Origin of the sequence: Bradyrhizobium sp. MOS003 (assembly GCF_003020125.1) — a bacterium.
Lineage (GTDB): Bacteria > Pseudomonadota > Alphaproteobacteria > Rhizobiales > Xanthobacteraceae > Bradyrhizobium.
Window position 1 is genome coordinate 166265 of the sequence record NZ_PYFW01000001.1, and the last position, 112947, is coordinate 279211.

General features: G+C 64.5%; 107 protein-coding genes, 1 tRNA gene, 1 pseudogene and 1 riboswitch (1 of these 110 running past the window's edge). Of the genes and pseudogenes, 55 read left to right on the forward strand and 54 right to left on the reverse strand.

Going from position 1 to position 112947, the window contains the following annotated elements:
* The 3 genes from C7G42_RS00835 to C7G42_RS00845 all read right to left on the reverse strand — a co-directional run.
* A protein-coding gene (locus tag C7G42_RS00835) for a heme biosynthesis protein HemY (protein WP_106947229.1) crosses the window boundary here: on the reverse strand, window positions 1–1617 show its 5' portion. Its footprint begins 120 nt before the window's first position; 1617 of the gene's 1737 nt are visible here — the first part of the coding sequence; it begins with the start codon at window positions 1615–1617; the stop codon falls past the left edge of the window.
* Window positions 1618–1653: 36 nt separating this feature from the next.
* Window positions 1654–2904 (reverse strand): COG4223 family protein, encoded by a 1251-nt coding sequence (locus tag C7G42_RS00840; protein WP_106947230.1) that lies wholly within the window; start codon window positions 2902–2904, stop codon window positions 1654–1656.
* Window positions 2905–2968: 64 nt separating this feature from the next.
* Window positions 2969–3715: a uroporphyrinogen-III synthase gene (locus tag C7G42_RS00845; protein ID WP_106947231.1), complete on the reverse strand. Its 747-nt coding sequence runs from the start codon at window positions 3713–3715 to the stop codon at window positions 2969–2971.
* A gap of 149 nt (window positions 3716–3864) precedes the next feature.
* Here C7G42_RS00845 and tsaD point away from each other — a divergent pair, with 149 nt between their 5' ends.
* From tsaD to C7G42_RS00860, 3 genes are all read left to right on the forward strand, one after another.
* Entirely contained in the window at window positions 3865–4938 is a 1074-nt protein-coding gene (gene tsaD / locus C7G42_RS00850; RefSeq protein ID WP_106947232.1) for a tRNA (adenosine(37)-N6)-threonylcarbamoyltransferase complex transferase subunit TsaD, read from the forward strand.
* A 2-nt stretch (window positions 4939–4940) separates the two neighbouring features.
* Window positions 4941–5921 (forward strand): NAD(P)H-dependent glycerol-3-phosphate dehydrogenase, encoded by a 981-nt coding sequence (locus tag C7G42_RS00855; RefSeq protein ID WP_106947233.1) that lies wholly within the window; start codon window positions 4941–4943, stop codon window positions 5919–5921.
* 150 nt (window positions 5922–6071) lie between these two features.
* The gene (locus tag C7G42_RS00860) at window positions 6072–6485 is read left to right on the forward strand and encodes an EVE domain-containing protein (RefSeq protein WP_106947234.1); all 414 of its coding nucleotides are present in this window, start codon (window positions 6072–6074) and stop codon (window positions 6483–6485) included.
* Between the two features lie 120 nt (window positions 6486–6605).
* On the opposite strand, the gene C7G42_RS00865 is transcribed toward C7G42_RS00860, so the two are convergent.
* Complete coding sequence (locus C7G42_RS00865) at window positions 6606–7775, reverse strand: DNA topoisomerase IB (RefSeq protein ID WP_106947235.1); 1170 nt, start codon at window positions 7773–7775, stop codon at window positions 6606–6608.
* A 401-nt stretch (window positions 7776–8176) separates the two neighbouring features.
* On the opposite strand from C7G42_RS00865, the gene acs reads away from it, so the two are divergent.
* Together acs and C7G42_RS00875 are read left to right on the forward strand one after the other, a co-directional pair.
* Entirely contained in the window at window positions 8177–10123 is a 1947-nt protein-coding gene (gene acs, locus C7G42_RS00870; protein ID WP_106947236.1) for an acetate--CoA ligase, read from the forward strand.
* 415 nt (window positions 10124–10538) lie between these two features.
* Window positions 10539–11054, forward strand: coding sequence for a L,D-transpeptidase (locus C7G42_RS00875; protein WP_106947237.1), 516 nt, complete (start codon window positions 10539–10541; stop codon window positions 11052–11054).
* A gap of 53 nt (window positions 11055–11107) precedes the next feature.
* On the opposite strand, the gene C7G42_RS00880 is transcribed toward C7G42_RS00875, so the two are convergent.
* Together C7G42_RS00880 and C7G42_RS00885 are read right to left on the reverse strand one after the other, a co-directional pair.
* Window positions 11108–11698 (reverse strand): thermonuclease family protein, encoded by a 591-nt coding sequence (locus C7G42_RS00880; RefSeq protein WP_106947238.1) that lies wholly within the window; start codon window positions 11696–11698, stop codon window positions 11108–11110.
* Window positions 11699–11752: 54 nt separating this feature from the next.
* Window positions 11753–11950 carry a DUF1674 domain-containing protein gene (locus tag C7G42_RS00885; RefSeq protein ID WP_106947239.1) on the reverse strand — a complete coding sequence of 66 codons (198 nt, stop codon included), beginning with the start codon at window positions 11948–11950 and terminating at the stop codon, window positions 11753–11755.
* Between the two features lie 184 nt (window positions 11951–12134).
* On the opposite strand from C7G42_RS00885, the gene C7G42_RS00890 reads away from it, so the two are divergent.
* From C7G42_RS00890 to purH, 3 genes are all read left to right on the forward strand, one after another.
* Entirely contained in the window at window positions 12135–13481 is a 1347-nt protein-coding gene (locus C7G42_RS00890; RefSeq protein ID WP_106947240.1) for an RsmB/NOP family class I SAM-dependent RNA methyltransferase, read from the forward strand.
* 156 nt (window positions 13482–13637) lie between these two features.
* Window positions 13638–15356, forward strand: coding sequence for a heparinase II/III family protein (locus tag C7G42_RS00895; RefSeq protein WP_199580584.1), 1719 nt, complete (start codon window positions 13638–13640; stop codon window positions 15354–15356).
* Between the two features lie 58 nt (window positions 15357–15414).
* Window positions 15415–15496, forward strand: a riboswitch (ZMP/ZTP riboswitch).
* Between the two features lie 25 nt (window positions 15497–15521).
* A complete protein-coding gene (gene purH / locus C7G42_RS00900) occupies window positions 15522–17114 on the forward strand; it encodes a bifunctional phosphoribosylaminoimidazolecarboxamide formyltransferase/IMP cyclohydrolase (RefSeq protein ID WP_106947242.1) in 1593 nt (530 codons plus the stop codon).
* Window positions 17115–17229: 115 nt separating this feature from the next.
* Here the strand turns inward: purH and C7G42_RS00905 are convergent, their stop codons facing one another.
* Window positions 17230–18618 (reverse strand): MFS transporter, encoded by a 1389-nt coding sequence (locus C7G42_RS00905; protein ID WP_106947243.1) that lies wholly within the window; start codon window positions 18616–18618, stop codon window positions 17230–17232.
* A gap of 108 nt (window positions 18619–18726) precedes the next feature.
* Between C7G42_RS00905 and ggt the strand changes: the two genes are divergently transcribed.
* Both ggt and C7G42_RS00915 read left to right on the forward strand, forming a co-directional pair.
* Window positions 18727–20475, forward strand: a complete 1749-nt coding sequence (ggt, locus tag C7G42_RS00910; RefSeq protein WP_106947244.1) for a gamma-glutamyltransferase — start codon at window positions 18727–18729, stop codon at window positions 20473–20475.
* 98 nt (window positions 20476–20573) lie between these two features.
* Window positions 20574–21869 carry an MFS transporter gene (locus tag C7G42_RS00915; RefSeq protein WP_106947245.1) on the forward strand — a complete coding sequence of 432 codons (1296 nt, stop codon included), beginning with the start codon at window positions 20574–20576 and terminating at the stop codon, window positions 21867–21869.
* A 41-nt stretch (window positions 21870–21910) separates the two neighbouring features.
* Here C7G42_RS00915 and C7G42_RS00920 read toward each other — a convergent pair whose 3' ends face one another.
* Window positions 21911–22576, reverse strand: coding sequence for a glutathione S-transferase family protein (locus C7G42_RS00920; protein ID WP_106947246.1), 666 nt, complete (start codon window positions 22574–22576; stop codon window positions 21911–21913).
* A 159-nt stretch (window positions 22577–22735) separates the two neighbouring features.
* On the opposite strand from C7G42_RS00920, the gene C7G42_RS00925 reads away from it, so the two are divergent.
* From C7G42_RS00925 to panE, 4 genes are all read left to right on the forward strand, one after another.
* On the forward strand, window positions 22736–23332 hold the full coding sequence (locus tag C7G42_RS00925; protein WP_106947247.1) for a DUF2239 family protein: 597 nt from the start codon (window positions 22736–22738) through the stop codon (window positions 23330–23332).
* 82 nt (window positions 23333–23414) lie between these two features.
* The gene (locus C7G42_RS00930) at window positions 23415–24782 is read left to right on the forward strand and encodes an MATE family efflux transporter (RefSeq protein WP_199580585.1); all 1368 of its coding nucleotides are present in this window, start codon (window positions 23415–23417) and stop codon (window positions 24780–24782) included.
* An 84-nt stretch (window positions 24783–24866) separates the two neighbouring features.
* Window positions 24867–25475 (forward strand): 2-hydroxychromene-2-carboxylate isomerase, encoded by a 609-nt coding sequence (locus C7G42_RS00935; RefSeq protein WP_106947249.1) that lies wholly within the window; start codon window positions 24867–24869, stop codon window positions 25473–25475.
* A gap of 112 nt (window positions 25476–25587) precedes the next feature.
* Window positions 25588–26511 carry a 2-dehydropantoate 2-reductase gene (panE, locus tag C7G42_RS00940; protein ID WP_106947250.1) on the forward strand — a complete coding sequence of 308 codons (924 nt, stop codon included), beginning with the start codon at window positions 25588–25590 and terminating at the stop codon, window positions 26509–26511.
* Window positions 26512–26590: 79 nt separating this feature from the next.
* Here panE and C7G42_RS00945 read toward each other — a convergent pair whose 3' ends face one another.
* From C7G42_RS00945 to C7G42_RS00960, 4 genes are all read right to left on the reverse strand, one after another.
* Window positions 26591–27169 carry a c-type cytochrome gene (locus C7G42_RS00945; RefSeq protein ID WP_106947251.1) on the reverse strand — a complete coding sequence of 193 codons (579 nt, stop codon included), beginning with the start codon at window positions 27167–27169 and terminating at the stop codon, window positions 26591–26593.
* A 186-nt stretch (window positions 27170–27355) separates the two neighbouring features.
* A complete protein-coding gene (locus tag C7G42_RS00950) occupies window positions 27356–28624 on the reverse strand; it encodes a PQQ-dependent sugar dehydrogenase (protein WP_106947252.1) in 1269 nt (422 codons plus the stop codon).
* Window positions 28625–28989: 365 nt separating this feature from the next.
* Entirely contained in the window at window positions 28990–29985 is a 996-nt protein-coding gene (locus C7G42_RS00955; RefSeq protein ID WP_106947253.1) for an NAD-dependent epimerase/dehydratase family protein, read from the reverse strand.
* A 76-nt stretch (window positions 29986–30061) separates the two neighbouring features.
* Window positions 30062–30136 (reverse strand) — tRNA-Gly (locus C7G42_RS00960).
* Between the two features lie 275 nt (window positions 30137–30411).
* On the opposite strand from C7G42_RS00960, the gene trxA reads away from it, so the two are divergent.
* Window positions 30412–31335 carry a thioredoxin gene (gene trxA, locus C7G42_RS00965; RefSeq protein ID WP_094975951.1) on the forward strand — a complete coding sequence of 308 codons (924 nt, stop codon included), beginning with the start codon at window positions 30412–30414 and terminating at the stop codon, window positions 31333–31335.
* Window positions 31336–31421: 86 nt separating this feature from the next.
* Window positions 31422–32099 (forward strand): LON peptidase substrate-binding domain-containing protein, encoded by a 678-nt coding sequence (locus C7G42_RS00970; protein WP_106947255.1) that lies wholly within the window; start codon window positions 31422–31424, stop codon window positions 32097–32099.
* A gap of 176 nt (window positions 32100–32275) precedes the next feature.
* Here C7G42_RS00970 and C7G42_RS00975 read toward each other — a convergent pair whose 3' ends face one another.
* From C7G42_RS00975 to C7G42_RS00985, 3 genes and pseudogenes are all read right to left on the reverse strand, one after another.
* Window positions 32276–32869 (reverse strand): cytochrome b/b6 domain-containing protein, encoded by a 594-nt coding sequence (locus C7G42_RS00975; protein ID WP_199580586.1) that lies wholly within the window; start codon window positions 32867–32869, stop codon window positions 32276–32278.
* A gap of 73 nt (window positions 32870–32942) precedes the next feature.
* Entirely contained in the window at window positions 32943–33221 is a 279-nt protein-coding gene (locus C7G42_RS00980) for a PepSY domain-containing protein (RefSeq protein ID WP_106947257.1), read from the reverse strand.
* Between the two features lie 188 nt (window positions 33222–33409).
* Window positions 33410–33759 (reverse strand): annotated as a pseudogene (locus C7G42_RS00985) (hypothetical protein).
* Window positions 33760–33864: 105 nt separating this feature from the next.
* Here C7G42_RS00985 and C7G42_RS00990 point away from each other — a divergent pair.
* Together C7G42_RS00990 and C7G42_RS00995 are read left to right on the forward strand one after the other, a co-directional pair.
* The gene (locus C7G42_RS00990; RefSeq protein ID WP_106947258.1) at window positions 33865–34395 is read left to right on the forward strand and encodes a TetR/AcrR family transcriptional regulator; all 531 of its coding nucleotides are present in this window, start codon (window positions 33865–33867) and stop codon (window positions 34393–34395) included.
* A gap of 98 nt (window positions 34396–34493) precedes the next feature.
* Window positions 34494–34691, forward strand: coding sequence for a Trm112 family protein (locus tag C7G42_RS00995; protein WP_106947259.1), 198 nt, complete (start codon window positions 34494–34496; stop codon window positions 34689–34691).
* A 65-nt stretch (window positions 34692–34756) separates the two neighbouring features.
* On the opposite strand, the gene C7G42_RS01000 is transcribed toward C7G42_RS00995, so the two are convergent.
* A complete protein-coding gene (locus C7G42_RS01000; protein ID WP_106947260.1) occupies window positions 34757–35977 on the reverse strand; it encodes a ubiquinone biosynthesis hydroxylase in 1221 nt (406 codons plus the stop codon).
* Window positions 35978–36114: 137 nt separating this feature from the next.
* Between C7G42_RS01000 and tesB the strand changes: the two genes are divergently transcribed.
* Entirely contained in the window at window positions 36115–36978 is an 864-nt protein-coding gene (gene tesB / locus C7G42_RS01005; protein ID WP_106947261.1) for an acyl-CoA thioesterase II, read from the forward strand.
* Here the strand turns inward: tesB and C7G42_RS01010 are convergent.
* Window positions 36975–37823, reverse strand: coding sequence for a DUF4339 domain-containing protein (locus C7G42_RS01010; protein ID WP_106947262.1), 849 nt, complete (start codon window positions 37821–37823; stop codon window positions 36975–36977). The two genes, tesB and C7G42_RS01010, sit on opposite strands and share 4 nt — an antisense overlap.
* 32 nt (window positions 37824–37855) lie before the next feature.
* Window positions 37856–38758 carry a DUF4339 domain-containing protein gene (locus tag C7G42_RS01015; RefSeq protein ID WP_106947263.1) on the reverse strand — a complete coding sequence of 301 codons (903 nt, stop codon included), beginning with the start codon at window positions 38756–38758 and terminating at the stop codon, window positions 37856–37858.
* Between the two features lie 235 nt (window positions 38759–38993).
* Between C7G42_RS01015 and C7G42_RS01020 the strand changes: the two genes are divergently transcribed.
* The 4 genes from C7G42_RS01020 to C7G42_RS01035 all read left to right on the forward strand — a co-directional run bounded on the left by C7G42_RS01020 (window position 38994) and on the right by C7G42_RS01035 (window position 42849).
* Complete coding sequence (locus tag C7G42_RS01020; protein WP_094894041.1) at window positions 38994–39332, forward strand: P-II family nitrogen regulator; 339 nt, start codon at window positions 38994–38996, stop codon at window positions 39330–39332.
* Window positions 39333–39410: 78 nt separating this feature from the next.
* On the forward strand, window positions 39411–40712 hold the full coding sequence (locus tag C7G42_RS01025; RefSeq protein WP_106947264.1) for an ammonium transporter: 1302 nt from the start codon (window positions 39411–39413) through the stop codon (window positions 40710–40712).
* A gap of 311 nt (window positions 40713–41023) precedes the next feature.
* Entirely contained in the window at window positions 41024–41362 is a 339-nt protein-coding gene (locus C7G42_RS01030; RefSeq protein ID WP_008142813.1) for a P-II family nitrogen regulator, read from the forward strand.
* Between the two features lie 38 nt (window positions 41363–41400).
* Complete coding sequence (locus tag C7G42_RS01035) at window positions 41401–42849, forward strand: ammonium transporter (RefSeq protein ID WP_106947266.1); 1449 nt, start codon at window positions 41401–41403, stop codon at window positions 42847–42849.
* Window positions 42850–43004: 155 nt separating this feature from the next.
* Here C7G42_RS01035 and C7G42_RS01040 read toward each other — a convergent pair whose 3' ends face one another.
* From C7G42_RS01040 to C7G42_RS01050, 3 genes are all read right to left on the reverse strand, one after another.
* Window positions 43005–43304 (reverse strand): hypothetical protein, encoded by a 300-nt coding sequence (locus tag C7G42_RS01040; protein ID WP_106947267.1) that lies wholly within the window; start codon window positions 43302–43304, stop codon window positions 43005–43007.
* A gap of 624 nt (window positions 43305–43928) precedes the next feature.
* The gene (locus C7G42_RS01045; RefSeq protein WP_106947268.1) at window positions 43929–45095 is read right to left on the reverse strand and encodes an adenylosuccinate synthetase; all 1167 of its coding nucleotides are present in this window, start codon (window positions 45093–45095) and stop codon (window positions 43929–43931) included.
* Window positions 45074–47005, reverse strand: coding sequence for a ribonuclease H-like domain-containing protein (locus tag C7G42_RS01050; protein ID WP_158537561.1), 1932 nt, complete (start codon window positions 47003–47005; stop codon window positions 45074–45076). Before C7G42_RS01050 ends, C7G42_RS01045 begins: the two co-directional genes overlap by 22 nt.
* Window positions 47006–47461: 456 nt before the next feature.
* Between C7G42_RS01050 and C7G42_RS36085 the strand changes: the two genes are divergently transcribed.
* From C7G42_RS36085 to xth, 6 genes are all read left to right on the forward strand, one after another.
* Window positions 47462–47770: a GFA family protein gene (locus C7G42_RS36085; protein WP_283809839.1), complete on the forward strand. Its 309-nt coding sequence runs from the start codon at window positions 47462–47464 to the stop codon at window positions 47768–47770.
* Window positions 47716–47928: a hypothetical protein gene (locus C7G42_RS01055; protein WP_283809844.1), complete on the forward strand. Its 213-nt coding sequence runs from the start codon at window positions 47716–47718 to the stop codon at window positions 47926–47928. The genes C7G42_RS36085 and C7G42_RS01055 overlap by 55 nt, the downstream gene beginning before the upstream one ends.
* A gap of 229 nt (window positions 47929–48157) precedes the next feature.
* Window positions 48158–49372: an aminotransferase class I/II-fold pyridoxal phosphate-dependent enzyme gene (locus tag C7G42_RS01060; protein ID WP_106947270.1), complete on the forward strand. Its 1215-nt coding sequence runs from the start codon at window positions 48158–48160 to the stop codon at window positions 49370–49372.
* Window positions 49373–49381: 9 nt separating this feature from the next.
* Window positions 49382–51871, forward strand: a complete 2490-nt coding sequence (locus C7G42_RS01065) for a DNA translocase FtsK (RefSeq protein WP_106947271.1) — start codon at window positions 49382–49384, stop codon at window positions 51869–51871.
* Between the two features lie 150 nt (window positions 51872–52021).
* Window positions 52022–52774: an outer membrane lipoprotein carrier protein LolA gene (locus C7G42_RS01070; protein ID WP_106948798.1), complete on the forward strand. Its 753-nt coding sequence runs from the start codon at window positions 52022–52024 to the stop codon at window positions 52772–52774.
* Between the two features lie 140 nt (window positions 52775–52914).
* A complete protein-coding gene (gene xth, locus C7G42_RS01075) occupies window positions 52915–53730 on the forward strand; it encodes an exodeoxyribonuclease III (RefSeq protein ID WP_106947272.1) in 816 nt (271 codons plus the stop codon).
* A gap of 50 nt (window positions 53731–53780) precedes the next feature.
* Here the strand turns inward: xth and C7G42_RS01080 are convergent, their stop codons facing one another.
* Both C7G42_RS01080 and C7G42_RS01085 read right to left on the reverse strand, forming a co-directional pair.
* On the reverse strand, window positions 53781–54224 hold the full coding sequence (locus C7G42_RS01080; RefSeq protein ID WP_106947273.1) for a cyclic nucleotide-binding domain-containing protein: 444 nt from the start codon (window positions 54222–54224) through the stop codon (window positions 53781–53783).
* Window positions 54225–54282: 58 nt separating this feature from the next.
* Window positions 54283–54969 carry a response regulator transcription factor gene (locus tag C7G42_RS01085; protein ID WP_008142830.1) on the reverse strand — a complete coding sequence of 229 codons (687 nt, stop codon included), beginning with the start codon at window positions 54967–54969 and terminating at the stop codon, window positions 54283–54285.
* Between the two features lie 202 nt (window positions 54970–55171).
* Between C7G42_RS01085 and C7G42_RS01090 the strand changes: the two genes are divergently transcribed.
* Together C7G42_RS01090 and C7G42_RS01095 are read left to right on the forward strand one after the other, a co-directional pair.
* Window positions 55172–55741, forward strand: a complete 570-nt coding sequence (locus tag C7G42_RS01090) for a L,D-transpeptidase family protein (protein WP_502694192.1) — start codon at window positions 55172–55174, stop codon at window positions 55739–55741.
* 6 nt (window positions 55742–55747) lie between these two features.
* The gene (locus C7G42_RS01095; RefSeq protein ID WP_106947275.1) at window positions 55748–56533 is read left to right on the forward strand and encodes a 2-keto-4-pentenoate hydratase; all 786 of its coding nucleotides are present in this window, start codon (window positions 55748–55750) and stop codon (window positions 56531–56533) included.
* Window positions 56534–56581: 48 nt separating this feature from the next.
* On the opposite strand, the gene C7G42_RS01100 is transcribed toward C7G42_RS01095, so the two are convergent.
* Window positions 56582–57271: a YggS family pyridoxal phosphate-dependent enzyme gene (locus C7G42_RS01100; protein ID WP_106947276.1), complete on the reverse strand. Its 690-nt coding sequence runs from the start codon at window positions 57269–57271 to the stop codon at window positions 56582–56584.
* A 108-nt stretch (window positions 57272–57379) separates the two neighbouring features.
* Between C7G42_RS01100 and C7G42_RS01105 the strand changes: the two genes are divergently transcribed.
* Complete coding sequence (locus C7G42_RS01105; RefSeq protein WP_106947277.1) at window positions 57380–59077, forward strand: diguanylate cyclase domain-containing protein; 1698 nt, start codon at window positions 57380–57382, stop codon at window positions 59075–59077.
* Between the two features lie 45 nt (window positions 59078–59122).
* Here C7G42_RS01105 and C7G42_RS01110 read toward each other — a convergent pair whose 3' ends face one another.
* Window positions 59123–60172 carry a GGDEF domain-containing protein gene (locus C7G42_RS01110; RefSeq protein ID WP_199580771.1) on the reverse strand — a complete coding sequence of 350 codons (1050 nt, stop codon included), beginning with the start codon at window positions 60170–60172 and terminating at the stop codon, window positions 59123–59125.
* A 192-nt stretch (window positions 60173–60364) separates the two neighbouring features.
* On the opposite strand from C7G42_RS01110, the gene leuS reads away from it, so the two are divergent.
* The 3 genes from leuS to holA all read left to right on the forward strand — a co-directional run bounded on the left by leuS (window position 60365) and on the right by holA (window position 64668).
* Entirely contained in the window at window positions 60365–63001 is a 2637-nt protein-coding gene (gene leuS, locus C7G42_RS01115; RefSeq protein WP_106947278.1) for a leucine--tRNA ligase, read from the forward strand.
* Window positions 62988–63539 carry an LPS assembly lipoprotein LptE gene (gene lptE, locus C7G42_RS01120; RefSeq protein ID WP_106947279.1) on the forward strand — a complete coding sequence of 184 codons (552 nt, stop codon included), beginning with the start codon at window positions 62988–62990 and terminating at the stop codon, window positions 63537–63539. Before leuS ends, lptE begins: the two co-directional genes overlap by 14 nt.
* A 100-nt stretch (window positions 63540–63639) precedes the next feature.
* Window positions 63640–64668 (forward strand): DNA polymerase III subunit delta, encoded by a 1029-nt coding sequence (gene holA, locus C7G42_RS01125; protein WP_106947280.1) that lies wholly within the window; start codon window positions 63640–63642, stop codon window positions 64666–64668.
* A gap of 118 nt (window positions 64669–64786) precedes the next feature.
* On the opposite strand, the gene C7G42_RS01130 is transcribed toward holA, so the two are convergent.
* The 7 genes from C7G42_RS01130 to hemJ form a co-directional block, all read right to left on the reverse strand.
* Window positions 64787–65674, reverse strand: coding sequence for a ParB/RepB/Spo0J family partition protein (locus C7G42_RS01130; RefSeq protein WP_199580587.1), 888 nt, complete (start codon window positions 65672–65674; stop codon window positions 64787–64789).
* A gap of 155 nt (window positions 65675–65829) precedes the next feature.
* On the reverse strand, window positions 65830–66684 hold the full coding sequence (locus tag C7G42_RS01135) for a ParA family protein (protein ID WP_106947282.1): 855 nt from the start codon (window positions 66682–66684) through the stop codon (window positions 65830–65832).
* Between the two features lie 28 nt (window positions 66685–66712).
* A complete protein-coding gene (gene rsmG / locus C7G42_RS01140; protein ID WP_245427595.1) occupies window positions 66713–67345 on the reverse strand; it encodes a 16S rRNA (guanine(527)-N(7))-methyltransferase RsmG in 633 nt (210 codons plus the stop codon).
* A 147-nt stretch (window positions 67346–67492) separates the two neighbouring features.
* The gene (gene mnmG / locus C7G42_RS01145; protein WP_106947284.1) at window positions 67493–69373 is read right to left on the reverse strand and encodes a tRNA uridine-5-carboxymethylaminomethyl(34) synthesis enzyme MnmG; all 1881 of its coding nucleotides are present in this window, start codon (window positions 69371–69373) and stop codon (window positions 67493–67495) included.
* 532 nt (window positions 69374–69905) lie between these two features.
* Window positions 69906–71258 carry a tRNA uridine-5-carboxymethylaminomethyl(34) synthesis GTPase MnmE gene (mnmE, locus tag C7G42_RS01150; protein WP_106947285.1) on the reverse strand — a complete coding sequence of 451 codons (1353 nt, stop codon included), beginning with the start codon at window positions 71256–71258 and terminating at the stop codon, window positions 69906–69908.
* A gap of 311 nt (window positions 71259–71569) precedes the next feature.
* Window positions 71570–72835, reverse strand: a complete 1266-nt coding sequence (rho, locus tag C7G42_RS01155; RefSeq protein WP_008133567.1) for a transcription termination factor Rho — start codon at window positions 72833–72835, stop codon at window positions 71570–71572.
* 246 nt (window positions 72836–73081) lie between these two features.
* Complete coding sequence (gene hemJ, locus C7G42_RS01160; protein WP_106947286.1) at window positions 73082–73516, reverse strand: protoporphyrinogen oxidase HemJ; 435 nt, start codon at window positions 73514–73516, stop codon at window positions 73082–73084.
* A gap of 461 nt (window positions 73517–73977) precedes the next feature.
* On the opposite strand from hemJ, the gene C7G42_RS01170 reads away from it, so the two are divergent.
* The 4 genes from C7G42_RS01170 to dnaQ are packed head-to-tail and all read left to right on the forward strand — an operon-like array spanning window position 73978 to window position 76798.
* Entirely contained in the window at window positions 73978–74817 is an 840-nt protein-coding gene (locus C7G42_RS01170) for a pyruvate, water dikinase regulatory protein (protein ID WP_106947288.1), read from the forward strand.
* Window positions 74818–74825: 8 nt separating this feature from the next.
* Window positions 74826–75434, forward strand: a complete 609-nt coding sequence (locus C7G42_RS01175; protein WP_106947289.1) for a Maf family nucleotide pyrophosphatase — start codon at window positions 74826–74828, stop codon at window positions 75432–75434.
* 23 nt (window positions 75435–75457) lie between these two features.
* Complete coding sequence (coaE, locus tag C7G42_RS01180) at window positions 75458–76057, forward strand: dephospho-CoA kinase (protein ID WP_106947290.1); 600 nt, start codon at window positions 75458–75460, stop codon at window positions 76055–76057.
* Between the two features lie 27 nt (window positions 76058–76084).
* A complete protein-coding gene (gene dnaQ / locus C7G42_RS01185; protein WP_106947291.1) occupies window positions 76085–76798 on the forward strand; it encodes a DNA polymerase III subunit epsilon in 714 nt (237 codons plus the stop codon).
* Here dnaQ and secB read toward each other — a convergent pair.
* Complete coding sequence (gene secB / locus C7G42_RS01190) at window positions 76795–77277, reverse strand: protein-export chaperone SecB (RefSeq protein WP_106947292.1); 483 nt, start codon at window positions 77275–77277, stop codon at window positions 76795–76797. The genes dnaQ and secB overlap by 4 nt on opposite strands.
* Before the next feature lie 411 nt (window positions 77278–77688).
* Between secB and C7G42_RS01195 the strand changes: the two genes are divergently transcribed.
* Genes C7G42_RS01195 through C7G42_RS01205 form a run of 3 tightly spaced genes read left to right on the forward strand, consistent with a single transcriptional unit; the run spans window position 77689 to window position 80511 of the window.
* Window positions 77689–78396: a Tim44/TimA family putative adaptor protein gene (locus C7G42_RS01195; protein WP_106947293.1), complete on the forward strand. Its 708-nt coding sequence runs from the start codon at window positions 77689–77691 to the stop codon at window positions 78394–78396.
* Complete coding sequence (mltA, locus tag C7G42_RS01200; protein ID WP_199580588.1) at window positions 78374–79924, forward strand: murein transglycosylase A; 1551 nt, start codon at window positions 78374–78376, stop codon at window positions 79922–79924. Before C7G42_RS01195 ends, mltA begins: the two co-directional genes overlap by 23 nt.
* A complete protein-coding gene (locus tag C7G42_RS01205; RefSeq protein WP_106947294.1) occupies window positions 79921–80511 on the forward strand; it encodes a Smr/MutS family protein in 591 nt (196 codons plus the stop codon). The genes mltA and C7G42_RS01205 overlap by 4 nt, the downstream gene beginning before the upstream one ends.
* On the opposite strand, the gene C7G42_RS01210 is transcribed toward C7G42_RS01205, so the two are convergent.
* The 4 genes from C7G42_RS01210 to hslV form a co-directional block, all read right to left on the reverse strand.
* On the reverse strand, window positions 80508–81632 hold the full coding sequence (locus C7G42_RS01210) for a hypothetical protein (protein ID WP_106947295.1): 1125 nt from the start codon (window positions 81630–81632) through the stop codon (window positions 80508–80510). The genes C7G42_RS01205 and C7G42_RS01210 overlap by 4 nt on opposite strands.
* A 28-nt stretch (window positions 81633–81660) precedes the next feature.
* Complete coding sequence (gene hslU, locus C7G42_RS01215) at window positions 81661–82965, reverse strand: ATP-dependent protease ATPase subunit HslU (RefSeq protein ID WP_106947296.1); 1305 nt, start codon at window positions 82963–82965, stop codon at window positions 81661–81663.
* Between the two features lie 49 nt (window positions 82966–83014).
* Window positions 83015–83638: a DUF2585 domain-containing protein gene (locus C7G42_RS01220; protein ID WP_106947297.1), complete on the reverse strand. Its 624-nt coding sequence runs from the start codon at window positions 83636–83638 to the stop codon at window positions 83015–83017.
* Between the two features lie 201 nt (window positions 83639–83839).
* Window positions 83840–84400 carry an ATP-dependent protease subunit HslV gene (gene hslV / locus C7G42_RS01225; RefSeq protein WP_106947298.1) on the reverse strand — a complete coding sequence of 187 codons (561 nt, stop codon included), beginning with the start codon at window positions 84398–84400 and terminating at the stop codon, window positions 83840–83842.
* 190 nt (window positions 84401–84590) lie between these two features.
* On the opposite strand from hslV, the gene hisB reads away from it, so the two are divergent.
* The 8 genes from hisB (at window position 84591) to C7G42_RS01265 (ending at window position 89665) form a co-directional block, all read left to right on the forward strand.
* Window positions 84591–85184: an imidazoleglycerol-phosphate dehydratase HisB gene (gene hisB / locus C7G42_RS01230; RefSeq protein ID WP_106947299.1), complete on the forward strand. Its 594-nt coding sequence runs from the start codon at window positions 84591–84593 to the stop codon at window positions 85182–85184.
* Between the two features lie 65 nt (window positions 85185–85249).
* Window positions 85250–85780, forward strand: coding sequence for a DUF2628 domain-containing protein (locus C7G42_RS01235; RefSeq protein WP_106947300.1), 531 nt, complete (start codon window positions 85250–85252; stop codon window positions 85778–85780).
* Entirely contained in the window at window positions 85777–86427 is a 651-nt protein-coding gene (hisH, locus tag C7G42_RS01240; protein WP_106947301.1) for an imidazole glycerol phosphate synthase subunit HisH, read from the forward strand. The genes C7G42_RS01235 and hisH overlap by 4 nt, the downstream gene beginning before the upstream one ends.
* Complete coding sequence (hisA, locus tag C7G42_RS01245; RefSeq protein ID WP_106948801.1) at window positions 86424–87167, forward strand: 1-(5-phosphoribosyl)-5-[(5-phosphoribosylamino)methylideneamino]imidazole-4-carboxamide isomerase; 744 nt, start codon at window positions 86424–86426, stop codon at window positions 87165–87167. The genes hisH and hisA overlap by 4 nt, the downstream gene beginning before the upstream one ends.
* A gap of 3 nt (window positions 87168–87170) precedes the next feature.
* The gene (gene hisF / locus C7G42_RS01250; protein ID WP_106947302.1) at window positions 87171–87944 is read left to right on the forward strand and encodes an imidazole glycerol phosphate synthase subunit HisF; all 774 of its coding nucleotides are present in this window, start codon (window positions 87171–87173) and stop codon (window positions 87942–87944) included.
* Window positions 87945–88021: 77 nt separating this feature from the next.
* On the forward strand, window positions 88022–88342 hold the full coding sequence (locus C7G42_RS01255; protein ID WP_106947303.1) for a phosphoribosyl-ATP diphosphatase: 321 nt from the start codon (window positions 88022–88024) through the stop codon (window positions 88340–88342).
* A 28-nt stretch (window positions 88343–88370) separates the two neighbouring features.
* Window positions 88371–89327: a type I pantothenate kinase gene (coaA, locus tag C7G42_RS01260; protein ID WP_106947304.1), complete on the forward strand. Its 957-nt coding sequence runs from the start codon at window positions 88371–88373 to the stop codon at window positions 89325–89327.
* A 98-nt stretch (window positions 89328–89425) separates the two neighbouring features.
* Window positions 89426–89665: a hypothetical protein gene (locus C7G42_RS01265; protein WP_106947305.1), complete on the forward strand. Its 240-nt coding sequence runs from the start codon at window positions 89426–89428 to the stop codon at window positions 89663–89665.
* Window positions 89666–89668: 3 nt separating this feature from the next.
* On the opposite strand, the gene C7G42_RS01270 is transcribed toward C7G42_RS01265, so the two are convergent.
* The 5 genes from C7G42_RS01270 to C7G42_RS01290 all read right to left on the reverse strand — a co-directional run bounded on the left by C7G42_RS01270 (window position 89669) and on the right by C7G42_RS01290 (window position 96058).
* Entirely contained in the window at window positions 89669–90727 is a 1059-nt protein-coding gene (locus tag C7G42_RS01270; protein WP_106947306.1) for an AI-2E family transporter, read from the reverse strand.
* A gap of 114 nt (window positions 90728–90841) precedes the next feature.
* Window positions 90842–91471 (reverse strand): histidine phosphatase family protein, encoded by a 630-nt coding sequence (locus C7G42_RS01275; protein ID WP_199580589.1) that lies wholly within the window; start codon window positions 91469–91471, stop codon window positions 90842–90844.
* Window positions 91472–91577: 106 nt separating this feature from the next.
* Window positions 91578–93803, reverse strand: a complete 2226-nt coding sequence (locus C7G42_RS01280; RefSeq protein ID WP_199580590.1) for an ATP-binding protein — start codon at window positions 93801–93803, stop codon at window positions 91578–91580.
* Window positions 93804–93946: 143 nt separating this feature from the next.
* Window positions 93947–94420, reverse strand: a complete 474-nt coding sequence (locus tag C7G42_RS01285; RefSeq protein ID WP_106947309.1) for a hypothetical protein — start codon at window positions 94418–94420, stop codon at window positions 93947–93949.
* 99 nt (window positions 94421–94519) lie between these two features.
* Window positions 94520–96058 (reverse strand): YifB family Mg chelatase-like AAA ATPase, encoded by a 1539-nt coding sequence (locus C7G42_RS01290; RefSeq protein WP_106947310.1) that lies wholly within the window; start codon window positions 96056–96058, stop codon window positions 94520–94522.
* Window positions 96059–96286: 228 nt separating this feature from the next.
* Here C7G42_RS01290 and C7G42_RS01295 point away from each other — a divergent pair, with 228 nt between their 5' ends.
* Together C7G42_RS01295 and C7G42_RS01300 are read left to right on the forward strand one after the other, a co-directional pair.
* Window positions 96287–96532, forward strand: coding sequence for a PilZ domain-containing protein (locus C7G42_RS01295; RefSeq protein ID WP_091965316.1), 246 nt, complete (start codon window positions 96287–96289; stop codon window positions 96530–96532).
* 72 nt (window positions 96533–96604) lie between these two features.
* Window positions 96605–97384 carry a tetratricopeptide repeat protein gene (locus C7G42_RS01300; protein ID WP_106947311.1) on the forward strand — a complete coding sequence of 260 codons (780 nt, stop codon included), beginning with the start codon at window positions 96605–96607 and terminating at the stop codon, window positions 97382–97384.
* A gap of 21 nt (window positions 97385–97405) precedes the next feature.
* Here C7G42_RS01300 and C7G42_RS01305 read toward each other — a convergent pair whose 3' ends face one another.
* The 7 genes from C7G42_RS01305 to rsmI all read right to left on the reverse strand — a co-directional run bounded on the left by C7G42_RS01305 (window position 97406) and on the right by rsmI (window position 104430).
* On the reverse strand, window positions 97406–98695 hold the full coding sequence (locus C7G42_RS01305) for a CpaE/TadZ family protein (RefSeq protein ID WP_106947312.1): 1290 nt from the start codon (window positions 98693–98695) through the stop codon (window positions 97406–97408).
* Window positions 98692–99426: a CpaD family pilus assembly protein gene (locus tag C7G42_RS01310; protein WP_106947313.1), complete on the reverse strand. Its 735-nt coding sequence runs from the start codon at window positions 99424–99426 to the stop codon at window positions 98692–98694. The genes C7G42_RS01305 and C7G42_RS01310 overlap by 4 nt, the downstream gene beginning before the upstream one ends.
* Before the next feature lie 54 nt (window positions 99427–99480).
* Window positions 99481–100998, reverse strand: a complete 1518-nt coding sequence (locus C7G42_RS01315; RefSeq protein WP_106947314.1) for a type II and III secretion system protein family protein — start codon at window positions 100996–100998, stop codon at window positions 99481–99483.
* 13 nt (window positions 100999–101011) lie between these two features.
* Window positions 101012–101836 carry a Flp pilus assembly protein CpaB gene (gene cpaB, locus C7G42_RS01320; RefSeq protein ID WP_106947315.1) on the reverse strand — a complete coding sequence of 275 codons (825 nt, stop codon included), beginning with the start codon at window positions 101834–101836 and terminating at the stop codon, window positions 101012–101014.
* A 300-nt stretch (window positions 101837–102136) separates the two neighbouring features.
* The gene (gene gshB / locus C7G42_RS01325) at window positions 102137–103081 is read right to left on the reverse strand and encodes a glutathione synthase (RefSeq protein WP_106947316.1); all 945 of its coding nucleotides are present in this window, start codon (window positions 103079–103081) and stop codon (window positions 102137–102139) included.
* Window positions 103082–103091: 10 nt separating this feature from the next.
* On the reverse strand, window positions 103092–103493 hold the full coding sequence (locus tag C7G42_RS01330; RefSeq protein ID WP_106947317.1) for a YraN family protein: 402 nt from the start codon (window positions 103491–103493) through the stop codon (window positions 103092–103094).
* Window positions 103480–104430 carry a 16S rRNA (cytidine(1402)-2'-O)-methyltransferase gene (gene rsmI / locus C7G42_RS01335; protein ID WP_106947318.1) on the reverse strand — a complete coding sequence of 317 codons (951 nt, stop codon included), beginning with the start codon at window positions 104428–104430 and terminating at the stop codon, window positions 103480–103482. Before rsmI ends, C7G42_RS01330 begins: the two co-directional genes overlap by 14 nt.
* 339 nt (window positions 104431–104769) lie before the next feature.
* Here rsmI and C7G42_RS01340 point away from each other — a divergent pair, with 339 nt between their 5' ends.
* On the forward strand, window positions 104770–106002 hold the full coding sequence (locus C7G42_RS01340; RefSeq protein WP_199580591.1) for a penicillin-binding protein activator: 1233 nt from the start codon (window positions 104770–104772) through the stop codon (window positions 106000–106002).
* Between the two features lie 18 nt (window positions 106003–106020).
* Here C7G42_RS01340 and hemW read toward each other — a convergent pair whose 3' ends face one another.
* From hemW to rph, 3 genes are read right to left on the reverse strand one after another with little or no spacing between them, the layout of a single operon-like run.
* Window positions 106021–107205, reverse strand: a complete 1185-nt coding sequence (hemW, locus tag C7G42_RS01345) for a radical SAM family heme chaperone HemW (protein ID WP_106947320.1) — start codon at window positions 107203–107205, stop codon at window positions 106021–106023.
* Between the two features lie 16 nt (window positions 107206–107221).
* The gene (gene rdgB / locus C7G42_RS01350; protein ID WP_106947321.1) at window positions 107222–107857 is read right to left on the reverse strand and encodes an RdgB/HAM1 family non-canonical purine NTP pyrophosphatase; all 636 of its coding nucleotides are present in this window, start codon (window positions 107855–107857) and stop codon (window positions 107222–107224) included.
* An 11-nt stretch (window positions 107858–107868) separates the two neighbouring features.
* Entirely contained in the window at window positions 107869–108582 is a 714-nt protein-coding gene (gene rph, locus C7G42_RS01355) for a ribonuclease PH (protein WP_106947322.1), read from the reverse strand.
* A gap of 182 nt (window positions 108583–108764) precedes the next feature.
* Between rph and hrcA the strand changes: the two genes are divergently transcribed.
* Together hrcA and grpE are read left to right on the forward strand one after the other, a co-directional pair.
* The gene (gene hrcA / locus C7G42_RS01360) at window positions 108765–109853 is read left to right on the forward strand and encodes a heat-inducible transcriptional repressor HrcA (protein ID WP_094976015.1); all 1089 of its coding nucleotides are present in this window, start codon (window positions 108765–108767) and stop codon (window positions 109851–109853) included.
* Between the two features lie 105 nt (window positions 109854–109958).
* Window positions 109959–110576: a nucleotide exchange factor GrpE gene (gene grpE, locus C7G42_RS01365; protein ID WP_106947323.1), complete on the forward strand. Its 618-nt coding sequence runs from the start codon at window positions 109959–109961 to the stop codon at window positions 110574–110576.
* 138 nt (window positions 110577–110714) lie between these two features.
* Here grpE and pncA read toward each other — a convergent pair whose 3' ends face one another.
* On the reverse strand, window positions 110715–111437 hold the full coding sequence (gene pncA / locus C7G42_RS01370) for a bifunctional nicotinamidase/pyrazinamidase (RefSeq protein WP_094894105.1): 723 nt from the start codon (window positions 111435–111437) through the stop codon (window positions 110715–110717).
* Window positions 111438–111670: 233 nt separating this feature from the next.
* On the reverse strand, window positions 111671–112612 hold the full coding sequence (locus tag C7G42_RS01375; protein ID WP_199580592.1) for a hypothetical protein: 942 nt from the start codon (window positions 112610–112612) through the stop codon (window positions 111671–111673).
* Window positions 112613–112947: the final 335 nt, after the last annotated feature.

The window sequence follows — 112947 nt, forward strand, 5'->3', positions numbered from 1 at the left end:
CCGGACGATCGGGATGACCGCGGGAATCGGCGCGGCCGCGGGTCTGCCGAGGTCGGCGCGGCTCCGGAACACCGGTGTAGCCGCCGGCGGCGATGATTCGGCGGCCTCAGCGGCCGGCTGGACCGGTTCGGGGGTCGCAACGGCCGTCTCTTCCGTGGTCATCGGGGGCGAATTGTCCTGTGCCGCCGGCAGCGGTTCCGGTGCTGCAGCGGGCAGTTCCGCCGGGCCTTCGCTGGGAGCCGCCGTCACCCGCTTCGGCGGCGGAGCCGCCAGCATGGCCTCCTCGAAGGCCGAGGATTCGATCGTGGTCCCCTTGTCCGAAGGCAGGCTCGCGACCGGCGCCTGCCACTGGAACGCATCGAGCCGGCCGGTGACCGGGGAGACCGGGCGCCAGCGGTCGCTGACATAGCCGTCGGCAGTCCAGGCCGGATCGTGCCGGCCACGCACCGCGCGCAGGGTCCAGGCGCGGGCACGGCCGCTATCACCATGCTCGGCACGCTCGATCTCGGCCATCAGCAGCGCGACGCGCTGGGTCGGATCGTTGACGTAAGGTGCGAGCACTTCGCGCGCACGCGCGAATTCGGAAGCGTCGATCGCGGCGCGCGCGATCGCGAGCTGACCTTCGACATGGCCGGGCTTGTCGGCCGATGTCTTGGCCGCGAGCGTCTCGACCCGCTGCAGGCGTTGACGTGAGGAGTCGCCGAGCTTCACATGCGCATAGGCGTCCGCAAGATCGGGATGCGGATTGGCGAGCCAGGCTGCCTCCACCAGCTTCATCGCACGGCGCACCTGATGCGCCTCGCTCTCGAATTTTGCCGCGAGCACCGCCGCCGGCACCAGCGTCGGCGCGAGCTTGATCGCCTCCATCACGCTCTCGCGCGCGACGTCGCGGTCCATGGTTTCCAATTCCAGCGCGCGCGCGGTGAGCAACACGCCGCGCTGGCGGCGATAGGCCGGCTTGTCGATCAGGCCTGCGGACAAATTCGAATCGAGGATCGCGAGTGCGCCGCTCCAGTCGCCACGCGCGCAGCGGAAGCCGAGCACCGCATGCGAGGCCCAGGTCGAGGACGGCGACAGTTTAATCGCTTCCTCCGCGATCATCACGGCGCCGACCGCATCGTCGGCGCGCTGCGCCTCGATGAACAGCCCGCGCAGACCGAGCAGGCGGGTGTCCTCGCGCTCGGCCATGACGCGGAAGACGCGCTGCGCCTCGTCGCGATTGCCTTCGAGCTGCGCCGACTGCGCATGCAGTAGCAGCGCGAGCGGATCGTTCGGCGCATGCCGCCGCGCCGCCTCGGCGTGACGGCGGGCGAGCGCGGTGTCACCATGACCGATCGCGAGCAGACCTCGGGTGATGGCTTGGCGGCCCCGCGCGTGGCGCTTGTCGTGGCGACGGCGGCGCAGACGCCCCGGCGTGCGCCAGATCGTCGTCAGGATGCTCCAGACCAGCACGACGGCCGCGGCAAACAGGCCGAGCAGGAACACGAATCTGGGAAGCGTCGTTGAGAGGCGGAAACCGCCCGCGGTCAGGACGAGATCGCCGGGCTGGTCGGCAACCCAGGCCGCGCCGGCCGCCGCCAGCGCGATCAGAACGAGGAAGAGGACGATGCGAAGCATGACGATCCCTATACGCGCCGATTGTTGCGCGAAGCTTTATTGAGCAGGCTTAACGAGATCCGCCATGGCATCGTCGGCGAACTTGCGGGACGCGGCGAGCGCAGCGTCGCGGGCATCGGCCTTGTCGAGCCAGGCCTGTGCCGGTACACGGTCGGCCTCGGGCAGCGTCTTGAGCTCGCGTCGCGCTTCCACGAAATCATTGCGCAACGCAGCCGCCGTCACCCGCGCGACGATGGCGCCGCGATCATTGCCGACCCCGTCGGTGCGCTCGATGCGGACGAGCTTCGACGCTCCTGCCTGAAGGCGCTCGACGATGCCCGTGCCGCTGGCCTGGGCTTCCACCGGCGGCGACAGCTTCGGCACGATGTTGAGCAGCTCGCGGCTCAGCGCCACCGGCGTCGGGATGCCTGACGCGGCAAAGGTGTCGAGCGGCTTCAGCATATCCGGCTTTGCGGCAAGCGACCGCGCTGCGTCCAATTGCGATACGTACGCATCGCCGTGACGAACGGCGACGTCGAGCAGGGCAGCCGCCACCACATGGCGCAGCGGCTTGTCGTCCATCGTCTTCGCATTGGCGATCTTCTCGCCCTGCTGCGCGAGCTCGGCGCGTTCGATCTTGCCGGCGCGCTCGAGCTCGGCGATGCGATCACTCAGAGCCGCGAGATCGGGCGCGGCAGTGCCCGGCGCCGATTTCGCATCGTTCAATGTGCTCGCGGTCTTGTCGAGTTGAGTCCGCAGATTGGCGACGTCGTTGCGCAAGCTGCTTGCGGACTTCTCCAGCGCGTCGATCCGCGCCGCCATCGCCGGATCGGCGGCGGGCTTGCCGGCCCTGGCTTCGACCGCCGCGACGCGGCCGCTCAGCGCATCGACCGTCGCGCTCGTGACTTGCGGGGCGGCCGGCGGCGCCTGCACGGCGGGCCAGCCCAGGATCCAGCCGACCCCGATCACGACCGCCGCGGCGACAGCGCCGGAGAACGGCGCGATGACCCAGGGCGAAATCGGCGCGGACACGACGGCAGGCTGTTCCTCGGCGCGCTCAGGCCGCAGCTCGGGCTTGATCTCTTCGGACCCGACCGCTTCGGACTTGATCTCTCCGAACTCGGCTTCCTCGACCCTGGCCTGCTCGCGCGCGGCCTCCTCGGGCTCTGGGTGCGCCTCCGGCTCGACGGCCGTTTCCTGCGGCTGGGTCGAGACTTCGGTGGCTTCGAGGTCGATGGTGGGCGGAGTGCGCTTGGCACGGCCGGACTCAGGAGCCAATCCTGCGTCTTCAGGCTTGTCGTCGGCCATCGTGACGGTTCCTCACACTTCCATACTCGGGACGGACCGATTACGTCGGATTCGGCCCGACCTCTTACGCCAAACGGGTGCGCAAAGCACGCTCCAAGGTGTCAAATAAGGCATTTTCGTCCGGCGTCGCAGCCACCAGGACCTGCGACGCTCCGGCATCGCGCAGCACGCTGGCAACCGTCTCGGACAGGCAGCATTGCGGTATCGCCAGCGCCGAGATCTCGACGCCTTCGTCCCTGGCGGCATCCAGGAACGCCCGGGCGCTGCGCCGGGAGTAGTGCAGCACCGCCTCGACGCCGTGGGCCGCAAAGCCCTCGCAGACCTCGCGCGGCAGATGCTTGACCGGCGCCATGCGATAGGTCGTCTGCGTGACCACGCTAAACCCCTCCGCACCGAGTTCGCCGCCGAGGTCGCGCGACAAATCCGCGCCCGCGAGATACAGCAGCGTGGTCTTTTTCTTGAGCAACTTGTCGCGAGCGCTCTGCATCACCTTGTCGCGCAAGGACGCGGCATCGCCGCCGGCGACGATCACCTCGGCAAAGCCGGCCTCGCGCGCCGCAGCAGCCGTATGCTCGCCGACCGCAAACAATGGCAGCTGCAAAAGACCAAGATCCCGCAATTGTAAAGCGACGGCACGGATCGCGTTGGCGGATGTGACGAGGACGGCACCGTAGGGAGCTTCACTCTCGTCCTGGAAGGCGACCGGTTCGAACTTGAGCACCGGCGCAAGCAGCACGGCAAGCCCCCGCGCGCGCAGGCCTTCCGCCGTCGCCTCATTGTCGGGATGCGGCCGAGTAACGAGAATGGACATCGCTGGTGTTCCGAACCAATTGGCGGCGACGCATTCGTGAGGAAGCCGCGCGCGGCGATTGCGCAATCTGGCCCCGGAATGCTACCGGACGTACCAGAACTCTGCTTTCCGGATGAGCGCAAGGGCGCAAATTGGATAACAATTCGCCAATGCTGGTACTGGGCATCGAAACGACCTGCGACGAGACCGCCGCGGCGGTGGTCGAACGCACGCCTGACGGCAGCGGCAGGATCCTGTCCAACATCGTGCGTTCCCAGATCGAGGAACACGCCCGCTTCGGCGGCGTGGTGCCGGAAATCGCCGCCCGTGCTCATGTCGACCTGCTCGACGGCATTATCGAGCGCGCGATGCAGGAGGCCGGTGTCGGCTTCGCTCAGCTCGGCGGCGTCGCGGCCGCGGCGGGGCCGGGCCTGATCGGCGGCGTCATCGTCGGACTCACCACCGCAAAGGCGATCGCGATGGTGCACGACACGCCGCTGGTCGCGGTCAATCATCTGGAGGCGCATGCGCTGACGCCGCGGCTCACGGACGGAATCGAATTTCCCTATTGCCTGTTCCTCGCCTCGGGCGGCCATACCCAGATCGTCGCGGTCACCGGCGTCGGCCAATATGTGCGGCTCGGCACCACCGTCGACGATGCGATCGGCGAGGCCTTCGACAAGGTCGCGAAGATGCTGGGCCTGCCTTATCCGGGCGGTCCGCAGGTGGAACGCGCGGCCGCAAGCGGCGACGCCACGCGCTTTGCGCTTCCGCGGCCGATGCAGGGACGACCCGATGCCAATTTCTCGCTGTCGGGATTGAAGACGGCGGTCCGCACCGAAGCGAGCCGGCTCGGCGAGATCACGCCGCAGGACATCAGCGATCTCTGCGCGAGCTTCCAGGCGGCCGTGCTGGATTCGACCGCCGACCGGTTGAGCGTCGGGCTCAGGCTATTCCGCGAACAATTCGGCGCGCCGCGCGCCCTCGTCGCGGCCGGCGGCGTCGCTGCCAATCAGGCGATCCGCGGCGCCCTCGATGAGGTCGCACGGCAAGCCGGGACGCAATTGATCATGCCGCCGCCGGCGCTCTGCACGGACAATGGCGCAATGATCGCCTGGGCCGGCGCCGAACGCATCGCGCTCGGCCTGACCGATACGATGGAGGCGCAGCCCCGCGCGCGCTGGCTGCTCGACGCCAACGCAACGGCGCCGGCGGGTTACGGCAAGACCCGGGCGGGATACTAGCCATGACCACGTTCCAATCCGTCGCGGTGATCGGGGCGGGCGCCTGGGGCACGGCGCTGGCGACCGTGGCGGCGCGAGCGGGACGGAGCGTCACGCTCTGGGCACGCAATGCCGAACATGCCGCGCGGATCGCATCGACGCGCGACAATCCGCGTCTGCCCGGCGTGCGGATCGCTCCAGAAATCGTCGTCACCAGCGATCTCGCCAAGTCGTCGCGCGCCGACATCTTGCTGATCGCAACACCGGCGCAGCATTTGCGTGGCGCGGTCAACATGCTGGCCTCGCATCTGGCAAGGCCGGTGCCGATCGTTGCCTGCGCCAAGGGCATCGAGCACGGCACCCATAAATTCATGACCGATGTGATCGCGGAGGCCGCGCCGCACGCGCAGCCTGCGATCCTGTCGGGCCCGAGCTTTGCCGACGATGTCGCGCGCGGCTTGCCGACGGCCGTGACGCTGGCGGCAAAGGGCGAGGCGCTGGCGAGCAAACTGGTGCAGGCGCTGGGCTCGCCGACGTTCCGTCCCTATCACTCCACCGACATTCGCGGCGTCGAGATCGGCGGCGCGGCCAAGAACGTACTGGCGATCGCGGTCGGGATCGCAGTCGGACGCAAGCTCGGCGCCTCCGCCCAGGCTGCGCTGACGACCCGCGGCTTTGCCGAGCTGACGCGCCTCGGCCGCGCGCTCGGCGCGCGCAGCGAGACGATCACCGGCCTGTCCGGCCTCGGCGATCTGATCCTGACCTGCTCGAGCCCGCAGTCGCGCAATTTCGCCCTCGGCCTCGCGCTCGGCCGCGGCGAGCAGCCGCACGCGGGCAAGCTTGCCGAGGGCGAGTTCACCGCGCCGGTGCTGATCGAACTCGCGGCTTCGCACAACGTCGAGATGCCGGTGTCGGAAGCTGTGGCTTCGATCCTGAGCGGCCGAAGCACGATCGACGCCGCGATCTCCGCACTGATGACGCGCCCCTTCAAGGCAGAGGAATGACATCTTCTCGTCATGCCGCGCTTGTCGCGGGCATCCACGTCTTGATATTGAATTGATGGCAGAGATTGGGATGGCCGGGACATAGGCGAGCGGAAGCGACGCCGTCCCTCAGACGGCTATGCCGGCCATGACGAATGGATAGGGCGCGCGATGAACTACTGGCTGGTGAAATCCGAACCATCGGTGTGGTCCTGGGACCAGCAGGTCGCAAAGGGCGCCAAGGGCGAGCCCTGGACCGGCGTGCGCAACTACACCGCACGCATTAATCTCGTGAACATGAAGAAGGGCGACAAGGCGTTCTTCTATCATTCCAACGAAGGCAAGGAGATCGTCGGCATCGCCGAGATCATCAAGGAGGCCTATCCCGATCCGACCGACAAGAGCGAGAAATTCGTCTGCGTCGACATCAAGGCCGACAAGCCGTTGAAGACACCGGTGACGATGGCTGCGATTAAGGCCGAGACGAAGCTCAAAGACATGGCGCTGGTGAAATATTCGCGCCTGTCGGTGCAGCCGGTGACGGCCGAGGAATGGAAGCTCGTCTGCAAGATGGGCGGGGTTTAGGGGCGGCGGATGCAGCTCTCGTAGGGTGAGCAAAGCGCAGCGTGCCCGCCATTCATGCCACAATAGCGATACCGTGGGCACGGCGCCTTGCGCCTTTGCCCATCCTACGACAGCACGGCATTACACCGCCGCGGTCGCCACCACCTGCTGCAAGAGCTGCTCCCGCCGCGCCTGCGAGCGCTGGCCCTTCATGGTCGCGGCGAACCGCTCGAGGATGCCATCCTCGAAAGCGGTGACGATGGTGTCGTGGACATAGCTCTTTCGGCAGATTGCCGGCGTGTTGGAGAGCTTGTCGGCGGCGGCGCGGATGGCGTCCAGCACCTGCTTCTTGCGGCCGCGCTGGCTGGTCGCGGGTGTGATGCGCGACAGCGATTCGACGACGACGGCCGAGGCCATCAGCGTGCGGAAATCCTTCAGCGAAATCTTGATGCCGGCAATCTCGCGCAGAAACGCGTTGACCTGCGTGGTGCTGACGGCGCGCACGCTGCCGTAGGCATCGCGATACTGGAACATGCGCTTGCCGGGAACGCCGCGGAGAATTCCGATAGCGCGCACCAGCTTGGCCGCGTCGCATTCTTTCCGCACCGCCTTGCCGCCCTTCGCCTTGAAGGTCAGCACGAAGCTGTCGTCTTCCAGCGTGACGTTGGACTTCAGCAGCGTGGTCGCGCCGCGCGTGCCGTTGAGGCGGGCATAGGATTCGTTGCCGGGGCGGATCGCGGTGCGCGCGATTAGCTCGATCACGGCCGAGAGCGCGAACTCGCGCGTCGGTTCGTCGCCCGACAGGAACGCCGAAACCTTGCGCCGGATTTTTGGCAGCGCGCCGACGAGCTTCTCGAGGCGATGCGCCTTGCGGTGCTCGCGGACCTTCTCCCAGTCGGCGTGGTAGCGGTACTGCAGCCTTCCTGCGGCATCGATGCCGACGGCCTGCAGATGTGACGTCGGATCGGCCGAATACCGCACCTCGCGATAGGCCGGAGGCACCGCCATGGCATGAAGGCGGCGGATGGTACGGGCATCGCGGATATGCGCACCGTTGGGACGGACGAAGGAATAGCCCTTGCCGCGCTTGATGCGCCGGATCTTCAACTCGTTCTGGTCGCCGAGCCGCAGGCCCAGCTCCTTGGCCAACGCCTCGACCGTCGCCGCAGGCGCCGTGTCGAAGGCCTTTTTCGGGCTCGGACGCCTGAAAGGGGCCGGTTTCGGCCATTGTCCGAGGGCTTTAGCCAGTGCAATGGCCGCAGGATCGGCTGAAGCGGGCCGTATCGTCCCGAGATTCTGCTGATCCATCATAACCTTATGCCTTAGCCCTGTCTGTTATCGGTCAATGCCGCTATTCTGATTTTTGTTCCGAAGGGTCTCGTTGGACCCGGGTTGGCCATTTAGGGTGTTCCGAACACTATTGCGAGTCCCGAATCAGTGAGAGGCGGTTTCTAAATACCTCTACCGATGCATCAGGGCTTGCGCAGATCCGTTCTGCGGACCTGAGGAATGACCCCGAAGCCGCCCATTTGGCCTGTTTCAGATCTGCGACAATCACAACGGGTGATCTTGATCTTCCGCATGGCCGGTGGCCCGCCGAAGGTCCAGCTTGTGCTCCTTGTCGGGCCCGGTTAGCCCGACGCATAATCAGTCAATGATCAAGTCGGCTCGCCAGTCGCTAGCGTTCGGCCTGCCGTAGGTGGAGGGAAAGCATGTCCGAGAAGATCTACGACGTCCCCGCGGAATGGGCGAAGCGCGCTTGGGTCGACCAAGCCAAGTACAAGGAAATGTACGCCCGCTCGATCTCGGACCCGAACGGTTTCTGGGCCGAACAGGCCAAGCGCATCGATTGGATGCACGCGCCGACGAAAATCGAGAACGTCTCCTTTGCGCCGGGCAACATCTCGATCAAATGGTTCGAGGACGGAATCCTCAACGTCGCCCATAACTGCATCGATCGGCATCTCCACACGCGCGGCGACCAGACCGCGATCATCTGGGAAGGCGACGACCCCTCTCAATCCAGGCACATCACCTACAAGGAGCTGCATGACGAGGTCTGCCGGATGGCCAACATCCTGCGCACCCGCAACGTCGGGAAGGGCGACCGCGTCACCATCTACCTGCCGATGATTCCAGAAGCGGCCTATGCAATGCTCGCCTGCGCGCGCATCGGCGCGATCCACTCGGTGGTGTTCGCGGGCTTCTCGCCGGACAGCCTCGCCCAGCGCATCAATGACTGCAAATCCAAGGTCATCATCACCGCGGACGAGGGCCTGCGCGGCGGCAAGAAGGTGCCGCTGAAGGCCAATGTCGACGCCGCGCTCGCCAAGGCCGACGACGTCGATTGGGTCGTGGTGGTCAAGCGCACCGGCGGCAAGGTCGACATGAACCCGACGCGCGACCTCTGGTACCACGAGGCGGCGGCGATGGTGACGACGGAATGCCCGGTCGAGCACATGCACGCCGAGGACCCGCTGTTCATCCTCTACACCTCAGGCTCCACCGGCCAGCCCAAGGGCGTGCTGCACACCTCTGCCGGCTATCTCGTGTTCGCCTCGATGACACATCAATACGTCTTCGACTATCACGACGGCGACATCTACTGGTGCACCGCCGACGTTGGCTGGGTCACCGGCCACAGCTACATCCTCTACGGGCCGCTGGCGAACGGCGCGACCACGCTGATGTTCGAAGGCGTGCCGAATTACCCGGATAATTCCAGGTTCTGGAGCGTCATCGACAAGCACAAGGTCAACATCTTCTACACCGCGCCGACCGCGATCCGCGCCCTCATGCAGAGCGGCGACGAGCCGGTGAAGAAGACCTCGCGCGCCTCGCTCCGTCTGCTCGGCTCGGTCGGCGAGCCCATCAATCCGGAAGCCTGGGAGTGGTATCACCGCGTCGTCGGCGACGGCCGCTGCCCGATCGTCGATACCTGGTGGCAGACCGAGACCGGCGGCATCCTGATCACCCCGCTGCCGGGCGCGACCAAGCTGAAGCCGGGCTCGGCGACCCAGCCGTTCTTCGGCGTGGTGCCCGAGATCGTCGACGCCGACGGCAAGGTGCTGGACGGCGAGACCTCGGGCAATCTCTGCCTGACGCGGTCCTGGCCCGGCCAGATGCGCACGGTCTATGGCGATCACGCCCGCTTCGAGCAGACCTATTTCTCGACCTACAAGGGCAAGTACTTCACCGGCGATGGCTGCCGCCGCGATGCCGACGGCTATTACTGGATCACCGGCCGCGTCGACGACGTCATCAACGTCTCCGGCCACCGCATGGGCACCGCCGAAGTCGAGAGCGCACTGGTCGCACATGAGAAGGTGTCGGAAGCAGCCGTGGTGGGCTTCCCGCACGACATCAAGGGCCAGGGCATCTACGCCTACGTCACCCTGATGGCCGGCGTGCAGCCGACCGACGACCTGCGCAAGGAGCTCGTGACCTGGGTCCGCAAGGAGATCGGCCCGATCGCCTCGCCCGACCAGATCCAGTTCGCGCCCGGACTGCCCAAGACCCGCTCGGGCAAGATCATGCGCCGCATCCTGCGCAAGATCGCCGAGGACGAGCCGGGCAGCCTGGGCGACACCTCGACCCTGGCCGATCCCGCCGTGGTCGATGATCTCGTCCAGAACCGGCAGAACAAGAAGTCGGCCTAAGGCAAGCTCCATGTGCCCCGGACGCAGCGCGCACTCAGCGATGCGCTGCTGAGCCGGGGCCCATTGAACCGTGCAATGAAGAACTGGGTTCCGCCTCGGCGCTGCAGCGCGTCCGGGACACGAGGCAGCCTTTTGCGCCGAGGCTCCCTGAAACAACAGCCGTTCACACCCTCACGGACTTGTCAGGGCGCGCACCCATGCGGCCGCATCTTTCCAGCCGAGTGTTGTTTTCAGGTCATTTACTTTATTTCGAACATTTCCTTTGGTCCCCCTGCTGGCTGGCCCTTGGCGGCCGTGCGTGGAAACCAACCGGTTAACGGGCGCGGTTAAGATTGTTCCCTGACAAGGACGGGCAAGCTGGCGATTGCCGGTTGTGCGTGATTTTGGACGATCCGTTCGGGCTAGGGGAAGATCGATGTTGATAAGGATTGCTGTGACGCTCGCTGCCACCATCGGAGCAGGTGTGTTGATGTCGACGGCTGCGCAGGCGCGGCCGGAAATGGTGGGGGCCCATCTGGCCGATTATTCGCCGGGCACCATCGTGGTGAAAACCAACGAGCGGCGGCTTTATCTCATCCTCGATAACGGCCACGCCGTGCGCTATCCGGTCGGCGTCGGCAAGTCCGGCAAGCAGTGGGCCGGCACCACGCGCATCGACGGCAAGTATCGCAACCCGGCCTGGGCGCCGCCGGCCGAGGTCAAGCGTGACAAGCCGAGCATCCCCGACATGATTCCCGGCGGCTCGCCGCGCAACCCGATGGGCGTCGCGGCGATGACGCTTGCCGGCGGCGAATATGCGATTCACGGCACCAACGTGCCGGGCTCGATCGGCGGCTTCGTTTCCTATGGCTGCATCCGCATGCTCAACGACGACATCACCGATCTCTACGGCCGCGTCTCCGTCGGCACGACGGTGGTCGTGACGCGCTGATCGCCGCGCGCGACCTGAATTGAAAAAGCCGCATCGATGGATGCGGCTGCTTGTTACCAGAAGCGCCAGCTGCGTCCGCACCAGCCGTTGCGATGGCCACCACTGTAGCTGCGCACATAGCCGCCCGCGAGTAACGCCGCCGAGACGTTGGCAGTACGCTTGGTCGCGACGTCGGCGAGCACGCGGCCATATTTGTCCTGGCCGAGATTGAAGATCGTGACGCCGCCCTGGCCCAGCAGATTGCGCAGCGCATCGCTCGCGGCCTCGGCCTTGTCCAGCTCGTCCTGGCAGGATGCTTTCATCTCGGGTGCATCGATGCCGCGCAGGCGAACGCGCGCAACGAGATCGCGGCCGCTGGGCTGATGCACACGCGCAAGGAAAGTATCGCCGTCCACGGTCCTGACGACATCGACCGGCTGACGCATGTCGGAATTGCCGGAGTGCTGCAGGATGATCCCGGCATCGCGCGACTCTCCGTCATCCGCATGCGGAACGGGCCACGTCGTTCCATGGCGAAAGCCGAGCACGATCGCCGTCACGATGCCGACCACGAACATCCACGGCAGCAGCCCGGAGAAGCGGCGGCCGAACGGCGAGCCGCTGTAGGAGGGCCAGCGGGGATGGTGGGGGTCGAAGCGCGACATCCGCGCACGCTAGGGCTGAGTCGGCTGAACCGGCAAGAGCGAGTGACCGGCGCCTCAGAAGTCCGAAGCGATACCCTTGCGCTCCCAATCGCCGTAGCGGGTGGGCTCGGGTCCTTTCGGCCCCTGCAATTCCTTCGGCGCAGCTTTCTCATGCGCGGCCGCTGCCTGCCGGCGCGCCTCGGCCTCGTCCAGCGCGCGCTGGGCGGCTGGCGGAAGATTCTTGCGATCGGGAACGGAGGCCTGGTCACTCATCGCGCGGTTCCTAGCGCAGGATCTGGAGACATGCGAGGTCCAATATCGCATTGCTGAGATGGTCATGCCGGGCTGCAAAGGCGAGAGGCCTTTCTTACATTTGGCATATTCGCATGCCAGAGATCGTGTTCTCAAGGCATGCGCCCCTCGGCGGAACTGCCGCTCGCTCAGAACCTTAAGCCGCATGCCATCTCAACGTTTTGCTCCTCCATCCGAAGTGCCGGGCCTTGCGGCACGTCGGATCGCTGCCGACATCGTCGACGGCGTGCTGCACAAGCACCGTACGCTCGACGACCAGCTCGACGGCAGCGGCGCTCATCCCGGACTGAAAACGCTGGCCGACCGCGACCGCGCGCTGATGCGGCGCCTGGTCGCGACCGTGCTGCGCCGGCTCGGCACGCTCGGCCATGTGCTGTCCCGCCTGCTCGACAAGGGGATCCCCTCCGAGGCGCCGCGTGCGCAGAGCGCGCTCCTGATCGGCGCGGCGCAGATTCTCTGGATGGACGTGCCGGATCACGCGGCCGTCGACCTCTCCGTTCGCCTGGTGCAATCCGACCGGCGCGCCGCGCGCTACGCCGGCCTCGTCAATGCCGTCCTGCGCCGCTGCGCGCGCGAGGGCACGGCACTGGTCGAGGAGGTCGCCGCGCAATCGCTGGATTTGCCGCCATGGCTGCTCGCGCGCTGGAGCGCGCATTATGGCGAAGCAACCGCAAGGGAGATGGCGCGGGCGCTCGGTCACGAGCCCTCGCTCGATCTCACCGTGAAGTCCGATGCCACGCAATGGGCGAGCCGCCTGCATGGCGAGACGCTGCCGACCGGAACGGTGCGGATGCTGCTGCACGGCTCGGTGACTATGCTGCCCGGCTTCGCCGAGGGACAATGGTGGGTGCAGGACGCCGCCGCGGCGCTGCCGGCCCGGCTGTTCGGCGACGTCAAGGGCAAGTCCATTGCCGATCTCTGCGCCGCCCCCGGCGGCAAGACCGCGCAACTGGCGCATGCCGGCGCGCATGTCACGGCGATCGACCGCTCGCCGGCCAGGGTGGCGCGGCTGCGTGAAAACCTGGCGCGGCTGTCGCTCCAGGCCGAGACCGTCGTCGCTGACGCCGTGGAATGGGCCGGCCCTGCCGAAGGTTTCGACGGTATTTTGGTCGATGCGCCCTGCACCTCGACCGGCACGATCCGCCGCCACCCGGATGTGGCGTGGCTCCGGCAGGAATCCGATGTCACCGCCATGACCGTGCTGCAGCAGCGGCTGCTGCGAAAATCTGTGACGCTGCTCAAGCCGGGCGGTACGCTGATCTATTGCACTTGCTCGTTGGAACCCGAAGAAGGCGAGCAGGCCGTGGCCACGCTGCTGGCGGCCGAACCTGCGCTTCGCCGCGTCCCGATCGAGGCGTCGGAGGTCGCGGGCCTGAGCGAAATCCTCACCCCTGAAGGCGATCTCCGCACTCTGCCCAGCCATCTGCCGAACGCCGATCCCAAGCTCGGCGGGCTCGACGGATTTTTCGCGGCCCGACTCGTTAAATCCTGATTTTGCACTGGATTTTGCAACCACGACGCTGATTCGCGCCGTTCAAGGTGGTGTCAGCCGTTGGATTTTGGGATTAATAAGGATTCGTCGGAATCCTCTCCCCCTTCAAGGCAAGGCGTGTCGGTCGCTCAACGCAGACGTATCTCGACGCTGGTCATGAACCGCTTCGCGCGGAACGTGCTTGCGCGCGCGAGCGGCGGTTCGGTTGCGCTGTCGCGGGTCTGGCCGGGACGCACGGACAGGCTGATCATCGCGCCGCACGATCTGCGTACCGCGGATGGGACTCGCGCCGCCGAAATCTATGCCGGCCGATTCGTCTTCGCCGGCAAGATCGTCAATTGCCACGGCCGCTCGATCTTCGATCTCGAGCCGCCGTCGGAGGATTGGGAGGTCGCGCTGCTCGGCTTCGGCTGGCTGCGCCATTTGCGCGCCGCCGACACTGCGCTGACACGGGCGAATGCGCGCGCGCTGATCGAGGATTGGATCGCCAATCCCGCCAACAAGCGTCGCCCGGTCGCGCGACGCGCCGACGTGCTGGCCCGGCGCGTGATCTCGCTGCTGTCGCAGGCGCCGCTGGTGCTCAACGAGACCGACAATAAATTCTACCGCCGCTATCTGCGCGCGCTCGCGCGCGAGATCCGCTTCCTGCGCTACACGATGGTCGACATTCCCGACGGGGTGCCGAAGCTCCAGGTGCTGATCGCGCTGTGCTATGCGGCCCTCTGCCTCGCCAACCAGGCGCGTCACATCCGCAGCGCATCGAAGAAGCTGTCGGACGAATTGCAGCGGCAGATCCTGCCCGACGGCGGACACATCTCCCGCAACCCGGGCGCGCTGATCGAACTCCTGATCGACCTGCTGCCGCTGCGCCAGACCTTTGCCGCGCGCAACATCGCGCCACCCCCGGCGCTGCTCAACGCGATCGACCGCATGATGCCGATGCTGCGCTTCTTCCGGCATGGCGACGGCAATTTCGCGCTGTTCAATGGCATGAGCGCGACATCGTCCGACCTGCTCGCCACGCTGCTCGCCTATGACGACACCCATGGCGTGCCGATGGCGAACATGCCGCATACCGGCTTCCAGCGGCTCGATGCCGGCCAGACCACCGTGATCATCGACACCGGCCCGCCGCCGCCGGCCGGCGTCAGTCACGACGCCCATGCCGGCTGCCTGTCGTTCGAGCTGTCCTCCGGCATCAGCCGCATCGTCACCAATTGCGGCATGCCGACCACGGGCCGCGACAATTGGCGGCCGTTCGCACGCAGCACGGCAGCGCATTCGACGCTGACCTATCACGAGACATCGTCATGCCAGTTCGTCGAGATGTCCGCGATGAAGCGGCTTCTGCACGGCTCGCCTGTGACCAGCGGGCCCGTCGAGGTCGAGAGCTATCGCGAGATCGTGCAGAACGGCACGCTGCTTACGACGTCGCATGACGGCTATCTCGCCAAGTTCGGCGCCATCCATCGCCGCGTGCTGATGATCGCCAACGACGGCGCGCGCATCGACGGCGAGGACACGCTGTCGCCCCCGCAGGGCGGACGCTTCAAGGGCGCTGACGCCGATTTCGCGCTGCGCTTCCATCTGCATCCCGCGGTGAAGGCGAGCCGGCTGTCGGATGCGCGCGGCGTCATGCTGGTGCTGCCGAACCGCGACGTCTGGACCTTCGAGGCGCTCGACGACAAGGTCGACCTCGAGGACAGCGTGTTCCTGGCCGGCAATGACGGGCCGCGCCGCACCGCCCAGATCGTGATCCGGCAGGACGCGCGACAGGCGCCCTCGATCCGCTGGAGCTTCGTCCGCTCCACGGCGTCCCCGACGGTTACCAATGCCCGCCGCAACGCCCGGCGCGAACCGGAACTTCCGCTGTAAACACGCGGATTCGGCTCCATCTGATCGTTGTGAACCGCGCCAAAAACTGCTATCGAGCCCTCGCTCGCGCGACTGGCGACCTTGGATGGAGCACCATCGGGAAGCGCGGGACATATCCGCCGCGCGCCTGGGCATAGACACTCCTTGAGAGAGAGGATCTTGCTCATGACTGACCATCCCCGCCGCGTCACCCGCGCCCTGCTTTCCGTCTCGGACAAGACCGGCCTGATCGAATTCGCCAAGGCGCTTGCCGCGCATGATGTCGAGCTTGTCTCGACCGGTGGCACCGCGAAAGCGATCGCTGCGGCCGGCCTCATGGTGAAGGATGTTTCCGACCTCACCGGCTTCCCCGAGATGATGGACGGCCGCGTCAAGACGCTGCATCCGAAAGTGCATGGGGGCCTGCTCGCGATCCGGGACAACAAGGAACACGCGGAAGCGATGAAGGCGCATGGCATCGCGCCGATCGACCTTCTCGTCGTCAATCTCTATCCGTTCGAGGCGACCGTCGACAAAGGCGCAGGCTTTGAGGATTGCATCGAGAATATCGACATCGGCGGCCCCGCGATGATCCGCGCCGCCGCGAAGAATCATGACGACGTTGCCGTCGTCGTCGAGGCAGATGACTACAAGGCCGTGCTCGACGAGCTCGCCGCCAACAACGGCGCGACCACGCTGAAACTGCGCCGGCGGCTTGCTGCAAAGGCCTATGCGCGCACCGGCGCTTACGACGCCGCGATCTCGAACTGGTTCAACCGTCAGCTCGAGATCGATGCGCCCGACTTCCGGGCCTTCGGCGGCAAGTTGATCCAGTCGCTGCGCTACGGCGAGAACCCGCACCAGACCGCAGCGTTCTACGCAACGCCCGACAAGCGCCCGGGCGTCTCGACCGCGCGGCAGCTCCAGGGCAAGGAGCTTTCCTACAACAACATCAACGACACCGATGCCGCCTATGAGTGCATCGGCGAATTCGACGCCAAGCGCACCGCGGCCTGCGTCATCGTCAAGCACGCCAATCCCTGCGGCGTCGCGGAGGGATCGAACCTCGTCGAGGCCTATCGCAGGGCGCTGGCCTGTGATTCCACCTCGGCCTTCGGCGGCATCATCGCGATGAACCGTCCGCTGGACGCGGATACGGCCCGCGAGATCACAAAGATCTTCACCGAGGTGATCATCGCGCCCGATGCGACCGAAGAGGCGATCGCCATCATCGGCGGGAAGAAGAATTTGCGGCTGCTCCTCGCCGGCAGCCTGCCCGATCCGCGCGCGCCCGGTCTCACCGCCAAGACGGTGGCCGGCGGCCTGCTCGTGCAAAGCCGCGACAACGCAGTGGTCGACGACATGACGTTCAAGATCGTGACCAAGCGCGCGCCCACGGACGCCGAGATGCGCGACCTCAAATTCGCCTTCCGCGTCGCAAAACACGTCAAGTCCAACACCATCATCTACGCCAAGGATCTCGCCACCGTCGGCATCGGCGCCGGCCAGATGAGCCGGGTGGATTCAGCTCGGATCGCGGCGCGCAAGGCGCAGGATGCGGCAGCCGAGCTGAAGCTCGCCGAGCCGCTCACCAAGGGCTCGGTGGTGGCGTCGGATGCGTTCTTCCCGTTCGCCGACGGCATGCTCGCCTGCATCGAGGCCGGCGCCACCGCGGTGGTGCAGCCCGGCGGCTCCATGCGCGACGACGAGGTGATCAAGGCCGCCGACGAGCACGGCATCGCCATGGTGTTCACCGGCACCCGGCATTTCCGGCACTGAGGCCGTCAGCAAGAATGTAGCCCGGAAGGAGCGAAGCGACATCCGGGTTCGCAATCTCACAAAGACCGTCCCGGATTGCGCTTCACTCCTTCCGGGCTACGGAGTGCTGCGGGAGTCACGCTTCCTTCACCCGCATCAACAGCCCCAACCCCGCGACGAAGAACACCACCAGCACGGCCATGCCGGCCTTCTGGCTTGCGGTCACCGCGGTGATCGTGCCGATCAGCAATGGTCCGATGAAGGACGTCACCTTCCCGGTCAGCGCAAACAGGCCGAAATACTGCGCGATGCGGTCTCTCGGTGCGAGGCGGATCAAGAGCGTGCGTGAGGCGGCCTGGAGTGGACCACCGGCCGCGCCGATGAGGCAGCCCAGCACGAGATAGGCGCGCTCGGCCGCGCTCGAGAACAAGGGAGCATCTGCTCGCGGCGGCGCGACCTGGATGAACAACACACTGTCCTTGTCGACCAGGAGAATCGCCGCCACCGACAGCAGCAGCACGAGCATGCTGGCGGCGATGACGCGCTTCGGTCCGAGACGATCGTCCAGCTTGCCGCCGAACCATGCGCCAAACGCGCCGGCGATCGCGAGCAAGATGCCGAAAGTGCCGATCTGGATCGTGTGCCAGCCGAAGGTGCCCGCGGCATAGATGCCGCCGAAGGCGAACAGCGACACCAGACCATCCGTATAGATCATGTTGGCAAGCAGAAATGCCGCCAGCGATCTTTGCTGCGGCAGGCTTCTGATCGATTTCCCCAGCTCCGACAACCCCTCACGCAAGGCCTCGCGCACCGGGCGCTTGGCCGGATAATCCGGCGTGAACAGGAACAACGGTGTCACGAAGAGGATGAACCACAGCCCGGTCAGAGGCCCCACGATGCGATCGCCCTGATGGCTGACCGGATCGAGCCCGAACAGCGGCGTGAGGCCCAGCAACGTGCGGCCGGTCTGTGGGTTGGCCGCGAGGAAGCCGAGCACGATGATCAGGCTGACGATGCCACCGACATAGCCGGTGGCCCAGCCGGTGCCGGAGAGCCGACCGATCCGCTCCGGCGGCACCAGCGTCGGCATCATCGCATTGTTGAAGAGAGTGGCAAATTCTGCGCCGACGCTAGCGAGCGCCACGGCTGTAAGCAGTGGCGGAATGATGGAGGGATCACCGGGCTTGCCGATCCACAGCGTGCAGGATGCCGCCACCAGCAACGCACCAAACCCTGCAATCCACGGCTTACGGCGGCCCGAGGCGTCCGCGATGGCCCCAAGCACCGGCGACATCAACGCGATTGCAAGGCCCGCGGCTGCCATCGCAAATCCCCACAGCGATTGGCCGGTGGCAGGATTTGGCGCAATGCTGGTGGCGAAATAGGGCGCGAATACAAAGGTCGTGATCAGCGTGAAATAAGGCTGTGCGGCCCAGTCGAAGAAAATCCAGCTGACGACGGCGGCGCGCGGCGGATAGGTCCGCGGCACGCCGCCCATGCGCGCGTCCGGGGCGATCGTCGTCATTGCGCAGTCCTCATCACGAACAGTTTTGCCTCTCTTGAGGCAAACCGTATAGCATTGCGATGAGGCGTGTGAACTGTCCGAAGCCACGACGGAAATTTGATTTTGACGATGTCGTCACATCCGACTCGGCGGACGTTTTTCGCCGTCATTGCCACTCTGGCGTTTGGTCTCGCACCCGCGACCGCTCAGGATGCGCGGCGGGCCTATGTTCCTGCTGCTCCCGACACGGTGCGCGCCGTTGCCGCCGAGCACGGCATGGTCGTCGCGCAGGAGAAGATATCCGCGCAGATCGGTGCCGATATCCTGCGTAGCGGCGGCAATGCGGTCGATGCCGCGGTCGCGACCGGCTTTGCGATGGCCGTGACCTATCCGCGTGCCGGCAATATCGGCGGCGGCGGCTTCATGTTGATCCATTCCGCGGACCGCAATGAAGACATCACGATCGACTACCGCGAGACGGCGCCGGCGGCGACCACGCCGCAGATCTTCCTCGGCGCCGACGGCAAGCCCGATATTGCGAAGTCACGGGATTCCGCGCTCGGCGTCGGCGTGCCCGGCACCGTCGCGGGACTTAGTCTGGCACTGGAGAAATACGGCTCGGGCCACTTCACGCTAGCGCAATTGCTCGCGCCCGCGATCGCGCTCGCCCGCGATGGGTTCATCGTCAGCGACGACATGGCCGACACCATGCCGGGATGGCACCGGCGGCTGGCACGCTGGCCTTCGTCGGCCAAGATATTCTCGCGGCCCGATGGCACGCCGATCGGCGAGGGCGACAGGCTGGTACAGGGCGATCTCGCTGAAACGCTGTCTGCAATCGCCGCACAGGGGCCACGCGGCTTCTATGAGGGGCCGGTCGCGGAAAAGCTCGCAAAAGCCGTGACGGACGCCGGCGGCATCATGACGCCCGCAGATCTGAAGGCCTATCAGGCCGTGATCCGCGCGCCGGCGCGCGGCACCTATCGCGGCTATGACGTCGTGTCGATGCCGCTGCCTTCGTCGGGCGGCGTCGTGCTGGTAGAGACGCTCAACATCCTCGAGGGCTTCCAGCTTGCCGATTTGAAGCAGGGCTCGCCGGCATCGTTGCATCTTCTGATCGAGGCGATGAAGCGCGCCTACGCCGACCGCGCGCGCTATCTCGGCGATCCTGCTTTCGTCAACGCACCGATCGAGACGCTGACCGCTAAGGACTACGCCGCCAAGCTGCGCTCAGGCATCTCCATCGAACGCGCCACACCGTCGAAGGAACTCGTTTCCGCGGCCTCCTCGCCGCGTGAGGGCAGCAACACCACGCATTTCTCCGTCGTCGATTCCCGCGGCAACGCGGTCAGCAACACCTACACGCTGAACTTCAGCTACGGCGTCGGCCTCGTTGCCGACGGCACCGGCGTGCTGCTCAACAACGAGCTCGACGATTTCACCGCCGCCATCGGCGCCTCCAACGCATACGGGCTGGTCGGCTTCGAAGCCAATCTGCCCGGACCCGGCAAACGTCCGCTCTCGTCGATGTCGCCGACCATCGTGCTCAAGGACGGCAAGCCCGTCCTGGTGACGGGCTCGCCCGGCGGCAGCCGCATCATCTCGACCGTTCTGCAGGTGATCGTGAACGTCCTCGACTACAGGATGGACGTTGCTGCCGCCGTTGCAGCGCCACGGCTGCATCATCAATGGCTGCCGGACGAAGTCCGTGTCGAGGGCGGCTTTCGCAGCGATGTTCTGGGCGAGCTGAAGGCGATGGGTCACGTCATCGTCGAGCCCATGGGGCAGACATCGGCCAACTCGATTGTCGTGACACCCAACGGGCCGCTCGGCGCGCCCGATCCGCGCACGCGGGGCGCCGAAGCAGCGGGGCAGTAACCACGTCATTTGCATGGCACGGAAGCGCGGACCCGCTAGCTCTCGCCGCCACTCGTGCTACCAAAGCGCAGCTTTCAAGAAACTGCCGGGAAACGCACATGACGCCAGCCGATCCGAACCAGCGCATCGAGCGCGCGGAGATCGAAGACACCAGCCTTCTTGCGTTCTATCGCGACATGAACCTGCCCGAGCGCCGGACGTTCTGGGCGTGCGCGGCGGGCTGGGCGCTCGACGGCATGGACTTCATGATCTATCCGCTGGTGATCGGCACCATTATCGCGCTGTGGAAGGTCGATGCGGCTTCGGCTGGCCTTGCCGGCACGGTGACGCTGCTGGCTTCCGCGATCGGCGGCTGGCTCGGCGGCTATCTCTCCGACCATATCGGGCGGGTGAGGACGCTCCAGATCACCATCATCTGGTTCTCGTTCTTCTCGCTGGTCTGTGCTGTCGTGCAGAATTTCGAACAGCTCCTGATCGCACGTGCCGTGCTCGGCCTCGGCTTCGGCGGCGAATGGGCGGCGGGCGCGGTGCTGATGGGCGAGGCGATCAGGCCGCAATATCGCGGGCGCGCGGTCGGCTCGGTGCAGTCGGGCTGGGCGGTCGGCTGGGGCCTCGCGGTGCTGTCGCAGGCGATCCTGTTCTCCGTCTTGCCGCCGGAGACGGCATGGCGCTGGATGTTCGTGATCGGCGCGCTGCCGGCGCTCCTGGTATTCTACATCCGCCGCTCCGTCACCGAGCCGGCGATCGCGGTCGAGGCTCGCGCCCGGCACGCAGCGAGCGGCGATCGCCCGGCGATCTGGGAAATCTTCTCCGGCCCGATCCTGAAGACCACGATCCTGGCCTCGCTGATGGCGACGGGTTGCCAGGGCGGCTACTACGCTGTCACGTTCTGGGTGCCGCAATTCCTGACCAAGGAGCGGCATCTCTCGATCGTCGGCTCGACCGGCTATCTGTCGACGCTGATCATCGGCTCCTTCATCGGTTATCTCACCGGCGCCTGGCTTGCCGACCGGATCGGGCGGCGCAATCTGTTCCTGATCTTCTCGATCGGCGCCATGGCGGTGGTACTGCTCTATACGCAGCTGCCGCTCACCAACGAGATCCTCTGGCTGCTCGGTTTCCCGCTCGGCTTTTTCGCCTCGGGCTATTTCTCCGGCATCGGCGCGTTCCTGACCGAACTCTACCCAACGCGGCTGCGCGGCTCCGGCCAGGGCTTTTGCTACAATTTCGGCCGCGGCATCGGCGCGCTGTTTCCATTCCTCGTCGGCGCGCTGTCGGCATCGACCTCACTTGCGAACGCGATCGCGATCTTCGCGGTGGTGGCCTATGTGGTGTTCTTCATCGCCGCGTTTGCGCTGCCGGAGACGCGCGGACGGGTGCTGCACGCGCACTGATAGGCGCCATCATGCGCCGTTTTGCTGGGCGGTAAGGAAGCTTACCGCCCCACCTGATACGGCCCGCCCTTTTCCAGCGCGCGCGCATAGGCCGGCCGCGCGTGGATGCGATCGAGGAATGCCATCGCCTTGGGATGGCCCTGCTCGAGCCCGCCGCGCGCTTGCGCGGCTTCCAGCGGGAAGCTCATCTGGATGTCGGCTGCGGTGAATTCGTTGCCGGCGAACCACTCGCTCTTGCCGAGCTCGCCTTCCCAATAATCCATGTGCTGCTTGAGCTGCGGATTAACCAGCGTGGTCAGCGCCTGGTTGGAGACTTTGCGCACCAGCGGACGAAGCAGCGCCGGCGCGCGCTTCGGCATCAGCGTGAACAGCAGCTTCAGCAGCAGCGGCTGCATCGCGGATCCTTCGGCATAATGCAGCCAGTAGGTGAAGCGCAGCCGCTCCGGCGTGTTCGGCGGCGGAATCAGCCGGCCGTTGCCGTAGGTCCCGACGAGATATTCGATGATCGCGCCCGACTCGGCGATGGTGCTGCCATTGTCGGTGATGACGGGCGACTTGCCGAGCGGATGGATGGCGCGCAGCTCCTTCGGCGCCCGCATATCCGGCTGGCGCTGATAGCGCACGATCTCGTAGGGCACGCCCAACTCTTCGAGCAGCCAAAGCACGCGCTGCGAGCGGGAATTGTTGAGGTGGTGAACGGTCAGCATCGGCGAGGTCCCCAGGGCAGGCGGTGGCTAGGCGTGGTGGGTCGGCCGCGTACCTGCCAGCCCGGGACCGCAATGTCGAGCCATCGGAGCGGATATTTTCACCCGGGTATATTGACGTCAATAATTTACCCGGGTATTAAATCAACCCACGTCCCTAAAATGGCAATGATTCCAATGAACAAGATTTTCACCGCTTTCCAGGGCCAGCGTCGCCTGGTGTCCGGGCCGGCAGGCGAGGTCGCGCTGGTCGTCAAGCGCGTGGCGCCGCGGCCGGACGAGCCCATCATCATCTTCGAGGACGGCACGGGTCGATCGATCGATTTCGATCTGCGTGGCGGGGATCGCGAGGTGCTGGCGCGGCTGGCCAAGCTCATGCCGCCGCCGGTCGAGGAGAGCACGCCGCCAAGCGAGCCGCGCGGGCGCGGACGGCCGAAGCTCGGCGTGGTCGCGCGGGAGGTGACGCTGTTGCCGCGGCATTGGGAGTGGCTCGGCGCGCAGCCGGGCGGCGCCTCGGTCGCGCTGCGCAGGCTCGTCGATGAGGCGAGGCGCGCGAGCGGCGACAAGGACCGCGAACGGCAAGCGCGCGATGCGGCCTATCACTTCATGTCGACCATGGCGGGCAACCTGCCGCAGTTCGAGGAAGCCTCGCGCGCATTGTTTGCGGATGACCGGCGGCGCTTCACCGGATTGATCGCGAATTGGCCGCCCGACATCCGCGACCACATCGTCAAGCTCGCCTACAGCGACCGCGCTTAAGGCGCTCTCACTTAACCCCATCGACGGCCGGGCCGCGCCTTGCGCGGCAACGGCTCCGTGCGCCCTGATGAAAGGCCGATCCATGTCTGCGCCCAAGCCGCTCTCGACAACATTCCTTCGCTTCCTTGCGCCCCTGATGCTGGGCAACGCGCTGCAATCGCTGTTCGGCACCGTCAGCAACGTCTATCTCGGCCAGATGATCGGCGTCGACGCGCTGGCGGCGGTGTCGGTGTTCTTTCCCGTGATGTTCTTTCTGTTCGCCTTCGTCATGGGGCTGAGCACCGGCGCGACCGTGTTGATCGGGCAGGCCTTTGGCGCGGGGGAGCACGACAAGATCCGGGGCGTCGCCGGCACGACGCTCGCGATCGGCCTTCTGCTCTCCATTTCGATCGCGCTGATCGGCGGGCTGTTCAGCCGTCAGCTGATGATGGCGCTCGCGACGCCCGCCGATATTCTCGACCAAGCCAGCGCCTACGCGCGGATCATGCTGCTCACCATGCCGCTCGGCTTCGTCTTTCTGCTGATGACGGCGATGATCCGCGGCGTCGGCGACGCGCTGACGCCGTTGCTGGCGCTGGCATTGTCGACTGCGATAGGCCTGATCCTCACGCCGATGTTGATCCGTGGGTCGTTCGGACTGCCGGCGGCCGGCATCACCAGCCCGGCATGGGCGGCCGCGATCTCGAACGCGCTCACCTTGCTTGCGCTGGCGCTGTATCTGCGGCGGAAGAAGCACGCGCTCGCTCCGGACGCGGCGCTGCTGCATCACCTCAGGCTCGACGGCGCCATGCTCGGAAAGATCCTCGGCATCGGATTGCCGAGCGCCGTCGGCATGGTGGTGATGGCGATCGCAGAGCTGGTGCTGCTCGGACTCGTCAACGGCTATGGATCGGACGCCACGGCGGCCTACGGCGCCGTCAACCAGGTGATGGGCTACACGCAGTTCACGGCGATGTCGATTTCCATAGCAGTCTCGATCCTCGGCGCGCAGGCGGTCGGCAGCCGTGATCGAACCCGGCTCGACGGCATCGTGCGGACCGGGCTCGTTTTCAACCTGGTCCTGACCGGCGGTCTCGTGGCGCTGATCTATCTCGCGCCGCGCGCCATCCTCGGCATCTTCATCACCGACGGCGCCGTGCTCGATCTGGCGAAGGAGTTGCTCTTCATCGCCTTGTGGAGTTCGGTGCCGTTTGGCCTTGCGACAGTGTTCTCGGGTGCCATGCGGGCGGCCGGCGTCGCGTTGACGCCGATGCTGCTTGCGATCTTCGCGATTGTCGCCATCGAGCTGCCGGCCGCTGTGATCCTGAGTCGCACGATCGGCCTTCATGGCATATGGGCTGCCTATCCCATCGTGTTCTGCGCCATGTTCGTTTTGCAGATGGGCTATTACTTCCTGGTCTGGCGCAAGCGCGGGGATCCGGCTCCTGCTCTGATGGTCAAAGTATTATGACCATCATTAAACGGTGGACCTGTGGGACACGCTGCGTCACAATGCGGGGAAAGTCAGATCAAGATGTCAGATCAGGGAGATCGAATGACCCGCACAGCCCCGCAGTTCCTGTTCGATTTCGGCAGCCCGAACGCCTATCTCAGCCACCTCGCGATTCCCGCGATCGAGCAGCGCATCGGCGTCAAGTTCGAATATGTCCCGATCCTGCTCGGCGGCATCTTCAAGTCGACCAACAACAGGTCGCCGGCCGAGACGCTGGCCGGCGTCAAGAACAAGCGTGAATTCCAGCAGGTCGAGACCGAGCGCTTCATCAAGCGCTTCAAGGTCCAGCCCTATGTCTGGAATCCCCACTTTCCCGTCAACACGCTGAACCTGATGCGCACGGCGATCGCCGCACAGCTCGAGGGCGTGTTCGAAAAATACGTCGAGGCGGCCTTCCACCACATGTGGCGCGAGCCGAAGAAGATGGACGACCCCGAGATCGCGGCGAAGGCTCTGGCGTCGTCCGGCCTCGACGTCCAGAAGCTGTTCGCCCGGGCTCAGGAGCCGGAGGTGAAGGGCCGGCTGATCAAGAACACCGAGGACGCGGTCGCCCGCGGCGCATTCGGATCGCCGACCTTCTTCGTCGGCAACGAGATGTTCTTCGGCAAGGAGCAGTTGCGCGAGGTCGAGGAGATGGTGCTCGGGACTTAGCCGCTCAATCTCCGGCGACAGAATGTGATCGCGGCAGCATTCTGGATTGCTTCGCTTCGCTGGCAATGACGACTATAGATAGACCGCCAATAGCAAAAAGAGGGAAGATCCCATGCGTATCCTCGTGGTCGGCGCCGGCGCCATCGGCGGCTATTTCGGTGGCAGGCTGTTGCAGGCCGGCCGCGACGTCACCTTCCTGGTCCGGCCGCGCCGCGCCGGCGAGCTCGCAAGCGCGGGCCTCGTCATCAAGAGCCCGAATGGCGACGTGACGCTGCAAAATCCGCCGACCGTGCAGGCCGACGCGCTCAAGGACAAGTTCGACGTCGTGCTCTTGAGCTGCAAGGCGTTCGATCTCGACGATGCCATCAAATCGTTTGCGCCGGCGGTCGGACCGAACACCGCGATCATCCCGATGCTGAACGGCATGAAGCACCTCGATGTGCTCGATGCCAAATTCGGCAAGGAACGCGTGCTCGGCGGCCTCTGCGCCATCGCGGCGACCCTGAACGAGAAGCGCGAGGTGGTCCAGCTCCAGCCGATGCAGTCGCTGAACTACGGCGAGCGCGACGGCAAGCTGTCGGATCGTGTGAAGGCGATCGACGAGGCCTTCAAGAGCGGCATCAATGGCGCCACCGCCAGCCAGAACATCATGCAGGACATGTGGGAGAAGTGGGTGTTCCTGTCCTCGCTCGCGGCCTCCACCAGCCTGATGCGAACCTCCGTCGGCAACATCCTCGCCGCTCCCGGCGGCCGCGATTTCCTGCTCGGCATGCTCGACGAGACCAGCGCAATCGCCACCGCGTCCGGCTATCCGCCGGGCGGGCCGTTCTTCGAGCGGGTGAAGGGCAACCTCACCACCGAGGGATCGCAGATGACGGCCTCGATGTTCCGCGACATCAAGGCCGGCCTGCCGGTCGAAGCCGATCACGTCATCGGCGACCTCATCGCGCGCGCCGATGCCGCCAAGGTGCCGGTGCCGAAACTGCGCATCGCCTACACGCATTTGAAGGCGTATGAAAAGCAGCGGGCGGGGTAACAAGGCCCTCAGTCGCCTGTCCTGGACCAGCGAAGCGCTGATCCGGGACGACAGCGCAGCTTACCTTAGCAGCTCGGCGCTATTTCAAATGCGCGAGATAGTGCGAGACCGCCGTGATCTCCTCGTCGCTCATGCGATAGGCGACATCGGCCATCGCGGCGACGCCGCCGCCGACGCGCAAGCCGGCTTTGTAGTCGTGCAACGCCTTGACCAGATATTCCTCGCGCTGGCCCGCCAGTCGCGCGACCCCCTTGGTGCCGGCGAAGCTGTCCTTATGGCATGAGCCGCAGCGGCGGCCGGCAGCAACCTGCGCGCCTTTCTTCGACAGGTCGGGATCCCCGTCCTCCGGTCCCTTCGGCGGCGTCAGCTGCGAGAAATAGGCGCCGAGATTGCGGATGTCCTCATTGGTGAGCTGCTCGACGATCGGCTGCATCTGCTCGTTCTTGCGCGAGCCCGCGCGGAAGAACACGAGCTGCCATTGCAGGAATTGATCGGGCTGCCCGGCCAGCGAGGGGATGTTCTCGGTTTGCGAGACGCCGTTCTCACCGTGACAGCCGGCGCAGACCGAGGCTTTCTCCTTGATCGCGGAATTATCCGCGGCCTGGGCCGGGAGGAACAGAAGGGTCGCAGATAGAATTCCGAACCGAATGGCCCGCATGGTTGACGTCTCTCCAGCTGTCATTGCCGGGCTTGACCCGGCAATCCATCCCTCTTGCAGAAGGTTTTCGTATGATGGATGCCCGGATCAAGTCCGGGCATGACGAACCTGTTCCGTTGCGAGCACGCCGCATCAAGCAAAGAGGCTGCGACGGTCGCCCGATCGCAGCCTCTTCGTTAGGTCGCGCTACTTCTTGCTGTAGCTGATGCGATAGATCGCACCGGCCCAGTCGTCCGCCACGAGGATCGATCCGTCCTTGGCAAGGATGATGTCATCGGGACGACCGAGATAGCCCTGGTCGCCCTCGATCCAGCCGGAGGCGAACACCTCCTGCTTGGCGTTCTTGCCGTCGGGTCCGACGATCACGCGCATGATGCGGCCGCCCTGGTACTTGTGGCGATTCCAGGAGCCGTGCTCGGCGATGAAGATGTTGTTCTTGTACTCGGCGGGAAACTGGTCGCCGGTATAGAACTTCATGCCGAGCGGAGCGACATGCGCGCCGAGGTTCAGCACGGGCGGCGTGAACTCGGAGCATTTGTGGCCCATCGCGAACTTGTCGTCGGGCAGATTGCCCTGGTGGCAATAGGGATAGCCGAAATGCTCGCCCATCTTGTTGATCATGTTCAGCTTGTCGCTGGGCAGATCGTCGCTGATCCAGTCGCGGGCATTCTCGGTGAACCAGTACTTGCCGGTGCGCGGATCGACGTCGCCGCCGACCGAGTTGCGGACGCCGAGCGCGTAGATCTCGGCGTTGCCGGTCTTGGGATCGACGCGCCGGATCTGCGAGACACTGGTCGGGGGAATGCCGATGTTGAAGGGCGGTCCGAACGGAATGTAGAACCAGCCTTCCTTGTCGACCGCGATGTACTTCCAGCCATGCGCGGCGTAGGACGGCATGTCGTCATAGACGACCTTGCCCTCACCGGGATTGTCGAGCTTGTTTTCGATGTCGTCGTAGCGGATCAGCTTGTCGACGGCGATGACATAGAGCGCCCCGTCCTTGACCGCCAGTCCCGTGGGCATGTTCAGCCCCTTGAGGATAGTCTTGACCTCTTTCTTCCCGCCATTGTCCTTGATGGCATAGACGTTGCCGAGGCCGAACGAGCCCACGAACAGCGTGCCCTTGTCACCCCAGGCCATCTGGCGCGCGGCCAGCACGCCGGAGGCATAGACTTCCATCTTGAAGCCCGGCGGCAGCTTGACCTTCTTGATGATGTTGGCAAGCTCGGCATCGGACGCGCCGGTCGGCGGGCCCGACGGCGGCGCGAGACCCTTCTGCGCCTCGGTCTCATCGCCCAGGAACCAGTCATCCGGCGGATGGGTCCAGAATTCCTTGGTGCCGGATTCGTATTTCTTCAGCGGCTTGCTTTTGTCCTGCGCGTGACCAGCGCTGGTCCCCGCAAGAAGGGCCACGGCCGCAAGCGCCAACACGGATCGATGGAACATCGATGTCATCGCGTCACTCCCCTAAGGCAGCCGTCAGGGCTGCGATTATTTTGTTTTATTCGTCGAGATGCGAAGTTCGGGATCTGCCGAGAGGCAGACGCGAAAGGCTAGCACATTTGCGGGCGCTGAGAAGACGTCGCTTGTGCTGCGGCCGCGCTCATTAAAAATTGAGACTGAATGTCAATGAGAGCGAACACAGTGACGACAGCCTCCTCGCTGCAACGCGGAATCAAGACGGCCGAAAGGTCGCAAAAGCAAAAAACACGAAAACAACCCCATGCACAGTAGAACGGCTTGGCACAGCTTGGCCCGGATTGCCCGCGGTGAAACCGAACAGGCGTTTGATGCATCGAGCGAAATGACGAAGGTGGCGCTTAGAAGGCGACGGGGTAGGGGCCGTCGCCGAACAGCCGGTCATGATAGCCCTTCGAGCCGATCTCGCGTGCCAGCGGGCTGCGAAAATCGCGGTCCACGCGCAGGCTGTCCAGCACATGGGCGAAGTCGAATTCCGGCCGCCAGCCCAATTCGCGCCGCGCGCGGTCGTTGACATAGACGCGGTCGATTTCTGAGAACAGGTTCCAGCCCCGCGCCGCATACAGCTGCGCGCAATCCGGATAGAGCTCGCGCACGACACCAGCCGCATCGCGCGCGAGCGCAGCGAGATGACGCGGCTCGAACGGGCTGGTGGCGGAGACGATGTAGCGGGCGAAGCCAATCTTCGGGGCGCGTTCGGCGGCAAGCAGATGAGCGCTCACGGCGTCCGCGATGTCGAGCCGGCGATAGAGCAGCTCGTTGGCCTGCGCGTTCTCCAGCATGTAAGCCGAGCGCATCGCGGGATCATCATCGTCTTCCGGAAAGAAGCGTGAGGTCCGCAAGACAACGACCGGCAGACCGCGCTCGCGATAGAATAGCTCGCACAGGGTCTCCGCCATCAGTTTCGTCGTGCCGTAGATGTTCTTTGGCACCGGCAGCAGATCCTCGGTAACCCACACGACAGCCTGTCCGGCCTCGGGGCGGAGCTGCGAGCCGAAGGCGCTGGTGGTGCTGGTGGTGCTGGTGAAGACGAAGCTCCTCAGGCCGGCGCTCGCCGCCGCTTCAAGCAGATTGAGCGTGCCGGTGACATTGGTGTCGATGAAATCCTGCTTGGAGTGGGTCGCCACATGCGGCTTGTGTAGAGTCGCGGTGTGGATCACGGCGGTGACGCCGCCCATCTGCTCGCGCACGAAGTCGGGGTCGATGATGGAGCCGACCGCGTCGGTGAAACGCGATGGCTTCAGATCGACCCCACGCGCAGAAGCGCCGCGCCCGCGAATCGTTCTTAAGACGGCCTCTCCGAGGTGCCCCGCGCTACCCGTCACCAAAACTGTCATGACAGACCCAAATCAGCCGCCCGCTACGTGGCGAACCACGTTTTTGTCCGGGCCGGCTGGATGCTTGGGAGAAATTTGGAGCGGGCGAAGGGGCTCGAACCCTCGACCCCGACCTTGGCAAGGTCGTGCTCTACCACTGAGCTACACCCGCATCCTGTGTCGGTCGCGTGACGCGCCGGCAACGGCTGTCGTATGCCAAAAGCGCGAGGGGAATGCAACAGCTACCGGCGGCATAGATGCGGTTCTTGGGGCCCGATAGGCAGCCTGAATGCGGCCAAATGGCCCGAAAGTGGCCCGGAACCGGCGAATCGGCCGCGATGGATTGAAATTCGGCCGTCCCGGCCCAATCTAGGAGCCGACAGCGCAGCACAGGAAGCGGCGGCATGCTAATGAGCCGCCATTCCAGACATGAGACGAGGGGATGCCGTGACGATCATCGACCAGGGTAACGGAGCCGCAAACCCGGCTGCGGCCGATCTGATCAAGGACACCACCACCCAGACCTTCGTGAAGGACGTCATCGAGGAATCGAAGCGCCAGCCGGTGCTGATCGACTTCTGGGCGGAGTGGTGCGGTCCCTGCAAGCAGCTCACGCCCGTGCTCGAAAAGGCGGTCAAGGCGGCCAAGGGCAAGGTCAAGCTGGTCAAGATGAACATCGACCAGCACCCGGCGATCCCGGGCCAGATGGGCATCCAGTCGATTCCGGCCGTGATCGCCTTCGTCAACGGCCAGCCGGCCGACGGCTTCATGGGCGCGGTGCCCGAGAGCCAGCTCAACGCCTTCATCGAGAAGCTGACCAAGGGCGTGACCGCGCCGGGCGAGCCCAATATCGCCGAGATCCTGCAGGAGGCCGAAGCCGTGCTCGCCGAGGGCGATGCGGCGGCGGCAGCGCAGATCTACGCCGAGGTGCTTCAGCACGATTCCACCAACATCGCGGCGCTTGCTGGCCTGGCGAAATGCTACGCCGTCTCCGGCGCGATGGAGCAAGCCAAGCAGACGTTGGCCATGGTGCCGGAATCCAAGCGCAACGACCCCGCGGTGAAAGCCGTGCAGACCGCGATCGATCTCGCCGAGCAGGCGCAGTCGCTCGGACCGGTCGCCGAGCTGGAACAGAAAGTCGCCGCAAACCCGCTCGATCATCAGGCTCGATTCGACCTCGCGACCGCGCTGAACGCGCAAGGCAACCGCGCGGCCGCGACCGAGCAGCTGCTCGCGATCATCAAGCGTGACCGCAAATGGAACGACGACGGCGCCCGCAAGCAGCTGGTGCAGTTCTTCGAGGCCTGGGGCGGCACGGATGATGCAACGGTCGAGGGACGCAAGCGTTTGTCGACGATCCTGTTTTCGTAAGGGCTTTTTCGGGCATGATCCGTTCGAAAAGCCGCTGCACACTTTTCCGGATCATGCGCTAGCAAGTCCAAGGGGGAACCGGGCAGATGCCGATCAACATCGAATATCGCGGGCCCGCCGACCTCCCGGAGATCATTCCGGTGTTTCCGCTGCCGGGCGCGCTGCTGCTGCCCCGCGGCCAGATGCCGCTCAACATCTTCGAGCCGCGCTATTTGTCGATGGTCGACGATTCCTTCCGCGACGGCCATCGCCTGATCGGCATGATCCAGCCGGATGTCGCGCACTCGCCGAAGAATTCCGACAAGCCGACGCTGTTCCGCGTCGGCTGCGTCGGCCGCATCACCCAGCTCGCCGAATCCGGCGACGGCCGCTACATCCTCGAGCTCACCGGCGTCTCGCGCTTCAGGGTGCTCGAGGAGCTGGAGGTGCTCACCGCCTACCGGCAGTGCAAGGTGGATTTCTTCGCCTTCGCCGATGACTTCACCGCGCGCATGGGCGAGGACGAGGTCGACCGCGAGGCGCTGCTGGCCGTGCTGGCGGATTTCCTGAAGGCCAACAACCTCAAGGTCGACTGGGAGGGCGTCGAAAGCGCGCCCAACGAAGCCCTCGTGAACGCGCTGGCGATGATGTCGCCCTATGGCCCCGCGGAGAAGCAGGCCATGCTGGAAGCGCTCGACTTGAAGACCCGCGCCGAGATCCTGATCGCGGTGACCGAGATGGACCTCGCCAAGAAGCGCACCAGCGGCGATCCGCCGTTGCAGTGAGGGGCGCAGGACGGTGCGCTCCTTCTCCCGCCTGCGGGAGAGGGTTGGGGAGAGGGTGTCTCCGCATTGGGATTGTTTGAAGTCTCTTGAGAGTGTCCCCAAGAGGAAAGAGCCCCCACTCGCCGCAAGCGGGAGAGGTTAGACCGAGCCTGTAGCTTGCTCATTCCAACTCAACTTCACAGATGCCCCCGGATGCGCTTGCGGCCGGTGAACATGGCCCGGATCAGGTTCTCGCGCTGGAGCAGCCCCATCAGCACGACGCCGACGACGTGCAGCACGACCAGCACCATCACCGCGTCCGATGCATAGGCGTGGGTGTCCTCGATCCACCACACGCCGAAGAAGGTGGTGGTCACCGACATCGCGCCCGTGATCGCCGAGACGGCGAGCGCGAGCATCAAGGCCACCAGCATCAACGTGCCCGCCGGATTGAGCCCGATATAACGGCCGGTCATGCCGCGGCGCAGATTCCAGAGATAGCCTGGCGCCGCGCGGAGCCTGGCCCTGATCATGCGGAAGCGCGAATAGCGGCTTCCCCAGAAGCCCCAGACCAGGCGGAAGGCGAGAAGCCCCAGCACCGCATAGCCGACGATGCGGTGAAGCCGGTCGTAGACGGGGGGTGTGAACCACGCGGCCAGAACGCAGGCCGCGAGAGCCCAGTGCCAGAGGCGCAGCGGGAGGTCCCAGACTGCGACCGTCAGCGGAGCGGTTCGATCCGCAGGGGTCCCGCCGGACACCCCGCGCGCTTGTGGCATCGCTTCTTCAATCAAGCAAAGACCATCCTCGAGCTCCGCCTTGCGCAGTCCATGCCTGCGCAGTCCGGCGCGCGACTTGCTTCGAGACCTACTTGGCGATCGTGTGCTTCAGGCTGAGATCTTCGGGGCTGTAGAACAGCTCGTACAGCTTGCCTTCCTTGACGCCGTAGACCTCGTAGCACGAGCCTTCGATCTTGGAGCGCCGCACCTCGTAGCCGAGCGCCTTGGCCTTGGCTTCGGCCTCGCTGGCCGGCTTCCACGACGCCTTGTCGAGCTTGGTGCAATCCTTGAACCCGTCGGCCATGGCCGCCGACCCCATACCCATTCCAACCGTCAATGCAATGGCAACAACACGAATGATCTTCACGAACCTCTCCTCTCTGTCGTGCGCGCTACGCGAGCCGCGAGCTACACCGAAGGAAGCAAAGGAGGGGTTGAAGTCAATCCAGTTCGGGCTTGGACGGTTTAGATAAGTTCTAACGGGGGCCAAAAGCTGAGTGCTCTCGGTGCGCGACACACCGCTGCGGCCTTACGTCTCACAGACGATGCGTGTTGCTAGTAGCCGGCGACCGCCATGACGACGACGGCGCTGAGCGCCATCCAGCCGAAGTGCCGGCCGCGCGTCGCCCACGCATTGGCGCAGGCGGAGAAGCCGAACACGCAAGCCATGGTGATGACGATCCAATGGCGCGCCGTCTCGGAGCCCATCCAGGGCACCGCGATCAGCAGCACGCCACCGCCGATCCAGGCGACGGTGGAAGCCTGCCAGACCAGTCGGATCAGGGTGCGAAGCCGTGCGGGCTCGATTGTACCGCGGGCGAACACCTTGGCCTCGCCGAGGTACCGTGGATGAGGGCCACGACGATGGTCAGCACGCCGGCGCATTGGAGCAAGAGATCACGCATCGTCGGAACTCCCGGAGGCTCATCCATACATCCGTGTATGGTGACATAGGCGCTGGCCTCCGGCCTGTCAATACACTAGTGTATGGTGGCATCCGGAAACCCGACATGACCGATCAGCTCTCCGCCGACGACTGGATCAGGCAAGGTCTCAAGGCGCTCGCCAAAAGCGGTTTCACTGCGCTCAAGGCCGATCCGCTGGCAAAAGAAATGGGCGTGTCGCGCGGCAGCTTCTATTGGCATTTCGCCGATCTCGGCGCGTTCCAGGCCGCCGTGCTGAAGCGCTGGCGCGAGATCGCGGCCGAGCAGATTATCGCCGATGTCGAAGCCGCCAGCGACGAACCGCTCAAGGCGCTGCTGCGGAGGTCGTTCGGCGCCCGGCTCGAGCTCGAGCGCGCGGTGCGCAATTGGGCGGCCTTCGATGCGGCCGCGCAAGGGGCCGTGCGCGCGATCGACCGCCGCCGGCTCGACTATATCGAAGGGCTGCTGGAAAAACGCGGGCTCACCCCGGCGGCCGCGCAGGCGCGGGCGCAGATTCTGTATTGGACCTTTCTCGGCTTCGCCCTCTCGGGCGCGCCGGTACCGGCAGCACGGCTGCAGGCCCTGCTCGACGAAGTCTTGACGATGGTCTCCGCGTAGACCCTGTTTGACGTTTTTCTTACGCGAAAACGCTTTGGCAGCCGCGATGGGCGGGCACGGATTTCTGTGCTAGAGGCAACCGATTGCCGGAGACTCCAATGAACGCCCCCACCGAACGTCCCGAAGCCAGCATCGATCCCAAATTGCTGGAGATTCTCGTCTGTCCGCTGACCAAGGGTCCGCTGGAGTTCGATTCCGCGAAGCAGGAGCTGATCTCACGCAGCGCCAAGCTGGCTTATCCCATCCGCGACGGGATCCCGATCATGCTGCCGGAAGAAGCGCGCAAGATCGATTGATTCTGCTCGCGCTTGAGTCCCGCTTGTCCGGGACGACGTCCGGAGTTTAGAGCGGCGACATCTTCCTAAAGCGCCTCGCCCTTCAACAACCTTGGCACCTCGCCCGTGAGGCCGGCGGCCTGGCGGATGAAGAGGTTCTTCAGCGGCGGGGCACGGTCGACGAGGCCGAGGCCGATGTCGCGGACGGTACGCAGCAGCGTCGACTGGTTGGAGAACAGGAAGTTCAGCGAGTTGGTGGCAACGCCCATCGCCATGGTGTCGAAGCGGCGCCAGCGCTGATAGCGCTCGAGCACGTCGGCGGCGCCGAGATCCATGCCGAGCCGCGCGGCATCGACCACGACTTCGGCCAGCGCGGCGACATCCTTCAACCCCATGTTGAGGCCCTGACCCGCAATGGGGTGGATGACGTGGGCGGCATCGCCGACCAGAGCGAGGCGCGTGCCGATGAAGGAGCGCGCGACGAAATAGGACAACGGAAACGCGCGCGGCTTGTCGAGCGCCTTGACCGCGCCGAGATGCAGGCCGAAACGCTGCTCGAGCTCGGCGTGAAACTCGTCGTCGCCGAGCGCAATGATGCGCGCGGCCTCGGCTCGGCGCTCGGTCCATACCAATGACGATCGCTTGCCCGAGAGCGGCAGGATCGCGAACGGGCCTGCCGGCAGAAAATGCTCTTCGGCGCGACCCTCGTGATCGCGCTCGTGGCCGACGGTGACGACGATGCCGGATTGGTCGTACTCCCAGCCGTGGGTGGCGATGCCGGCGCGCTCGCGCAGCTTCGAGCGCGCGCCATCGGCCGCGACCAGAAGACTTGCCGCGACAACACTGCCGTCACCGAGTGTCACGTCAACGCCCTCAGGACGCGCGTCGTAGGACGCCACGGTGGTGGCACGGAGGTCGATGCCCTCGGCTTCCGCACGCGCCACCAGCGCGTCGATCAGCCGGCGATTCTCGACCATGTGCGCGAATGGCTCGCCCGGTGCGACATCGCCGGCGAAGTTCAGGAAAACCGGACGGGTGGCATCCTCCAACTTGGAATCGGTGACGACCATGTCGAGAATCGGCTGCGCCTCGCCCTTGACGTCGTCCCAGGCGCCAATCGCCTCGAACAGGCGGCGGCAGGCGGCCACGATCGCGGTGGCGCGGGGGTCGCGGCTCGGACGGGTGGCGAGCGCGGGATCGGCGACGATAACGGGAATCTCAGGCCCCAGGCCCTGTCGCAGCGCCAGGGCCAGCGCAAGCCCTGCAAACGCCCCGCCACCAATGACAATGCTACCCTGTACCGACATACCCAAATTCCCGGTCAAATCCTGGTCTTGCTAGCAGACTTGAGGTGGGCGAAACAGTGCGGTGAAACAAGGGCGGAACGGCCCCATTGTGTCATTCCGGAGCATCGGCCCGGAACGACGGCGAGAAAGCTCACTCCATGTCCAAAAGCCTGATCGACCTGATTTCGATCCTCGACCTCGAGCAGCTCGAGGTGAATCTGTTCCGCGGCAACAGCCCGAAGACCAGCTGGCAGCGGGTGTTCGGCGGCCAGGTGATCGGGCAGGCGATGGTCGCGGCCTGCCGCACGGTCGAGGGCCGGCTGCCGCATTCGCTGCACTGCTATTTCATCCTGCCGGGCGATCCGCAGATCCCGATCATCTACCAGGTCGAACGCCTGCGCGACGGCAAGAGCTATTCGACCCGCCGCGTTACCGCGATCCAGCACGGCAACGCGATCTTCTCGATCATGGTCTCGTTCCATACCGAGGAGGAAAGTGCGTTCGACCATCAGGACAAGATGCCCGACGTCCCGCCGCCGGAGAAACTCACGGCGGAGGAGGTGGCGAAGCAGCCGATGTTCAAGGAGATGCCGGAGTTCATCCGCCGTTACTATGAATCCGATCGCCCGATCGAACTGCGCCCGGTCGAGCTCGGCCGTTATTTCGGCCAGAAGATCGACGACGGCCGCATCCATGTCTGGATCAAGACCGCCGCGAAACTGCCCGACGATCCGGCGCTGCACATGTGTGCGCTCGCCTACGCCTCGGACTTCTCGCTGCTCGACGCGATCATGGCCCGCTATGGCCGCACGCTGTTCGACAAGCGCATGATGCCGGCCAGCCTCGATCACGCGATGTGGTTTCACCGGCCGTTCCGCGCCGACGAATGGCTGCTCTACGCCCAGGATTCGCCGAGCGCGCGCGGCGGCCGCGGCCTGACCCGCGGCTCGATCTTCAAGCCGGACGGGACGCTGGTCGCCTCTGTGGCGCAGGAAGGCTCCGTGCGCGAGCGGAAGTCCTAGACTGGCGCGGTTCTGCGCTCGACGAGTTCGAACTGTGCCGTGGTCCACGTGAAGTACCAGCGCAGCAGCCACGGAATCGGAATGATCAGAAGGCAGCCGAAACCGAATGCGAGGGTTCGCCACAGCAGCTGAAGGCCGGTGCCGACGAAGATCATCTCGCGCCGTGTTCCCCCGATGTTTCGGCAAATCCAGCGCATCCATGCGGCCATGACCCAGGCCCAGCCGATGATCGTGAACATGGCGAGAAACATCAGAAGCTGCCAGCCGATGAAGGCCCATGGGCTGCCGTTGAACGTCATCGGAATCGGCTGACCGTTCGAGCTGAGATTGGCGACCACCCAGCGCATCACCATCCACGACAGGAAGGCCTGGAGCGGAATCGCCGCAAGCTGAAACAGGTCGTGCACGAGACCCGCATAGCCCGCCAGCGCCATCGCAACGAAGACGTACCAGATATCGCCGACCTGGCCGGTGAAGCCGATGTTCGGCCGCTGCGGAACGTGCACGCGAGGGAAGAGCCAACGGTAGTAGCCGGTGGCGGTCCATGGAGCCGGCACCACGACGGCGTTGCCGATCACCAGCAGGATGCACCAGCCAAGGAACGACCACAGCGGCAGGTCGACCGACAGCCGGCCTCCGCTGTCGCCGCTCGAGGCCACCGCAGGTGACGCGCCGGGGACGAGACCGGGGACCGCGGCGGCCTTTTGCCAGCCCGCCATCCCTTCGCTCCAGACCAGCGTATCTGACCGCACGATTCCCCGCGCGATCAGATGGCGGGACTGCGCCTCTGGAAACGGACCCTTCTGCTGGCCCTCGGATGCGTGAAACCAGATTCGATTCGACATCTCGTCTGCTCGCTACCGAACGCCAGCAACCGTCACATGGCCGCCTGCGACCCGCGCGGCGCGAGAACGGTCTCCGATGCGAACCAGTTCATGATCCAGCGATACACCCACGGAATCGGGATGATGAGGCTGCACAGGATCGCGGCGACGATGCCGCGCCAGAGGATGCCGAGACCACTGCCCTTGAAGACGATCTCGCGCCGCGTGCCCTCGATGCTGCTGCAGAACCAGCGCATCTGGGCTGCAGCGACCCAGGCCCAGCCGACGATGGTGATGATGGAAATCGCGAACAGCAGATTCCAGCCGACATAGGCCCAGATCGAGCCGGTGAAGCTCAGGCCCAACGGCTGCCCGTTGGATGCGAGGTTCGCGACCATCCATTTGACCAGGAGCCAATAGAGCACGAGCTGGACGATGAACAGCAGATTGCTCAGCAATTGGCTGCCGATGAAGCCGATCGCGATCGCCAGCACGATGAAGCCGAAGAACCAGGGCACCATCGCCATCGCGTTGCCGGTGAAGCTGAGATTCGGCCGTCCAGGGACCTTCACGCAGGACACGATCCATTTCGTGTACCAGACGAACAGCCACGGCACCGGGATCACGAAGCACGATCCGATCAGCAGCACGAGCGTGCGCCAGGTGAACTCGAGGATGCCGAAATCGACTGCCAGCGATCCTGCGCCTCCGATTCCGTCGCCGCCGGCATAGCCACCGGAGCCCATCATCGGCGGGCCGCCCGCCGGGATCATCGGCGGCGCGCCGCCGCCTCCGATCAGGCCGGGGATTTCGGCGGCCTTCTGCCAGCCGGCCATGCCCTCGGACCAGACCAGCGTATCCGGTCGCACGACGCCCTGGGCGACGAGATCGCGGAATTGCCCTTCCGGAAAGGGCCCCTGTTGCTTGCCCTCGGATGCGTAGAACCAACTCGCCATGAAGCGCCCCCTCAAAATACTTATGTACCGCCTGGCAGGCGCGGGTTCACGCATCCATGCCAAAAATGCATTGTGAAGGATGAACACTTGCCCTGTACAGAGGCGGCCATTCACATGGCCAAACGTTTTTCCGCTTCAGTCTGCAACTTTTTTATGCCATTTGCCCGGAAAGATGCCAGATTGACGCTGCGCCGGGGACATACGGCGCGGCGCATCCCGGGGAATAGGCCTGACCATGAAACTCGTCGTCGCGATCATCAAACCCTTCAAGCTCGATGAGGTCCGCCAGGCCCTGACGGCGATCGGCGTCCACGGCATGACCGTGACCGAGGTGAAGGGTTATGGCCGGCAGAAGGGCCACACCGAGATCTATCGCGGCGCCGAATATGTCGTGAACTTCCTGCCAAAGCTGCGCATCGAGATCGCGGTCGCCTCCGACGTCGCCGACAAGGCGGTCAGCGTGATCACTGCGACCGCGCGCACCGGGCAGATCGGCGACGGCAAGATCTTCGTGACGCCGATCGACAACGCGGTGCGCATTCGCACCGGCGAAACCGACAGCGACGCGCTCTAACACGAATCTTCTTGTCTTCGATCGCACCGGGCAACGACGCCACAATGTGCGACGCCAATTGATGCCGGGGGAAACGACATGGCGGGATATTTGCGCCGCGCAGCTGCTTTTGCTGCGCCGATCGGACTTGTGTCGGTCATGGCTTCGCCGGCGCGCGCCGCGGTCTCCGAGATCAACACCGCCGATACCGCCTGGATGATCGTCGCTACCGCGCTGGTGCTGATGATGACGATCCCGGGCCTGGCGCTGTTCTATTCCGGAATGGTGCGCAAGAAGAACGTGCTCGCGACCATGGCGCAAAGCCTCGCCGCGGTGACGATCATCTCCATCCTCTGGGTCGCGTTCGGTTATTCGCTGTGCTTCGTCGGCGACGGCCCATGGATCGGCACGCTCGACCGCTGGTTTCTCGCCGGCATGACCATGGACAGTGTCAATCCGGCCGCGAAGACCATCCCGGAAGCACTGTTCATGCTGTACCAGATGACGTTTGCCATCATCACCGTGGCGCTGGTCGCAGGCTCGGTCGCCGACCGGATGCGGTTCTCGGCCTATCTCCTGTTCTCGGTCGCCTGGTTCATCTTCGTCTACATTCCGCTGGCGCATTGGGTGTGGGGCGGCGGCTTCCTCAGCAGCATGGGCGTACTGGATTTCGCCGGCGGCCTCGTTGTGCATCTGTCGGCCGGCACCGGCGGCCTCGTTGCGGCAAAGGTGATGGGGCGCCGTCACGGCTACGGTACCGAAAATCTGTCGCCGTTCGATCTGTCGCTCGCGGTGATGGGCACCGGCCTGTTGTGGGTCGGCTGGTTCGGCTTCAACGGCGGCTCGGCGGGCGCGGCCAATTCGCGCGCGGTGATGGCGATCATCGCAACGCATCTGGCAGCCTGCTCCGGCGCATTGACCTGGGGCGCGATCGAATGGTCGACGCGGCGCAAGCCCTCCGTGCTCGGCATGATCTCCGGCGCGGTGGCAGGCCTCGGCACTATCACGCCGGCCTCCGGATTCGTGGCGCCTTGGCACGGCATCGTTATCGGCATCGTCGCCGGTTCGGTTTGCTATTGGGCCTGCACCTGGCTGAAGCACCGCTTCGACTATGACGATTCGCTCGACGTGTTCGGCGTCCATGGCATCGGCGGGCTGACCGGGACCCTGCTTGCCGGCGTGTTCGCAACCAGCGCCATCGGCGGCACCGCCGGCCTGCTGGAGGGCCACCCGCAGCAGCTGCTGATCCAGTTCTACGGCGTCGCCGTCACCTTCGTCTGGTCGGCTGGCGTGAGCTTCATCCTGCTGAAGCTGGTCGGCCTGTTCGTGCCCCTGCGCGTATCCCGTGAGCAAGAGCTTGAGGGGCTCGATATTTCGCAGCACGGCGAGGCGCTGCAATAAGCCACGACACTACTTTATTACCTCTTAGCTGCCCGACCCATGTGCAGTATTGTGTCAGCAGCCTGTCATGCTCTCATTTTGAGCAGACATGACCACGTTTTGAGCGCGACGGAATAGCGCACTGCACCGCAATACGCGTCAACTGCGAAAACACCCGTTTTCATAGCCCGTTAGGCAACGCGCCCGATCTGGCACGGCATTTGATTCTATGGGTCATGGCTGTGCCCGCGTAGTGAACTTTCTCCCTCGTGGCGAACCAGTCGAGAAGCGCCCGGCCACGTCCGGACCGGGCCCAAGCGGGGATAGGACCCATGAAAATTGTTATGGCGATTATCAAGCCATTCAAGCTGGAAGAAGTCCGTGACGCCCTGACCGCCATCGGCGTTCACGGTCTCACGGTGACGGAAGTCAAGGGATATGGCCGCCAGAAGGGCCATACGGAAATCTATCGCGGCGCCGAATATGCCGTGAGCTTCCTGCCCAAGATCAAGATCGAGGTCGCTGTCGCCTCCGACCAGGTCGACAAGACCATCGACGCCATCACGTCCGCCGCAAAAACCGGACAGATCGGCGACGGCAAGATCTTCGTCATCAACCTCGACCACGCGGTGCGTATCCGCACCGGCGAGGCCGATGCCGCGGCCCTTTGATTTCGCGCTCAACCTTTATCCAATCAGGAGTGAATAATATGACGTTCAAGCGTCCCTATGGCGCGGGATTGGCGGCTCTCGCAGTCGGCCTGTTCGCTGCGACCGCAGCCTACGCCGAGCCAACGGTCAACAAGGGAGACAACGCCTGGATGCTGACATCGACAGTGCTGGTGCTGTTGATGACGATCCCCGGCCTCGCGCTGTTCTACGGCGGTCTCGTCCGTTCCAAGAACATGCTCTCGGTCCTGATGCAGGTGTTCTACACCGTCTGCGTCGTCACCGTGATCTGGGCCGTGTACGGCTACAGCCTCACCTTCACCGGCGGTTCCGACTTCATCGGCGGCTTCTCCAAGGCCTTCATGATGGGCGTCACCACCGACTCGAAGGCCGCGACCTTCTCGGTCGACGCAAACATCTCGGAGCTCATCTATATGTGCTTCCAGATGACCTTCGCGGCGATCACGCCCGCCCTCATCGTCGGCGCCTTCGCCGAGCGCATGAAGTTTTCGGCGATCGCTTTGTTCATCCCGCTCTGGGTCACGCTGATCTACTTCCCGATCGCGCACATGGTCTGGTACTGGCAGGGTCCGGACCTGATCCAGGATGCGGCCAAGGCGCTCGCTGCTGCCACTGACGCGGCGGCAAAGACCGCGGCTCAGGCCAAGCTCGACGAGCTCAACGCCGACGCCGGCTGGATCTTCAAGAAGGGTGCGATCGACTTCGCTGGCGGCACCGTGGTGCACATCAACGCCGGCATCGCAGGCCTCATCGGCGCTCTCCTGATCGGCAAGCGCGTCGGTTACGGCAAGGAGCTGATGGCTCCGCACTCGCTGACCATGTCGATGATCGGCGCCTCGCTGCTCTGGGTCGGCTGGTTCGGCTTCAACGCCGGCTCCAACCTCGAAGCCAATGGCGGCGCCGCGCTGGCCATGACCAACTCCTTCGTCGCCACCGCAGCGGCCGCGCTGTCGTGGATGTTTGCCGAGTGGATCATCAAGGGTCACCCGTCGGTGCTCGGCGTCATCTCCGGCGCTGTCGCGGGCCTCGTGGCCGTCACCCCTGCCGCCGGCTTCTCCGGCGTCATGGGCGCAATCGTCCTCGGCCTGATCGTCGGCGTGGTCTGCCTGTTCTTCTGCACCGTCGTGAAGAACGCGCTCGGCTACGATGACAGTCTCGACGTGTTCGGCGTGCACTGCGTCGGCGGCATCGTCGGCGCCCTCGGCACCGGCATTCTCGTCAACCCCGCCCTCGGCGGCGCCGGAATCATCGACTACACCGCGATCCCGCCGAAGGTCGCCGACTACGACTTCGCAGCGCAGATGATGTCCCAGATCTGGGGCGTCGGCACCACGCTGGTGTGGTCGGGCATCGGTTCGGCGATCCTCTACAAGGTCGTCGACGTGATCGTTGGTCTGCGCACCAATGTCGAGAGCGAGCGGGAAGGTCTCGACATCACCGAGCACACCGAGCGCGCCTACAACATGTAAGTCTCCTCCCGGACGTGGTCTCCTCGGAGACCACGTCCACAACTACGGTTCGGGCACATACCCGGCAATGCCCTGACCGTCGAGGGGCTCCAGCGCAAGTTGGAGCCCCTTTCTTTTGGCAGCCTTACGAGAGGTGGGAGCGCCTCAAGCCGAGGTTAGGGAGCCATTTGGATCGGAATCGCGTCGAGCACCGTCCAAGGTTCTGATGCCGTCTTTATGGAAAAGGGCACCGCCGAAACGTGGACTACCATAATTGTGACCAAGATAGCGCCCCAAACAAGCAACATCATTCCGGGTGCAGTGCGAAAGGCCCGGAGCACATATGACTTCCACTCCAAGCTGTTCGAAAGATCTTCGACCACCTTTCGCAGGAGGTAAGCACCGGTCACAATCATGGTGACGCCACTGGCAAGAGCTGCCAAATACCCAACAAGCCAGACGAGTTCAGGGCGCATGTGCTATCCTTGAGGCAGTGGTCCCATTCGATTGAAGCGATGAAATTTGGTGAGCCGTGCCCTACCTCCCAATATGTGACGACCTTGACCTTCCGCCCGTTGACAGTCCAGCCGAAGCGGAGCACCGATTCCAATACTTCAAATATATTGATCCACTACCAGACATCGAACCAGCCCTGCTATGGTCCGAGCATTTCAAAAACTACGTGCGCATCACTGGCATGATGCACCCTTTTTTTCCCGACGACAAAGGCCGGTTTAAGTCAGCTTCATATGAGGCGCGTCCTGGCGGCAGCGTCATTCGATGGACGACGGAAGGGCGGAAGGTAGTAGATGAATTTAAGCCCGGAGGAAATAAGAAGATAACGCTTCCAAGAAACTCCATCACGTTCATGCAAATCGAATCCGAGATATGGTTCTTTCCACCATCGTCGCTCTGCACCAATACTTCGGCCAAATTGGAGCTTTAGTTCAAACAGTCCAGGACAAAGCTAGCACCGCTCTAGTCAAAGTTGATCAGCTCTCAGCGAATTCCGACGAAAGCCGAAAGACGATTGAAGCCCAGCGTCGTGAGATTCGCGAGCTCGAAGAATCGCTGAAGGAGCTTAGAGCTCGAATCGACGGTCAACAAATTCCGGCCGAGCCCGCTAGAAAGTAGGGAATTCTTGTGCAGGACAGATACGTTGGAGACGTTGGTGATTTTGCCAAGTATGGGCTCTTAAGATTACTAACGGAGGAAGCAAACTTATCCCTCGGCGTGCTTTGGTAGACGTGTATCGCATCACGCGAGATCAGCGTAGCCGGACCCGTGCCCACGAAGTCGACTCTGCAATTAATGCCGTCTTCCACCTTTTTGAGAAACGAAAGTGCGCTAGCATTAATCTGACCATCGCGGACGCCTGGATCGACGTAGTCGAAATGATTGAGAATAATCCGTGTGGGCCTGTTGATAGCCATCGCGCGCTTAACAATCGTGGCTTCGAAATGACCAACTCGCCTTACCTTCTTCGTGGCTGTAGTAAGTTCATGATAGCCTGCGGGTAACCCGGCGCTCTGGGCTATCGCGTCCCAAGTCGTCTCGTTCGGCAATTTCCCTGAATTTCCAGCCACCCTGATTGGAAAGCTGCGCAGCACCAAGGTGACATCCTTCACATCGAGCGGGCTCAAGCCTGCCTCGCCCACGAATGTGCCTGCCGTCGTATCTCGACTGGTCGCGTGTGGGTAGTAGCCGCCATGCAGCAGGGAAAGCCCAAACCCCTGGGAGCCCTCAATCACAATCCATCGCCCTCGGTCTAGGGCCGCTCGCATGAATGCCGTTGAATCACGAACGAATGGACGCAGCCGGTCAACAGCGCCCGCCAATTGAGTGTCATTCTGCCTCATTATGCGTCGTACGAGTGCAGCGCCCGTTCCAGATCCGGTCGATCCAATCTCACCGATGAGGCCCGATGAACGTTCGGCGGAACGATCGTCCTCCGAGATGATGCTTGCGCACGGGTCTACGATTACCCTGTCGGCACCAAGCCCGAGCGCGTCCACCTCTCGAAGAAAGATTTCCGGGTCAACGATTGCGCCAGCAGGCAATACTGCGACGACTCCGGGCGCGAGAATCGCCGCGGGCAACTGCCGCAAGGCCCAGCTCCGGCCTTTGCCATCGATGGCGGTATGACCCGAATTTGTGCATCCAACTCGGACAACTGCTGCTGCGTTTTCCTCCCGAGCGATTGCAAGCGCAACCTTGCCCTTGCCCTCAGATCCAAACTGACCGCCTACGACGACGGAGATGGGCATGGTAGCTCCTGGTCAGAATACTCAGCTACGGCGCGCACTACGACGCGCTCCAGCTCTTCGATCGTACCTACGTTCTCCATGCTCGTCGCGGCGAGACCAGCGAGTCGATCGATTTCGGCCTCGACGGGCTGCCGCTCCGCTTCACCGAATGGTAGCTCGCCGCGAGCAATGCTCTGGTAGCGGCTTTCCCGGATCGAGGCCGCGGCGGTCAGATGCAGATGAACGAAACGAGAGCCAAATCGTTCGGCAAAGAACGCGTGGTCCTCGGGGAACCGGAGTCCGTCGACAACAACCAGGGACCGATTGGGCACACGCTCCAGAACCCGCTCGCAGAGCCACCCCTGTCCTTTGTCTTTGTGGACCTCTTCGCCAACTCGCTGGCGGTTCGCACGGGTCAGGGCCTCCCCCCGCACTCGAATCTCATCGTCGATGACCAAGCTAAACCGCGTATACGCGAAGCCGCGCTGCTCCAACAGCCGAGCGGCCGTCGTCTTGCCGGCGCAAATCCGACCGCTGATGCCGACCACCAAGCCCGCCGATCCGCTGGATTTCAGATCCGGAATGATTAACGCTCCTTCTGTGGGCCCGCGCAACGCCTCAAACTGGCCCGAAAGAAAGAACGATCCTACTACGGCTGAGGTAATGGCGTCGAGTTCATCGTGGGTTACGGCTTCCGTCTCGAACGGGCCGGAGATGCCAAATTCAGCAAGCCCTTGCTTCAAATACTTCTCGCCCGCCCCCTTTCGGGGAATGCCCATGATGTCCTGGGCCGCCCCCGGATAGCTCTCGATCACCGGAATCCCGTGTTTGCGGATAGTTTCCGCCAGCCTCATGCCTCGCTCGGTCAGCCTTTGCATACTCGGCAAGAGCGCGGGATAGACGTTGATACCCCGGCGCTTCAGTTCGCGCTCACATCGTCTCATGATCCCGAACTCAGAGCGCCCTGGGTCGTCGTCGCTGACGCTGATCCGTCCCTCGGGCAAGGATAGCGGCGAATCGATCGAAACCAAGGCCGGCTTTTCCGCCAGAATTCGGCTAAGCATCTCGGCGTCTGCATTGATAGTGGATGTAACGGCGGCGTTTCCGTCCAAGACACAAAAGCCCGAAGGACGCTTCTCCGCCCCGGTCAGATCAATTCCGATGATCTTGGCCTTCGCAGCGGGGGTGCTCTTGAAGAGAGATTCAAAGGTCCGGGCCTTCCTTTGCACGCTCGGCTTACCTGCCAACCCGCGCGGCAAGTCACTTTCGAGAGCGGGCCTTGCCCAGTCTTCAAATCTCGGGCCTTGAAACCACAAGTCCTGTTGCACATTAAGGCGATCAACGACCCGATCGAGGATCATGCACATCGCAAGGACGTCGCGCCGATTATAATCAACCAATCGATGAAGGGACTCATGATCACCGCGCACAAATTCGTGCCAGAGCAAGACGGCGGCGGCGCCATCGAGACCTTCTACACCCTCACGGGTGGCAAGGCGCAGCTCAGCCTCAATCGACTTTTGTCCGCCTGATAGCCCGGCCCTCTTTGACAAGTACCGGAGATCGATATGAACCTGCGGAAGCGGGATCTCGCCGAAGGTCTTCTTAAGAAATTTCAGGTCGAAGAGCGTTCCATTGAACGTGACTAACGTACCCGCCTGCGAGAGGTCGGCTAAGAGGTCCGATGGATCTTGGCCCGCGACGTAGACGCGATAGACGCCGTCGCGAGCCCAGCCGACCAAGGTTATCTCATCGTAGAACCAACTCAGACCGGTCGTCTCAACGTCCAGGAACAGAACCCGGCTGGCGTTCTCTAGTCCCAAGGCTTCCCGGGCGGCCAACGCCGCAGACGCCTTCGCAGCCTTGGCCGGTCGACCTTTCCGACCTTGGCGATCGAGCGTTTCTGCGGGCAACACATCAGGAAAAAGCACAGCTTGCTCCGCCGATGGACGCGAGTGTCGTCGCTCCTCGTATGCGCGATTTGGCACGTCCGGAAACATCGTAAAGTGTTTGCACAGCCCCTCAGAAGGGTCAATATTTCGAGAGTCATATCGACTCTGGAGACACAGAAAAATGCGCCCCCAGGTAGCTGTCTATCTGCACCGCGATACCAAGAAGTGGCTGGCAGCCTATGCCAAGGACCTCGATATGACCCAATCAGAAGTTGCAAGGGCGTTAGTCGAACGGGAGCAGGAGGTAGGTTGGCTGAAATGGGCCCTGTCCGCGCCGGACCCGGCGCAGGGGAAGCATCCGCCGATGGAGCGACCTCGGAACCGATTGCCGCCGCGTTTGCGCAAGCCGCCCCCAGGGTAGCTGCCCGGGCATACGTTCGGGGCGGCTTGGCGGAAAGCGCAACCTTCATGCGTCTCCCTCATAGAAGAAAAGGATTGCCATTCCGCACCGGCGGCGCAGAGATATCGACCCCAACGAAAACAAATCGGGAGGTCGTCATGCGTTTGGAAGGCGGATGCTATTGCGGCGAAGTTCGCTACGTGGCCGAAGGTGATCCGATGATGCAGGCGCAGTGTCATTGCCGCGAATGCCAGTACATCTCGGGCGGCGCGCCCAACACCTTCATCGCGATGCCGGCGGCCGGCTTCAGCTACACCAGGGGCCAGCCCAAGCAGTTTCACGCGCAAGGATCTCGAACGCGCGTAGCGCGGGAATTCTGCGCGAATGTGGCACGCATCTGGTGACCAAGGTTCCGGGATTACCGGCCGCAATCCTGGAGGTCGGCACGCTGGATGATCCAACGAAGTTCTATCCGCAGATGGCGATCTACACCTGCGACAAGCAGGAGTTTCACGCGATCCCATCGCGCATGGCGACGTTCGAGAAGCTGCCGGCGCGCTGAGGCGCGCTTGGATCTCGTCAGAAGGGCGTGGATGGCTGGGACAGGCCCGGCCATGAGGGAGCTTGGCAGCCCATGCATCTCCGCTATCCGGCCGCATAATTCGGGCTCTGGACGGACCAGCCGACCGATGGTTAATCGCGTCTTAACCTCGCCCTATCTATGGTGAACTGAACCGCTTCCCGCCGGGGCCTTCGCGCGACCGGCTGTTCCAAGAGTGCTGGCGCCCAGAATGGTCATGACCGCTTCATCCCGTGCGCCACAGGCCAGTGGAAGCTCCAACAACGAACGCTCGCCCTTCGTCAGGCTGAACGAGCTGCTGGCGCCGCATCAGCCCGGCAAACCCTTGATTTCGCTCGCGGTCGGCGAGCCGCAGCATCCCGTGCCCGACTTCGTCGGCCCGGTGCTGGCCAAGCATATCGCCGATTTCGGCCGCTACCCGATGAACCAGGGCACGGAGCCGTTCCGCGCGGCGGCCAGCGCCTGGTTGTCGTCGCGCTTCAAGCTGCCGCGAGCGCTCGACCCAAAGAGCGAAATTCTCGTACTCAATGGCAGCCGGGAAGGGCTGTTCCTCGCCGCGATCGCAGCCGCCCGCTATGTCGGCCCGCGTCCCGGCAAGCCGGCGATCCTGATGCCGAACCCGTTCTATCCGGTCTATGGCGCGGGCGCCGGTGCAGCGGCCTGCGAGCCGGTCTATCTGCCGACCACGGTCGAGAACGGCTTCCTGCCAGATCTCGATGCCATCGACGAGGCGACGCTGGCGCGCACGGTGGCGTTCTATCTGGCCTCGCCCGCCAATCCGCAGGGCTCGGTCGCCTCGCGCGACTACTTCACGCGCCTGAAGAGCCTCGCCGATCGCCACGGCTTCATGATCCTCAGCGACGAGTGCTATTCGGAAATCTATACCCGCGAAGCGCCGGGCAGCGCGCTCGAATGCGCCGGCCCCGATTTCACCCGCGTGGCCGCGTTCCAGTCATTGTCGAAGCGCTCGAACCTTCCGGGCCTGCGCGTCGGCTTTGCCGCCGGCGACAAGAAATTCATCGGCATGTTCCTGGAGCTGCGCAACATCGCCGCGCCGCAGGTGCCGGTGCCGCTGCAGCATGTCGCGACCTATGCTTACGGCGACGAAGCGCATGTCGAGGAAAACCGCAGGCTCTACCGGATCAAGTTCGATCTCGCCGACCAGATCATCGGCAATCGTTACGGCTATCGCCGGCCCGATGCCGGCTTCTGCGTCTGGCTCAACACGTCCGAGATCGGCGACGACGTGTCGGTGTGTCTGAAATTGTTCAAGGAAGCCGGCGTGCGCGTGGTGCCCGGCAGCTTTCTGGCGCGGCAACAGCCCGATGGCTTCAATCCCGGCGCAGGCTACATCCGCCTGGCGCTGGTGCAGGATGGCGAGACCACGGCGCAGGCGCTGCACCGGCTGGTCGAGACTCTGGGTTAGGCGGGGCCCATGAGCATGTCGGCAATCGAACGTGTCATTCCCCTGGTCGGCCATCTGCCGCCTTCGATCCGTGAGGGCCTGGCGCGGCGCGTGCGCGAGCTCTCCGGCTTCGGCCTGATCGCGTTGTCGGGCGTCGCCTCGGCAGCGCTGATGACCTGGTCGGTGCAGGACCCCAGCCTGAGCCACGCAACCTCAAGGCCGATCCGCAACATACTCGGCTATGCTGGCGCGATCGGCGCCGACCTTGCCATGCAGATCCTCGGGCTCGGCGCCATCATGCTGGTCCTGACCGTCGCGGTCTGGGGCTGGCGCATGATGACCCACCGCCCGTTCGACCGCGAGGCGCTGCGGCTCGGCTCCTGGATTCTCTGCACGGTGATCGCGGCAGGCTTCGTCAGCTGCTGGCCGCATGGCGGTGCATGGCCGCTGCCGACCGGCCTCGGCGGCGTGGTCGGCGATGCGCTCGTGCGCGCGCCCGCGGTGATTTTCGGGCCAGCCGGTACGATCTATCGCATCGTGCTGGGCACGATCCTGTTCGCCGCGATGGCCGCGACCTTCCTGATCGCCTGCGGTCTTGGCGCCCGCGAGCATGACGACGAGCTCTCGGAGATTGAGAACGACGACAAGCCGCTCGACGAGGACGAGGAGAACGATCGCGGCTCGGTGTCGCTGGGCTGGCTGTTCCATGCACTGATGAGCACCAAGGCGCGGCTGATCTGGCTGTGTGGTGCCGCTTACCGCTCGCTCGTTTCGAGCGGCCCGAAGACCAAGGCCGCCGCGTTCAGCCGCCAGGAGCCGAATCTCGGCGGCGGCCGCGCCGCGCCGTCGATCTCGCCGCGGGCCGAGGACGGGGACGGGGACGAGGATTACGAGGACCAGCACGAAGAAGAGGACGACGAGGAGGAGGAAGAACAGCCGGCCGCGCGCGCTCCGCGCAAGAAGGCCGCGCCGAAGACCCCCGCAAAGAAATCCTCCGACAAGTTCGAGCTTCCATCCGTCTCGGTGCTGGCCGCGCCTAAGGCCGGAGATCGCCAGCCGCTCAGCAAGGCCGAGCTCGAAGCCAATTCGCGTTCGCTCGAAGGCGTGCTGCAGGATTTCGGCGTGCGCGGCGAGATCGTGAAGGCCAATCCGGGCCCCGTGGTCACGCTGTACGAACTCGAGCCCGCGCCCGGCATCAAATCGTCGCGCGTGATCGGCTTGGCCGACGACATCGCCCGTTCGATGAGCGCGCTGTCGGCACGCGTCGCCGTCGTACCCGGCCGTAACGCCATCGGCATCGAGCTGCCGAACGCGCATCGCGAAAAGGTCTATCTGCGCGAGCTGCTGGTCGCCAAGGAGACTGTCGATTCGGTTGCGAAGCTGCCGCTCTGCCTCGGCAAGACCATCGGCGGCGACCCCGTCATCATCGACCTCGCGCGCACGCCGCACATGCTGATCGCCGGCACCACCGGCTCCGGCAAGTCGGTCGCGATCAACACCATGATCCTCAGCCTGGTCTACCGGCTGCGCCCGGACCAGTGCCGCCTGATCATGGTCGATCCGAAGATGCTCGAACTCTCCGTCTATGACGGCATTCCCCATCTGCTGACGCCCGTCGTGACCGACCCGAAGAAGGCGGTGGTCGCCCTGAAATGGGCCGTGCGCGAGATGGAAGAGCGCTACAAGAACATGGCCAAGCTCGGTGTGCGTAACATCGACGGCTACAACACGCGCCTGGGCGAGTTGAAGGCCAAGGGCGAGGAGCCGACGCGCACGGTGCATACCGGCTTCGACAAGGAAACCGGCAAGGCGATCTACGAGGAAGAAAAGCTCTCGCTCGATCCGCTGCCCTACATCGTCATCATCGTCGACGAAATGGCCGACCTGATGATGGTCGCCGGCAAGGACATCGAAGGCGCCGTGCAGCGCCTCGCGCAGATGGCGCGCGCCGCCGGCCTGCACGTGATCCTCGCGACGCAGCGTCCGTCGGTCGACGTCATCACCGGCACCATCAAGGCGAACTTCCCGACCCGCATCGCCTTCCAGGTGACGTCCAAGATCGACAGCCGTACCATTCTGGGCGAGATGGGCGCCGAGCAGCTGCTCGGCCAGGGCGACATGCTCTACATGGCCGGCGGCGGCCGGATCAGCCGCGTGCACGGACCTTTCGCGTCAGACGATGAAGTCGAGAAGGTGGTGCGTCACCTCAAGACGCAGGGCCAGCCGGAATATCTCGAAGCTGTTACCGCCGAGGAGCCGGCCGAAGACGAGGACGGCGGCGCCGTGTTCGACGCCAGCGGCATGGGCGCGGATGGCGGTGGCGATTTGTTCCAGCAGGCCGTTGCGATCGTCAAACGCGACCGCAAGGCCTCGACCAGCTACATCCAGCGTCGCCTGCAGATCGGCTATAACCGCGCCGCATCGCTGATGGAGCGCATGGAACTGGAAGGTATCGTCGGACCTGCCAACCACGCCGGCAAACGCGAGATTCTGGTCGAGGAAGAAGACAGCCATATGTGAGGCGGAGCCTCGAGACATCATTTCACGCGAAATCGTTATCTGCTTTTGCCCGAAATCACGCTAAAAGACGCCCAGCCACGTTAGGACGACGCGTTGATCAGACATCCGGACATTCGAATCGCCGCCACCATCGCTGCGCGAAGCGCGCGCGTGGCCGGCGTGCTTTTGGTCACCGCCGCGATGGTGACCGTAGCGTCATTCGCACAGACCGTGCCGGTGCCGAAACCCGCGCCGAAGGGCCGTGAAGGCGGAGGGTCCGGCGGCCCGGCCGTCACCGGCGCGACCCAGACACCGCCGAATCCAGTCATCCCGGATCCGCGCCGCAACGTGCCGAGCAGCATCTTCCAGACCTTCGATGCCAACCAGAAGGCGCAGGCGGCCAAGGTCAGCGCCTACCTGTCGTCGCTGTCGACGCTGGTCGGGAATTTCGTCCAGGTCGGTCCCGACGGCAGCAAGACGCAAGGCGATTTTTACATCCAGAAACCCGGCAAGGTGCGGTTCGAATACAACGCACCGAGCCCGATCGACATCGTCGCCGACGGATCCTCGCTGGTGGTGCGCGACCGCAAGCTCGCGACCCAGGACGTCTATCCGCTGTCGCAGACGCCGCTGCGCTTCCTGCTGTCGGATCGCATCGACCTGATGAAGGACACCAACGTCGTCAACGTCTCGGCCGACGACGTTTTCGTCAGCGTCACCATCGAGGAGAAGCAGGCGCTGGTCGGCACCAGCCGGCTGCTGCTGATGTTCGGCGCCAAGGACGGCCAATTGAAGCAGTGGACCGTCACCGATCCGCAGGGCTACGACACCACGATCGCCGTCTACAATCTGGATTCCAGCAAGAAGCTCGATCCCGGCATGTTCAAGATCGATTTTACCAATTACGGCCCGGCGCCGGGCTGAGCTTCGTGTCCCGGACGCGACGCAGCGCCGAGCGGTGCGGCGCAGCGTCGGGGGCACGAGAGATTGTCGTGGATGGATGGTATCGGCCGATCGTGCACGAGTGCTTTCCCCGCGCCAATCCATGCTAAGACGCATCTCTCATGCGTTTTTCCCTGACAACCTGGAACATCAATTCGGTACGGCTGCGCATCGAACTGGTCGCGAAATTCCTCAAGAGTGCGCGGCCGGACGTGCTGTGCCTGCAGGAGACCAAGTGCATCGACGATGCATTTCCGCTGAAGCGCTTCAAGCGGCTCGGCTACGAGCACGTCGCGCTGAACGGGCAGAAGGGCTATCACGGCGTCGCCATCGTCTCGAAGATTCCGTTCGAATCGACTGATATGCGCACCTTCTGCGACAAGGTGGATTCGCGTCACATCTCGGTCTCGTTCGGCGAGAAGGCCAATATCGCAAAGCCGCTGGTGGTGCATAATTTCTATGTCCCCGCGGGCGGCGACATTCCCGATCCCGCGCTGAACGAGAAGTTCGATCACAAGCTCCGTTTCCTCGACGAAATGAAGGCGTGCGAGCCGCTGCATCCGCGCGGCGAGGATCGCCACATCCTGGTCGGCGATCTCAACGTCGCCCCGCACGAGAATGACGTGTGGTCGCACAAGCAGCTTCTGAAGGTGGTCTCGCACACGCCGGTCGAAACCGAGAAGTTGAAGGCGGCGCTAGAAGCCGGCGAATGGGTCGACGTCGCACGCGACCGGATTCCGATGTCGGAGAAAGTCTACACGTGGTGGAGCTACCGCTCCGCCGACTGGACCGTCGGCGATCGTGGCCGCAGGCTCGACCACATCTGGGTCTCGCGCGCGTTGAAAGACGCGGTCAGCGATTTCAGGATCCTGCGCGACGCGCGGAGTTGGGAGCGACCGTCGGACCACGTGCCTGTCACGGTGACGCTGGAGGTTTAGTCTGCGTCATTCCGAATTCGCGACTTCGTCGCGCCCCGGAACGACGGCCGCTAAGACGTCAGCTTCGCACCCGCCATCAGGATGTCGCTGGCAATCTGGCTGGAGCGGATTGCGAATTCATCGCGCAGCCGAACCGCGGCGGCCGGATCGCTTTCGAGCACGCGCTGGAACAGGCTGCGCGCGACGCGGATGACGGAAGAATGCTCCAGCGCGATCGCGCTCGACGGCCGCTTCATCGGCACCACCAGCGCGAGCTCGCCGATCAGCGCTCCGGGACCCGCGATCATCTCGGCGCCGGCGCCGTCGTCGACCCGGAAAGCGCCGCGCTGGACCACGAAGCCGGCATCGGCGTCGTCGCCGAGGTTGAACAGGGTGTCGCCGCGGACGAAGTTGCGCTGCTCGGAGCCGATCGCCAGCATGCGCAACGAGGCCTCTCCCAACAGGCGCAGTGTCGGGACTCGCTCGAGAAGCGCTACGTCGTCGTCGATTGACATTCAGATCCGAGGCTCAAAGGCATGCGATCTAAAACGATTCGCACGCCCTTCGAGCGTATCACGGCACCAGCTTGTAGCCACCGGCTTCCGTGACCAGGATTTCCGGGTTGGCAGCGTCCTTCTCGATCTTCTGGCGGAGGCGGTAGATGTGGGTTTCCAGCGTGTGGGTGGTGACGCCGGAATTATAGCCCCATACCTCCTGGAGCAGGGTCTCGCGCGAGACCGGCATCTGGCCGGCGCGGTAGAGGAAGCGGAGGATGGCGGTCTCCTTCTCCGTGAGCCGCACCTTGCGCGCATTGGCGGCGGTGAGCATCTTGGAGCCGGGCCGGAAGGAGTAGGGGCCGACCGAGAACACCGCGTCCTCGCTGGCCTCGTGCTGGCGCAGCTGGGCGCGGATGCGGGCCAGCAGGACGGCGAAACGAAAGGGCTTTGCCACATAGTCGTTGGCGCCGGATTCCAGCCCCAAAATCGTATCGGAATCGGTGTCGTGCCCGGTCAGCATGATGATCGGGGCCTTGAAGCCGCCTTTGCGCAGGGAGCGGACCACCTCGCGGCCGTCGGTGTCGGGCAGGCCGACATCCATCAGGACCAGATCGGGGGAGTTGGCCTTTGCGGCACTGGCGCCCTTGGCGCCGGTATCGACAGCGGAGGCTTCGAATTCTTCGTGCAGCGATAATTGCTCCACCAACGTATCGCGCAGATCGGTATCGTCATCCACGATGAGGATCTTGCGGGCATTGGCCATAGGGGGTCATCCTTTTGGAGTCCGACTCGGCGCGCATGCATGCTGCACCCAATCGGAAGGGGAAGTTAGGGGTCGCCGTTATTATTGTTGTTCGTGTTGAAGTAGTGGGCTGTTACCGATTCACAAGCCGGAAGCACTCTAACTCAGAATAGCAGGCCGGTTCGATGAATGTCCTGTAATGAATTCGACATTGCACGTTCACATGAAAAATAAAGCAGCATCAGCTAGTTACATCGCCAATCGAAGTGCCGGACCGCTGTTCGCGATCCGCGTTAAGGCTGCGGCCGGGAATCCGCGCCGGGGCTGGCTGTCGGCCGGGACGCTGACCATTCCGGTGGCACTGGGCCGCGGCGGCATTCTCGCCAACAAGCGCGAGGGTGACGGCGGCACCCCGAAGGGCAGCTTCCGTCCCAGGCGCCTGTGGTGGCGGGGCGACCGGCACAGCCGGCCGCAGACCTTCCTGCCGGCCCGGATCATCACCGGCGAGGACGCATGGTGCGAGGACCCCAAAGACCGCCATTACAACCGGGGAATCCGGCTCGGCGCGGGGCAGGGCGGCGACCGGCTCAAACGGGCCGACCATCTCTATGACTTCATTGTCGAAATCGACCACAATACCAGGCCGCGCATCGCCGGCCGTGGCAGCGCGGTATTTTTGCACCTCGCCCGCGACAATTTCGGCCCAACCGCGGGCTGCGTCTCGATGACAAAATCTGCGATGGTGCAATTGCTGCGGCGCTTGGGACCAAGAACAAAAATCATCATCGGGTGAGGGCACATGCTGGACGGGGATCAGATCGCGGCCGCCGCGCGCGTGCTCGTTCAACATTGGCGCGACGGCACCAAGCTTGACGCGCTGGAGCCGCGGCTGCGGCCGCAGAACCGGACTGAGGGCTACGCCGTTCAGGCGGCACTCGAAACATTGTCGCGCGGGACATTGTTCGGCTGGAAGATCGCGGCCACGAGCTTATCGGGACAGAAGCACATCAACGTCACGGGACCGCTGGCCGGTCGCATCATGAGCGACACCGTGATCGCCGATGGCGGCACCGCGTCGATGAAGGGCAATGAGATGCGCGTCGGCGAACCGGAGTTCGCCTTCCGCATCGGACGCGATCTGCCGCCGCGCGCAACGCCCTACACTGTCGAGGAGGTGCTCGCCGCCGTCGAGACGTTCCATCCTGCGATCGAGATTCCCGATTCGCGCTTTGCCGATTTCACCAGAGCGGGCGAGGCTCAGCTGATCGCCGACAACGCCTGCGCGCATCTGTTCGTGCTGGGCGCGGCGACGACTGCGAACTGGCGTGGGATGGATCTCGTCGAGGAACGGCCACAGATCACGCTGCGCGGCGAGCGCCATGTCGGCCACGGAAAGAACGTGCTCGGCGATCCCCGCGCCGCGCTCGCCTGGCTCGCCAACGAGTTGCGCGGCCTTGGACTCACCTTGCGAGCAGGGCAGGTGGTGACCACAGGCACATGCCATCCGCCGCTGCCGATCCAGGCCGGCGATCATTTCAGGGCGGACTTCGGGGTATTGGGGAAGGTTTCAGTGGGGTTCGCTTAGGCAGGGCACGCTCCGCCGTCGTCCCTGCGAACGCAGGGACGACAGCAATCACCGGTGCCCGAAGATCGCACTCCCCACGCGGACATGAGTGGCACCCAGCATGATGGCGTTGGCGAAATCGGCGCTCATGCCCATCGAGAGATTGGTCAATCCGTTGCGCGCGGCGATCTTGGCGGTCAGCGCGAAGTGCGCCGCCGGCGGCTCGTCGACCGGCGGAATGCACATCAATCCGGAGATTGTCAGCCCGTAGGTGTCGCGGCAGCTGGCGAGGAAGGCATCGGCCTCGCCGGGGGCGATGCCGGCCTTCTGCGGCTCCTCGCCGGTGTTGATCTGGACGAAGAGTTGCGGGTGCCTGTTCTGGGATTCGATTTCCTTGGCTAACGCCTGGCAAATGCTCGGGCGGTCGACCGAATGGATGGCGTCGAACAGCGCGACCGCCTCTTTCGCCTTGTTGGACTGCAGCGGTCCGATCAGATGCAGCGCGATGCCCGGGTAAACGGACGTTAACGCAGGCCACTTGCCTTTGGCCTCCTGGACCCGATTCTCGCCGAATACGCGTTGTCCGGCGTCGATAACCGGGACAATTGCATCCGCGTCGAAGGTCTTGGACACCGCGATCAGCGTCACCGAGGCGCGATCGCGTCGCGCATCCCTGCAGGCGCGGGCGATTTCGGCTTCGACCGCGGCGAGCGCGTTTGGTGAATGGCCGGGTACCGGCCCATCGTTTTCATCTGTCATGACGGCAATTGATTAAGGTCGTAGCCCGGGTAAGTCCAATTTTACCGAGTTCAAGAAAGAGTTTTTGAACCCTTCGCTTTACCTTGGCCAACGGGGTGGGTAGCGAAGATGGCAAGCGTCAGTTTCAACCGCAAACGAGCGAAACTCAAGCAGGTTCTCGGAATCCGGGCGCGCCTTGCGCTGCTCGCGGTGATTCTGGTGGCGCCCTTGATGCTGGAGCGCATCCGTTCGCTGGAAGACACCCGCACGCGGCAGATCGCGCAGGCCACGGCTGAATTCAACACCGTCGCAAGACACAGCGCCGATGCGCAGCGCGAGGTGATCTCGTCGGTCGAGACCATCCTGAAATCGGAGGCCTTCATTCGCGCCTCCGCTGGCGGCGTCAGCAAGAGCTGCGACGTGCTGCGCGCGAGCCTGCCGTCGAACCTGCCCTGGATCCGCACGCTCTTGATCGCGGGCGCAGACGGGCGCATCCAGTGCGCGACCAACAACATGTATGTCGGCCTCGACCTGAGCGACCGGCCCTACTTTCAGCAGGCTCAAGCGAGCGGCCGCTTCGTGCTGAGCGATTTCATCCTGTCGCGGCCGGTGCAGACGCCGACCGTAATGGCGGTCTATCCGGTATCCGCCTTCAGCGGCACAACCGACGCCGTCGTGCTCGCCACGGTCAACCTCGACTGGATGTCGAAGGTCATGAACAATCTCGGCGGCCGCGCCGGCATCACCGCCGTGCTGGTCGACAGCGCAGGCACCGTGCTGGCCGCGCCGGCCGATCAGCACAGTACGGTCGGCCGTCCGCTCGACAACATGCCGCTGATGTCGGCTATCGCCGACAGGGCGCTGCGTTCCGACCAGGACGAAGGCTCATTGTCGTTCCGCGCCGCCGACGGCTCGCGTCGCGCGGTCAGCTACATTCGCATCTCCGGCACCAATGCCCGCCTGATCGCCAGCATCGACGAAGACAAGGTGTCCGCGGCAGTCAACCGCGACATCCGTACCGCCTATCTCCAGCTCGGTTTCGTTGTCGTGTTCGTCCTGCTCGGCGCGCTGATCGCCGCCGAAAAGCTCGTCATCAAGCCGATCGAGATGCTCGTCGACATGGCCAAGCGTCTCGGCGAGGGCGATCTGTCGGCCCGCGCGGCGCGCAACCGCCTGCCGGCCGAGTTCGTGCCGCTGGCCCGCGCGTTCAACGCAATGGCGGCGCAGCTGAGCCAGCGTGAGCGCGAGCTGATCGCGAGCAACGACCGGCTGACGGTGATGGCCTCGATCGACATGCTGTCGGGGCTCAACAATCGCCGCGGCTTCCAGAGCCGGCTCGACTTCGAATGGATGCGCGCGCAGCAATATGGCAGCGACCTCGCGCTGCTGATGATCGACGTCGACCACTTCAAGCTGTTCAACGACACCTATGGCCATCTCGAAGGCGATTCCTGCCTGACCCGGCTCGGCGAATCCCTGTCCGGCATCGCCGCCGACACGATGGGTTTCGCGGCCCGCTATGGCGGCGAGGAGTTCTGCCTGCTGCTGCCGAACACCGAATTGAACCGCGCCGTCGAGATCGGCGAGCAGGTGCGCGCGGCGGTGCTGAGGCTGTGCCTGCCGCACATTACCTCGGCCCACATGATCGTGACCGTCTCGATCGGCGTTGCCGCAGCGAAGCCCAACGAGGCCTTGCGTCCCGGCGACCTGATCGAAGCCGCCGACGCCGCGCTCTACGCCGCAAAACACCGCGGCCGCAACAAGGTCGTCGAGCATGGCGTTGAGGCAATCGAGACCGGCGCGGCGGACATGATGATGGCGGGCTGATCGTCAGCCAAGGCCGACGTCGCCGACGCCACGCCCCGCAACAGGCTAACCCGCAGTCCCTGCGCGATCGAGCTCGGTCTCCGTCACAACGCGATTGCGGCCGCTGCTCTTGGCGAGATAGAGGGCGCGGTCGCAGCGCTCGATGAGATCGGCGATGGCTTCGCCGGCCCGGTATTGCGCCACGCCGATCGACACGCTGATGCTGGGCAGGACCTCACCGGTCGAGCGGCGGGTGATCGTGCACTCCGCGAGCGCGTGCCTGATGCGCTCGGCGAGATCGGCACAGGTGGCGAGATCGGCATCCGGCAGCACCGCGATCAGCTCCTCGCCGCCATAGCGCGCCGGCAGATCCTGCTCGCGAACCTTTTCGCGCAGCACCTTCGCCATCAGGCGCAACACCTGGTCGCCGACGCCGTGGCCGAAATTGTCGTTGAACGCCTTGAAGTGGTCGATGTCGAGCATCAGCATGCTGAGCGGCTCGCCCCACGCCGCAGTCGCCTGCGCCTTGCGCAGGAATTCGTCGAGCGCCCGTCGGTTTGCGAGGCCGGTCAGCGTGTCGGTCCGGGCGCGCTCCTCGGACCTCGATAGCGAATCGCGGATGACATCGAGCTCGCGGGTCTTTTCCGCAAAGCCGGCTTCCAGCCGTGTCGCCCGCGTGGCGGCCCGCGCCAACTCGTTCATGAGCTGGGCGACCAGCGCCTTCGGATCGACGCCGGCTTTGCCCTGGTCCGCCACCTCGCTGATGACCTGCATCTGCGAATGGTTGTCGGCGATCGCGGTCGTCAGAAATTCCTTCGCTGCCCCCATCAGCGCCTGCAGCCGCTCGGACGTGTCGACCACCGCGGCGGCACTCACCTGGGGCGCGACATAAGTCTTGAACAGGTCCCGATTGGTCCTGGTGTCGAAGGGACGATTGTGGTCGATCAGGAGATCGATGGCGTTGCGCAGATCGTCATGGCCGCCCGCGAAATACAGGAACCAGACGGCAAAATTGGCCGGGGTCGGCGCAATCCGCTGTTCGGCCATGCTCCGCATCGCCCGTCCGGCGACGGACGCGGCATAGTCGTAGTCGGGTTCGTCGAAGCTGGAATCCATCGTGGTCATGCGGTCTCGTCGGGGCCGCAAATTGGCATCGAGCCCTTAACCCCGCCCCAACGTGCGCCCTCGTAGTTATGCGGAGACGCCGGCAAAGTTCCAAATCGCGGCAACCCATTGACCCCTTAAGGACTTCTATGGCCTAGTCCGCCGTCTTGAGACGGCCGAACCCACGAAAACCCCAACGATTCCATGACCTCCGAACGCTATAACGCCCGCGACGCCGAACCGCGCTGGCAACGCCTCTGGGACGAACAGGCGATCTTCGTCTCCAAGAACGACGATTCGCGGCCGAAATACTACGTGCTGGAGATGTTCCCCTACCCGTCCGGGCGCATCCATATCGGCCATGTCCGAAATTATACGCTCGGCGACGTGCTGGCCCGCTTCATGCGCGCCAAAGGGTTCAACGTGCTGCATCCCATGGGCTGGGACGCCTTCGGCCTGCCGGCCGAGAATGCCGCGATCGAGCGCAAGGTCGCGCCGAAGGCCTGGACCTACGACAACATCGCCGCGATGAAGAAGCAGCTCCGCTCGATCGGGCTGTCGCTGGACTGGTCACGCGAATTCGCGACCTGCGACCCCAGCTACTACAAGCATCAGCAGAAGATGTTTCTGGACATGCTCGCCGCAGGTTTGGCCGAGCGGGAGAAGCGCAAGCTGAACTGGGATCCGGTCGACATGACCGTGCTCGCCAACGAGCAGGTGATCGACGGGCGCGGCTGGCGCTCCGGTGCCGTTGTCGAACAGCGCGAGATGAGCCAATGGGTCTTCAAGATCACGAAGTACTCGCAGGAGCTGCTGTCCGCGCTGGATGGGCTTGATCGCTGGCCTGACAAGGTGCGGCTGATGCAGCGCAACTGGATCGGCCGCTCGGAAGGGCTGCTGGTCCGCTTCGCGCTGGATCAGGTGACGACTCCCGCCGGCGAGAGTGAGCTGAAGATCTTCACGACGCGCCCGGACACGCTGTTCGGCGCAAAGTTCATGGCGATCTCGGCGGATCATCCGCTGGCGCAGGCAGCCGCCGCGAAGAACCCTCAGCTTGCGCAATTCATTGCCGACATTAAGAAGATCGGCACCGCACAGTCGATCATCGACACGGCGGAGAAGCAGGGTTTCGACACCGGTATCCGCGCGGTCCATCCGTTCGATCCGAGCTGGAAGCTGCCGGTCTATGTCGCCAATTTCGTGCTGATGGAATACGGCACCGGTGCGATCTTCGGCTGCCCGGCGCATGACCAGCGCGACCTCGATTTCGTCAACAAATACGGCCTCGGCAACATTCCGGTGGTCTGCCCCGAGGGCCAGGATCCCAAGACGTTCGTCATCACAGACACCGCCTATGACGGTGACGGCCGCATGATCAATTCGCGCTTCCTCGACGGCATGACCATCGAACAGGCCAAGGACGAGGTCGCCAGACGGCTGGAAAGCGAGCTGCGCGGTAATGCGCCGGTCGGCGAGCGACAGGTGAACTTCCGCCTGCGCGACTGGGGCATTTCGCGCCAGCGCTATTGGGGCTGTCCGATTCCCGTCATCCATTGCCCGAAATGCGATGTGGTGCCGGTGCCGGATGCCGACCTGCCCGTCGTGCTGCCGGAGGATGTGAGCTTCGACAAGCCGGGCAACGCGCTCGACCATCACCCGACCTGGAAGCACGTGACTTGCCCCAAATGCGGCGGCAAGGCGAGCCGCGAAACCGACACCATGGACACTTTCGTGGATTCGTCCTGGTATTTTGCGCGCTTCACCGATCCCTGGAACGAGAGCGCGCCGACGACGCCCGCGGTAGCCAACCGGATGCTCCCGGTCGACCAGTATATCGGTGGCGTCGAGCACGCGATCCTGCATCTGCTCTACAGCCGCTTCTTCACCCGCGCGATGAAGGCGACCGGGCACATCGCGCTGGACGAGCCGTTCGCCGGCATGTTCACGCAGGGCATGGTGGTGCACGAGACCTACCAGAAGGCTGACGGCACCTATGTGCAGCCGGCCGAGGTCAAGGTCGAGGTGGGCGGTAATGGGCGCCGCGCAACGCTGCTGACGACGGGCGAAGACATCCAGATCGGCCCGATCGAGAAGATGTCGAAGTCGAAGAAGAACACGGTCGACCCCGACGACATCATCGAGACCTACGGCGCCGACGTCGCGCGCTGGTTCATGCTGTCCGACTCCCCGCCCGACCGCGACGTGATCTGGAGCGACGAGCGCGTCCAGGGCGCCTCGCGTTTCGTGCAGCGGCTGTGGCGGCTGGTGAACGATTCCGTCGAGCTCGGCAGCGCCGCGCCGGCGGCCCGGCCGGCCAACTTCGGTCCCGACGCCACCGCCCTGCGCAAGGCCGCCCATGGCGCGCTCGACAAGGTCACCACCGGGATCGAGCGGCTGCACTTCAACGTCTGCCTGGCCCATATCCGCGAATTCGCCAATAGCTTCTCGGAGATCCTGCAGCGACCCGGCCAGCCGGCAGCCGATCTCGCTCCAGATCTGGCCTGGGCGATCCGGGAAGCCAGCCAGATCCTGGTCCAGCTGTTCTCCCCGATGATGCCGCACCTCGCCGAGGAGTGCTGGCAGGCTCTCGGCCAGACCGGGCTGGTTTCAGAGGCCAATTGGCCGCAAATCGAACGCGATTTGCTGGTCGAAGACAGTGTGACCCTGGTGGTCCAGATCAACGGCAAGAAGCGGGGTGATGTCACAGTTGCAACAGCGGCCCAGAATCCGGAAATCGAGGCTGCCGTTTTGGCGCTCGATGCGGTAAAGCTGGCCCTGGACGGCAAGCCCGTCCGCAAGGTGATCATCGTCCCCAAGAGGATCGTGAATGTTGTCGGCTAGGATCCGCATCGCAGCCCGCTTGCTGGCGGTCGCCGCCTTGGCGGCGCTGACGGCTGGCTGCTTCCAGCCGATGTATGCCGAGCGCGGCGACGGCCTGCCCGGCTTGCGCGAGAAGCTGATGGGGGTGGAGCTGCCCCCGATCAACAAACCCAATGCCTCGCGCGAAGCCCGCGTCGGCGTCGAAATCCGCAACGCCCTGGCCTTCAAGCTCTACGGCAGCGCGACGGGCATGCCGCCGACCCACAAGCTGGACATCCGTTTCACCACCAGCCGCTCGTCGCTGATCGTCAGCGCCACGACGGGACTGCCGACCAGCGAAAATCTCGGCATCGACGCCCAGTACAATTTGGTCGAGGTCGCGACCGGCAAATCGGTGATGACCGGCACCACGTTCTCGCGCGTGTCCTACGACATGCCGGGCTCGTATCAGCGCTTCTCCCGCACCCGCGCCGTGCGCGACGCGGAGGATCGTGCCGCCAGCGAGATCGCCGAGAACATCACCACCCGGCTCGCCTCGTTCTTCACCGCAGGTACCTAAATTCACTCCGTCATTTCCGGGCGTGACGACATCGTGAGCCCCGGAAGCCAGATTCCGGGTCCGCGCCTCGCGCGCCGGGCAATGACGTCCTTGAGGCCCGATGGTCGCGCTGCGTGGAAAAGAGATCGACGCCTTCCTCGCCCGCCCCGATGCGGGCCGTCCGATCATCCTGCTCTACGGTCCCGATGCCGGCCTGGTGCGTGAGCGCGCCGATGCGCTGATCGCCTCTGCCGTCGATGATCCCAACGATCCATTCTCGCTGGTCAAGCTCGACGGCGACGAGCTCTCCGCCGAGCCCTCGCGCCTCGTCGACGAAGCCATGACGGTGCCGCTGTTCGGCGGCCGCCGCGCCATCCGCATCCGCGCCGGCTCGCGCAGCTTTGCCAGCGGCATCGACACCCTCGCCGAGATGAACGTGAGGGATTGCCGCATCGTGATCGAGGCCGGCGAGCTGCGCCCGGAATCGCCGCTGCGCAAGGCCTGCGAGCGCGCCAAAGCGGCCGTTGCAATCGGCTGCTATCCTGACACCGAGCGCGACCTTGCGAAGTTGATGGAAGACGAGCTCCGCGTCGCGAATTTGCGCATCGCGCAGGATGCCCGCGCGGCGCTGATGTCGTTCCTCGGCGGCGACCGCCAGGCCTCGCGCAACGAGCTGCGCAAGCTGACCCTCTATGCCCATGGCAAGGGCGAGATCACGCTGGACGACGTGATGGCGGTGGTTGCGGACGCATCCGAGCTCAAGCTCGACCCGATCGTCGACGGGGCCTTTACCGGCCGTCCCGACATCGTCGAGACCGAATTCGCCAAAGCCATGATCGCCGGCACTTATCCCGGCGTCATCATCTCCGCCGCGCAGCGCCAGGCTGCGTGGCTGCACAAATCCGCGCTCGCGATTGCCGACGGCCAGCCTGCTTCCGCCGTGCTCGACGGCGGCTATCCGCGCCTGCATTTCTCACGCAAGCCCGCGGTCGAAACGGCACTGCGCAATTTCAGCGCGGCACGACTCGCCGCCATCATCGAGCAGCTCGCGACCGCGGCGCTCGACACCCGCAAGCAATCGACGCTGGCGGCCGCCATCGCCCAGCGCACGCTGATGGCAATCGCCGCGAACGCGAAACGGCGCAGCTGAACCTCCACTCTCTCCACGTCGTTGCGAGAAGCGCAAGCGACGAAGCAAGCCAGGGTCTCTCCGCGGAAAGATCTGGATTGCTTCGCTGCGCTCGCAAGACGTGGAGAGTGCGGAGGGCCTAAAGCCCACCCTTCGCCAGCCGCTTCATCACCTCGTCGAGCTGATCGAGATTGCTGTAGCTGATCTGGACCGAGCCGCCGGGGTCGCGGTGATTGACGGTGACCTTGAGGCCGAGTGCGTCGCTGACGCGCTTTTCGAGATCGATCGTATCGGGGTCTTTTTCCTTGCCCCCGGTGGCGCGCGCCTTTTGCGGCTTGCGCTCCGGCACGCCCTCTTCATGCGCGAGTGCTTCGGCCTGGCGCACGTTGAGGCCCTCCTCGACGATGCGCTTGGCAGCCGCGAGCGGATCGGGCACGCCGATCAGCGCGCGAGCGTGACCGGCGGTCAGTTCGCCGGTCGCGATGAAGGCCTGCACTTCGGCCGGCAGCTTGGTCAGCCGCATCATGTTGGCGACATGGCTGCGGCTCTTGCCGACGACTTTTGCGATGTCTTCCTGGCTGCGTTTGAACTCGTTGGCGAGCGCGTGATAGCCCTGCGCCTCTTCCATCGGGTTGAGGTCTTCGCGCTGCACGTTCTCGACGATCGCGAACTCCAGCGCGTCGCTGTCGCTGATGTCGACCGGGACGATCGGCACTTCATGCAGGCCGGCCATTTGCGAGGCGCGCCAGCGCCGCTCGCCGGCGATGATCTCGAAGCGATCCTGCGCGCCTTTCACCGGGCGCACCACGATCGGCTGGATCACACCATGCTGCTTGATCGACTCGCTGAGTTCCTTCAGCTCGGTGTCCGAAAAGGTGCGGCGCGGATTGCGCGGATTGGCCTTGATGAACTCGATCGGCACCTTGCGCTGCGCGCGCGGCCGATCGACATGCTGAGCCTCGCCGCCGACATCACCGATCAGACTTGCAAGACCCCGGCCCAGTCGCGAACGCGCTTCGTCGGCCATCGCCAGCTCCCTTGGATTCACGCTGCAGCACTCCAGAACTCGTTTGAATCGAGGGGTGGGTTAGCCGAAGGCGTAACCCACCATTGTCAATTTCCGCGGAAGCAGAAGAGGTGGGTTACGCTTCGCTAACCCACCCTACGGCCAGAACGGCGTCTTCAATGCGTGACGCGTAGCTCGCGCTCGCGCTGGATCACTTCGGTGGCAAGCCGCAAATAGGCTTCGCTGCCGACGCATTTGAGATCGTAAACCAGCACCGGCTTGCCGTAGGACGGCGCCTCCGAGATGCGCACGTTGCGCGGGATCATGGTCTTGTAGACCTTCTCGCCCATGAACTGCCGGACGTCGGCAACGACCTGGTTGGAGAGGTTGTTGCGCGAGTCGAACATGGTCAGCACGATGCCGTGGATCGACAGGTTCGGATTGAGCGTCGAGCGCACCTGCTCCACCGTCTGCAAGAGTTGCGACAGGCCTTCGAGCGCAAAGAACTCGCACTGCAGCGGCACCAGGATCGCGTCCGACGCCGCCATCGCGTTCACCGTGAGCAGGTTGAGCGAGGGCGGGCAGTCGATCAGCACATAGGTGTAGTCGGCATCCGGCGAAACGTTGTTGTTGAGCGCGCCGATCGCATCACGCAGCTTGAAAGCGCGGCCGGGCGTGGTGCCGAGCTCGAGCTCAAGGCCGGAGAGATCCATGGTCGAGGGTGCGATGTGCAGCCGCGGCACCGCGGTCGACACCACGGCTTCACGCAAGCCGGCTTCACCGATCAGCACGTCATAGGTCGAGCAGGAGCGGTTGCGGCGATCGATGCCGAGGCCGGTCGAGGCATTGCCCTGCGGATCGAGATCGACGATCAGGACGCGCTCGCCGATCGCGGCGAGTGCCGTGCCGAGGTTGATCGCTGTGGTTGTTTTTCCCACACCGCCCTTCTGATTCGCCAGCGCCAGGATGCGCGGGTGACCGTGCGGGACCTCGGACGTCTTCTCTTGCTGCGGCTCGTCAATCACGCTCATCGAAATTCCCCACTTGGCCCCAGACGCCTCACCCGCGCCGTTCGATGGACATCAGCTCGACGATCCACCCGTCGCCTGTACGGCTTTTGTGGAGCTGTGGCTGAATATTCCAATATTTAGCGGCTTCGGTCAATTCAGCCTCTACATCTTGACCCTTGAGAAACAGCGCCTTTGCGCCTTGGCGCATCAGCGGCTCCGCAAAACCGATGAGTTGATGTAGCGGAGCCAGCGCACGCGCGGTCACGCAATCGACGGGGCCGGTGATTCTATCCACATTATCCCCGATCTCCGCCAGATGTACGACTCCCGGAGATGTAGTGACGCGAACCGCTTCGCGCAGGAATGCCGCCTTCTTGGCGATTCGCTCGACGAGATGGACGCTTGCGCCTGGGGTCCCGGCCATGGCGCAGGCGAGCACGACGCCGGGAAAGCCGCCGCCGCTGCCGAGGTCGGCCCAGCGCTTTGCCGCGGGGGCAAGATCGACAAGCTGAAGCGAGTCGGCGATGTGCCGGGTCCAGAGCTGCGGCAAGGTCGAGGGCGCAACCAGATTGGTCTTGGCCTGCCACTCGCGAAGCAGCGCGATATAGCGATCGAGCCGTGCCTCCGTTTCATGTGAAACGGGCGCGAGCTTCAGCGCCTCGCGCTTGTCGGCGGCGATGATTGAATCGAGCGCCTGATCGTTGGCGCCGGCCTTGTCGATCTTCGGTTTGGCCGGTCCCGATTCGGGCCGACGAACAGCGCCCTCGCCTCCTGACCGTCGCGTTAGCGGTCTGTCTCCGCCCGGTCCGCGCTGTTTCACGTGAAACGCCTATGCGATTGCTTTGGAGGTCTTCCGGGCCTCGCGGCGGAGATAGGCCGCGAGAATGCCGAGCGCAGCCGGCGTCATCCCGTCGATCCGGCCGGCCTGCCCGACCGTGAACGGCCGGGCCTTCTCCAGCTTGGCGCGGACTTCGTTGGAGAGCCCAGGTACCCGCTGATAATCGACCTCGGACAGGACCAACCCCTCGTCTCGCCGGAAGGCTTCGACGTCGGCGCTCTGGCGCTCGAGGTAGACATCATACTTGGCGTCGATCTCGAGATGGGTGGCGATGACAGGATCGATGGCGGACAGCTCCGGCCAGATCGCGCGGACCTGGCTCCAGCCGATGTCAGGATAGGCCATCAGCGAGAACGCCGACCGTCGCTGGCCGTCCCGATTCAAGGATAGTCCGTGCTTGATAGCTTCGTTCGGGGTGATTGCCAGCGACTTCGACAGCGTTCGAGCCGCATTCAAAGCGCCCATCTTGGCGCGGTGATGCTGAGTCCTTGCGCTTCCGACGCAACCGAGGGCAATACCCTTCTCGGTCAGGCGCTGATCCGCATTGTCGGCCCGCAGCGTCAGCCGATATTCCGCTCGTGACGTAAACATCCGATAGGGCTCGCTGATGCCGCGGGTGACGAGGTCGTCGATCATCACACCGAGATAGCCGTCAGCGCGGTCGAACACGGTCAGTGCGGCTCCGCTCGCAGCAAGCGCCGCGTTCAGGCCGGCCACGATGCCCTGCCCGGCGGCCTCTTCATACCCGGTGGTGCCGTTGATCTGTCCGGCGAGGAACAGGCCACGCAGACGCCTGGTCTGGAGGGTCGGATCGAGCTCGCGCGGATCGATGTGGTCGTATTCGATGGCATAGCCCGGACGAACCATCTTCACCCGCGCCAGGCCGGGAATGGTGGCAAGGATCGCGAGCTGGACCTCCTCCGGCAGCGAGGTCGAGATGCCATTGGGATAGACGGTGCTGTCGTCGAGGCCCTCAGGCTCCAGGAAGATCTGATGGCCGTCGCGGTCGCCGAAGCGGACGATCTTGTCCTCGATCGAGGGGCAATAGCGCGGGCCGGAGCTCTTGATCTGGCCGGAATACATCGGGGAGCGATGGACATTGGCCCGGATCACGTCATGGGTAGCAGCCGTGGTCCGCGTGATCCCGCACTGGATCTGCGGCGTCGTGATCCGCTCGGTCATCACCGAGAACGGCTCAGGCGGCTCGTCTCCGGGCTGCATCTCGACCGCCGACCAGTCGATCGTGGTGCCGTCGAGACGCGGCGGAGTACCGGTCTTGAGTCGTCCGAGGGTGAAGCCGGCGCGCTCAAAGGACGCGGAAAGACCCATCGCGGGCGCCTCACCGACGCGGCCGGCGGGCCAGTTCTTCTCTCCAAGATGGATCAGACCGCGAAGGAAGGTGCCTGTGGTGACAACAACAGCCCCTGCCCGAAGCTCTCGCCCGTCGGCCAGGCGCAAACCGGTGACGCGGCCATCGGCCACGATCAGCTCGTCTGCCTCGCCTTCTATGACCGAGAGACCCTCGGTCTGCCGGATCGCGGCCTGCATCGCGGCGGCATAAAGCTTCCGGTCAGCCTGGGCTCGAGGGCCTCGGACCGCAGGACCCTTCCGGCGGTTGAGGACACGAAACTGGATGCCGCCGGCATCGCCTACGCGACCCATCAGGCCATCCAGCGCATCGACTTCGCGAACGAGATGTCCCTTACCGAGACCGCCGATCGCAGGATTGCAGGACATCGCGCCGACAGTAGAGAAACGATGCGTCACCAGAGCCGTCGCAGCACCCATCCGCGCAGATGCAGCCGCGGCCTCACAGCCGGCGTGGCCGCCGCCAATCACAATGACGTCGAAGCTCTCTCGCTCTGTTCGCATGGCTGAACTTCTAGCTCAGGGGCGGCTGGGCCGGAAGTGGAAACTCGCGGCGCGGGATGTTTCACGTGAAACACCGATCTCGGCCGAGGCAATTTTGTGAAAACAACCCCATGCACAGTAGAACGGGCATTGAATTGTCTCGTGTTTCACGTGAAACGAAGCTGGGCCTCACGCCGGAAAAGCGCCTTATGGCCTTGGATTAGAGCCCAACCCCCAGTCCTTGGGAGCACAGCAAGCGATCTAAGCTTTACGCACCTACGGCCTTCGTCCAGCGGCTCGTCATGATAAGGAGAGGCCCCGCCTTAAAACGGGCCGGACTGGCGGAGAGAGGACTTTGATCGGCCCCGCCACTCAGCTGATTAATGTTCCACGTGAAACAGCGGGTGGATTTAGCGCAGGCGACAGAACCTAAGTTCCGAATTACGCTTCACATCCCGACGAAAGACTGTGGGTTCCCGAAGATACGGTGATGGATGTTTCACGTGAAACGAAGCAACGGAACAAGCGCTAGTTCTACAATCAAGAACTAGTTCTACTTTCCGATACAGAACTTCTGAAAAATCGCGCCCAAGACGTCTTCGACGTCCACTCGGCCAAGCAGCCGACCCAAGGCATGAGCCGCGGCGCGCAGCTCCTCGGCCGCCAGCTCCTCGCCGTCTTCTACAAGGTCCAGACTCCGGCGCAAGCTCTCTGATGCCCGGTTCAACATGTCGCGCTGGCGGGCCCGGGTCACGACTGCGCCCTCGGTGGCTCCGAAAAACTCGGACGCGAATGTCACCAGCGCGTCGACCAGCTCGGGGATGCCATCGCCACGCCTCGCCGAGATCCCGAACTCACCGCTCGGTCTGGTACCGCCAGCCACGAGATCAATCTTGTTGCGGACGATCCAGACCGATCCTTCTAACCGATCGCTGTCCCCGGATTTCCAAAGGGAGCGCATCGCGCCCGCATCGACCGCTTGCTCCCCCTCCACCAGCCACAGCACGAGGTCGGCACCCTCGGCCCGCGTTCGCGCGCGACGAACGCCCTCCTGCTCGACCGGATCGTCCGTCTCGCGAATACCGGCGGTGTCGATGACCGTGACGGGATATCCATCGAGATCTAGCTGGACCTCGATAACGTCACGCGTGGTGCCGGCATGCGGCGAGACAATTGCGACCTCGCGGCGTGCGAGCTGATTGATCAACGTCGACTTGCCGACATTGGGCTCACCGGCGATGGCAACCACGAGGCCATCGCGCAGGCGTTCAGAATGTCCCTGTGCCGCGAGGGCTTTTGTGATTTCACCGTGCAGCGTTTCGATCGCCTTGATCGCCGGCGCCCTCAGCTCCGCCGGCACATCGCCCTCATCGGAAAAATCAATCCCGGCTTCGATCAGCGCCGACGCCTCGATGACGCGCTCGCGCCAGTCGCGGGCGCGATCCCCGAGCAGGCCTTGTAGCTGCCGCAGCGCCTGGCGACGCTGGCGGTCCGTGTCAGCGTGGATGAGATCGTCGAGGCCCTCGGCTTCGGTGAGATCAAGCTTGCCGTTCTCGAAGGCGCGCCGGGTGAACTCGCCCGCCTCGGCAGCTCGAATATTCGGAATTAAAGAAATTTCGGAAAACAGCACCGAGAGCACGGCGCGGCCGCCATGAACGTGGAATTCGGCGATGTCCTCGCCGGTCGCGCTGGCCGGACCTGGAAACCACAGCACAACCGCATCGTCGATCGGCTCACCCGTGCCGCCACGAAGCAGGCGGTGACTGGCCTGCCGCGGCGCCGGCAGCTTCCCCGCCAAGGTCGTCAGTGCCAAGCCGGCTTGCGGACCCGAGACGCGCACAACGGCGATCGCACTCGGCGTCCGGCCGGACGACAGCGCAAAGATGGTCTGGTCTTGCGGATGCATGGCCTATTTGTCCGGCTGGCGACGAAAAGGCAAACGGACCTTTCCTTGACCCGGCGGTCCGTTTTGCTGCGCCTTTGCCGCAGCAAAGATCATGCTGCATTGCAATATAATCCCGGCCATCTGCTGAAAAACCTCGCCCGCTTCGAGGATATCTGCCAGATCCTGTCAATAATTATGTAGTTTCATCAACGTCTTCCTTGAAGCTCGGATCTGCGCTTCGACACAGCTCTATGCTGCGCTTTCGCCGCAACCAAGCCGCACAACGAAAAAGGGCGCCCGAAGGCGCCCTCTAACTGATTGCTGCACTGCACTCAGGTGTTCATGGAGTCGAAGAACTCCGAATTGCTCTTGGTCGAGCGCAGCTTGTCGAGCAGGAAGTCGATCGCGTCCATCGTGCCCATCGGGTTGAGGATGCGGCGGAGCACGTACATTTTCTTGAGGACCTGCGGATCGGTGATGAGCTCCTCCTTGCGGGTGCCGGAGCGCGAAATGTCGATCGCCGGGAAGGTGCGCTTGTCCGAGACCTTGCGGTCCAGGATTAGCTCCGAGTTACCGGTGCCCTTGAACTCTTCGAAGATCACTTCGTCCATGCGGCTGCCGGTATCGACCAGCGCGGTCGCGATGATGGTCAGCGAGCCGCCCTCCTCGATGTTGCGCGCGGCACCGAAGAAACGCTTCGGCCGCTGCAACGCATTGGCGTCGACACCGCCGGTCAGCACCTTGCCGGATGAGGGAACCACGGTGTTGTAGGCGCGGCCGAGGCGGGTGATCGAATCGAGCAGGATCACGACGTCGCGGCCGTGCTCGACCAGGCGCTTGGCCTTTTCGATCACCATCTCGGCGACCTGGACGTGACGCACCGCGGGTTCGTCGAAGGTCGAGGACACGACCTCGCCCTTCACCGAGCGCTGCATGTCCGTGACTTCTTCCGGACGTTCGTCGATCAGCAGCACGATCAGATAGCATTCGGGATGGTTGTGCGTGATCGAATGCGCGATGTTCTGCATCAGCACGGTTTTACCTGTGCGCGGCGGCGCCACGATCAGTGCGCGCTGGCCCTTGCCGATGGGCGCGACGATGTCGATCACCCTTGCAGAAAGGTCTTTTCGCGTCGGATCGTCGATTTCCATGCGGAAACGCTGATTCGGAAACAGCGGCGTGAGGTTGTCGAAATTGACCTTGTGCTTGGCCTTTTCCGGGTCCTCGAAATTGAGCGTATTGACCTTCAGCAGCGCGAAATAGCGCTCGCCCTCTTTCGGGCTGCGGATGTGACCTTCGATGGTGTCGCCGGTCCGCAGGCCGAAACGTCGGATCTGCGACGGCGAAACGTAGATGTCGTCCGGGCCCGGCAGATAGTTCGCATCGGGCGAGCGGAGAAAGCCGAAGCCGTCGGAGAGCACCTCGACGACACCCTGGCCGACAATGTCGGTCTCGGCGAGCGCGAGCTGCTTGAGGATGGCGAACAGCAGTTCCTGCTTGCGCATGGTGCTGGCATTCTCGACCCCATTCTCCTCCGCGAACGAGACGAGCTCGGCCGGCGTTTTGGACTTGAGGTCTTCGAGTTTAATTTCCCGCATTGGGGTGGTCCTGTGGGGTAACCTTGGGAGGGGGTGCGAGGAGGCTCTGAAATGCGGACGCGAGAAGGTAAGGTCCGCAGGTCTGGCAAGGTTAAGTGCCGATGAGGCTTCAAACCTGATGCGGTGTCCGGCCTCTGGAAAGCTCAGACACAACCACATCCGCCTGCGTTGGGTGGGATATCGACAATATAGAAAATCGCTCGCCACTCCGCAAGCCGAAGCGCTGAGCGTTTCGCAGCGCTGTGCCTAGAACGGCTTCACAATCACCATGACGACGATGATGATCATCAAAATGGTCGGCACCTCGTTGATAATCCGATAGAATTTCTGGGTCCGCGGACGCCGGTCGGCGGCGAAGTCCTTGACCCAGCGGGAAAAAAAGCCGTGGACCCCCGACATCGCCAGGACCATTGCCAGTTTTACGTGCAGCCAGCCGAATGGAAACCAGTGGCCGGACCACGCAAGGTAGAGCCCGGCGAGCCAAGTGACGATCATGGCGGGGTTGATGATCGCCTTGAGCAGCCGGCGTTCCATGATCTTGAACGTTTCCGACTGCTTCGAGCCGATCTCAGCCTCGCAGTGATAAACGAACAGCCTCGGCAGATAGAGCATGCCGGCCATCCAGGAAATGACCGCGATTACATGCAGAGCCTTGATCCAGAGATAGACGTCTTCGAACATTCCCGGCGTCCACCTTTTTCGCCCAGCCTTCCGGCAGTCTGGGGATAGTAAGAACTCGTTAAGGTCTCACCTGCACACATATCTCTCTGGAGCGACCTTCTCCAATAAAAGAATCTTAGATTCTTAAGGTTTGAGTCTATGTGACCGTGGATAGGACTCATGAAATTCTGTCCGCGCGATCACGCGCGCTTGTTCACATCCATCAACATGTCCCGGATGGTTCCCGTCGAACCCGATAAATAGTCCGGACTCAAAGGCTTGCGCAGCTTTATCCGCAGCCTATCAAGGGGCTTGTCCGCCCAATCCCACTTCCGATATCGCGAGGCGGCGGAGTTGTTCTGACGGGCAGTGGTGTGAAGAAAATTGGCACTTGTCCCGCCCCCGGTGTCGCACAACGCTTTCCGAGGGGTTAAGGTCCACAGAAATCCACAAACCACACCGTCCTCATACAAAGAGTTTTTGTGCCGACCTCGAGCAATTATTTCCATCTGCACCTCGTGTCAGACTCGACCGGCGAGACGCTGATCACGGTGGCGCGCGCCGTCGCTGCGCAATATGCCAACGTCACCCCCGTCGAGCATGTCTATCCGCTGGTGCGCAGCCAGAAGCAGCTCGACCGCGTGCTCGACGAGATCGAGGAAGCGCCGGGGATCGTGCTGTTCACGCTGCTGGAGAAGGATCTGGTCTCCAGGCTCGAGGACAAGTGCAAGGGGATCAATGTTCCGAGCCTGTCGATCATCGGGCCGGTGATGCAGCTGTTCGAAGCCTATCTCGGAGCTGCGACCACAGGCCGCGTCGGCGCCCAGCACGTCCTCAATGCGGAATATTTCAAGCGCATCGACGCGCTGAACTACACCATGATCCACGATGATGGTCAGCATGTCGAAGGTCTCGACGATGCCGACGTCGTCCTGGTCGGCGTGTCCCGCACCTCGAAGACGCCGACGTCGATCTATCTCGCCAATCGCGGCATCCGCACGGCCAACGTGCCGCTGGTGCCCGGCATTCCTGTGCCGGAGCAATTGGGGAAGCTGACGCGGCCGCTGGTGGTCAGCCTGCACGCGACGCCGGAACGCCTGATCCAGATTCGTCAGAATCGCCTGCTCTCGATGGGGTCCGACTCCGGCAACGAGACCTATACCGACAGGCAGTCGGTGACCGAGGAGGTCGCGTTTGCGCGCAAGCTCAGCGCCAAGCACGATTGGCCGCTGCTCGACGTCACGCGTCGCTCGATCGAGGAAACCGCGGCGGCGATCATGAAGCTCTACAGCGATCGCCAGCGCAACCGGCCTTCCGGATAGTCTTTGCGATGGGTCTGTGGCTCGGCAAACATCCGTTGATCCTGGCCTCGCAAAGCAGTGCCCGGAAAATGCTGTTGTCCAATGCCGGGCTGGAGTTCAAGGCTGTTACCGCCGATATCGACGAGCGCGGCATTCAACTGGCTTCAGCGCTTTCAAATCCGCGCGAGATCGCTCTGCTGCTGGCGCGCGAAAAGGCCAAAGCGATCTCGGCCGGTTATCCCGGGAGCTACGTGATCGGGGCCGATCAGACCTTGGCTCTTGGCAATCGTCTTTTCAACAAGCCCGCGGGCCGTCCGCAGGCATTGGTGCAATTGCGCGCTCTCGCCGGCAATAGCCATGAGCTGAATTCCGCCGTGGCCGTGGCGCATGGTGGCCAGGTCGTTTTCGAAGACGTCTCGGTTGCCCGCATGACCATGCGAGAGATGACCGAGGACGAGCTTTCAGCCTATCTGGACGCTGCCGGCGACGCCGTCACCACCAGCGTCGGCGCCTATCAGCTCGAAGGCCTGGGCATCCATCTGTTCGAGCGGATCGAGGGCGATCATTTCACCATTCTCGGCCTGCCGCTGCTGCCGCTGCTTGCGTTCCTGCGACGCGAACGGCTAGTTGCCGTGTGAATGACAGACAGGGCTGGGCGCTGATGCGGATCCTTGGACTGACCGGTTCGATCGGGATGGGGAAATCCACCACCGCGAAACTGTTCGCGGAGGCCGGTGTGCCCGTCTACGATGCCGATGCCGCCGTGCATCAGCTCTATGAAGGCGAAGCGGCGCCCGCGATCGAGGCTGCCTTTCCCGGTACCACCGTGCACGGCAAGGTGGACCGGCCAAAACTGTCGGCGCGCGTCGTGCATGATCCCGCGGCCATCAAGCAGCTCGAGCAAATCGTCCATCCGATGCTCGGCGCGTCCCGGCACAAGTTCTTCGCCGAGGCGGAAGCGGCCAAGGCGCCCGTCGTGGTGCTGGACATTCCGCTGCTTTTCGAGACCGGTGGCGAGAAGCGCGTGGACGCCGTGGTCGTGGTCTCGACCTCGCCGGAACTCCAGCGTGAGCGGGTGCTGGCGCGCGGCACCATGGACGAAGCCAAGCTCGATGCCATCATCGCCAAGCAGACGCCCGACGCCGAGAAGCGCAAGCGGGCCGATTTCGTGGTGGATACGTCGCACGGACTTGAACCGGTGCGCGCGCAAATCGCCCACATCCTGGCCGAGGTGGTTAAGATGCCGCAGCGGCGGACCTGATTCGCCGTCTTACTCGGCCTTCCGATCATGCGCGAAATCGTTCTCGATACCGAAACCACCGGCCTCGATCCGCTTCGCGGTGATCGCCTGGTCGAAATTGGCTGCGTCGAGATGCTCAACCGCATGCCGACGGGACAGACCTACCACGTCTATATCAATCCTGAACGGGACATGCCGGCGGAAGCCTTTGCGGTGCATGGGCTGTCGGCCGAATTTCTGTCGACCAAACCGCTATTCCATGAGGTCGCCGATGCGTTCCTGGAGTTCATCGGCGATGCGCCGCTGGTGATCCACAACGCCTCCTTCGATATCGGCTTCATCAATGCCGAGCTCGACAGGATCAAGCGCGCGGCGATCCCGCGCGAACGGCTGGTCGATACGCTGCTGCTGGCGCGCCGCAAGCATCCCGGCGTGTCCAACCGGCTCGACGATCTCTGCTCACGCTATGCGATCGACAACTCACGCCGCACCAAGCACGGCGCCCTGCTGGACGCCGAGTTGCTGGCCGAGGTCTATGTCGATCTGGTCGGGGCGCGGCAGTCGCAGCTGCTGCTGGCTTCGGACGCTCAGGAGATTCGCGTCAATGCGGCTGGCGATGCGCCGCGGCGGCAACGGCTGGTGCCGCTTGCGCCGCGGGTTTCCGATGCTGAGCGCGAGGCCCACCGGGCCTTTATCGCGACGCTCGGCGACAAGGCGATCTGGAACGAGTTTTTGCCCGCTCCAGCTCCTCCGGCTGGTTAGGCCTGGCCGCTCGGCTGAGCGGCCATTTGCCGCTCCATGTTCTGACGATAGAGACCGACGAAGTCGACGGGATCCAGCATCAGGGGCGGGAACCCGCCGTCGCGCACCGCCGTCGCAATGATCTCGCGGGCGAACGGGAACAGCAGACGCGGACACTCGATCATGACCAGCGGATGCAGGTTCTCCTTCGGCACGTTGGCGATGCGGAACACGCCGGCATAGGCGAGCTCGAACGAGAACATGATCTTGCCCGCGGTCTCGGCCTTGCCCTCCACCGACAACGTCACCTCGAACTCCTGTTCGCTGAGGTTGTTGGCGCTGACATTGATCTGGATGTTGATCTGGGGGGGCTGGCTCTGCTGCTGGAGCGAGCCGGGCGCGTTCGGATTCTCGAACGAAAGGTCCTTGGTATATTGCGCCAGCACGTTGAGCTGGGGAGCCTGGGCCGCCTCGGGAGGGGTGCCGTTACCGTTGGTCATGAGAGTCTCTCCTTACCCGATTTGGGCTGAATTTCGCGGCGGTTGGCTAACATAGGGCCGCCTCATTCCACAAGGACGAACGGTCCCGGAGGCGGGATTCCGGCCGCGCCGCAACTGCAGCGTCGATCCGGCCCTTTCCGCGAAACTTCGCCTTAAATGATTGAAGATGCGCGATTTCCGGGCAGGATCGGGTTTCCCCTTAAGCATAAAACGCGCTACACTCGGTGCTGTGCCAAAAGGCGCCATTGGCCGGGCAAGATTTCGTGCCTACATCCCACGGACCTGACGCGGACCTAAAATGGTGATGTAGACTTGCCGTTTCCGTATGGAACGGTCTACTGGCCGGATTGATTTTCCCGGCGACGACCCCAAAGCGTAGACTCAGAGCAAAGACCAGAAAGCGAATCCGACGTGGACATCTACACCATCATCTTCCTGGCGCTGGCGGTCTTCATCTTTCTGCGGCTGCGCAGCGTGCTCGGGCAGCGGACCGGAAACGAGCGGCCGCCGTTCGATCGGACCGCCGCCCGCAATGCGCTGGGGGGTGCCCAGGACAACAACGTCGTGACCATGCCGGGCAAGGTGATTGACCAGGCCCCGCTGGCGCCGACGGCCGAGCCGACCCCGCCGTCCGATCGCTGGAAGGGCCTGACGGAGCCGGGCACCGCACTGGCGCAAGGCCTCGACGCCATTGTCGAGAAGGATTCCACGTTCGACCCGCGTCATTTCATCTCGGGCGCCAAGGGTGCCTACGAGATGATCGTGCTGGCCTTTGCCAATGGCGACCGCCGCGCGCTGCGCGACCTGTTGTCGCCGGACGTCTATGACAGCTTCGAGGCCGCAATCAAGGAACGCGAGACGAAAGAGCATAAGACCGAGACCCGCTTCGTCTCGATCGACAAGGCCGAGCTCGTCGGCGCCGAGCTGCGCGACCGGACCGCCCAGCTCACGATCCGCTTCGTCTCGCAGATGATCTCGGCGACAAGAGACAAGGCCGGCAACATCGTCGACGGCAGCGCCGACACGGTTGCCGACATCACCGACATCTGGACTTTCGCCCGCGACATCACCTCCCGCGATCCGAACTGGAAGCTGGTTGGCACCGGAAGCGCGAATTAAGGTCTTTCTGAAGACCGGCGCGACCGCGCTTTGCGCAGGCGTCGTCGCGCTGTCCTCGTTTTCGCTCGGCGCCGAAGCGGCGCGGCGCCACTATCGCAGCCATCACCATCATACCCCGCAATTGCCCGCTGCTCCGGCGCGGGCCTTGCCCTACCCGCAGCTGCCGCTGCCGTTCGAAATACCGGGCGCGCAATATCTGCCGCTGGCCTGGGCGGACGTGAAGGGCTGGAGCGATGACAATCACCTTGCGGCCTACAAGACGTTTCGCGCCAGCTGCAAGCCGATCAATGCACAAAACGGCGCGACTGAGCCGAAGGCCGAATCAAAAGCAATCGGAGGCTCGCTGAGCGAACCTTGCCGGGCGGCGAAGTCGCTCGAGCTCGCTGACGACGCCACAGCAAAGACCTTCTTCGAGGAGAATTTCGCGCCGCTGCGAATCTCCCGCCTCGGCGAGCCCGACGGCTTCGTCACCGGCTATTACGAGCCGGTGCTGGAGGGATCGCGTACGCCGACCGACGTCTTCAACGTGCCGGTCTATCGCCGCCCTTCGAACCTGTTCGTGCGCGGCTACAAACAGGACTCCGTCAGCCTGCCCAACAAGGGCCCGGTCTATCGCAAGATCGGCCGCCGCAAGCTGGTGCCCTATTACGACCGTGGCGAGATCGAGGACGGCAAAATCGCCGGCCGCGGGCTCGAGATCGCCTGGCTGAAGGATCCGACCGATCTGCTGTTCGCGCAGATCCAAGGCTCGGCGCGGATCAAGTTCGACGACGGCAGCTCGGTTCGACTCAACTACGACGCCTATAACGGCTATCCCTACACCGCCGTCGGTCGCATCCTGATCGAGCGCGGCATCATCCCCCGGGAAGAGATGTCGATGCAGAAGATCAGGGAATGGATGACGCAGAATCCTGATGGCGCCAAGGAGCTGCGCCGCGCGAACCGCGCTTACATCTTCTTCCGAGAGGTCAACCTCTCCGACAAGGACGAGGCGGTGGGCGCGCAAGGCATTCCGTTGACCGCCGGACGCTCCATCGCCGTCGACAAGTCGCTGCATGTCTACGGGACGCCGTTCTTCATCGAGGGCGAATTGCCGATCGAATCCGATCGCGCCAAGACGCCGTTCCATCGGCTGATGATCGCGCAGGACACCGGCTCGGCCATCATCGGTCCCGCGCGCGCCGATCTCTTTTTCGGCGCCGGGCAGGAAGCCGGCCGCGTCTCCGGTCGGCTGCGCCATCCCATGCATTTCGTGATGCTGGTGCCGAAGGGCCTCGATCCCTCGGCGCGAGCTGCGCGGCTGCCGGTGCCTGATCCGCGTCCCTCGGAGAAAATCGCAAAGCTGTTTCCGCAAACCGATCCTGGGAAGGAAACGGCGAAGCCGGCCGCCGCGGCCGGCCCCGCGGAGAGCAAGAGCGACACGGTCGCCATCGCGGGTCCAGTCCCGCTGCCGGCGCCGCGTCCGGTGATCGAGGCCGATCGCGAACCGCAGCGGCCAGCGAAGAAGCGTCCCCATCGGCAGCAATGAAGCGATCGTCCCGTCCGCCCGTGCTGGAGCCTCGCCCCTCGCCGCGCCGCCGCGCGCTGAGCGAGGAGGAGCGCGCGCTGTGGGAGGGCGTTGCTAAACAGGTCAAGCCGCTGAGGAAGCACCGCGCGGCGAAGGCGCATGCCGCTCCAAGCACCGAGCCTTCGCCCGCAACACCGGTCACGCGGCCTGCGTCATCGCCACGGCCGGTTGCGGCTGCACCGGCACCGCGCGCGGCAAAACCGGCCGTCCCGCCCCTGGCGCCGCTCGGCAAGCGCGAGCGGACGAAACTCTCGCGCGGCCGCAGCGAGATCGAGGCGCGACTCGATCTGCACGGCATGACCCAGACCCGCGCGCATCGCGCTTTGACCGGCTTCCTGCACCGCGCCCATCACGACGGCCTGACATTCGTGCTCATCATCACCGGCAAGGGCCGCAGCGGCGGCGAAAGCGGCGTGCTGCGCCGTCAGGTGCCGGAATGGCTGAGCCTGCCGGAATTCCGCAGCTTCGTCGTCGGGTTCGAGACGGCCCATATCGGTCATGGCGGCGAGGGCGCGCTGTATGTGCGGATCAGGCGGGCGAGGTTCTAGAACGGCCGGATGATTCCGACGCGCGGGATCAGCGTCAGGATCAGGCCGAAGATGCTGGTGTTCCGATCCTCGGCCGGGATCAGCGGCGCTTCATGTTTGGCCGGCAGCATCTTCACCGCGTGCAGGATCAGGAACATGCAGACCGCCCAGTTCGAGATCCAGCGCGAATAGTCGAACACCATCGCGAACATCACGAGGTAAGCGAGGCTGACACCGATCAGCGCCGCGAGCACGAGGCGGCGGTGCGTCTCGCTTGCGAGCGCGCCGATCAGGTTTCCGAAGAAGCGCCACAGCGGCGTGTGCAGCCAGATCAGCAGCGCAAACACGGGCACGCCGAGGATGTTGTGCGGCAGGCGGGCCCAGGTGTCCGAGATTTCCTTGGCCAGCGGCTGGTACCAGATATAGGCGAATTGCAGCAGATCGGTTCGCGACGGATCGGCCATCCGCGTTTTCAGGTACGCAACGAAGTCGGCTTCAGGGACCGGCATCGTTCCCAAGAATTGGGCCGCAAAGAACAGTACCGCGACGATGGCAAGTGCGGCGATGCCGAAGGCGACATTGCCGCGGTTGAGTCCGCATGCGAGATAGTGCCTGATCACCACGATGGTGACGATCGTCGGCACATACATCAGCAGATGAATGTGGTGGATCAGGACGAGAGCGATCGAGAACAATGCTGCCGTTGCCACGAACAGCAATGAGCCAGCCGGCATCAGCAGCAGGATGATCGCCAGCGCACAGCCATAGATGTCGAAATGGCCGAGCGTGTGCATGAAGTTCTTCAGGAAGAACGGCGAGCCCGCGATGAAGACGAACAGCGGCAGCGTTTTCGCGGTGAAGCCAAAGCTCTTCTGAAACAGCCTTGCGTAGAGCGCCAGCGTCACCAGCCAGGTCACCCCGCCGATCGCGAACACGAGCCAGACCGGCACCTTGTCCGTGAACAGCGCGACGATCGCCCCGATCAGTGCGCGCTTGATGAAGCCGAAATGGTAGTCGACCAGGAGATGGATATAGGGGACGTAAGGCGGCAGCTGGATCTTGTGGACGAACACGCCGGCGATCACCGCCGCGTTGATTACCAGCAGGAGCCGCCAGGGATTTTGCAGGATGCGTACGGTCACGCCGCATCAATAGCGTGACCGCTCCAAATTACAAAATGAACCGGCTCAGATCGGCGTTCTTGGCGAGGCCGCCGACGTGCTTCTGCACGAAATCCGCATCGACCCTGACGGTCTCGCCGCTGCGGTCGGGAGCGGTGAAGGAGATATCGTCCAGCACCCGCTCCATCACGGTCTGCAGCCGCCGCGCGCCGATGTTTTCGACGGTGGAATTGACGGCGACCGCGACGTCGGCGAGCGCGTCGATGGCGCCGTCGGTGATATCGAGCGCCACGCCCTCGGTCTGCATCAAGGCGACATATTGCTTGATCAGCGAGGCCTCGGGCTCGGTCAGGATTCGGCGCATGTCGTCGCGGGTCAGCGCCTGCAATTCGACGCGGATCGGCAGGCGGCCCTGCAATTCCGGCAGCAGGTCAGAGGGCTTGGCGACGTGGAAGGCGCCGGAGGCGATGAACAGGATGTGGTCGGTCTTCACCGCGCCGTGCTTGGTCGAGACGGTAGTGCCCTCGATCAAGGGCAGCAAATCGCGCTGCACGCCCTCGCGCGAGACGTCGCCGCCGGCACGGCCTTCGCGCGCGCAGATCTTGTCGATCTCGTCGAGGAACACGATGCCGTTGTTCTCGACCGCGTTGATCGCCTCCAGCGTCAGCTGATCGGTGTCCAGCAGCTTGTCGGACTCCTCGTTGACAAGGATCTCATGCGAGCCCTCGACCGTCAGCCGCCGCGTCTTGCTGCGACCGCCGAGCTTGCCGAAGATATCGCCGATCGAGATCGCGCCCATCTGCGCGCCCGGCATGCCCGGGATTTCGAACATCGGCATGCCGCTGCCGGACGACTGTGTCTCGACCTCGATTTCCTTGTCGTTGAGCTCACCGGCCCGCAGCTTCTTGCGGAAGGATTCGCGCGTCGCGGAAGAGGCGTTGGCCCCCACCAGCGCATCGAGCACACGTTCCTCGGCGGCGAGCTGCGCGCGGGCGTGCACGTCCTTGCGCTTCTTCTCGCGAACCTGGGCGATCGCGACCTCGACGAGATCGCGCACGATTTGCTCGACGTCGCGGCCGACATAACCGACCTCGGTGAATTTGGTCGCTTCCACCTTGAGGAACGGCGCATTCGCAAGCTTGGCGAGTCGCCGCGCAATTTCCGTCTTGCCGACGCCGGTCGGGCCGATCATCAGGATGTTCTTCGGCAGCACCTCTTCGCGCAAGGAGCCGGTGAGCTGCTGCCGCCGCCAGCGGTTGCGCAGCGCGATCGAGACGGCGCGCTTGGCATCGGCCTGGCCGACGATGAAACGGTCGAGTTCGGAAACGATTTCGCGGGGAGAGAAGTCTGTCATGGGACCTTAGCTAGGGTCAGATGCGGGGTAGGACAAGCCGGATTTTGCGTCAGATGATGGGCGGGCCGGATTGCCATTGCTTTACGGCCTCGATCGGATGGATCAGCATCAGGATGTTGAGTGTCAGATTGTCGCGAATGTGCAGCGCCAGCATGAGCTCGAAGGCGAGTCCGAGCAGGATCGTCACGCTGACAGGCAGCACGCGTGCGGCGAGGAACCCGAGCACCATGGACAAATTGTCAGAGACCGAATTGACGATGCTGTCGCCGAAATAATCCAGCGAGATCGTACCGGCGCGGTAGCGCTCGATGATGAAGGGCGAGTTCTCGACGATCTCCCAGGCGCCTTCGATCAGCATGGCGATGATCAGTCGCGCCGGCCAGGAGAGAGGCAGGAACGGCAGGCGCACGAACAATAGCCAGGTCAGCCCGTAGAACAGGAGGCCGTGCAGCACGTGCGAGAAGGTGTACCAGTCGGCGATGTGCTGGGAATTCTCCGAGCTGTTCACCACGCCGTGCCACAGCTTGACATAGCCGCAGGTGCAGATCGGCACCCGCCCCATCGCGAACAGAATCGCGGCCTGCAGCGCCAGCAGGAGCAGCGCGATGCCGACCCAGTAGGCTGGGGGGATCGCAGTCGTGGTGTGTTGCTTCGTGGTGTGGGCAAGGGTCATCGTACGCGCATCATCGCAGCGAGAAGCCGTCGCGGCAACCACAGCGGCGCTGCGCATCTCTCTCCCGCCTGCGGGAGAAAGCTGTCTCCGCAGAGGGATTCCCCCAGAGGAGTAAACCCTCACCCGGCGCTTCGCGCCGACCTCTCCCGCAAGCGGGAGAGGTTACAGCGAGTGTGCGGATCCAGTGCTCAGACAAATGACTTAGCCCGCCGCCAGCGCTTCGATGGTGACGTTGCGGTTGGTGTAGACACAGATGTCGGCGGCGATGTCGAGGGAGCGGCGGACGATGGCCTCGGCGTCCTTGTCGGTGTCGAGCAGCGCCCGTGCCGCCGCCAGCGCGTAATTGCCGCCGGAGCCGATCGCCATGACGCCGGCCTCGGGTTCGAGCACGTCGCCGGTGCCTGTCAGGACCAGGGAGACGTCCTTGTCGGCTACGATCATCATGGCCTCCAGCCGCCGCAGATAGCGGTCGGTGCGCCAGTCCTTGGCGAGCTCCACCGCGGCCCGGGTCAGCTGCCCCGGATATTGCTCGAGCTTGGCCTCCAACCGCTCAAACAGGGTGAAGGCATCGGCCGTCGCGCCGGCAAAGCCGCCGATCACGTCGCCCTTGCCGAGTTTCCGGACCTTTTTGGCGTTGGACTTGATGACCGTCTGGCCGATCGAGACTTGGCCGTCGCCGCCAACCACCACCTTGCCGCCCTTGCGGACCGTCAAGATCGTGGTGCCGTGCCAGCCCGGCGAGCTGTTCTGGGAAGCCTGCATGAATGATCCTCGTTATCCGCCTGATTTAGGCGGTCCGGCCCAGGCGCACAACGGGCCGTTCCGGGCCGAATTTCGCTCACCATAGGTGGAAGTGACGGCCTGCCAAGGCGATCCCGCGGTAGCGAAGGCGTCATTTGGCTGTTAAAAGACCGGCGTTTTCGGCCCCGAGCCAGGATGAGAGCTAGTTTCAATGCGCACCGCGACGATCAAGCGCAAGACCAAGGAAACCGAGATCGAGGTCACCGTGAACCTCGATGGCACCGGCGTGGCGGATATCGCGACCGGCATCGGCTTTTTCGACCATATGCTCGATCTCCTCGCCCGCCATTCCCGCATCGACCTCACGGTCAAGGCGGTCGGCGATTTGCACATTGATTATCACCATACCACCGAAGACACCGGCATCGCGCTCGGCCAGGCGGTCAGGCAGGCGCTCGGCAACATGGCGGGCATCACCCGCTATGCCGGCGTGCACATGCCGATGGACGAGACGCTGTCGCGCGTGGTCATCGACATCTCGGGCCGCCCGTTCCTGGTGTTCAAGGCCGACTTCCCCCGCGACAAGATCGGCGAGTTCGACACCGAGTTGGTGCGCGAGTGGTTCCAGGCTTTTGCCATGAATGCCGGCGTGACTCTCCACGTCGAGACCCTATATGGCGATAACAGCCACCATATCGCCGAGTCCTGCTTCAAGGGGCTGGCGCGGGCGCTGCGCACCGCGGTCGCGATCGATCCGAAGGCGGCGGGAGAGATCCCGTCCACCAAGGGCTCGCTCGGCGGCTGACGTCTTTCGGCCGGCGGCACGCGCCGCTTGCGGCATCACTGAATTCTTGGGAACGGGGCATCACCATGCCTGTCTATACAGTTCATGCTCCCTCCCCCAGCGGAGCCGATCTGCGCGCGACCGACAAGTTCGTGTTCGTGCGCGACGGATTCCATTTCTGGGCGATGATCTTCGGTCCGCTCTGGCTGCTGTGGAACGGGCTGTGGCTGGCGCTGATCGGCTTTCTGGTGTTCGTCGCAGCGTTCAATGCCGGACTGTCGAGCCTCGGCGTCGGGCGTGGTTCGATCTTCTTCGCCGATCTGATTGTCGCGCTCCTGATGGGCCTCGAAGCCTCGAGCCTGCGCCGCTGGACGCTGTCGCGCGGAAAATGGCGTCAGCTCGACGTGGTTGTTGCCGACGACGAGGACACCGCCGAACGCCGCTTCTTCGAGCGCTGGAGCCAGAAGCAGCACGGCATCGTCAACGATCAATGGGCCGTCGATCGCGGTGGCCCGCCGCCGACCCGCAGCGTGCCGGGTCAGCAATTCTCGAACCCGCCGCCGATTCCGGCCGGCGGCATCATCGGGTTGTTTCCAGAACCGGGAGGGTCAAGATGAGCGTCGCCATCATCGATTACGGTTCCGGGAATCTGCATTCCGCCGCCAAGGCGTTCGAGCGCGCTGCGCGCAGCCTCGAAAATCCGCAAAAGGTCTTCGTCACCAGCGATCCCGATCAGGCCTACGAGGCCGATCGTCTGGTGCTGCCAGGCGTCGGCGCCTTTGCCGATTGCCGGCGCGGGCTGGATGAAGTCAACGGCATGGTCGAGGCGATCACCGAGGCGGTGCGGGTCAAGGCGCGGCCGTTCTTCGGCATCTGCGTCGGCATGCAGCTGATGGCGAGCCGCGGCAAGGAGCATGTCATCACCGAAGGCCTGAACTGGATCGGCGGCGACGTCGAGAAGATCACGCCGCGCGACGAGAGCCTGAAGATCCCGCACATGGGCTGGAACACGCTCGACCTGCTGCAGGAGCACCCGGTGCTGAACAAGCTGCCGCTCGGCCCGAAAGGCCAGCACGCTTATTTCGTGCACTCCTATCACCTCAATGCCGCCAACGAGGCGGACGTGCTCGCGCGCGCCGACTACGGTGGGCCCGTCACCGCCATCGTCGGCAAGGACACCGCAATCGGCACGCAGTTTCACCCCGAGAAGAGCCAGCGCTTTGGCCTCGCTCTGATCTCGAACTTTTTGCGATGGAAACCGTGATTCTCTTTCCTGCGATCGACCTCAAGAACGGCCAGTGCGTGCGCCTCGAGCAGGGCGACATGGCACGTGCGACCGTGTTCAACCTCAATCCGGCGGCGCAGGCGCAGAGCTTCGTCGAGCAGGGTTTCGAGTATCTCCACGTCGTCGACCTCGACGGTGCGTTCGCCGGCAAGCCGGTGAATGCCGAGGCCGTCGAGGCGATGCTGAAGACGATCAGGATTCCGGTGCAGCTCGGCGGCGGCATTCGCGATCTCAAGACCGTCGAAGCCTGGCTCGACAAGGGTATCACCCGCGTCATCATCGGCACCGCCGCGGTGCGCGATCCGGAGCTGGTGAAGGCTGCCGCGAAGAAATTCCCAGGCCGCGTCGCGGTCGGGCTGGACGCGCGCGACGGCAAGGTCGCGGTCGAAGGCTGGGCCGAGACTTCGCAAGTTACAGTGCTGGAGATCGCAAGACGCTTCGAGGATGCCGGCGTTGCCGCCATCATCTTCACCGACATCGCGCGCGACGGCCTGCTCAAGGGCCTGAACCTCGATGTGACCATTGCGCTGGCCGACGCCATCTCGATTCCCGTGATCGCTTCCGGCGGCCTCGCCTCGATCGAGGACGTCAAGGCCATGCTGACGCCGCGCGCCAAAAAGCTTGCCGGCGCGATTGCCGGCCGCGCACTCTATGACGGCCGGCTCGATCCCGCCGCCGCCCTCAATTTGATCCGCAACGCGCGTGCGCCTGGGAGCTGACACATGTTCAAGGTGCGCGTGATCCCCTGCCTCGACGTCAAGGACGGCCGCGTCGTCAAGGGCGTCAACTTCGTCGATCTCAGGGATGCCGGCGACCCCGTCGAAGCGGCGATCGCCTATGACGCCGCCGGCGCCGACGAGCTCACCTTCCTCGACATCACCGCGACCCATGAGAACCGCGGCATCATGCTGGACGTGGTCCGGCGCACTGCGGAGGCCTGCTTCATGCCCGTGACCGTCGGTGGCGGCGTGCGCGAGGTCAACGACATCAAGACGCTGCTGCGCGCGGGCGCCGACAAGGTCTCGATCAACAGCGCCGCAGTATCACGTCGCGAGTTCGTGAAGGAAGCAGCCGAAAAATTCGGCGAGCAGTGCGTGGTGGTTGCGATCGACGCCAAGCGCGTCAAGCGCGCCGGCGGCGACCGCTGGGAGATCTTCACCCATGGCGGGCGCAACTCGACCGGCATCGACGCCATCGAATATGCCCAGGAAGTGGTCTCGCTTGGCGCCGGTGAGATCCTGCTGACCTCGATGGATCGCGACGGCACCAGGCAGGGATTCGACATCCCGCTGACCCGGGCGATCGCCGACAGCGTTACCGTGCCCGTGATCGCCTCGGGCGGCGTCGGCAATCTCGACCACCTCGTCGACGGCATCCGCGACGGCCACGCCACGGCCGTGCTAGCCGCCTCGATCTTCCATTTCGGGGAATTCACCATTCGTGAGGCCAAGGAGCACATGGCCCGGCGCGGGTTACCCATGCGCCTGGATGCCTGACGACTCCGCTTCATAAAAATGCTACACAGGCCGCCGGGGATTTGGCCTCTGGCTTTGTGTGTTTCCGAGTAATTCCGATGCCGCGTTTCACGATCCACGATCTGGCCGAGACCATCGATGCCCGCGCCGCGGCCGGCGGCGAGGTGTCCTATACCCGCAAGCTTCTCGACAAGGGCGCCGAGCATTGCGCCAAGAAGTTCGGTGAGGAAGCAGTCGAAACCGTAATCGCAGCAGTCGAAAACGATCGCGCGCATCTGATCGCTGAAAGTGCCGATCTGCTCTATCACTTCCTTGTGCTGCTCAAGTCCCGCGGCGTAAAGCTGGAAGAGGTGGAAGCCACGCTCGACAAGCGTACGAATATGTCGGGGTTGGAAGAGAAAGCGTCGCGTAAGGGCTGACATAAGCTCCAACGGAGAAGGTTGCGTCATGGATATCCGCGCACCCGAGCAGCAGTATAATCCGTACCGCATCTATTCGCGCGAGGAGTGGGCACGTCTGCGCGACGATACGCCGATGACGCTGGAGCCGGGCGAGTTCGACCGGCTGCGCTCGCTCCACGATCGCCTCGATCTCAAGGAAGTCGAGGACATCTATCTTCCGTTGTCGCGCCTGCTCTCGATCTATGTCGATGCGATGCAGCGCCTGTATTACGCGGAGCGCCAGTTTCTCAACATCCGCGATCGCAAGATGCCCTACATCATCGGCGTCGCCGGTTCGGTCGCGGTCGGAAAATCCACCACCGCCCGCGTGCTCCAGGCGCTGCTGGCGCGCTGGTCGCCGCGTCCGAAGGTCGAACTGATCACCACCGATGGATTTCTCTATCCCAATGCCGTGCTCGACCGGCAGGGCATCATGCAGAAGAAGGGCTTTCCCGAGAGCTACGATCTGCCGCTGCTGCTCAGCTTTCTGTCCGACATCAAGTCCGGACGCCGCAACGTGCGCGCACCAGTCTACTCGCATCTGACCTACGACATCGTTCCCAACCAGTGGGCCGAGATCGACCAGCCCGACATCCTGATCGTGGAAGGCGTCAACGTGCTGCAGACCGGCAAGCTGCCGCGCGACGGCAAGGCCGTGCCCGTCGTCTCCGACTTTTTCGACTTCTCGGTCTATATCGACGCCGACGAGGCTTCGCTGCGGCGCTGGTACATCCGGCGTTTCCTGTCGCTGCGCGACACCGCGTTCGTCGATCCGAAGTCCTACTTCAACCGCTACGCGCTGCTGTCGGACGAAGAAGCCACCGCGACGGCGATCGCGATCTGGGAGCGCACCAACCTCGCCAATCTCGAGGACAACATCCTGCCCACCCGTCCACGCGCGACGCTCATCTTGAAGAAGGGCGCCGACCACACCGTCGAGAGCGTGGCGCTCAGGCGGCTGTGATCTGAGCGGGCCAAGGTCCTGCCCTGTTCGAGCAGGGTATCTTTTGTTGCAGACCGGCGATAGGTATTCGGCTATGACCTTCGGGACGCGAGGGCTCCATGGTTGATCGTCTGAGAAGCGCCGCGGAGCAGCTCGAAGCACCGACCTGCCCCGACTGTCATATCGAGATGAGGTGGTACCGCTCGGAACTGCTCGCAGACGAGCCGGTTTCGATCATTGCACATCTGTTCGTCTGCCCGCACTGCAAGCGCGCCGGGCAGACCGACACCACCTTCAGGGGAAATTTGGGGTCGCCTGGCAGGCTGTCCGCGCCCCGTTTCACCGCGCACGCCGCCTAACGGTTACTTCAGCCCTTCCCGTCGTTCCTTCGAGCTGACAAAAATGTGCCACGCCGTCAAAAACATTGCGGCGACGAGCGGGCCGATGACGAAGCCGTTCGCTCCGAAGGTTGCAAGGCCGCCCACGGTGGCGAGCAGCACAACATAGCTCGGCATCTGGATCGACTGTCCCACCAGCATGGGGCGGAGAAAATTGTCGGCTAGGCCGATCACGAAGGTCCCGAAAGCGAGCAGAATGATTCCCTTCGTGACGGCGCCCGTCATCAGCAAATAGAGGGCGGCCGGAACCCAGACCAGGGCGGAGCCGAGCACGGGCAGAAGTGAAAGTAGCGCCATGATGGCGCCCGCCAGCAGCGGCGCAGTCAGGCCGAGCAGCCAGAAGATCACCCCGCCAAGCGCGCCCTGGATCAGGGCAACCAGGATGATACCCTTGATGGTCCCGCGAACCGCCAGGGTAAACGCATCCAGGATCTCGTCGGTTTGGCTCACGCGCAGCGGCAGTGCACTGCGGATGCGCAGGTTCAAATCGTCGCCGTCGCGCAGGAGAAAGAACAGCAAATAGAGCATTACGAGCACGCTCGCGACAAACTCAGCCGTAAACTGACCTATGTTGAGCGCGTGCCCGGCCAGCTGCTGGCCGGCCGGGACCACCAGGCTCGACAGGCGTTCTTTCAAGGATGTCAGATCGATGCCGGCGAGGCGATCCGACAGGGATACGGCCCAGTCCGGCAGCGCGGCTTTCAGCTGCTGTAGCGGATGTGTCAGATCGATCTCGCCGGTCTGAACGCGCTGAACCAACTCGCCACCCTGGTCGACGAGCGAAGCGATCACGACCCCGATGGGGATCAGCACCATGACGACCACGACGATGACGGTGAAAAGTGCGGCGAGATTGCGCCATTCCGGCAGTGTTTCCAGGCACCGTCGATAGAAGGGCGCAAAAATGATCGCCAGCAGCGTGGCCCACAGCAATGCGCCGGAAAACGGCCAAAGCACCCAGCCGAACGCGAGGGAGATCACGACAAGCCAGACCAGGAACGCGCGGTCTTCTGATGTTCTCACGTGTCACCGGCCCTTCAGTCGCTGCTCCCGGGACGTTGGTAGCACAGGACGGAGGCGGAACGGCAAGTCACGCTCCGTCTCCGTCGCATCGGCCGCCGCGTTCGATGCGGTCGGTCACTTGCCGGTCTTCGCGGTCCAATCGGCGAGTTTGATGCGTCCTGCAAAGGTAGCGGAGCCCGAGGAGCCGGCCTTGTAGACGAAAGCTTCGCCTTCCTGCACGTCGCCGGCCTCCTTACCGAAGGCATCGGCGATGTTGGTCTTGTGGGTGACCAGGAAGGTGTTGGTTCCGGCACGCGGCGGCGCGTCGACGAGCTGACGCACGGCCTGTCCGGCCTTTGCGTTGGCGCCGGTCGGGTTTGCCATCCCCGTTGCGCTGGCGTTGCTGCTGTCCGTCAAGGCATCAATCGGCTTGACCTCGCGGCCGGTGATCAGCTTGCCGGCCTCGATCGCGCGGTTGAGCCGGCTGGTATAGACCTCGCCGATCGGGATCGCGAATTCCTTGACCGCTGCCCCGATCTGGCGCGCCGTGTCCCTGCCCTTCTCGCTGAGCTGACGCTGGGCGCTCATATCGTCGAACTTGAAGGGGTAGACATCCCTTTGGCTGTCGTCGGTCGCGGTGTGCCGAAAGATCAGCACGTAGCCGCCTTGCTTGAGCGAGGCGATGAGCTCCGGCGTATCGGCCGCGGCGTGGCGGGAAAATCCAGCGAGAAAAACAATGAATACGAGGCGGCACAGCACGTTCATGCGCGAAATCCTCCTGCAAATGCCCCCGGAGGATGGTGACGCGCAGCGCGGTCGATTTCAATTACCGATCACCTGATGGAATCAAGGTTCCCGCGAGATATTTGGATCAGACCGCCAGCCGCCGTGACGCCGCAAGCCCTGCCAGCGCTTCGTCCAGCTTCTCCCGATCGAGCGGCTTGATCAGGAATCCGTTCATGCCTGCCTCGAAGCAGGCATAGCGATCCTCCACCAGCGTATTGGCGGTGAGTGCGAGGATCGGCGTGTGGTGGCCGCCCGTCGCGGCCTCATGCGCGCGGATGCGCTTGGTCGCCTCGATGCCGTCGAGCTGCGGCATCTGGATGTCCATCAGCACGAGATCATAGGGCGTGCCGGCCGATGACGCGGCGAGCCAGGACTCCAGCGCGGCCTCGCCGTGCACGGCAATGACGACGCGATGGCCGAGCTTCGTCAGCAGCGAGCGCATCAACAGCGCGTTGATCTCATTGTCCTCGGCGACGAGGATCGACAGGCCTTTGGCAGCGGTCGCGCCGGCGGCGTCAGCCGGCGGTTCCGGCGCGAGATCTGGCGAGGCGACTTCGGGCGTCAGCGCAAGGCGCGCGGCGAGCGAGGCCGCCCGCAGCGGCTTCACCAGAAAGCCGGTGAAGGCCGGCGACAGCTTTTCGTGGCGCGAGCCCGACGTCAGCAGCACGAGACGCTGCAGTGCATGCGCGCGGGCCATTTCGCCCAGCTGGTCGGCTGCGGCGGGGCCGACCGCACGATCGATCAGCACCGCGTGCCATGAGCGTTCCGGCAGCAGCGCTTCGGCGACCGCCGCATCCGCAACCATGCAGGTCTGGCCACCCCAGCGCTCGAGGCGCCGCGCGATCAGCGAGGCCTCGATGCCGTCGGCGACGAGGAGCATCGACTTGCCGGCGAGGTCGGGGCTTGGAAAGGCCGTCTGTCCCGCGCTGGCTTGCGAGGGCGGAAGCGGCACCGCGATCTCGAAGGTCGAACCTTTGCCCGGCTCGCTCACGAGCGTAATCCGGCCGCCCATGCGCTTGACGATGCGCTCGCTGATGGAAAGACCGAGCCCGGTGCCGCCATAGGTGCGGGCGACGCGCTCGTCGGCCTGCTCGAATTCGCGGAAGATGCGCTGCTGCGCCTCCGGCGCAATGCCGATGCCGGTGTCGCGAACCAGGAAGCTGATCTCGTTCGGCCAGATCCCGGGCTCGACGATCAATGCGACGCCGCCGTTGCTTGTGAACTTGATGGCGTTGCCGGCGAGATTGAGCAGCACCTGGCGCAGCCTCGCGGCATCGCCGACCACCTCGAGCGGCAGGCGTTCGTCGACATAGGCGGCGATCTCGAGCGACTTGGCCTGCGCACGGGGCGCGAGCAACTCGGTGATCTCCTCGATCAGGGTCGAGAGCGCGAAGGGACGCTGTTCGAGATCGAGCTTGCCGGCCTCGATCTTGGAATAATCGAGCAGTTCCTCGATCAGCGCCATCAAGGCTTCGCCCGAGGTTTTCACCGCTTTGGCATAGGTCGCCTGCTCCGGGGTCAGCGTGGTGTCGAGCAGGAGGCCGCCCATGCCGATGATGCCGTTCAGGGGCGTACGGATCTCGTGCGAGGCCATCGCGAGGAAGCGCGATTTGGCGCGGTTGGCGGCGTCGGCCTGGTCGCGCGCGTCGGACAAAGCGCGTTCGGTCTCGGTACGGTCGGTGACGTCGCGTCCCACGCTCTGCAATTCGGCGGGCTGTCCGGCGTCGAGGCGGACATAGCCTTCGCGCCAGGCGATCCAGCGCGCGCCGAGCGGGGTTGCGATCTTCTGGTCGTGGATGCGTGTGCCGCTGCTCTCGCGGGCGCTGTCGCCCTGCTCCAGCACGTCGAAATCGAAACGTGTGCCGACCAGCGCGCTACGCTGCTGTGCTGCGAGCGCGCAATAGGCTTCGTTCGCAAAGGTGATGCGGCCATCGGGTGCGCGCAGCACGATGAGGTCGCCCTGCTGCTCGAACAGGCTGCGGGCGCGTTCTTCCGCTTCCTTCAGTTCCCAATTGCGGTCGATCAGCGCCTCGTTGTGGGCGGCGAGCGTACGCAGCCGCTTGTTCACGAAGCGTAGGCGCATGCTCAGCGTCGCAAGGCCGAGGCAGGCGAGCGCGAACAAGAAGCTCGCGCCGATCGCAAAAGTGTAGGGATCGTAGCCGGAGTTCTCGGACCGGCTGCCGGACACGAAACCATAGGCGCCGCCGAAGGTCGCCGAGAAGATCATGAAGGAGCGGATCGCGAAGGCGATGCGGGGATGCTGTCGCCTGAAGCGGCGCATGCGCACCTTGATCCGGAACGTCCGACCCATCGCCACCGACCCCGACTCTTCTCGAAATCCTGCCACCCGCCGGCTGTGACGATGTCGCGCCGACCTTGCGAACAGCTTGAGGCTTTGGCGTTGCCTCCAAACAGGGTTGACGAGGTGTTAACGGCTCATGATCTCAGTGCCCGTCAGAGCGAAGCGGCCTGGAGCGGGAGCGGGCGATGGCCCCCATGGGCGCCGACGATCAGCGCCGCGGCCTCGCGCTGCGAGAACGACTTCGAGCGCACATAGATGCGGTAATCCGCCGGACCCTCAGTGGAGAGATAGATGACCTGGCCGCCATCGACGGGCTGAGCGGCAATCGAGACGAGGCGCGTTGCGGGATTGGCCTGACAGGACTCCGGCTCCGAACCGAGACCGTCGTCGACCACGACGAAGTCCGCAGCGTCGGCATCGTCTGTGATCTGAACCCGCACGGTGGCCCGGGCGGGATCTTCGGTGAAGGCGACATGCACGCCGGCGGTCCAGAACAGCGAGGTGAGCTCGACCGAGGTTTCGCCGAGGGCGATGCAGGGATGTGAGACCGATCCGATCTCCGCGCGGGCGAACACCGCGGTCGCCAACAAGGGAACAACCGAGGCCAGGATCTTGAAACGCAACATGACGCTCTACTCGCCGGGCCCGGTACGGGAACTCTGTGGGCCTTATGGTTTGCAGAGCGTAAAGGAAACTCGTTACCGCGGGGTTGATGCGTGGAATGATCAAGCCGGCTGCCGCACATCCTCCGCGAGTGCGCGGTAGGACAGCGCTTCGGCCAGATGCAGCCGGCCGATCTTGTCGGCCCGATCGAGGTCGGCGAGCGTGCGCGCCACCCGCAGCACGCGGTGATAGCCGCGCGCCGACAGCCGCATGGTTTCGGCGGCGTCGCGCAGCAGCTTCTGGCCTTGCGCGTCCGGCTTTGCGATCTCTTCCAGCACGGAAGCCGGGGCCTCGGCATTGGTGCGAACCTTTGGCAGGCCGGCATCCGCATAACGCGCGAGCTGGATGTCGCGCGCGGCCGCCACACGGGCGGCGACTTCGGCGGAGCCTTCCGCCGGTGGCGGCAGGATCAGATCGGCGGCGGTCACGGCGGGAACTTCGATGCGCAGATCGATCCGGTCCATCAGCGGGCCGGAGATGCGCGCCTGGTAGTCGCCGGTGCAGCGGTCGACGCGGCCGCGCTTGCAGGCATAGCCGGGCTCGAACGCGTTGCCGCAGCGGCACGGATTCATCGCGGCGACCAGCATGAAGCGCGCAGGGTAAGTGACGCGATGATTGGCGCGTGACACCGCGACCTCGCCGTTTTCCAGAGGCTGCCGCAGCGAGTCCAGCACCCGCGGATCGAACTCCGGCAATTCGTCGAGGAACAGCACGCCCTGATGCGCCAGCGAGATCTCGCCGGGTTTTGCGCGCATGCCGCCGCCGGTGAGCGCGGCCATGCTCGCGGAATGATGCGGCGAGCGGAACGGCCGCCGCGCGGTCAGGGCGCCGCCTTCGATCTCCCCGGCGACGGAGGCGATCATCGAAACTTCCAGCAACTCGCTCGGCGACAGCGGCGGCAGGATCGAGGGTAGTCGCGCCGCCAGCATCGATTTGCCGGCGCCGGGCGCGCCGATCATGAGAAGATGATGGCCGCCGGCGGCCGCGATCTCCAGCGCGCGCTTGGCGCTTTCCTGGCCCTTGATGTCGCGCAAATCGAGCGTGGAGGCGGCGGGCTCGTGCACCTTTGGCGACGGCCGCGACAGCACTTGCGTGCCCTTGAAGTGGTTGGCGATCTGGATCAGCGAGCTTGCCGCGATGATCTGGATGTCCGGGCTCGCCCACGCCGCTTCGGAGCCGCACGAGGCCGGACAGATCAGCCCCTCCTCGCGCATATTGGCGCCGAACGCGGCGGGAAGAACCCCGGCCACGGGCGCGATCGAGCCGTCGAGGCCGAGCTCGCCGAGCACGGTGAAGCCGGTCAGCGCGTCCGGCGGGATCGCGCCGATCGCCGCCATCAGCCCGAGCGCGATCGGCAGGTCGTAATGGCTGCCTTCCTTCGGGAGGTCGGCCGGCGCCAGATTGACGATGATCCGCCGCGCCGGCAGCGCCAGGCCGGACGCAATCAGCGCCGAGCGCACCCGCTCGCGCGCCTCCGACACCGCCTTGTCCGGCAGGCCGACGATCGCGAACGCCGGCAAACCAGGCGCGACCTGCACCTGCACGTCGACCGCACGGGCCTCGATGCCCTCAAAGGCGACGGTGGAAACCCGCTGAACCATGCTCAAACCAGCCTGCCCCTTTTCACAATTAGGGGTAGCAGAGCCGGACGTCTTTCGCAAGAACAATACGGGAACGATGCTGGAGCCAGAAGGCAAAACCTAACCAGGCGTAAACGCCGAACCGACACTACGCCTCGAATGCAACCGGCTCCGCTCAGCACATCCCAACACATGTCAGCTACTCCTACGCTTGCGGGATGGGCCGTGGTCAACGGGTGAACAGTTCAAATGCTTGCAAATCGCCGGAGAAGCGAACGTCGGATGTGCAGCCGGCTCGCCAAGATCCATTTTGGCGCGGGTTCGCTGCCGCGGGACTGCACGATCACTGATATTTCGGATGGCGGTGTGAAGGTGGTGGCGGAATTCCTGGAAGTGCCGCCGCAATTCACCATCATCTTCGCACCCGACTATTCCCGCCAGTGCCGCCTGCGCTGGCGCATCGGCTGCGAATTCGGTGCCGAGTTCACCGACTGAGGTCGCAGGTCCTTAACGGGACTTTAGCGTTAATCGGTAAGCATCTCTGATCAGTTGCCGAGTGATCAGAGTATGCCCAAGCGTTCGCCCCTCGCCTCTTCTCCGGCGAGATTGCTGCTTCCCGCCTTTCTCGCGCTCGCGCTCGGCGGCTGTCAGACCGCGGGCATCGAGGATGTGACCGGCGCGCTCGGCGCTAGATCGGAAACGGCCGTCAAGGCCGACGCCAGGCCCGAATTGGACGCCTTACGCGAGCGCTATCGTGCCAAGCCCAGTGATCCCAACGTTGCGCTCGCCTACGGCAAGGCGCTGCGCGAGAGCGGTCAGCGCGCGCAGGCGGTTGCGGTCATGGAGCAGGCGGTGCTCGCCCATCCCAGCAACAAGGCGCTGCTCGCCGGCTACGGCCGCGCGCTCGCCGACAGCGGCAGCTTCCAGCAGGCCTTCGACGTCCTCAGCCGCGCGCATACGCCCGAGGATCCGGACTGGCGCATCTTGTCGGCGCAGGGTGCGGCGCTGGATCAGCTCGGCCGCAACGAGGAAGCGCAGCAATATTATGCCGCGGCTTTGAAGATCGTGCCGGACGAGCCGACCGTGCTGTCCAATCTCGGCCTGTCTTACATGCTGCAAAACAATCTGCCGAAGGCCGAGCAGGTCCTCGGCCGCGCTTATCAACGCAATCAGAACGATGCGCGGATCCGCGCCAATCTCGCGCTCGTGCTGGGATTGCAGGGCCGCGAGGCCGAGGCCGAAATCCTTGTGAAGGCAGATTTGCCGCCGGACCAGGCCGCGGCCAAGGTCGCGGCGCTGAGGCAGTTGCTGGCGAAGAAGCAGCAGCAGCAGCGGGCGGACAAATAATCCGCCCCTTTCTGTGTACGCTTATGACGCCTTGCGATGCGGCGCGGAGTTGCGTCCCGACTTGCCCTTCAGCTTCTTCAGCAGCGGCCCCAGCAGCGAGCGCTTCGGCTTCTTGACCTCGCCGCGGCCGGCGAGGCGGTTCGCCATGTTCTGGAACAGCTCGGTGGTGCGGTGGCTCTTGGAGACCTCCGCGATCATCTGGCCGTTATTGGCCGCGGTCGAGAACAGTTTCGAATCGAACGGGATCACTGCGATCGGCTGGCTTTCCATGGTCTTGGCGAACGACTTGACGTCGATCTCCGCGCGCTTGTGCATGCCGACCTGGTTGATGCAGTACAGCGGCGGCCGGTCGTTCGGCCGCGCCGCCTTCAGTACGCTCAGCATGTTCTTGGTGTTGCGCAAATTGGCAAGATCCGGCTCGGCCACGATGAGGATGTCGTCGGCGTTCACCAGCGCGCGCCGGGTCCAGCCGGACCATTGGTGGGGAACGTCGAGCACGATGCAGGGCGTGGTCATGCGCAGTGTGTCGAACACGGCGTCGAAAGCTTCGGCGCCGAAATCATAGACGCGGTCGAGCGTGGCGGGCGCCGCAAGCAGGCTGAGGCGCTCGGTGCATTTGGAGAGCAGGCGCTCCATCAGCGCGGTGTCCGGCCGGTCCTGTGACAGCACCGCGTTGGCGATGCCCTGAACCGGGTCCTGGTTGTAGTCGAGGCCCGCGGTGCCGAAGGCGAGGTCGAGGTCGATCACGACGGAATCGAGCGCGAGGTCACGTGCGATGGTCCAGGCCAAATTGTGCGCGACGGTGGAGGCGCCGACGCCGCCCTTGGCGCCGACCACTGCGATGACGCGGCCGGTGATGATGGCCTCGGAGGCCGAGAACAGGCTGCAGATCGAGCGGACGACGTCGAGGGTCTCGACCGGTCCCACCACATAATCGTTGACGCCGCGGCGCACCAGCTCGCGATAGGGCGCGGTGTCGTTGGGATTGCCGATCACGACCACGCGGGTGCCGGGGTCGCAGACGCCGGCGAGGTCGTCGAGCCCCTCGAGGATGTCGCGGGTGCCGTCGGATTCGATCACGATCACGTTCGGCGTCGGCATCGTTTCATAGACTTCGATCGCCGCGGCAAGGCCACCGTCCTTGGCGGTGAGGTGCGCCTTCGCCAGCCGGCGGTCCTGCCCCGCCGCGGTCACCGCTGCGAGCGTCTTCTCGGTTTCGCAAAAGGCCTGCACCGAGATGCGGGGAACCGGCGCAATGTGTTCCTCGGGGTGACCTAGGTCGTCCGCTTCTTCGTCGTGGATAACGGTCATTTGCCTGTGTCGCTGAGCTTGGCCTTGTCGGCTTCGGAATTGGGAGTCGCGATCGCAGTGCCCTTGCGATAGCGATCAAAGGCGATGTCGCGCCGCGCGGTATAGGCCGGCGTCTCGGATCGCGGCTGCTCGAGGTCGGCCGGATTGTCGATCATCGCGGCGAGATTGCGCTGGCTGGCGCAGCCGAGATTGAAGTAGGGGCGGTTCTCGTTGTAGCCGGGATCGAGGATCGAGGGGCCGAGGTCTTCCGGCCACAGCCCGCAGGGGCCGGCCACCGCGGCCATCTTCGAATAGCTCAGGCGGATGGTGGGCAGCAGCCCGGGATCTTCAGGGCGATAGGGATGCTGGGCGATGGCACGCGACGGCACGCCGCCGGATGAGAGCACGGAACGGATTTCCTGATAGGTCGCGGCCGCCGCGCGCGAATTCGCGCTGTCGACGGGAACGTCGACGACGACGGAGCCGGTGCCCTCGCGCACCCAGTCCCGGGCGACGCCCGCGACGTCCGATTGTTGCGCGGGCGACAGTCCACCCCTCGCCTTGCCGACGAAGATCACGATCGACTTCTTACCTTCCTGCACCGCGATCGGGTGGCGCTGGCGATAGTCGGTCGGGACCGTCTGGGTGACGATCTCGCCGGTGGTGTTGCAGGCGCCGAGCATGACGGAGAGCCCTGTCAGTGCCAGCGCGATCTGCAGCTTGCGACGTCGATCGGCTGATGTTGTCGTCATCGCCTCATCCCCTCTTGCCCCGAATCCTGCCCGTTCCCCAGCCGTCCGTTCGCCTCAGTCGATGATGAAGCCGAAATCGCCGGACGTGCCGGCGATCGGATCGACGCGGCGCGCGACGCCATAGAGACGGTTCATGCGGCCGAGCAGTGCGGTCTGCGCGTCCGAGGCCGGCGCGAAGCCGTCGTCGGGCCGCGACAATTCCTTCTGGGCGACTGCACGCACCACGTAGGGCGTCACGATCACCATCAGTTCGGTCTCGTTGTTGACGAAGTCCTGGCTGCGGAACAGCGCGCCGATGATCGGCACCTGGTCGATGCCGGGAAGGCCGTTGATCGCCTGCTTGGTCTGCTGCTGGATCAGGCCGGCCATCGCCATCGAGCCGCCGGAGGGAATCTCCAGCGTCGTCTCGGCGCGGCGGGTCTGGATCGAGGGGATGGTGATCGAGTTGCTCGAGGTCGAGGACACCGCCTGCGTCAAGGTGATCGAATTCGTATTCGACAGCTCCGAGACCTCGGTCATCACGCGCAGGCTGATGCGGCCTTCGCTGAGCACGACCGGGGTGAAGTTCAGCGAGATGCCGAACTTCTTGTAGGTGATCTGGGTGGTACAGACGTGGGTGACGGGATCGCAGGAATAGCCTGCTGGAATCGGGAATTCGCCGCCGGCGATGAAGGTGGCGGATTCGCCCGAGATCGCCGTCAGGCTCGGTTCGGCGAGCGTGCGCATGACGCCGGCGCTTTCCATCGCGCGCATGGTGGCGCTGACGGTGGCGATGCCCTTGGTGACGCCGGCGACTCCGAGTCCGTTGCTGCCGACGATCGGCCCGCCCGAGACCGAGAACGGGTTGGAATTGTTGAAATTCACCACCGCGGTGCCGGCGTTCAGGCTGGCGCTGAGATCGACGCCGAGCTGCTTGACGATGTCGCGGCGCACTTCTCCGACGACGACCTTGAGCATCACCTGGTCGCGGCCGCGCACGACGATGTTGTTGACGACCTTGTCCGAGCCGCCGACCAGTTTCGCGGCGACGTCGCCGGCCTGCTGGGCCTCGACCGGGCTCGACACCGATCCGGTCAGCATCACGCTGTCGCCAACGCCTTCGATCTGAACGCCCGGCAGCGACTGGCGCAAGGCCGTGCGCATGCCGTTGAGGTCGCGCTTCACGGCGATGTCATAGGCGGCGACCTGCTGGCCGTCGGCGGTGAAGAACACGACGTTGGTCTGGCCGACCTGACCGCCGATGATATAGGCGCGCTGGGCCGAGCGGATCACTGCATTGGCGATCTTGGGATCGGCCACCAGCACGTCCTTGACCTCGCGCGGCAGGTCGATGACGACGGATTTGCCCACGCCGAGCGAGAGAAAACGCGTCCTCGCCGGTGCGATCGTCGCGACCGACGACACGCCGAGATCCGGCGCCTGCATCGGCGCCTGGTCGCCCACCGGCGCATCCGCCGCGCCGACGACATCGGGCGCTGCGAGCAGCCCCAGCATCAGCATCGTCCCCGTCAAGAACGAGCGCGTGCGCTTCCCCCGAAGGCGCAGCCCCGTCTGATCTTCCCCGTAGTTCATGCGATCCCCACCATCACTTCTGTGACGTCAATTGCCTTGCCTGCACCCCGTAACGGATCACGTTCACGCCGCCCGCGCGCTTGATCCCCTGGTCTTCAGGCGTGCCGTCGACTGCGTTGGCATCGACGATGCTCCGCAGCGCGAGCTGGAGCGTGCCGCCCTGGCGTGCGGCTGCGAGGATCGCGACCTGGTCGGGCCGGAGCTCGAGCGTGACGGTCTTGCCGACGACGGCGTTCTGGCCGTCTTTCTCCTTCGGCGCCTGATCGATCGCGAGCACACGGATATTGGTCAGGATGACCTCGGACAGGACGAGGTCGTTGCCGCCGGTCGGACCATTGTTGTTGTTGGCGCCGTCGGGGTTCTTCAGGCGGCGGGTCAGGACGATGTCGACGCGGTCATTCGGAAGGATGAAGCCGCCGGCGGCGGTCTCGGCGGAAATCTCGGTGGAAACGGCGCGCATCCCGGCGGGCAAGATCGCGGCCATGAAGCCGGAGCCGTCGGCCTTGACCAGCTTCTGCTCGCGGATCGGCTCGCCCTGCATCAGCGGGACGCGGGCGATCGAGCCGGCGATCTGGGTCTGCGCCTCGGGCCTGCTGTCGCGGCGGATGAAGGCGCTGCTCGCGGTCGCAGCCGGCCAGGCTTGCCATTGCAGGTCCTCCGGCTTCACGGCCTGGCCGAGCCCGATATCGGACTTGGCGACGAGGACCTCGACGGTCGGCAACTTCTCGGCGGCGGGCAGGACGGGCGCAGGCTTGTTGTCGAAGCCGCTCGCCAGATACGCCGCGACGCCGCCGGCGCCCAGCGCGATGACGAGAACGACGATACGTGCGGTGTTCATACGCTTCTACTCATACGCGGGGCACTCGAACCGCACCTGGCGTGTTCCCCCGCGTCGATGAGTAGGCAGTAAAAGTATAAGGGGTGTTGCGAGGCCGAACGCTCCGGCCGGCCGGGATGCTGGTTCTCCGCAGATGGTGAACGGCGCGTTATTGGGTCGGCCAGCGGCCCCGTAGATTCACGCAGTACGAGGCGTTCGTTCGCATGACATGCGCCGCGTCATGGTGAACGGGTGGTTAGTGATGCGGCCGGCGACGCGGGGAGAGTTCGCGCTCTTCCCAACGTCATCATTGCAGAGCGCTTACTTCGCCCGCTTCTGCTCGATCACGTCCCACACCTTCGCTGCAACATCGGGCCCGCCGAGGCGCGCGATGGCACGGATGCCCGTTGGCGAGGTCACGTTGATCTCGGTGAGGTTGCCGTTGATGACGTCAATGCCGACGAACAGCAAGCCGCGCTCGCGCAGCGCCGGGCCGACGGTGGCACAGATCTCGCGCTCGCGCGGGGTGAGTTCGGTCTCCTGCGCCGCGCCGCCGCGCACCATGTTGGAGCGGAGGTCGTCGGCGGCCGGCACGCGATTGACCGCGCCGGCGAACTCGCCGTTGACCAGGATGATGCGCTTGTCGCCGTGCCTCACCTCGGGGATGAATTGCTGGATCACCCAGGGCTCCCGGAACGTCACCGAGAACATGTCGTATAGCGAGCCGAAGTTCATGTCCTGCGGCATCACGCGGAACACCGCTGCGCCACCATGGCCGTGCAGCGGCTTCATCACGACGGCGCCGTGCTTGTCGCGGAAGGCGTTGATTTCGTCGAGGTCGCGCGAGATCAGGGTCGGCGGCATCAGCTGCGGAAAGTTCATCACGAACAGCTTTTCCGGCGCGTTGCGCACCGAGGCGGGATCGTTGACCACCAGCGTCTTCGGATGGATGCGCTCCAGAAGATGCGTCGAGGTGATGTAGGCGAGGTCGAACGGCGGGTCCTGGCGCAGCAGCACCACGTCAAAGCCGTTCAGCGCCTCGCGCCTGGGTTCACCGAGCGTGAAGTGGTTGCCGGGCTCGTCGCGCACGGTGAGGAACTGAACCGGCGCTACGATTTCCTCGCCGACCATCGATAGCTTGTCGGGCGTGTAATAGGACAGGCCATGGCCGCGCTTCTGCGCCTCCAAAAGCAGCGCAAAGGTGGAATCGCCCTTGATGTTGATGCGGGCGATGGGGTCCATCTGGACGGCGACGTTCAGTTTCATGGTCTGCCTTTCAGGTCGAGGCGTCGAATGCCGCCAACACATGGCGCGGAAGTCGCTTCGGCGCAATCAGCATGGCGTCGAATCGCAATTCGAATTCGGCATGCTCGGGATGCGCGGCAAGCCAGCCCTGTGCGGCATTGATGATGCGCTGCTGCTGGCGCGGCGTCACGGCGAAGGCGGCGTCATCCAGCGTGGCGCGCGCCTTGACCTCGACGAAGGCGATCAGATTGCGCCGGCGCGCCACGATGTCGATCTCGCCATGCGGGTTGCGGTAGCGCTTGGCCAGGATACGGTAGCCCTTGGCCATCAGATAGGCGGCTGCGCGACTCTCCGCGGAGATGCCGGTTTGGAACGCGGCGACGCGTTCGGGCGAGGCGACCTTCGGTTCCGCCGGGACCTCAGTCTTCGCCATCGCCGCCCCTCAGGTCTTTGGCGAGCTCGAGCGCGCGGGCATAGACTTCGCGGCGCGGCCGTCCCGAGAGTGCGACCGCATGCGCCACGGTATCCTTGACGCTGTGCGCGGCAAGCTGCTCGCGCAACAGATCGTCCAGCGCATCCGATGTCAGCATCTCGGCATCGGCTGCTGGCGGAGCGATCACCAGAACGAACTCGCCGCGCGTCTCCAGCGTATCGGCCCCGCGCGCCAGCTGGCTCAACGGTGCGCGCGAAATCTCCTCGTGCAGCTTGGTCAGCTCGCGGCAGATCGCGGCCTCGCGGGTGCCCATGATCTCGGCGAGCTCTGCGAGCGTGTCCTGCACGCGGTTGCCGGAGTCGAACATCACCAGCGTGGCGTCGATGCGCGCAAGCTCGGTCAGGCGCGCCTTTCGCGCGGCTGACTTCGCCGGCAGAAACCCCTCGAAAAAGAAACGGTCGGTCGGCAGTGCCGCGACCGACAGCGCCGCCAGCACCGAGGACGGGCCGGGCAGGGCATACACCGCATGGCCGGCGGCGCAGACCTCGCGGACCAGCTTGAAGCCGGGATCCGAGATCAGCGGCGTGCCGGCGTCGGAGACCAGTGCAATCGAGCCACCCTGCGCCAGCGCCTCCAGGATTTTCGGACGCGCGGCTTCCGCATTGTGCTCGTGATATTGTTTGAGCTGTGCTGCAATCGCGTAGCGCTCGGTCAGGCGCCGGGTGATGCGGGTGTCCTCGCAGGCGATGACGTCGACGCCGGCGAGGGTCTGGAGCGCCCGCACCGTGATGTCGCCGAGATTGCCGATGGGGGTTGCGACCAGATGCAGGCCCGGTGCCGCCTTCGGCGCCGCAAGGCGATGGGCATCGATGGAGAAACCGCGCGTGGCGGCGTCTTGAGCTTCAGGCGTATTTATCGGGGCCGGCTTTGCGCGCATAATGAAGTCAACTTAGGCACGATCCGCAGGGCTGGGAACCGGCTCGTCGAAAAAGATCGTACTGAGGTGAGGGGCGAGGAACGGACGGGAATGTGATCGATTCAGGATCACGTCGAGAGGCAATGAGGGCTCTTGCGCCATATTCGCGACTGAAACACCGCCTTGATGCTGAATGAGCGAGGGTAAACAGCTTCTGGAACCGGAAGGCGGCCGCGTTAAGGGGCTATTATCCTTTTGTTTCGGTTAACTATTTGCCGACAATATGCCTGAATCCGCGGCTTGTGTCGTGGAAAGAATATCGTCACCGGCCGGAGCCGGCGGGTCAGAAGAGAAGTTGCCATGGTGGGCCCGCGTTATCCAAAATTTCCCGTTCCGGGGCGTCTTATGTCAGGGGCGACTCGCCGGAGCGCGCTCGGCCTGCTGATCGGCGCCCCTCTGCTGTCGGCCTGCGCCGGCGTGCAGCAGAGCCTGAGCCAATTCTCCAGCCCGTTCTCGAGCTCGACGCCACCGGCTCAGCCCGCGGGTCCCCCGCAGCAGGCAACGACCGCCGGCACCGGCGGCGTGAAGGTCGCCGTGATCCTGCCGCTCTCGGCCGCCGGCAATGCCGGGCTTGCCGCACAATCCATGCGCAACGCCGCCGAGATGGCGCTGGCCGAATTCCAGAACCCGAACATCCAGCTGCTGATCAAGGACGACAATGGCAGCCCGCAAGGTGCGCAGGCTGCCGCGCAACAGGCCGTCGACGAAGGCGCCGAGATCATTCTGGGACCGCTGTTCGCGCAATCGGTGCCGGCAGTGGCGCAGGTCGCGCGCACGCGCGGCATCTCGGTGATCGCGTTCTCGACCGATTCCAGCATCGCCGGCCGCGGCGTCTATCTGCTCTCCTTCCTGCCGGAGTCCGACGTCAACCGCATCGTCGAATATTCCGCCAGCGTCGGAAAGCGCTCCGTCGCCGTGCTGGTTCCCGACAATGCCTATGGCAACGTCGTCGAGGCCGCGGTGAAGGCGGCCGTGCCGCGCCGTGGCGGACGCATCGTCGCTTTCGAAAAATACGGCGCCGATCGCGCCACGCCGGCGCGCACCGTGGCGCAGCAGCTCGGCAGCGCCGATGCGCTGTTCATCGCCGATGACGGCGATGCCGTGGTGTCGGTGGCAGATGCGATGACGGCGGCGGGCGCGAACTTACGCAACATCCAGCTGCTCGGCACCGGCCTGTGGGACAATCCCCGCGTCTATGCCAATGCCAGCCTGCAGGGCGGCCTCTACGCCGCGCCCGATCCGGCCGGCTTTCGCGCGTTCTCCGGACGCTATCGCACCAAATATGGCGCGGAGCCGATTCGCACCGCGACGCTCGCCTATGATGCGGTCGCCCTCGTCGCCGCGCTGGCGCGCACGCAAGGCACCACGCGCTTCTCGCCGGATGTACTCACCAATCCGTCGGGCTTCGCCGGCATCGACGGCCTGTTCCGCTTCCGCGCCGACGGCACCAATGAGCGCGGGCTTGCGGTGATGAAGGTGACGCAGGGTGGCGGCGTTGCGGTCGCGGGATCGCCGAAGAGTTTTGGGGCGTAGGTCGACGACGGCAGCCCGCTACGCTGCGAGATCCGCGACCACCGCATCGAGCACCGGAAATCCGCTGCTCGTCACGCGCAACCGGCCCGTCGCATCGACCGTGATCGCGCCCTCTTCGCGCAGCAGTGCGATGCGCTTGGGGTCGAGCGGGCGGCCGGAGAGCGCTCTGTAGCGCTCGGGGTCGATGCCCTCGGCCAAACGCAATCCCATCAGCAGGAATTCGTCGGCGCGCTCTTCGCTGTTGAGGAGATCGTCGGTGACGACACCATGGCCGTTGGTCTCGACCCGCATCAGCCAGGCCTCGGGACGCTTCTCGGTGGCGATGGCGTGCCTGATGCCGTCGATGTCGAGCCGGCCGTGGGCGCCCGGGCCGATGCCGGCATATTCCTCGCCGCGCCAATAGACCAGATTGTGCCGGCACTCGGCGCCGCGCCGCGCGTGATTGGAGATCTCGTAGGCGGGCAGACCGAGCTTGTCGCAGGTTTCCTGCGTGACGTCGTAGAGCGCGCGCGCGACCGCTTCGTCCGGCGTCTTCAGCTTGCCGGCCTGGTGCAGGCCGAAGAACGGCGTGCCTTCCTCGATCGTCAATTGATAGAGCGACAGATGTTCGGCGGCTTCATCGATGGCGAGGCGCAATTCATCGGCCCACATCGCCGGCGTCTGGTCGGGACGGGCGTAGATCAGGTCGAACGAATAACGGTCGAACGAGCGGCGCGCGATGGCAACGGCGTCGAGCGCCTCGCGCGCGCTGTGCATGCGACCGAGCGCCTTCAGCGACGCATCGTCGAGCGCCTGTACACCAAGCGAGACGCGGTTGACGCCGGCTGCGCGATAGCCGGCAAAGCGCGTGGCTTCGACGCTGGTCGGATTCGCCTCGAGCGTCACTTCGACGTCGCCGGCGACGTTCCAGTGCTTGCCGATGGCATCGAGCACCGCGCCGACCGTTGCCGGCTGCATCAGCGACGGCGTGCCGCCGCCGAGGAAGATCGAGGTGACCTCACGGCCCGGCGAACGCTGCGCGGTCGTTTCGATCTCGCGGGCGAAAGCGGAGGCGAAGCGCGCTTCGTCGATCGCGGCGTGGCGGACGTGGCTGTTGAAGTCGCAATAGGGGCACTTCGACAGGCAGAACGGCCAGTGCACGTAGACGCCGAAGGCTGCAGAGTCTTGTCTTGACGCGTTTTCCTGGCGCGAACCGGTATCCACTTCGCTGGAAAACGCTCTAGCGCGGCTCAAGGCAGATCTCCGCCAGTTTCACGAAGGCGCGGGCGCGATGCGACAGGCCGAGGCCGAGCGGCGGCAGGCCGTGCTTCTCGATGCTTTCCATCTCGCCGAAGGTGCGGCCGTGGCCGTCGGGCAAGAACATTGGGTCATAGCCGAAGCCGGCGGTGCCGCGCGGCGGCCAGACCAGCGTGCCTTCGACGCGCGCCTCGACCTCTTCGAGATGATCGTCGGGCCAGGCGACGCAGAGCGCGGAGACGAAGTGGGCCTTGCGCCTGTCCGGTGTGGTCGCGCCGCGCTCCTGCAACAGGCGCTCGATCTGCGCCATCGCCGCGTTGAAATCCTTGCTCGGTCCGGCCCAGCGCGCGCTGTAGATACCGGGCGCGCCGTCGAGCGCGTCGACCACGATGCCGGAATCGTCGGCGAAGGCTGGAAGCCTGGTCGCCTGCGCCGCCGCGATCGCCTTGATCGCGGCATTGCTGCGGAAATCGTTGCCGGTCTCGTCGGGCTCGTCCAGGCCGAGTTCACCCGCGGACACCGCCTGGATGCCGTAAGGCGCCAAAAGCTCCCGCATCTCGGCGAGCTTGCCGGGATTATGGGTGGCGATGACCAGCTTTCCGGTGATTCGGCGGTGCATGGGCTTATTGACTACGCGACAGCCAGTTTCTGCAAGTCCACCAGACGCGCAATGCCCTTCTGGGCCAGTGCCATCAGCGCCAGGAACTCGTCCTGTGTGAACGGTTCGCGTTCCGCGGTGCCCTGCACCTCGATGATGCGGCCATCGCCAGTCATGACGAAATTGGCGTCGGTCTGGGCTTCCGAATCCTCGGCATAGTCGAGATCGAGCACCGGCGTGCCGTTGTAGATGCCGCAGGAGATCGCAGCGACGTTGTCGCGCATCACCTTGGCCTTGATCATGTTGCGCGCCTTCATCCAGGCGATGCAATCGGCGAGCGCGACCCAGGCGCCGGTGATCGAGGCCGTGCGCGTGCCGCCATCGGCCTGCAGCACGTCGCAATCGACCGTGATCTGACGCTCGCCGAGCGCTTCGAGATCGACGATGGTGCGAAGCGAGCGGCCGATCAGGCGCTGGATCTCGACGGTGCGGCCGCTCTGCTTGCCGGCGGCGGCCTCGCGGCGCGTGCGTTCCGAGGTCGCGCGCGGCAGCATGCCGTATTCGGCCGTGACCCAGCCGCGGCCCTGGCCCTTCAGCCACGGCGGCAGGCGATCTTCCAGCGTGGCGGTGACCAGCACATGGGTGTCGCCGAATTTCACCAGGCAGGAGCCTTCCGCATATTTGACCACGCCGCGCTCCAGCGTCACGGGGCGCAATTCGTCGGGCGCACGGCGGCTTGGCCGCATGGGAAATCCTCCAGAACTCGTCGGTGTAGGGCTGTTCGCGGTGCTTGTAGGTGGGGTGAGGGTATGCGGCAAGGGGGAAGGACAAGGCTTTTTCACCCCCGGTTCTCCGCCCTGCAAACGCGGCGCTTGTCATAACCCTCCCGGATGGACAAATTACATGCGTCTGACAGGAGTTACCGTCTGTGGCCCATCACGATCCGATCCATCTGATCGCGCCGCGCGCGGGGCTCGCCCAGCTCAACGAGCGTTCTCGCGACATCTTTCGTCAAATTGTCGAAAGCTATCTCGCGACCGGTGAGCCCGTCGGTTCGCGCAATATCTCGCGCCTGATCGCCATGCCGCTGTCGCCGGCCTCGGTCCGCAACGTCATGGCTGATCTGGAACAGCTCGGCCTGATCTATGCACCCCACACCTCAGCGGGCCGGTTGCCGACGGAACTCGGCCTGCGCTTCTTCGTCGATGCCCTGATGCAGGTCGGCGACCTCAACGAGGCCGAGCGGCAGTCGATCCAGAGTCAGCTCACCTCCGTCGGCCAGGCGCACTCGGTCGAGGCGGCGCTGGACCAGGCGCTGACGCGGTTGTCGGGCCTGACCCGCGCCGCCGCGGTGGTGCTGACGCCGAAATCCAATGCGCGGCTGAAGCACATCGAATTCGTCCGCCTGGAACCGGAAAAGGCGCTGGTGATCCTGGTCGGCGAGGACGGCCAGGTCGAAAACCGCGTGCTGTCGCTGCCCCCCGGAGTTCCCTCCTCGGCGATCACCGAGGCCGGCAATTTCCTCAATGCGCGCATCCGCGGCCGGACCCTGGCCGAGGCCCGGCTCGAGCTCGAGACGGCGCTTGGAGAGGCCCGCGCCGAGCTCGATCAGCTGGCACAGAAGGTGATTTCCGCCGGAATCGCCAGCTGGTCCGGCGGCGAGACCGAGGACCGCCAGCTCATCGTCCGCGGCCACGCCAATCTGCTCGAAGATCTGCATGCGCTGGAGGATCTGGAGCGGGTTCGGCTCCTGTTCGACGATCTCGAGACCAAGCGCGGGGTGATCGACCTGCTGGGGCGCGCCGAGACCGCCGAGGGCGTGCGCATCTTCATCGGCAGCGAAAACAAGCTGTTTTCGCTGTCGGGGTCCTCCACCATCATCTCGCCCTATCGGGATGCCGCCGGCCATATCGTCGGCGTTTTGGGTGTGATCGGGCCGACGCGGCTGAATTATGCCCGCGTGATCCCGACCGTGGACTACGCCGCCCGCATCGTCAGTCGCCTGCTGGGAGGCTGACCGGCGTTTGATCCGTTCACGGGCGCTTGATTTTCGGCGTCCGAAGCACGATATCCGGGCCAGAAAACTCCCACGCGAAACCAGACCAGTTCGAGAAATGAGCCGATGACCGATCGAGACCGGCAACCCGAAGACACGACTGCTGCGACCGGCGAGCCCGTGGTGTCGAAACCCTACATCATGCCCGACGATCCCGAGCCCGGCTCGGTCGAAACGTTGCAGAAGGAAGCCGCCGAGGCGCGCGACCGCATGCTGCGGACGCTGGCCGAGATGGAGAATTTGCGCAAGCGCACCACCAAGGAGGTCGCCGACGCCCGCCTCTACGGCATCACCGGCTTTGCCCGCGACGTGCTCGACATCGCCGACAATCTCCAGCGCGCGCTCGATGCCGTTCCAGCCGAGGCTCGCGCCACGGCCGATCCCGGCCTGACCGCGCTGATCGAGGGTGTCGAGCTCACCGAGCGCTCGCTACACAGCGCGCTCGAAAAGCACGGCGTGAAGAAGCTGGATCCGCAGGGCCAGAAGTTCGATCCGAACTTCCACCAGGCGATGTACGAAGTGCCTGATGCGTCGGTGCCGTCGGGCACCGTGGTGCAGATCATGCAGGCCGGCTATACGATCGGCGATCGCGTGCTGCGCCCGGCCCTGGTCGGCGTTGCCAAGGGCGGCGCGAAGCCCGCGCCGGCCGCCAACACCAACGAGCCGAACAGCGCGGCGAACTGATCGATCTTCAGGGTGAGAGGCGCGTGAGCGCCGTCTCGAACCATGCAGGCCAGCTGCCGCAGCGGAGCCTTCATGCTTCCAGACGCGCACGAACAAGCGCGCTCCTCGGTATGAAGGGCTTGCAGTTGTTCGCGCCGATTACGCGCTCACCGCGATATCCGCAGACTGAATCCGCTTGACGCCGGCCTTGGCCATATCGGCCCAGGCTTTGGCGAGCGATCCCTGATTGTCGATGCCGCGGCAGGCGTCTTCCACCACATAGACCTCGAAGCCCGCCTTGCGCGCGTCGAGCGCGGTCCAGGCGACGCAGAAGTCCGTCGCGAGGCCAGCGACGAAGACGCGCTTGATCTTGCGGCCCTTGAGATAGCCGGCAAGGCCCGTCGAGGTCTTGCCGTCGGCTTCGAGGAAGGCCGAATAGCTGTCGACGTCCTTGTGAAAGCCCTTGCGGATGATCAGCTCGGCGTGCGGGATCGCAAGGTCCTTCGACAGCGAAGCGCCGTCGGTGCCCTGCACGCAATGGTCGGGCCACAGCACCTGCTTGCCGTAGGGAAGATCGACGGTTTCGAATGGCTTCTTGCCGGAATGCACCGACGCAAACGAGACGTGGCCCGGCGTATGCCAGTCCTGCGTCATCACCACGTTGGCAAACGCCTTCGAGATCTTGTTGATGACGGGCACCACCTGCTCGCCCTCTTTCACCGCGAGGCTGCCGCCGGGCAGGAAGCAGTTCTGCACGTCGATCACGAGCAGCGCGGACGCATCGTCCGGCTTGATCGATGCCGCTGCAAAGAGTGCGGTTGGCGCGAGAGTCGCAAGCGCCGTCGTTCCAAGCATTGCCAGGATTTGCCGTCGATCCAGCATCGTTCGCCTCCCATCCAGGATGATCCAACGGGAGCGAAGCCTAGTTCCGTTCGTATACGAACAGAAGCCCGAAAATGCGGCCGGCGTTGGTGAGGGGGTGGGCTGACAAACCCACAGCACCGTCGTCCCGGGGCGGGCGAAGCGCGAGCCCGGGATCCATAACCACAGGGAGAAGTTTGGCCGATACCTTTTGCAACCGCGAGATCACGCGGTATGGATCCCCGCCTTCGCGCTCAGCCCTTCGGCTGTATGCCGTCGCGCACGGCGCGGAAGCGGGTGAAGGCGGCCAGCCACTGGTCGCGCGGGGCGCTGGCGACGATGCGCAGCGAGGCGCCGCCGGTCGAGAAGCGGATCCACTGCACCACGGTGACCGGGACCTTGTCCTTGCCGCTGACCCCGTCGATCCGGGTCTCGAAGCCCTGCTGGCCGTTGATGCGGATCGGCTCGGACATGGTGACGCGCGATTCCCGCACGCCGGGGATCTGCAGCGCCGCTTCCTGGGCGAAGCGCGCGCGGTCGTCGGCCTGCTGCGGCGTGGCGCCGATCAGACCGAGGATCATGAACGGCTTCGACTCATAGCCGGAGCTCTCGTCGCCGTCAGCCAGGATGATGCTCGAGCCCGGCGCCAGCGTGCGGATGTCCTTGAACTCGGCGAGATCGGTGATCTTGAACGGCATCAACCCGATCTGCTCCTCTGCCGAGACCTGCTTGCGGGTGGTGGCGCTCGCAAACATCTGCCGCACCGCCTCATCCGTGTAGATCTTGGTCGCATTCTCCGGCACTTGCACCGCGACATAGCCGGAGAAGCCGGCGCCCGGCACGATCATCGAATAGCGCTTCACCGGGGTGTCGCCCGCCTTGCCGCTCTCGGTGGTGAAATAGGCGAGGCCCGCGGGCGTCTCGATCTTGTCCTGCTTGACACCGCCTGTGCCAGCCGGATTGGAATTGAAGGCGCTCACGACCTCGCCATAGGCCGCCGGCGGCAGCTCGGTGATCAGCACCTTGACGTTGCCGTCCTCGCTCTCGAAGCCGGGAAAGGTTTTTGCCGTGCTGAGGCCGACCAGCGGCACCATGCCGAGGCGCAAGCCGGGTGGAAACACGGCGTCGGCGGCGAGGGCCGGAAACGCGGAGGCTATCAGGAGGGCGAGCGCGGCGAGGGGACGGATCAGCTTCATGGGCACTCTGATTGGTTCACATTGAGGCCGTTCGATGGTCGGCGACCGGGCCGCTTTGTCGCGCGGAGCAGCCGTGGCGGCGGTCCGGCCGGTTCGCCTTTTACCGGGTTTGGGCTTGCGGCAACAGGGCGGGCGGGCTTGCGGTAGCCGGGGCTTGCTGACGCCTGAACCTGTTAATAATTCCTCACCTGCAAGAGCGGTGCAGCCCGGATATGATCTTCCAAAACCCAATGTTTTCACGGCAGAAACCTAGCTTCGGTCCTTGCGGGCCCCTCCCCCCCTCCTATATGAGCGTCAACCATCGCAATATCGCGAATGTTTGATCTTAGGGGGTT

Excerpts from the sequence above, each read along its gene's own strand:
- C7G42_RS00840 (WP_106947230.1), bottom strand. The coding sequence starts at position 2,904 with ATGGCCGACGACAAGCCTGAAGACGCAGGATTGGCTCCTGAGTCCGGC.
- C7G42_RS00845 (WP_106947231.1), bottom strand. The coding sequence starts at position 3,715 with ATGTCCATTCTCGTTACTCGGCCGCATCCCGACAATGAGGCGACGGCG.
- tsaD (WP_106947232.1), top strand. The coding sequence starts at position 3,865 with ATGCTGGTACTGGGCATCGAAACGACCTGCGACGAGACCGCCGCGGCG.
- C7G42_RS00855 (WP_106947233.1), top strand. The coding sequence starts at position 4,941 with ATGACCACGTTCCAATCCGTCGCGGTGATCGGGGCGGGCGCCTGGGGC.
- C7G42_RS00860 (WP_106947234.1), top strand. The coding sequence starts at position 6,072 with ATGAACTACTGGCTGGTGAAATCCGAACCATCGGTGTGGTCCTGGGAC.
- C7G42_RS00865 (WP_106947235.1), bottom strand. The coding sequence starts at position 7,775 with ATGATGGATCAGCAGAATCTCGGGACGATACGGCCCGCTTCAGCCGAT.
- acs (WP_106947236.1), top strand. The coding sequence starts at position 8,177 with ATGTCCGAGAAGATCTACGACGTCCCCGCGGAATGGGCGAAGCGCGCT.
- C7G42_RS00875 (WP_106947237.1), top strand. The coding sequence starts at position 10,539 with ATGTTGATAAGGATTGCTGTGACGCTCGCTGCCACCATCGGAGCAGGT.
- C7G42_RS00880 (WP_106947238.1), bottom strand. The coding sequence starts at position 11,698 with ATGTCGCGCTTCGACCCCCACCATCCCCGCTGGCCCTCCTACAGCGGC.
- C7G42_RS00885 (WP_106947239.1), bottom strand. The coding sequence starts at position 11,950 with ATGAGTGACCAGGCCTCCGTTCCCGATCGCAAGAATCTTCCGCCAGCC.
- C7G42_RS00890 (WP_106947240.1), top strand. The coding sequence starts at position 12,135 with ATGCCATCTCAACGTTTTGCTCCTCCATCCGAAGTGCCGGGCCTTGCG.
- C7G42_RS00895 (WP_199580584.1), top strand. The coding sequence starts at position 13,638 with ATGAACCGCTTCGCGCGGAACGTGCTTGCGCGCGCGAGCGGCGGTTCG.
- purH (WP_106947242.1), top strand. The coding sequence starts at position 15,522 with ATGACTGACCATCCCCGCCGCGTCACCCGCGCCCTGCTTTCCGTCTCG.
- C7G42_RS00905 (WP_106947243.1), bottom strand. The coding sequence starts at position 18,618 with ATGACGACGATCGCCCCGGACGCGCGCATGGGCGGCGTGCCGCGGACC.
- ggt (WP_106947244.1), top strand. The coding sequence starts at position 18,727 with ATGTCGTCACATCCGACTCGGCGGACGTTTTTCGCCGTCATTGCCACT.
- C7G42_RS00915 (WP_106947245.1), top strand. The coding sequence starts at position 20,574 with ATGACGCCAGCCGATCCGAACCAGCGCATCGAGCGCGCGGAGATCGAA.
- C7G42_RS00920 (WP_106947246.1), bottom strand. The coding sequence starts at position 22,576 with ATGCTGACCGTTCACCACCTCAACAATTCCCGCTCGCAGCGCGTGCTT.
- C7G42_RS00925 (WP_106947247.1), top strand. The coding sequence starts at position 22,736 with ATGGCAATGATTCCAATGAACAAGATTTTCACCGCTTTCCAGGGCCAG.
- C7G42_RS00930 (WP_199580585.1), top strand. The coding sequence starts at position 23,415 with ATGTCTGCGCCCAAGCCGCTCTCGACAACATTCCTTCGCTTCCTTGCG.
- C7G42_RS00935 (WP_106947249.1), top strand. The coding sequence starts at position 24,867 with ATGACCCGCACAGCCCCGCAGTTCCTGTTCGATTTCGGCAGCCCGAAC.
- panE (WP_106947250.1), top strand. The coding sequence starts at position 25,588 with ATGCGTATCCTCGTGGTCGGCGCCGGCGCCATCGGCGGCTATTTCGGT.
- C7G42_RS00945 (WP_106947251.1), bottom strand. The coding sequence starts at position 27,169 with ATGCGGGCCATTCGGTTCGGAATTCTATCTGCGACCCTTCTGTTCCTC.
- C7G42_RS00950 (WP_106947252.1), bottom strand. The coding sequence starts at position 28,624 with ATGACATCGATGTTCCATCGATCCGTGTTGGCGCTTGCGGCCGTGGCC.
- C7G42_RS00955 (WP_106947253.1), bottom strand. The coding sequence starts at position 29,985 with ATGACAGTTTTGGTGACGGGTAGCGCGGGGCACCTCGGAGAGGCCGTC.
- C7G42_RS00970 (WP_106947255.1), top strand. The coding sequence starts at position 31,422 with ATGCCGATCAACATCGAATATCGCGGGCCCGCCGACCTCCCGGAGATC.
- C7G42_RS00990 (WP_106947258.1), top strand. The coding sequence starts at position 33,865 with ATGACCGATCAGCTCTCCGCCGACGACTGGATCAGGCAAGGTCTCAAG.
- C7G42_RS00995 (WP_106947259.1), top strand. The coding sequence starts at position 34,494 with ATGAACGCCCCCACCGAACGTCCCGAAGCCAGCATCGATCCCAAATTG.
- C7G42_RS01000 (WP_106947260.1), bottom strand. The coding sequence starts at position 35,977 with ATGTCGGTACAGGGTAGCATTGTCATTGGTGGCGGGGCGTTTGCAGGG.
- tesB (WP_106947261.1), top strand. The coding sequence starts at position 36,115 with ATGTCCAAAAGCCTGATCGACCTGATTTCGATCCTCGACCTCGAGCAG.
- C7G42_RS01010 (WP_106947262.1), bottom strand. The coding sequence starts at position 37,823 with ATGTCGAATCGAATCTGGTTTCACGCATCCGAGGGCCAGCAGAAGGGT.
- C7G42_RS01015 (WP_106947263.1), bottom strand. The coding sequence starts at position 38,758 with ATGGCGAGTTGGTTCTACGCATCCGAGGGCAAGCAACAGGGGCCCTTT.
- C7G42_RS01020 (WP_094894041.1), top strand. The coding sequence starts at position 38,994 with ATGAAACTCGTCGTCGCGATCATCAAACCCTTCAAGCTCGATGAGGTC.
- C7G42_RS01025 (WP_106947264.1), top strand. The coding sequence starts at position 39,411 with ATGGCGGGATATTTGCGCCGCGCAGCTGCTTTTGCTGCGCCGATCGGA.
- C7G42_RS01030 (WP_008142813.1), top strand. The coding sequence starts at position 41,024 with ATGAAAATTGTTATGGCGATTATCAAGCCATTCAAGCTGGAAGAAGTC.
- C7G42_RS01035 (WP_106947266.1), top strand. The coding sequence starts at position 41,401 with ATGACGTTCAAGCGTCCCTATGGCGCGGGATTGGCGGCTCTCGCAGTC.
- C7G42_RS01040 (WP_106947267.1), bottom strand. The coding sequence starts at position 43,304 with ATGCGCCCTGAACTCGTCTGGCTTGTTGGGTATTTGGCAGCTCTTGCC.
- C7G42_RS01045 (WP_106947268.1), bottom strand. The coding sequence starts at position 45,095 with ATGCCCATCTCCGTCGTCGTAGGCGGTCAGTTTGGATCTGAGGGCAAG.
- C7G42_RS01060 (WP_106947270.1), top strand. The coding sequence starts at position 48,158 with ATGGTCATGACCGCTTCATCCCGTGCGCCACAGGCCAGTGGAAGCTCC.
- C7G42_RS01065 (WP_106947271.1), top strand. The coding sequence starts at position 49,382 with ATGAGCATGTCGGCAATCGAACGTGTCATTCCCCTGGTCGGCCATCTG.
- xth (WP_106947272.1), top strand. The coding sequence starts at position 52,915 with ATGCGTTTTTCCCTGACAACCTGGAACATCAATTCGGTACGGCTGCGC.
- C7G42_RS01080 (WP_106947273.1), bottom strand. The coding sequence starts at position 54,224 with ATGTCAATCGACGACGACGTAGCGCTTCTCGAGCGAGTCCCGACACTG.
- C7G42_RS01085 (WP_008142830.1), bottom strand. The coding sequence starts at position 54,969 with ATGGCCAATGCCCGCAAGATCCTCATCGTGGATGACGATACCGATCTG.
- C7G42_RS01090 (WP_502694192.1), top strand. The coding sequence starts at position 55,172 with ATGAAAAATAAAGCAGCATCAGCTAGTTACATCGCCAATCGAAGTGCC.
- C7G42_RS01095 (WP_106947275.1), top strand. The coding sequence starts at position 55,748 with ATGCTGGACGGGGATCAGATCGCGGCCGCCGCGCGCGTGCTCGTTCAA.
- C7G42_RS01100 (WP_106947276.1), bottom strand. The coding sequence starts at position 57,271 with ATGACAGATGAAAACGATGGGCCGGTACCCGGCCATTCACCAAACGCG.
- C7G42_RS01105 (WP_106947277.1), top strand. The coding sequence starts at position 57,380 with ATGGCAAGCGTCAGTTTCAACCGCAAACGAGCGAAACTCAAGCAGGTT.
- C7G42_RS01110 (WP_199580771.1), bottom strand. The coding sequence starts at position 60,172 with ATGGATTCCAGCTTCGACGAACCCGACTACGACTATGCCGCGTCCGTC.
- leuS (WP_106947278.1), top strand. The coding sequence starts at position 60,365 with ATGACCTCCGAACGCTATAACGCCCGCGACGCCGAACCGCGCTGGCAA.
- lptE (WP_106947279.1), top strand. The coding sequence starts at position 62,988 with ATGTTGTCGGCTAGGATCCGCATCGCAGCCCGCTTGCTGGCGGTCGCC.
- holA (WP_106947280.1), top strand. The coding sequence starts at position 63,640 with ATGGTCGCGCTGCGTGGAAAAGAGATCGACGCCTTCCTCGCCCGCCCC.
- C7G42_RS01130 (WP_199580587.1), bottom strand. The coding sequence starts at position 65,674 with ATGGCCGACGAAGCGCGTTCGCGACTGGGCCGGGGTCTTGCAAGTCTG.
- C7G42_RS01135 (WP_106947282.1), bottom strand. The coding sequence starts at position 66,684 with ATGAGCGTGATTGACGAGCCGCAGCAAGAGAAGACGTCCGAGGTCCCG.
- mnmG (WP_106947284.1), bottom strand. The coding sequence starts at position 69,373 with ATGCGAACAGAGCGAGAGAGCTTCGACGTCATTGTGATTGGCGGCGGC.
- mnmE (WP_106947285.1), bottom strand. The coding sequence starts at position 71,258 with ATGCATCCGCAAGACCAGACCATCTTTGCGCTGTCGTCCGGCCGGACG.
- rho (WP_008133567.1), bottom strand. The coding sequence starts at position 72,835 with ATGCGGGAAATTAAACTCGAAGACCTCAAGTCCAAAACGCCGGCCGAG.
- hemJ (WP_106947286.1), bottom strand. The coding sequence starts at position 73,516 with ATGTTCGAAGACGTCTATCTCTGGATCAAGGCTCTGCATGTAATCGCG.
- C7G42_RS01175 (WP_106947289.1), top strand. The coding sequence starts at position 74,826 with ATGGGTCTGTGGCTCGGCAAACATCCGTTGATCCTGGCCTCGCAAAGC.
- coaE (WP_106947290.1), top strand. The coding sequence starts at position 75,458 with ATGCGGATCCTTGGACTGACCGGTTCGATCGGGATGGGGAAATCCACC.
- dnaQ (WP_106947291.1), top strand. The coding sequence starts at position 76,085 with ATGCGCGAAATCGTTCTCGATACCGAAACCACCGGCCTCGATCCGCTT.
- secB (WP_106947292.1), bottom strand. The coding sequence starts at position 77,277 with ATGACCAACGGTAACGGCACCCCTCCCGAGGCGGCCCAGGCTCCCCAG.
- C7G42_RS01205 (WP_106947294.1), top strand. The coding sequence starts at position 79,921 with ATGAAGCGATCGTCCCGTCCGCCCGTGCTGGAGCCTCGCCCCTCGCCG.
- hslU (WP_106947296.1), bottom strand. The coding sequence starts at position 82,965 with ATGACAGACTTCTCTCCCCGCGAAATCGTTTCCGAACTCGACCGTTTC.
- C7G42_RS01220 (WP_106947297.1), bottom strand. The coding sequence starts at position 83,638 with ATGACCCTTGCCCACACCACGAAGCAACACACCACGACTGCGATCCCC.
- hslV (WP_106947298.1), bottom strand. The coding sequence starts at position 84,400 with ATGCAGGCTTCCCAGAACAGCTCGCCGGGCTGGCACGGCACCACGATC.
- hisB (WP_106947299.1), top strand. The coding sequence starts at position 84,591 with ATGCGCACCGCGACGATCAAGCGCAAGACCAAGGAAACCGAGATCGAG.
- C7G42_RS01235 (WP_106947300.1), top strand. The coding sequence starts at position 85,250 with ATGCCTGTCTATACAGTTCATGCTCCCTCCCCCAGCGGAGCCGATCTG.
- hisH (WP_106947301.1), top strand. The coding sequence starts at position 85,777 with ATGAGCGTCGCCATCATCGATTACGGTTCCGGGAATCTGCATTCCGCC.
- hisF (WP_106947302.1), top strand. The coding sequence starts at position 87,171 with ATGTTCAAGGTGCGCGTGATCCCCTGCCTCGACGTCAAGGACGGCCGC.
- C7G42_RS01255 (WP_106947303.1), top strand. The coding sequence starts at position 88,022 with ATGCCGCGTTTCACGATCCACGATCTGGCCGAGACCATCGATGCCCGC.
- coaA (WP_106947304.1), top strand. The coding sequence starts at position 88,371 with ATGGATATCCGCGCACCCGAGCAGCAGTATAATCCGTACCGCATCTAT.
- C7G42_RS01265 (WP_106947305.1), top strand. The coding sequence starts at position 89,426 with ATGGTTGATCGTCTGAGAAGCGCCGCGGAGCAGCTCGAAGCACCGACC.
- C7G42_RS01275 (WP_199580589.1), bottom strand. The coding sequence starts at position 91,471 with ATGAACGTGCTGTGCCGCCTCGTATTCATTGTTTTTCTCGCTGGATTT.
- C7G42_RS01280 (WP_199580590.1), bottom strand. The coding sequence starts at position 93,803 with ATGGGTCGGACGTTCCGGATCAAGGTGCGCATGCGCCGCTTCAGGCGA.
- C7G42_RS01285 (WP_106947309.1), bottom strand. The coding sequence starts at position 94,420 with ATGTTGCGTTTCAAGATCCTGGCCTCGGTTGTTCCCTTGTTGGCGACC.
- C7G42_RS01290 (WP_106947310.1), bottom strand. The coding sequence starts at position 96,058 with ATGGTTCAGCGGGTTTCCACCGTCGCCTTTGAGGGCATCGAGGCCCGT.
- C7G42_RS01295 (WP_091965316.1), top strand. The coding sequence starts at position 96,287 with ATGCTTGCAAATCGCCGGAGAAGCGAACGTCGGATGTGCAGCCGGCTC.
- C7G42_RS01300 (WP_106947311.1), top strand. The coding sequence starts at position 96,605 with ATGCCCAAGCGTTCGCCCCTCGCCTCTTCTCCGGCGAGATTGCTGCTT.
- C7G42_RS01305 (WP_106947312.1), bottom strand. The coding sequence starts at position 98,695 with ATGACCGTTATCCACGACGAAGAAGCGGACGACCTAGGTCACCCCGAG.
- C7G42_RS01310 (WP_106947313.1), bottom strand. The coding sequence starts at position 99,426 with ATGACGACAACATCAGCCGATCGACGTCGCAAGCTGCAGATCGCGCTG.
- C7G42_RS01315 (WP_106947314.1), bottom strand. The coding sequence starts at position 100,998 with ATGAACTACGGGGAAGATCAGACGGGGCTGCGCCTTCGGGGGAAGCGC.
- cpaB (WP_106947315.1), bottom strand. The coding sequence starts at position 101,836 with ATGAACACCGCACGTATCGTCGTTCTCGTCATCGCGCTGGGCGCCGGC.
- gshB (WP_106947316.1), bottom strand. The coding sequence starts at position 103,081 with ATGAAACTGAACGTCGCCGTCCAGATGGACCCCATCGCCCGCATCAAC.
- C7G42_RS01330 (WP_106947317.1), bottom strand. The coding sequence starts at position 103,493 with ATGGCGAAGACTGAGGTCCCGGCGGAACCGAAGGTCGCCTCGCCCGAA.
- rsmI (WP_106947318.1), bottom strand. The coding sequence starts at position 104,430 with ATGCGCGCAAAGCCGGCCCCGATAAATACGCCTGAAGCTCAAGACGCC.
- C7G42_RS01340 (WP_199580591.1), top strand. The coding sequence starts at position 104,770 with ATGGTGGGCCCGCGTTATCCAAAATTTCCCGTTCCGGGGCGTCTTATG.
- rdgB (WP_106947321.1), bottom strand. The coding sequence starts at position 107,857 with ATGCACCGCCGAATCACCGGAAAGCTGGTCATCGCCACCCATAATCCC.
- rph (WP_106947322.1), bottom strand. The coding sequence starts at position 108,582 with ATGCGGCCAAGCCGCCGTGCGCCCGACGAATTGCGCCCCGTGACGCTG.
- grpE (WP_106947323.1), top strand. The coding sequence starts at position 109,959 with ATGACCGATCGAGACCGGCAACCCGAAGACACGACTGCTGCGACCGGC.
- pncA (WP_094894105.1), bottom strand. The coding sequence starts at position 111,437 with ATGCTGGATCGACGGCAAATCCTGGCAATGCTTGGAACGACGGCGCTT.
- C7G42_RS01375 (WP_199580592.1), bottom strand. The coding sequence starts at position 112,612 with ATGAAGCTGATCCGTCCCCTCGCCGCGCTCGCCCTCCTGATAGCCTCC.